At 74.5% G+C, this 86,586-nt stretch carries 78 protein-coding genes and 1 pseudogene; 35 read left to right on the forward strand and 44 right to left on the reverse strand.

The annotated features are described in order from the left end of the window. A pseudogene (locus ACLFMI_RS22830) lies at positions 1-338 on the reverse strand (threonine synthase); the annotation flags it as partial. A gap of 195 nt (positions 339-533) precedes the next feature. On the opposite strand from ACLFMI_RS22830, the gene ACLFMI_RS22835 reads away from it, so the two are divergent. Together ACLFMI_RS22835 and ACLFMI_RS22840 are read left to right on the forward strand one after the other, a co-directional pair. Beyond that, positions 534-986, forward strand: coding sequence for a DoxX family protein (locus ACLFMI_RS22835; RefSeq protein WP_410949990.1), 453 nt, complete (start codon positions 534-536; stop codon positions 984-986). Positions 987-1,131: 145 nt separating this feature from the next. Continuing rightward, complete coding sequence (locus ACLFMI_RS22840; protein ID WP_410949991.1) at positions 1,132-1,500, forward strand: hypothetical protein; 369 nt, start codon at positions 1,132-1,134, stop codon at positions 1,498-1,500. Between the two features lie 52 nt (positions 1,501-1,552). On the opposite strand, the gene ACLFMI_RS22845 is transcribed toward ACLFMI_RS22840, so the two are convergent. The 4 genes from ACLFMI_RS22845 to ACLFMI_RS22860 form a co-directional block, all read right to left on the reverse strand. Further along, entirely contained in the window at positions 1,553-1,690 is a 138-nt protein-coding gene (locus ACLFMI_RS22845) for a hypothetical protein (RefSeq protein ID WP_410949992.1), read from the reverse strand. A gap of 182 nt (positions 1,691-1,872) precedes the next feature. Continuing rightward, on the reverse strand, positions 1,873-2,253 hold the full coding sequence (locus tag ACLFMI_RS22850; RefSeq protein ID WP_410949993.1) for a hypothetical protein: 381 nt from the start codon (positions 2,251-2,253) through the stop codon (positions 1,873-1,875). A gap of 34 nt (positions 2,254-2,287) precedes the next feature. Beyond that, positions 2,288-3,334: a DNA polymerase IV gene (locus tag ACLFMI_RS22855; protein WP_410949994.1), complete on the reverse strand. Its 1,047-nt coding sequence runs from the start codon at positions 3,332-3,334 to the stop codon at positions 2,288-2,290. A 60-nt stretch (positions 3,335-3,394) separates the two neighbouring features. Continuing rightward, positions 3,395-3,964, reverse strand: coding sequence for a hypothetical protein (locus tag ACLFMI_RS22860; RefSeq protein ID WP_410949995.1), 570 nt, complete (start codon positions 3,962-3,964; stop codon positions 3,395-3,397). Positions 3,965-4,290: 326 nt separating this feature from the next. Between ACLFMI_RS22860 and ACLFMI_RS22865 the strand changes: the two genes are divergently transcribed. The 3 genes from ACLFMI_RS22865 (at position 4,291) to ACLFMI_RS22875 (ending at position 6,279) form a co-directional block, all read left to right on the forward strand. Next, complete coding sequence (locus ACLFMI_RS22865) at positions 4,291-4,719, forward strand: hypothetical protein (protein WP_410949996.1); 429 nt, start codon at positions 4,291-4,293, stop codon at positions 4,717-4,719. 184 nt (positions 4,720-4,903) lie between these two features. Beyond that, positions 4,904-5,215 carry a hypothetical protein gene (locus ACLFMI_RS22870; protein WP_410949997.1) on the forward strand — a complete coding sequence of 104 codons (312 nt, stop codon included), beginning with the start codon at positions 4,904-4,906 and terminating at the stop codon, positions 5,213-5,215. Positions 5,216-5,313: 98 nt separating this feature from the next. Next, the gene (locus tag ACLFMI_RS22875) at positions 5,314-6,279 is read left to right on the forward strand and encodes an NADPH:quinone oxidoreductase family protein (protein ID WP_410949998.1); all 966 of its coding nucleotides are present in this window, start codon (positions 5,314-5,316) and stop codon (positions 6,277-6,279) included. Positions 6,280-6,342: 63 nt separating this feature from the next. Here the strand turns inward: ACLFMI_RS22875 and ACLFMI_RS22880 are convergent, their stop codons facing one another. The 4 genes from ACLFMI_RS22880 to ACLFMI_RS22895 form a co-directional block, all read right to left on the reverse strand. Further along, the gene (locus ACLFMI_RS22880) at positions 6,343-8,088 is read right to left on the reverse strand and encodes a hypothetical protein (protein WP_410949999.1); all 1,746 of its coding nucleotides are present in this window, start codon (positions 8,086-8,088) and stop codon (positions 6,343-6,345) included. 189 nt (positions 8,089-8,277) lie between these two features. Beyond that, positions 8,278-10,101 carry a BCCT family transporter gene (locus tag ACLFMI_RS22885; protein ID WP_410950000.1) on the reverse strand — a complete coding sequence of 608 codons (1,824 nt, stop codon included), beginning with the start codon at positions 10,099-10,101 and terminating at the stop codon, positions 8,278-8,280. A 199-nt stretch (positions 10,102-10,300) separates the two neighbouring features. Then, positions 10,301-11,632, reverse strand: a complete 1,332-nt coding sequence (locus ACLFMI_RS22890) for a serine hydrolase domain-containing protein (RefSeq protein WP_410950064.1) — start codon at positions 11,630-11,632, stop codon at positions 10,301-10,303. Positions 11,633-11,706: 74 nt separating this feature from the next. After that, a complete protein-coding gene (locus ACLFMI_RS22895) occupies positions 11,707-12,222 on the reverse strand; it encodes an Lrp/AsnC family transcriptional regulator (protein WP_410950001.1) in 516 nt (171 codons plus the stop codon). Between the two features lie 150 nt (positions 12,223-12,372). On the opposite strand from ACLFMI_RS22895, the gene ACLFMI_RS22900 reads away from it, so the two are divergent. Further along, complete coding sequence (locus ACLFMI_RS22900; protein ID WP_410950002.1) at positions 12,373-14,712, forward strand: transketolase-like TK C-terminal-containing protein; 2,340 nt, start codon at positions 12,373-12,375, stop codon at positions 14,710-14,712. Positions 14,713-15,326: 614 nt separating this feature from the next. Here the strand turns inward: ACLFMI_RS22900 and ACLFMI_RS22905 are convergent. Next, positions 15,327-16,346, reverse strand: coding sequence for a proteasome assembly chaperone family protein (locus ACLFMI_RS22905; RefSeq protein WP_410950003.1), 1,020 nt, complete (start codon positions 16,344-16,346; stop codon positions 15,327-15,329). 165 nt (positions 16,347-16,511) lie between these two features. On the opposite strand from ACLFMI_RS22905, the gene ACLFMI_RS22910 reads away from it, so the two are divergent. After that, complete coding sequence (locus ACLFMI_RS22910; RefSeq protein ID WP_410950004.1) at positions 16,512-17,822, forward strand: MFS transporter; 1,311 nt, start codon at positions 16,512-16,514, stop codon at positions 17,820-17,822. 30 nt (positions 17,823-17,852) lie between these two features. Here the strand turns inward: ACLFMI_RS22910 and ACLFMI_RS22915 are convergent, their stop codons facing one another. Further along, complete coding sequence (locus ACLFMI_RS22915) at positions 17,853-18,584, reverse strand: PadR family transcriptional regulator (protein WP_410950005.1); 732 nt, start codon at positions 18,582-18,584, stop codon at positions 17,853-17,855. Between the two features lie 277 nt (positions 18,585-18,861). On the opposite strand from ACLFMI_RS22915, the gene ACLFMI_RS22920 reads away from it, so the two are divergent. Then, positions 18,862-19,230, forward strand: a complete 369-nt coding sequence (locus ACLFMI_RS22920; RefSeq protein ID WP_410950006.1) for a hypothetical protein — start codon at positions 18,862-18,864, stop codon at positions 19,228-19,230. A 70-nt stretch (positions 19,231-19,300) separates the two neighbouring features. Here ACLFMI_RS22920 and ACLFMI_RS22925 read toward each other — a convergent pair whose 3' ends face one another. Further along, entirely contained in the window at positions 19,301-19,768 is a 468-nt protein-coding gene (locus tag ACLFMI_RS22925; protein WP_410950007.1) for a MarR family winged helix-turn-helix transcriptional regulator, read from the reverse strand. Between the two features lie 115 nt (positions 19,769-19,883). Here ACLFMI_RS22925 and ACLFMI_RS22930 point away from each other — a divergent pair, with 115 nt between their 5' ends. Together ACLFMI_RS22930 and ACLFMI_RS22935 are read left to right on the forward strand one after the other, a co-directional pair. Beyond that, complete coding sequence (locus ACLFMI_RS22930) at positions 19,884-20,327, forward strand: CBS domain-containing protein (RefSeq protein WP_410950008.1); 444 nt, start codon at positions 19,884-19,886, stop codon at positions 20,325-20,327. A gap of 89 nt (positions 20,328-20,416) precedes the next feature. Then, positions 20,417-20,830, forward strand: a complete 414-nt coding sequence (locus tag ACLFMI_RS22935) for a YkvA family protein (protein WP_410950009.1) — start codon at positions 20,417-20,419, stop codon at positions 20,828-20,830. Here ACLFMI_RS22935 and ACLFMI_RS22940 read toward each other — a convergent pair. The 9 genes from ACLFMI_RS22940 to ACLFMI_RS22980 all read right to left on the reverse strand — a co-directional run bounded on the left by ACLFMI_RS22940 (position 20,796) and on the right by ACLFMI_RS22980 (position 29,209). Beyond that, complete coding sequence (locus ACLFMI_RS22940) at positions 20,796-21,260, reverse strand: hypothetical protein (RefSeq protein ID WP_410950010.1); 465 nt, start codon at positions 21,258-21,260, stop codon at positions 20,796-20,798. The genes ACLFMI_RS22935 and ACLFMI_RS22940 overlap by 35 nt on opposite strands. A 95-nt stretch (positions 21,261-21,355) precedes the next feature. Further along, on the reverse strand, positions 21,356-22,885 hold the full coding sequence (locus ACLFMI_RS22945) for a hypothetical protein (protein WP_410950011.1): 1,530 nt from the start codon (positions 22,883-22,885) through the stop codon (positions 21,356-21,358). Continuing rightward, positions 22,882-23,619: an ABC transporter ATP-binding protein gene (locus ACLFMI_RS22950; protein WP_410950012.1), complete on the reverse strand. Its 738-nt coding sequence runs from the start codon at positions 23,617-23,619 to the stop codon at positions 22,882-22,884. The genes ACLFMI_RS22945 and ACLFMI_RS22950 overlap by 4 nt, the downstream gene beginning before the upstream one ends. Before the next feature lie 83 nt (positions 23,620-23,702). Then, entirely contained in the window at positions 23,703-24,350 is a 648-nt protein-coding gene (locus tag ACLFMI_RS22955; RefSeq protein WP_410950013.1) for a response regulator, read from the reverse strand. Then, entirely contained in the window at positions 24,347-25,573 is a 1,227-nt protein-coding gene (locus tag ACLFMI_RS22960) for a sensor histidine kinase (protein ID WP_410950014.1), read from the reverse strand. The genes ACLFMI_RS22955 and ACLFMI_RS22960 overlap by 4 nt, the downstream gene beginning before the upstream one ends. Positions 25,574-25,617: 44 nt before the next feature. Continuing rightward, positions 25,618-26,466, reverse strand: coding sequence for a glycerophosphodiester phosphodiesterase (locus ACLFMI_RS22965; RefSeq protein WP_410950015.1), 849 nt, complete (start codon positions 26,464-26,466; stop codon positions 25,618-25,620). 181 nt (positions 26,467-26,647) lie between these two features. Then, positions 26,648-27,472: an SGNH/GDSL hydrolase family protein gene (locus ACLFMI_RS22970; protein WP_410950016.1), complete on the reverse strand. Its 825-nt coding sequence runs from the start codon at positions 27,470-27,472 to the stop codon at positions 26,648-26,650. 172 nt (positions 27,473-27,644) lie between these two features. Next, positions 27,645-28,424 (reverse strand): 2-keto-4-pentenoate hydratase, encoded by a 780-nt coding sequence (locus ACLFMI_RS22975; RefSeq protein WP_410950017.1) that lies wholly within the window; start codon positions 28,422-28,424, stop codon positions 27,645-27,647. Next, entirely contained in the window at positions 28,424-29,209 is a 786-nt protein-coding gene (locus tag ACLFMI_RS22980; RefSeq protein WP_410950018.1) for a 2-keto-4-pentenoate hydratase, read from the reverse strand. Before ACLFMI_RS22980 ends, ACLFMI_RS22975 begins: the two co-directional genes overlap by 1 nt. A 529-nt stretch (positions 29,210-29,738) precedes the next feature. Between ACLFMI_RS22980 and ACLFMI_RS22985 the strand changes: the two genes are divergently transcribed. Further along, positions 29,739-30,725 carry a M23 family metallopeptidase gene (locus tag ACLFMI_RS22985; protein WP_410950019.1) on the forward strand — a complete coding sequence of 329 codons (987 nt, stop codon included), beginning with the start codon at positions 29,739-29,741 and terminating at the stop codon, positions 30,723-30,725. 45 nt (positions 30,726-30,770) lie between these two features. Here the strand turns inward: ACLFMI_RS22985 and ACLFMI_RS22990 are convergent, their stop codons facing one another. Further along, on the reverse strand, positions 30,771-32,261 hold the full coding sequence (locus ACLFMI_RS22990) for an FGGY-family carbohydrate kinase (RefSeq protein WP_410950020.1): 1,491 nt from the start codon (positions 32,259-32,261) through the stop codon (positions 30,771-30,773). A 200-nt stretch (positions 32,262-32,461) separates the two neighbouring features. On the opposite strand from ACLFMI_RS22990, the gene ACLFMI_RS22995 reads away from it, so the two are divergent. Then, complete coding sequence (locus tag ACLFMI_RS22995) at positions 32,462-33,820, forward strand: DUF4192 domain-containing protein (protein WP_410950021.1); 1,359 nt, start codon at positions 32,462-32,464, stop codon at positions 33,818-33,820. Between the two features lie 5 nt (positions 33,821-33,825). On the opposite strand, the gene galE is transcribed toward ACLFMI_RS22995, so the two are convergent. Together galE and ACLFMI_RS23005 are read right to left on the reverse strand one after the other, a co-directional pair. Then, positions 33,826-34,809, reverse strand: a complete 984-nt coding sequence (gene galE / locus ACLFMI_RS23000) for a UDP-glucose 4-epimerase GalE (protein WP_410950022.1) — start codon at positions 34,807-34,809, stop codon at positions 33,826-33,828. Between the two features lie 165 nt (positions 34,810-34,974). Further along, positions 34,975-35,694: a metal-dependent transcriptional regulator gene (locus ACLFMI_RS23005; protein ID WP_410950065.1), complete on the reverse strand. Its 720-nt coding sequence runs from the start codon at positions 35,692-35,694 to the stop codon at positions 34,975-34,977. 93 nt (positions 35,695-35,787) lie between these two features. On the opposite strand from ACLFMI_RS23005, the gene ACLFMI_RS23010 reads away from it, so the two are divergent. The 3 genes from ACLFMI_RS23010 (at position 35,788) to ACLFMI_RS23020 (ending at position 40,685) form a co-directional block, all read left to right on the forward strand. Beyond that, entirely contained in the window at positions 35,788-36,684 is an 897-nt protein-coding gene (locus ACLFMI_RS23010; protein ID WP_410950066.1) for a sulfurtransferase, read from the forward strand. A gap of 61 nt (positions 36,685-36,745) precedes the next feature. Next, positions 36,746-37,918 (forward strand): acetoin utilization protein AcuC, encoded by a 1,173-nt coding sequence (locus tag ACLFMI_RS23015; protein ID WP_410950023.1) that lies wholly within the window; start codon positions 36,746-36,748, stop codon positions 37,916-37,918. Positions 37,919-37,979: 61 nt separating this feature from the next. Beyond that, positions 37,980-40,685 (forward strand): bifunctional acetate--CoA ligase family protein/GNAT family N-acetyltransferase, encoded by a 2,706-nt coding sequence (locus ACLFMI_RS23020; protein WP_410950024.1) that lies wholly within the window; start codon positions 37,980-37,982, stop codon positions 40,683-40,685. A 39-nt stretch (positions 40,686-40,724) separates the two neighbouring features. Here ACLFMI_RS23020 and ACLFMI_RS23025 read toward each other — a convergent pair whose 3' ends face one another. Continuing rightward, positions 40,725-42,374 carry a fumarate hydratase gene (locus ACLFMI_RS23025; protein ID WP_410950025.1) on the reverse strand — a complete coding sequence of 550 codons (1,650 nt, stop codon included), beginning with the start codon at positions 42,372-42,374 and terminating at the stop codon, positions 40,725-40,727. Positions 42,375-42,478: 104 nt separating this feature from the next. On the opposite strand from ACLFMI_RS23025, the gene ACLFMI_RS23030 reads away from it, so the two are divergent. The 3 genes from ACLFMI_RS23030 (at position 42,479) to ACLFMI_RS23040 (ending at position 46,640) form a co-directional block, all read left to right on the forward strand. Continuing rightward, positions 42,479-44,872, forward strand: a complete 2,394-nt coding sequence (locus ACLFMI_RS23030; protein ID WP_410950026.1) for a xanthine dehydrogenase family protein molybdopterin-binding subunit — start codon at positions 42,479-42,481, stop codon at positions 44,870-44,872. 141 nt (positions 44,873-45,013) lie between these two features. Beyond that, positions 45,014-45,856 carry a fumarylacetoacetate hydrolase family protein gene (locus tag ACLFMI_RS23035; RefSeq protein ID WP_410950027.1) on the forward strand — a complete coding sequence of 281 codons (843 nt, stop codon included), beginning with the start codon at positions 45,014-45,016 and terminating at the stop codon, positions 45,854-45,856. Positions 45,857-45,863: 7 nt separating this feature from the next. Further along, on the forward strand, positions 45,864-46,640 hold the full coding sequence (locus ACLFMI_RS23040; protein WP_410950028.1) for a maleylpyruvate isomerase family mycothiol-dependent enzyme: 777 nt from the start codon (positions 45,864-45,866) through the stop codon (positions 46,638-46,640). A 3-nt stretch (positions 46,641-46,643) separates the two neighbouring features. On the opposite strand, the gene ACLFMI_RS23045 is transcribed toward ACLFMI_RS23040, so the two are convergent. Together ACLFMI_RS23045 and ACLFMI_RS23050 are read right to left on the reverse strand one after the other, a co-directional pair. Then, positions 46,644-47,492 carry a hypothetical protein gene (locus ACLFMI_RS23045; protein ID WP_410950029.1) on the reverse strand — a complete coding sequence of 283 codons (849 nt, stop codon included), beginning with the start codon at positions 47,490-47,492 and terminating at the stop codon, positions 46,644-46,646. Between the two features lie 5 nt (positions 47,493-47,497). Then, on the reverse strand, positions 47,498-47,659 hold the full coding sequence (locus ACLFMI_RS23050; RefSeq protein ID WP_410950030.1) for a hypothetical protein: 162 nt from the start codon (positions 47,657-47,659) through the stop codon (positions 47,498-47,500). Positions 47,660-47,820: 161 nt separating this feature from the next. On the opposite strand from ACLFMI_RS23050, the gene ACLFMI_RS23055 reads away from it, so the two are divergent. Next, positions 47,821-49,017 (forward strand): glutamate-cysteine ligase family protein, encoded by a 1,197-nt coding sequence (locus tag ACLFMI_RS23055; RefSeq protein WP_410950031.1) that lies wholly within the window; start codon positions 47,821-47,823, stop codon positions 49,015-49,017. Between the two features lie 6 nt (positions 49,018-49,023). On the opposite strand, the gene panB is transcribed toward ACLFMI_RS23055, so the two are convergent. Further along, the gene (gene panB, locus ACLFMI_RS23060) at positions 49,024-49,884 is read right to left on the reverse strand and encodes a 3-methyl-2-oxobutanoate hydroxymethyltransferase (RefSeq protein ID WP_410950067.1); all 861 of its coding nucleotides are present in this window, start codon (positions 49,882-49,884) and stop codon (positions 49,024-49,026) included. 192 nt (positions 49,885-50,076) lie between these two features. Here panB and ACLFMI_RS23065 point away from each other — a divergent pair, with 192 nt between their 5' ends. The 3 genes from ACLFMI_RS23065 (at position 50,077) to ACLFMI_RS23075 (ending at position 53,648) form a co-directional block, all read left to right on the forward strand. Further along, positions 50,077-51,738, forward strand: a complete 1,662-nt coding sequence (locus ACLFMI_RS23065) for an alpha/beta hydrolase (protein WP_410950032.1) — start codon at positions 50,077-50,079, stop codon at positions 51,736-51,738. A gap of 87 nt (positions 51,739-51,825) precedes the next feature. After that, entirely contained in the window at positions 51,826-53,166 is a 1,341-nt protein-coding gene (locus ACLFMI_RS23070) for a glutamine synthetase family protein (RefSeq protein WP_410950033.1), read from the forward strand. Beyond that, complete coding sequence (locus ACLFMI_RS23075) at positions 53,163-53,648, forward strand: cupin domain-containing protein (protein WP_410950034.1); 486 nt, start codon at positions 53,163-53,165, stop codon at positions 53,646-53,648. The genes ACLFMI_RS23070 and ACLFMI_RS23075 overlap by 4 nt, the downstream gene beginning before the upstream one ends. Positions 53,649-53,664: 16 nt before the next feature. Here the strand turns inward: ACLFMI_RS23075 and ACLFMI_RS23080 are convergent, their stop codons facing one another. Next, a complete protein-coding gene (locus ACLFMI_RS23080; RefSeq protein WP_410950035.1) occupies positions 53,665-54,882 on the reverse strand; it encodes an FAD-dependent monooxygenase in 1,218 nt (405 codons plus the stop codon). A 128-nt stretch (positions 54,883-55,010) separates the two neighbouring features. Here ACLFMI_RS23080 and ACLFMI_RS23085 point away from each other — a divergent pair, with 128 nt between their 5' ends. Continuing rightward, entirely contained in the window at positions 55,011-58,043 is a 3,033-nt protein-coding gene (locus ACLFMI_RS23085) for a bifunctional [glutamine synthetase] adenylyltransferase/[glutamine synthetase]-adenylyl-L-tyrosine phosphorylase (protein ID WP_410950036.1), read from the forward strand. A 28-nt stretch (positions 58,044-58,071) separates the two neighbouring features. Here ACLFMI_RS23085 and ACLFMI_RS23090 read toward each other — a convergent pair whose 3' ends face one another. Further along, positions 58,072-59,004 carry a MerR family transcriptional regulator gene (locus ACLFMI_RS23090; RefSeq protein ID WP_410950037.1) on the reverse strand — a complete coding sequence of 311 codons (933 nt, stop codon included), beginning with the start codon at positions 59,002-59,004 and terminating at the stop codon, positions 58,072-58,074. A 37-nt stretch (positions 59,005-59,041) separates the two neighbouring features. Between ACLFMI_RS23090 and ACLFMI_RS23095 the strand changes: the two genes are divergently transcribed. From ACLFMI_RS23095 to ACLFMI_RS23115, 5 genes are all read left to right on the forward strand, one after another. Further along, entirely contained in the window at positions 59,042-59,926 is an 885-nt protein-coding gene (locus tag ACLFMI_RS23095; RefSeq protein WP_410950038.1) for a TIGR03619 family F420-dependent LLM class oxidoreductase, read from the forward strand. Positions 59,927-59,969: 43 nt separating this feature from the next. Then, entirely contained in the window at positions 59,970-60,683 is a 714-nt protein-coding gene (locus ACLFMI_RS23100) for a M50 family metallopeptidase (protein WP_410950039.1), read from the forward strand. Between the two features lie 22 nt (positions 60,684-60,705). Next, positions 60,706-61,134, forward strand: a complete 429-nt coding sequence (locus ACLFMI_RS23105) for a nitroreductase/quinone reductase family protein (protein WP_410950040.1) — start codon at positions 60,706-60,708, stop codon at positions 61,132-61,134. 49 nt (positions 61,135-61,183) lie between these two features. Then, on the forward strand, positions 61,184-61,618 hold the full coding sequence (locus ACLFMI_RS23110; protein WP_410950041.1) for a GlcG/HbpS family heme-binding protein: 435 nt from the start codon (positions 61,184-61,186) through the stop codon (positions 61,616-61,618). A gap of 584 nt (positions 61,619-62,202) precedes the next feature. Then, positions 62,203-62,469, forward strand: a complete 267-nt coding sequence (locus ACLFMI_RS23115) for a GlsB/YeaQ/YmgE family stress response membrane protein (protein ID WP_410950042.1) — start codon at positions 62,203-62,205, stop codon at positions 62,467-62,469. A gap of 513 nt (positions 62,470-62,982) precedes the next feature. On the opposite strand, the gene ACLFMI_RS23120 is transcribed toward ACLFMI_RS23115, so the two are convergent. Next, positions 62,983-63,669 (reverse strand): MmpS family transport accessory protein, encoded by a 687-nt coding sequence (locus ACLFMI_RS23120; RefSeq protein ID WP_410950043.1) that lies wholly within the window; start codon positions 63,667-63,669, stop codon positions 62,983-62,985. A 117-nt stretch (positions 63,670-63,786) separates the two neighbouring features. Between ACLFMI_RS23120 and ACLFMI_RS23125 the strand changes: the two genes are divergently transcribed. After that, positions 63,787-64,197 (forward strand): hypothetical protein, encoded by a 411-nt coding sequence (locus ACLFMI_RS23125; protein WP_410950044.1) that lies wholly within the window; start codon positions 63,787-63,789, stop codon positions 64,195-64,197. Between the two features lie 731 nt (positions 64,198-64,928). Here the strand turns inward: ACLFMI_RS23125 and glnA are convergent. After that, positions 64,929-66,350 (reverse strand): type I glutamate--ammonia ligase, encoded by a 1,422-nt coding sequence (glnA, locus tag ACLFMI_RS23130; protein ID WP_410950045.1) that lies wholly within the window; start codon positions 66,348-66,350, stop codon positions 64,929-64,931. Positions 66,351-66,533: 183 nt separating this feature from the next. On the opposite strand from glnA, the gene ACLFMI_RS23135 reads away from it, so the two are divergent. Further along, positions 66,534-67,004: an RDD family protein gene (locus tag ACLFMI_RS23135; RefSeq protein WP_410950046.1), complete on the forward strand. Its 471-nt coding sequence runs from the start codon at positions 66,534-66,536 to the stop codon at positions 67,002-67,004. 20 nt (positions 67,005-67,024) lie between these two features. Here ACLFMI_RS23135 and ACLFMI_RS23140 read toward each other — a convergent pair whose 3' ends face one another. Genes ACLFMI_RS23140 through ACLFMI_RS23150 form a run of 3 tightly spaced genes read right to left on the reverse strand, consistent with a single transcriptional unit; the run spans position 67,025 to position 69,736 of the window. Next, the gene (locus tag ACLFMI_RS23140) at positions 67,025-67,762 is read right to left on the reverse strand and encodes a DUF4191 domain-containing protein (protein ID WP_410950047.1); all 738 of its coding nucleotides are present in this window, start codon (positions 67,760-67,762) and stop codon (positions 67,025-67,027) included. 45 nt (positions 67,763-67,807) lie between these two features. Continuing rightward, positions 67,808-68,812, reverse strand: coding sequence for a lipoyl synthase (gene lipA / locus ACLFMI_RS23145; protein WP_410950048.1), 1,005 nt, complete (start codon positions 68,810-68,812; stop codon positions 67,808-67,810). A 3-nt stretch (positions 68,813-68,815) separates the two neighbouring features. After that, on the reverse strand, positions 68,816-69,736 hold the full coding sequence (locus tag ACLFMI_RS23150; RefSeq protein ID WP_410950049.1) for an SDR family NAD(P)-dependent oxidoreductase: 921 nt from the start codon (positions 69,734-69,736) through the stop codon (positions 68,816-68,818). A gap of 36 nt (positions 69,737-69,772) precedes the next feature. Here ACLFMI_RS23150 and ACLFMI_RS23155 point away from each other — a divergent pair, with 36 nt between their 5' ends. Then, positions 69,773-70,705 carry an LLM class F420-dependent oxidoreductase gene (locus tag ACLFMI_RS23155; protein ID WP_410950050.1) on the forward strand — a complete coding sequence of 311 codons (933 nt, stop codon included), beginning with the start codon at positions 69,773-69,775 and terminating at the stop codon, positions 70,703-70,705. Here the strand turns inward: ACLFMI_RS23155 and ACLFMI_RS23160 are convergent. The 6 genes from ACLFMI_RS23160 to lpdA all read right to left on the reverse strand — a co-directional run bounded on the left by ACLFMI_RS23160 (position 70,630) and on the right by lpdA (position 77,667). Continuing rightward, positions 70,630-71,244: an ArsR/SmtB family transcription factor gene (locus tag ACLFMI_RS23160; protein ID WP_410950051.1), complete on the reverse strand. Its 615-nt coding sequence runs from the start codon at positions 71,242-71,244 to the stop codon at positions 70,630-70,632. The two genes, ACLFMI_RS23155 and ACLFMI_RS23160, sit on opposite strands and share 76 nt — an antisense overlap. Before the next feature lie 35 nt (positions 71,245-71,279). Further along, positions 71,280-72,038, reverse strand: coding sequence for a lipoyl(octanoyl) transferase LipB (lipB, locus tag ACLFMI_RS23165; RefSeq protein WP_410950052.1), 759 nt, complete (start codon positions 72,036-72,038; stop codon positions 71,280-71,282). Positions 72,039-72,048: 10 nt separating this feature from the next. Further along, on the reverse strand, positions 72,049-73,317 hold the full coding sequence (locus tag ACLFMI_RS23170) for an FAD-dependent oxidoreductase (RefSeq protein ID WP_410950053.1): 1,269 nt from the start codon (positions 73,315-73,317) through the stop codon (positions 72,049-72,051). After that, positions 73,314-74,204: a TIGR01777 family oxidoreductase gene (locus ACLFMI_RS23175; protein WP_410950054.1), complete on the reverse strand. Its 891-nt coding sequence runs from the start codon at positions 74,202-74,204 to the stop codon at positions 73,314-73,316. The genes ACLFMI_RS23170 and ACLFMI_RS23175 overlap by 4 nt, the downstream gene beginning before the upstream one ends. A gap of 171 nt (positions 74,205-74,375) precedes the next feature. Beyond that, a complete protein-coding gene (gene sucB / locus ACLFMI_RS23180) occupies positions 74,376-76,220 on the reverse strand; it encodes a 2-oxoglutarate dehydrogenase, E2 component, dihydrolipoamide succinyltransferase (protein ID WP_410950055.1) in 1,845 nt (614 codons plus the stop codon). A 55-nt stretch (positions 76,221-76,275) separates the two neighbouring features. After that, the gene (gene lpdA / locus ACLFMI_RS23185) at positions 76,276-77,667 is read right to left on the reverse strand and encodes a dihydrolipoyl dehydrogenase (protein ID WP_410950056.1); all 1,392 of its coding nucleotides are present in this window, start codon (positions 77,665-77,667) and stop codon (positions 76,276-76,278) included. 212 nt (positions 77,668-77,879) lie between these two features. Here lpdA and ACLFMI_RS23190 point away from each other — a divergent pair, with 212 nt between their 5' ends. Continuing rightward, the gene (locus ACLFMI_RS23190) at positions 77,880-78,251 is read left to right on the forward strand and encodes an oxidoreductase (RefSeq protein WP_410950057.1); all 372 of its coding nucleotides are present in this window, start codon (positions 77,880-77,882) and stop codon (positions 78,249-78,251) included. Between the two features lie 35 nt (positions 78,252-78,286). Here the strand turns inward: ACLFMI_RS23190 and ACLFMI_RS23195 are convergent, their stop codons facing one another. Next, positions 78,287-79,129 (reverse strand): SDR family NAD(P)-dependent oxidoreductase, encoded by an 843-nt coding sequence (locus ACLFMI_RS23195; RefSeq protein WP_410950058.1) that lies wholly within the window; start codon positions 79,127-79,129, stop codon positions 78,287-78,289. A 219-nt stretch (positions 79,130-79,348) separates the two neighbouring features. Here ACLFMI_RS23195 and ACLFMI_RS23200 point away from each other — a divergent pair, with 219 nt between their 5' ends. After that, positions 79,349-79,921, forward strand: a complete 573-nt coding sequence (locus ACLFMI_RS23200; RefSeq protein ID WP_410950059.1) for an LURP-one-related/scramblase family protein — start codon at positions 79,349-79,351, stop codon at positions 79,919-79,921. Positions 79,922-79,947: 26 nt separating this feature from the next. Here ACLFMI_RS23200 and ACLFMI_RS23205 read toward each other — a convergent pair whose 3' ends face one another. Next, positions 79,948-82,077: a YVTN family beta-propeller repeat protein gene (locus ACLFMI_RS23205; protein WP_410950060.1), complete on the reverse strand. Its 2,130-nt coding sequence runs from the start codon at positions 82,075-82,077 to the stop codon at positions 79,948-79,950. Between the two features lie 72 nt (positions 82,078-82,149). Continuing rightward, positions 82,150-83,694, reverse strand: a complete 1,545-nt coding sequence (locus tag ACLFMI_RS23210; RefSeq protein WP_410950061.1) for a leucyl aminopeptidase — start codon at positions 83,692-83,694, stop codon at positions 82,150-82,152. Between the two features lie 231 nt (positions 83,695-83,925). On the opposite strand from ACLFMI_RS23210, the gene ACLFMI_RS23215 reads away from it, so the two are divergent. Next, complete coding sequence (locus ACLFMI_RS23215; protein WP_410950062.1) at positions 83,926-85,284, forward strand: APC family permease; 1,359 nt, start codon at positions 83,926-83,928, stop codon at positions 85,282-85,284. A gap of 18 nt (positions 85,285-85,302) precedes the next feature. After that, positions 85,303-86,430: a glycine cleavage system aminomethyltransferase GcvT gene (gcvT, locus tag ACLFMI_RS23220; protein ID WP_410950063.1), complete on the forward strand. Its 1,128-nt coding sequence runs from the start codon at positions 85,303-85,305 to the stop codon at positions 86,428-86,430. Positions 86,431-86,586 lie beyond the last annotated feature (156 nt).

Raw genomic sequence — 86,586 nt, forward strand, 5'->3', positions numbered from 1 at the left:
GGGACCAGGCCCTCGTCCTTCAGCAACAGGTTCGGCAGGCCCAGCCGCCGACCGGCCCGGGCGAGCGGCAGCAGTGGTGTCATGCCCTCGCCCATCGTCACAACGTGCGCGGGATCCCGGACCGGCAGCACCTCGTGGTAGCGCCAGAGACTCGGCGCCCGGGAGGCGATCTCCGTGCGGGTCACGGTGTGGCGGACGCGGTCCAGGTCGTAGCGGGCGAGCAACGGGGCACCGGCGGGCGAGGTGCCCTGCACGACGTCCGCGTCGTGCGGGGTGGCCTCGCGGGAGCACTCGAGGTGGGACAGCGTGGAGAACGGCGTCGGGAACGGGTCGGGCACCCGCACAGGTCATCCCGGTACCTCCGGTCGCGCAAGTCAGGACCCCCGAATCTCCGACGCCCTCGAGCCCGCGGTCGGCCGGTGACGCAGCTGTGTGATCCGGCACGCGACGGCCGGTCCGGGTGCGTCCGATTGGTCACCTTCGTTACGCTCGGCGACAGAAAGATGAACGTTCAACCGTCGAGAGGTCCGTCCATGCGTCCACTTCCCGCTCCGTACTCCGACGTCGCGCTGTTGCTCGGCCGGATCGTGCTCGGTGCCGTCCTGATCGCGCACGGCGTCCAGAAGCTGGGCAACGGGGTCGGTGGCGTCGCCCAGGGCTTCGGTGGCATGGGCGTGCCGCTACCGACCGGCTCCGCGCTGGTCGCGATCGTCGTCGAGCTCGGTAGCGGGCTCCTGCTCCTCGCTGGGGCTGCGACGACCGTCGCCGGCCTGGCCGCGGTCGCGATGATGGTCGGGGCGTGGTTCTTCGCCCACCTCACCCCGGCCGTCTTCGTCTCCGACGGGGGCTGGGAGCTCGTGGGGGTGATCGCCGCCGGTGCGCTCCTCCTGGCCGCCAGCGGTCCCGGCCGGTTCTCGGTCGATCACCTGCTCGCTAGCCGGACCGTCCGGCGCCCGCCGGAGCGGGTGGGTGCGCACGGCGCCTGAGAACCGTCACGCCGGATCACCGCGCCGGATCACCGCGCGGGGCCACCGCGCGGGGCCACCGCGCGGCGGATACCGGTGTCGTCCACGCGGCTGACCCGGTCTGTCCGATCTGTCCCGGTACGGGCGGTCCGGGTACCGTTGCTCCATGCTGTCGGGCCGACCACCGCACTCCGGTGCGGTCCGCCGACCGCTGGTGCGCTGGGACGTCGCGCTGTCCGGCTGCGCGCTGGCCCTGACCGGGATGCTGATCGCGCTCGGGATGTTCGGCGGGGTCTTCCTCGTGGCGTTCCTGGACTACTGCCCGCCGAAGACCTGCAGCTCGTCCCAGATCCTGGTCTCGGTCGCCGGGTCGCTCGCCGTCGCCGTCGCCGCCGGGATCGCCGGGCTCGCGATGACCGTGCTGCGCATCGTCGAGCGCCGGATCTCCTGGCCGTTCGCCGTCATCGCACTCGTGATCACGGTCGTGGCGATCGCGTTCGGTGCCCTCGACTACGTCTCGGCGATCGGCTACTGACCCGGATCGGCTGCTGACCCGGATCGGCTGCTGACCCGGATCGGCTACCGGCTCACTGCCGGTACCTGGAGCGGCCGTTCCAGACGTTGCGCATGTCGTGCCGGGCCCGCCGGCCCTCGGCCGACCACCGGCCGACGAAGAAACCGCCGACGCCCCCCAGTCCGAGCAGCACGATCGTCGCGATGTCCATGATCTCCACCCCCCGCCGCCCGGCTCCGTCACCGAGCGTCGATCAAGGGTAGGCAGGGGTTGGCGGGAGGTGCCCGCGAATTCGTCGATCGTGATGACGCCGGAGCCGTGCCGGCCCGCCCGGCTCGGCCGTCCGGGCCTCCTGCGCTGCGCCGACCGGGTCAACAGCCCCGGTCGTCGGGCTCAGTCCGGTCGGAGCCAGGCGTAGGCCGTCTGCCGGGAGATCCCGAGCGCCTCGGACATCGCACGGATCTCGCAGCCCGCCTCCTTGCCGGCCTGCAGCAGCTCCTTCTGGCGCTCCCGCAACTCCGCCATCCGGGCGCCGGTCTCCCGCATCTCGTCCAGGAGCTCCGATGCGGCCGTGGACGAGCGGCGGTGCCCGGCGCCGGGACGGTCGAACGACCGGACCTCGTCGGCGTCCCAGAGTCGTCGGCCGTCGTCGTCCTGGCCGGGCAGCGGGGCGGGCGCCTGGCCGCGGCTGACGTAGCCGTTCCAGGTGGTCACCTGCACGCCCCAGTGGGCCGCGCACTCGTCGCTGGTCCAGGTCGTCACCGGGGTCGTCACGGGGCGAGCCCACCACAGCGCCGACTCGCCGGGCTCAGCCGGGCCCGGCTCCCGGCTCCGCCAGCTCCGCCCGGACGCCGAGCAGCCGGACCGGGCGGTCCGGGTCCAGCTCGCCGAGCAGACCGGCGGCGACCGCGGCGATCGCGCCGGCGTCCCGGCCGGGCGGGTCCAGGGCCCGGCTGCGGGTGGTGGTGCGGAAGCCCGACGTTCGCACCCGGATGCCGACGCGGACGCAGTCCCGGTCCTCTGCGTCGACGTCGTCGGCGACCCGGACGGCGAGCGTGCGCAGCTCGGTGTGCAGCGCGCCGCGCTGGGTCAGGTCCACCGGGAACGTGGTCTCCCGGCTGCGCGAACGCGGAATCCGCGGACCGGTGTCCAGCTCGGTGCGGCCCATCCCGCGCCCGAGCGAGACGTAGTAGGGACCGCGGTTCGGTCCGAGCCGGGCGGCGACGTCACCGGGCCGGGACTCGGCCAGCGCGGTCACCGTGCGGACGCCGAGCTCGGCCAGTGCGCGAGCGGTGGCCCGGCCGATCCCGGGCAGCGCCTCCGGCGGTTCGTGGCCGAGGGTGGCGAACCAGTTCGCGGCGGTCAGCTCGTGCACCCCGCCGGGCTTGGCGTAGCCGGTGGCCGTCTTCGCGCGCAGCGTGTTGTCGCCGATCCCGACCGCGCAGCTCAGCCCGATGGTCGCGACGGTCTCCCGGATCCGGTGCGCCAGTGCCCATGGATCGTCGTCGGTACCGACGAACGCCTCGTCCCACCCGATCACCTCGACCGGCTCGCCCAGATCGCGGAGCAGCCGCATCACCTCGTCCGAGACCCGCCCGTAGTACGCCTTGTCCGAGGGCAGGAACACGGCGTCCGGGCGGTGCTTCGCCAGCTTCCGGTGCGCCAGCCGCATCGGCATCCCGGACCGGACGCCGTACTCGCGCGCCTCGTAGGAGGCCGTCGCGACGACGGTGCGGGCATCCGGATCCCCGTCCCCGCCGACCACCAGCGGCAGCCCGGTCAGCTCGGGCCGGCGCAGCAGCTCGGCCGAGGCCAGGAACTGGTCCAGGTCGGCGTGCAGGATCCGGCGGCTCACGCCGTCGAGCATGGTGGATCCGTCCAGGCCGCGGCCGTGCAGCTCGCCGCACCGGCGTGATCACACCCGCAGCGCGGCGATGACCCAGCGCAGCGTCGAACGGTCGGTCCCGGTGGCGAGCAGCTCTGCCTGCTCGACGGACTCGGGGTCGTTGCGGCGGGCGTCGAACAGGTCCTGCACCAGGCCGGGAACGTCCAGGTGCTCGCCGGGCAGCGCCGTCGCCGGCTCGCCCAGGCCCAGCCGGACGGCCAGCAGCCGCAGCGTGCGGAACCCGATCACCCGCATGCCGGGGGCGAGCAGGTCCGACGCCGGCCCGGGCACCGTGCCCACGGCCGCCGCGTGCCCGGGCACCGGGACCGGCTCGGGCGCTGCTCCGGGCAGGGTCACCGCGGACACCGCGATCACCCCGCCGTCGAGCAGGGCCCAGGCGTCGACGGCCGGGCGGTGTGTCTCGCGGCCGGACGCGAAGGGCAGGTCGTGGTCGGAGAGCCAGCACCGCAGCCGCGGCCGCAGATCCCAGCGGACGTCGTACACACCGGCTCCGAGATCCGACGGAGTGAACGCCTCGGCCCAGCGCAACCGCACCGGACCGGCTCCTCCGCTGCTGCCGGTGTCGGGCTGGATGGCCATGTGGTCCCCTCCGGACTGCGTCGCTCGTCCGGCCCGGGGTGCCCGTTCTGGATGATCTGAGTCACACCAGGACCGGACAGACAGTGTATGCGGCTGCTTTCGGGCGTACAGCACGGTGCGAACGGCCGTACCCGAGGGGGTGACACCCCGGACGCGACTGCCGTGAACGGTCGGGCGAATGCGCCCGACCACCGGGAAGGTCACCTTCCGTCACGACGGAAGGCGGCGCGACGGTGACACATGACACGATCGTGCTACCCCACGCGCGGCGGTAACGAGGCAGGATGAGCCGAGCGATCCACAGGTGGCGACGACGTGGAGGCGACATGGACGGGCAGTACGACGGGGCTCCGGCGGTGCACCCGGGAATGATTCCGGCGGCGCGGCGGTCCGTGGAGAACGCGCCGTCCGAGCCCGGAGTCGTCGACGCCGACCGGGGCCGGGTGCTGGCCCGCTACGCGCGGCTGATGCGGTCGGGCCGGCCGGAGGTCTGCCTGCCCGGACGGCGCGAGGTCGAGGACCGTCAGCGGTACGGCACCGGCGGCCAGGCCGGCAGCGACGGCAAGGTCATCTACCCGGACCGGGACTCCGCCGAGTGCGCCGCCCGCGAGCTGGAGTCCCTGGGCGGGCGCCCGCAGCGCGCCTACCTGTGCCGGCGGTCCCGGCGCGGGCACTTCCACCTGACGACCGACCAGGTCGCCGAGCGGCGCCGGACGCCAGCCGAACTGATCCCCCGGCCGCGCTCCGCCGGCTGAGTTCCGCGGCCCCGACAGATCGGGTCGCTCCGGGTAGGTGACACGCACTGCGACGACCCGTACTGCGACGTTGGTGTGATGCGCGGCACAGGCTGATCGTCTAGCGTGGGTGTGGTGACGGTCACCCCGGCCGTCGTGGTCGTCGTAGGGCGGCCGCACGCCGATCGCACCAGGAGGGGCCCGCGTGAACCCGTACCTGCTGGAGGAAAGGGTCGCCACCGTCGCCGACGGCCGCGACCTCGCTGACACCGCCCGTGCCCGGCTGGCCGCGCACAAGGCCACCGCGGACGCCTGCCGGGCCCGGACCGCCGAACGGCGCTCCGAGCTGGAACGGGTCCTCGCCGGGTACGACGGGGCGCACGACGCGCTCGACCTGATGCTCGAGCTCGACGCGCTGGAGCGCGTGCAGGATCGGATCGACCAGCGGCTCTCCGAGCTCTGCGACGCGCTGAGCGAGCCGCGGACCCCGCGCTACGGGGACGCCCAGCCGGTCTGAGGACCCGCCGGTGTAGATCACCGCGGCCGGCTCTCGGCCGCCCGGCGGCACCGTGGTTCGATGACCATGACATCGCCGTCGTCTGCGAGGGAGAGCACGTGCGCGCAGTGCAGGTCGTGGAGCTGGACGGGCCGTTCGCGGTCCGGGTCAACGAGGTGGAGGGCCCCACGCGCGGGGACGGCGAGGTCTTGATCGACGTCGCCGCCGCCGGGGTCAACTTCCCGGACGTGCTGCTCACCAAGGGCATGTACCAGTACAAGCCGGAACCGCCGTTCACGCTGGGCTCGGAGTGCGCCGGCACCGTGCGCGAGGCCGGGCCGGACAGCAGCTTCGCGCCCGGCGACCGGGTCGTCGCCTTCACGATGTCCGGGGTCTTCGGTGAGGTCGTCTCGGTACCCGAGCGCACCGTGCTGCCGCTGCCCGACGAGGTCGGCTTCGCGGCCGGCGCCTGTCTGCCGATGAACTACCTGACCGCGCACTTCACGCTCGTCACCCGCGGTGGCCTGCAGCCGGGGGAGACCGTGCTCGTGCAGGGCGCCGCCGGCGGCATCGGCACCGCCGTGATCCAGCTGGCCGTCGCGCTCGGCGCCACCGTGATCGGCGTGACCTCCACCGAGGCGAAGGCCGATGCCGCGAAGCGTGCGGGGGCCCGGCACACCGTCGGCGTCGAGGGGTTCAAGGACGCCGTCAAGGAGATCACCGGTGGTGCCGGTGCGGACATGGTCGTCGACCCGGTCGGCGGCGACCGGTTCACCGACTCGCTGCGCAGCATGGCCCCGCTGGGCCGGTTGATGGTCATCGGCTTCACCGCGGGCGACATCCCGACGGTGAAGGTGAACCGGCTGCTGCTGAACAACATCGACGTCCGCGGCGTCGGCTGGGGCGCCTACGCGCTCGGCCGGGACGACTTCATCCGGAGCGAGTGGGACGCGCTCGTCCCGCACCTCCGCTCGGCCGCGCTGGACCCGCTGATCAGCGAGCGGTTCCCGCTGGAGCGCGCCGGCGAGGCGCTGGCCCGGCTCGACGAGCGCCGGGTCACCGGCAAGGTGGTCCTGGAACCCTGACCCCCGCGCCCCCCACATCCCCGGCCCACAACGCGGAGAGGGATGGGGGTGTGGAGGGGGCTGTCAGCCGGCGGGTTCCAGGTTGCGGTGCAGGGGGGTGCGCGGGTGCGGGGCGCTCGACCACCCCGCCGCCGGGTCCCGTGGTGCGGGGGCCGGGCCGGTCCAGCCGGCCCCGGATGCGGGGCCGGTCGGTGCCTGTTCAGCCACGTGCAGCCGGTGCCGGGCGGCGACCGTCCGTCCTGACGGGCCGGTCCCGGTCAGCGCATGCAGCGCCAGGCCGCGCTGTTCCGGCACCTCGCAGCGGCGCAGGAACCGCTCCAGCTCGTACACCGCGTCGGCGGAGCTGCGGGCCCGCGCCCACGCGGTCAGCTCGGCCTCCGCGACCTCGTCGCGCACGCCCGCCATCCGGACGCAGACGTACTCGAGGTCCTCGTCGGCCAGCTCGCCCGGCGCGGGGACGTGCACCCCCTGCTCCAGCAGGTACTCGTGCACCGCCCAGAGCCCCATCGGCGTCAGCGAGACGACGGTCGGGTCCGGGTCGTCGCGGTGCGCGACGTGGGACAGCTCGTCGAGCTCGTCCGGGTCCAGGGTCTCGGTCAGCTCGATCGCGCCGAGCAGCTCGCAGGCGTCCAGCAGGGCCGTCACGTCGCGCCGCCACAGCCGCTGCTCGACGTCCCCGGCCAGGTCGTCGACCACGCATCCGGCATCGGTGTTCACGGTGTCCCGGACCTGCCGGTGGAAGTGCTCCAGCGGGACCGGGGCGCCGCCGGTCGAGTAGAGGGCGACCCAGAGCATCGGGAACGCCTGCGACATCGACATCCCGAACAGCGAGGGCGCGCCGAAGACGTCGGTACCGCCGAGGTTGTCGCCGAGTCGCCCGACGGATTCGAACACCCGCCGCCACAGCTCGATCGGCCGGCTCAGCAACGGGCCCGCGCTCTTCACCGGCAGCAGGCGGCCGCGGACCGGCCGGACCAGCCGCGCGGCCCGGGCCCAGCGCAGCAGCAGCGAGACCTCGGGCAGGTCGTCGCTGGTCCGGGCGCCCTCCCGGTAGATGTGGTCGAGCTGCAGGTGCGCGGCCAGGTCCAGGGCGTCGGCGCGGCCGAGCCGGCCGTCCGAGGTGAGCCGGCGCCCGGCCCGCACCCAGCGGGTCAGCTTGCGCAGCAGCTCGAGTGCCTCGGACGACTCGGCGGCCTCGACCAGCGAGGCGGCACCGGGCATGGGGATCGGCGGCAGCACCGGGTTCCACTCCGAGCGGGCCGGGCGCTCGGCGTCCCGGCGCATGATCTCGGCCAGGGCGTGCCGGTCGACGTCGGCCTCGCCGGAGCCGGCACGGTCCAGGAAGCGTTGCACGGCAGTCGGGTCGGCCGGGTCGACACCGTGCCGGTGCAGCTGCACGCCCCAGAACTTGCCGAGGTCGTAGTTGCGCTCGTCGGCGATGCCGTCGTGCAGCGCGGGGGTGGAGTCGAGCACCTGGCGGTGCAGCGCGTCCGGCGACGACGACTGCGGGTCGAACCAGTCGTGGTCGTCCAGGAAGTCGATCAGTGCGTGGAACGCCGGGGCGACGTCCTCCGGCTCCAGGACGGTCACCTGGCGCGGGAACCACATGCCCAGCGCGTCGGCGATGTGCCCGCGGTTCCAGCGGCCGAGACGGCGGTCCCGGGCGTACTTGTAGTCGACGGCGGCCGCGACCAGCGCGGTGTCGACCTCGACGCGGCGACGCCGCGCCCAGACGAGGAACTGGTCCAGGAGCCTGCTCCGGGCCTCGGCATACCCCTGGTCGTCGCCGGGGGTGAACACGAGACGCATTCGGCCCACTGTGTCAGCTCCCTCCTCCTGCTCGGTACCGGGGTGCGGAAGTGATCCACTCCGGTGCGTGGGTGGGCGTGCGGCGTTCCGGTCCCGGTCGCGCCCGCCGCCGGTTGCCGCCCCCTGGTGCAACGAGCGGGCGGGCGCCGGGTGACCCTCCGGCCGCCGTGTCCGGTGCGCCGGTGCCGGTCAGTCGCCGCCGACCGGGGTGTCCTTGCGGTCCTCGCCCTCGGGTGACCCGGGCCCGGTCTCCTCGGTCTCCTCTGCGTCGGACGGTTCGAGCGGGGCCTCGCCCGGCTCGGTCATCGTGTAGCCGGGTCCGGTGCCGGGGCCGTTGCCCGGGCTCGAGCCGGGATCCTGCGGGAAGCCGCCGACCTTGACGTAGAACTCGTCGCCGTGCCGCTCGGTGGCCCAGTCCACCGCCTGCTCGAGCACCTCCGCGCCCTTCTGGTCGCGCAGGATCATCGGATCGCGGCGCAGGTCCCGGTACAGGGCGAAGCAGAGCAGCACCATGATCACGACGAACGGTGCGGCGACCAGGATCGTGAGGTTCTGGATCCCGTCGAGGGCGTTCTCCCCGCCGGTGACCAGCATGAGCACGGCGACCGCACCCATGACCGAGCCCCAGAAGATGACGATCCACCTGCTGGGCTCGATGGTGCCGCGCTGGGACAGGGTGCCCATCACGATCGAGGCCGCATCGGCGCCGGAGACGAAGAAGATGCCGACCAGGATCATCACCAGCACGCCGGTGACGGCCGCCCACGGGTAGGCGCCGAGCATCTCGAAGAGCTGGACGTTCGAGTCGTCGGAGAACTGGACGCCCGCCTGGGACTGGGTGATCGCGCTGCCACCGAAGATGCAGAACCAGACCAGCGAGACCAGGCTCGGCGCCAGGATCACGCCGCCGACGAACTCACGGATGGTTCGGCCCCGGGAGATCCTGGCCAGGAACATGCCGACGAACGGGGTCCAGGAGATCCACCAGGCCCAGTAGAAGACCGTCCAGCCGGACAGCCACTCCAGCATCGGCTGGCCGCCGACGGCCTCGGTGCGCCCGACCATCTCGAAGAAGTCCGAGAAGTAGGCGCCGATCGAGGTCGGGATCAGGTCCAGGATGATCACGGTCGGGCCGACCACGAACACGAACAGTGCCAGCACGCCGGCCAGCACCATGTTGATGTTCGACAGCCACTGGATGCCGCGGGCGATGCCGGAGACGGCGGACAGGATGAACGCCGCGGTGAGCACGATGATGATCAGCGAGAGGACCGGGGCGGTGACCGGGCCGTCGGTCCAGCCGACCATCTGCATGCCGCCGCCGATCTGGAAGGCACCCAGACCCAGCGAGGCGGCCGACCCGAACAGCGTCGCGAAGATCGCCAGGATGTCGATGACCTTGCCGATCGAGCCCTCGGCGGCCTGTTTCCCGATCAGCGGGATGAACGCCTGGCTGATCAGCTGGCGGCGGCCCCTGCGGAACGTGGAGTAGGCGATGGCCAGGCCGACCACCGCGTAGATCGCCCACGGGTGCAGCGTCCAGTGGAACAGCGAGGTGGCCATGGCCACCTGCATCGCCTCGGTGGAGCCGGGCGCGGCCGCGCCCGGCGGAACCTGCGTCGTGAAGAACGACAGCGGCTCGTTCACGCCGAAGAACATCAGACCGATGCCCATGCCGGCGGAGAACATCATCGCGATCCAGGAGACCGTCCGGAACTCCGGCTCCTCGGCGTCGGTGCCGAGGCGGATCTTGCCGAACTTGCTGAACGCGAGGAACAGCGCGAACGCGACGAACGCGGTCGCGGCGAGGATGAAGCCCCAGCCGCCGCCGCGCATGACGCCGTCGAGCATGGCGCTCGCGGTGTTGCTGAGAGTCTCCGAGGACACCAGTCCCCAGACGACGAACAGCAGGGCGAGCGCAGCGCCCACCCCGAAGACTGTCCAGTCGGTGCGCGACCGACCCCCCGCGGATCCGGTCTCGCCGGAGCCGGTTTGTGGCTCTGCCTGTGTCATGACGGGACACGCCCGAACGGGGCGTTCCTCCCCTCCCTGGTCATACCTGCGGAAGTGCGATGTCGGGCGAGTGTAGGTTCATCGCCCGTCGGTGTCGTTCCAGACGCACTGTCCGGAACGTGTCTGTCGAGGTCAGCGCCCTGCGCTCCAACGTTGCGATTCGGTATCGGCGGGTTTCGGGTGGGTTCGGGCCGCGGAGTCAGCGCCATCCACCGGCGTCCACGCCGCCCGGGACCGGTGCGGCCGGGTCGTAGGGCGTCCTGGTGAAGACGAAGGTGGCCAGCCACAGGTGGTCGCCCGCGATCCGCAGCGTCTCGCCGGCGAAGTAGCCGTCCAGTCCGATCCAGGTGCCGTCCGGACCGGGCCGGAAGCGCGACGACCGGCCCGGCCGGCCGAGGCCGCCCAGGTGCAGCAGCCCGCCGGGCACCGCCCGCAGCACGTACGGTGACGGCCCCCAGAACCAGGGCCCGAGTACCGAGGGGTCCACCGGCGACGGCTCCGGTGCCCACGCGTCGACGATCCGCGGCTCGGCCGCCTTCAGGTCGGCCAGCAGCCCGGCGCCGAGCCCGGAGTCCATCCCTGCCGTCGTGTTGCCCATGGCCAGTGCGCCGGTGCCCTCGTCGCGGTCCACCCAGAGCCCGGCCAGGAAGCCGGGCATCGACCCGCCGTGCCCGACCAGCACCCGGTCGTCGACCCGGTGCACCTGCACGCCCAGCCCGTAGCCGGCCCAGATCGGCGACGACGGGTCGATGCCGGCGGGCAGCGTCATCTCCTCGACGGTCGCGGCCGACAGCACGCCGCCGGTGTCGCCGAGCAGGAACGCGCCGAGCTTCGCCAGGTCGGCGGCGGTGCACCAGAGCTGGCCGGCCGGGGCCATCACGCCGGCGTCGTGCTCGGGCTCGGGCAACGTCAGCTCGGCCCACGGGTGCACCGCGTGCCCCTCGGCGACCGGGGCCTGCGGGCGCGGCGAGGACCGGGTCATGTCGAGCGGGAGCAGCACCTCGTCCCGGGCGACGTCGAGCCAGTCCCGGCCGCGGACGCGGGCGACCAGCTCGCCCAGCAGGCCGAAGCCGAGGTTGGAGTAGTGGAAGCGGCGGGCCGCCGGCAGCACCCGGTCGGCGTCGGTCAGGCCGAGCTCGGCCAGCGAGCCGCCGGGGGCCCGCTCCCACCACTGCCCGGGGCTCTCCGAGCCGGCGCCACCGAGGTGGCTGAGCAGCTGGCCGACCGTGCGGTCGCCGAGCGGGGTGCCGGGCAGGTGCTGCTCGAGACGGTCGTCGAGATCGAGCCTGCCCTCGTCGCGCAGCCGCAGCACGGTGACCGCGCAGACGGTCTTGGTGATCGATCCGATCCGGTACTGGACGTCGTCGGGGCGGGCCGCCTCGGGCTGTGCTGTTCCGGGCAGGGCGCCGCGGCCGGCGTGCCAGGCCAGGCACCCGTCGCGGACGACGCCGGCGACGAGCGAGGGGACCCGGCCGTCGCGCTGGGCCCTGGCGACGCGGGCGAGCAGCGTGCGTTGGGTCGTGGTGAGCAGTGCGGGCACGCCTGAAGACCGTAGTTCCGGCATTCCGGACGACGGAGCCGGGTGCCGTCCCCGGTGCGGCCGTGTCACGGGTCCCCGGTGAGCCTGCGCAGCAGGGGAGCGGTGCGGAACCCGACCAGCGAGCGCATGACCAGTGCGGTCGAGGTCCGCTCGACCCCCTCGATGGCCAGCAGGTGCCCGGCGATCCGGTAGAGGTCGTCGGCGTCCCGGGCGACCAGGTGCACCAGCAGGTCCTCCTCCCCGGAGACGCCGTGCACCTCCAGCACCTCCGGCACCCGTTCCAGCGCCTCGGCGACCGCGGCCAGCAGGCGCTGCACCACCCGCACGGTGACGAACGCGGTCAGCGGGTAGCCCAGCGCGGCCGGGTCCACCCGGCGTTCGAAGGTGTCCAGCGCGCCGAGCCGGTCCAGCCGGGCCAGCCGCGCCTGCACGGTGTTGCGGGAGAGGCCGACCCGCTCGGCCAGCGCCAGGACGGTGGCGCGGGGCTGCTCGGCCAGTGCGAGCAGCAGCCGCGCGTCGTGCCCGTCCAGGTCGGTCGCGGCGGCGCCGGCCGGGTCGCGGGGCGTGTCGTCGGTGTGCACTCTGCCCGTTCGGTTCGTGTCCGTACGGGCCCGTGCCGTGCAGTCTGCGCAGCGTCACAGGCCCCGGTTGTGCAGTCATCGTCGTGGTGGTGGGCTTGCGGGGCAACCTGCGCGAGCAGGATCCGTCAGCACCGAGGCTGGAGAACGACGATGAGCACGGCGACCGACGCCCCGCAGAGCCCGGCCGACGACCGCGACGCGCTCGGCGAGATCGAGCGGCGGGTGCTCTGGCTGTCCACCGCGATCATCGACGCGGCCAACCGGCGCGGCGACCCGAGCGGGCTGAAGGTCGGCGGGCACCAGGCGTCGTCGGCGTCGATGGTGACGATCATGACGACGCTCTGGTTCGAGCACCTGCGGGCCGGGGACCGGGTGTCGGTCAAGCCGCACGCCTCGCCGGTGCTGCACGCGATCAACTACCTGCTCGGCGAGCTGGACGAGTCCTACCTGCCGACGCTGCGCGCGTTCGGCGGGCTGCAGAGCTACCCGTCGCGGTCCAAGGATCCGGACCCGGTCGACTACTCCACCGGCTCGGTCGGCATCGGCGCCACCGCCCCGATCTGGGGCGCCCTCGCCCGCCGCTACGTGGCGTCCCGGTTCGGTGACGACGCGCAGGGTCGCCAGTACTCGCTGGTCGGCGACGCGGAGCTGGACGAGGGCGCGGTCTGGGAGGCGATCCTGGACCCGATGGTCGGCGAGCTCGGCGAGGTCGTGTGGATCGTGGACCTGAACCGGCAGTCGCTGGACCGGGTGGTGCCCAAGATCGGCACCCCGCGGATCGAGGGGATGTTCCGCGCCGCCGGCTGGCAGGTGCTCACCGTCAAGTACGGCCGGCTGCTGCACGAGCTGTTCGCCCGGCCCGGTGGGGACGCGCTGCGGGCCCGGATCGACGGCATGCCCAACCCGGAGTACCAGCGGCTGCTGCGCTGCGACGCCGCCGAGGTCCGCACGCGGCTCCCGGACGTGGGCCCGGGAGGGGACGGCGCGGCCCTCGCCGGCCTGGTCGAGGGCCTCGACGACGACACGCTGCTGGCCGCGGTCCGCAACCTCGGCGGGCACGACCCGGCCGCGCTCGGCGAGGCGCTCGACGGGATCGACGACTCCCGGCCCACCGTGATCCTGGCCTACACCGTGAAGGGGCACGGCCTGGCCACCGCGGGCCACCCGCAGAACCACGGCTCGATCCTCACCGCGGACCAGATGGGCGAGCTGGCCGCGACGGTCGGCGCCGACCCGGACGGCCCGTGGCAGCGCTTCGGGAGCGACACCGCGGCCGGGGCGCTGTGCGCGGCCACCGCGCGGCGGCTGCGCCGCGAGGCCCCCGAGACCGACCCGGTGCCCGCGTTGCCGCGCGACATCGGGCGCACCCCGACCGGGCGGGCCACCACCCAGGCGGCGCTGGGGCGGGCGCTGCTCGACCTCACCCGGGAGGCCCCGGACGCCGCCGGGCGGGTGGTCACGCTATGCCCGGACGTGTCGTCGTCGACGAACCTGGGCGGCTGGGTGAACAAGGTCGGCGTGTGGTCGACCGCCGAGCGCAAGGACTGGTTCGACGACGACCCGGAGACGATCCTGCACTGGCGGGAGCGCCCGACCGGCCAGCACCTGGAGCTGGGCATCGCCGAGGGGAACCTGGTCGGGGCGCTCGGCGAGCTGGGTGCGACCTGGTCGCGGTGGGGGCGGCCGCTGCTGCCGATCGGGGTGCTCTACGACCCGTTCGTCGAGCGGGCGCTGGAGCCGTGGGCGTTCGGGATCTACGCCGGTGGCCAGTCGATCCTGGTCGGGACGCCGTCCGGGGTGTCACTGGCGCCGGAGGGCGGCGCCCACCAGTCGATCACTACGCCGTCGGTCGGGCTGGAGCAGCCGGGGTGCGTGACCTACGAGCCGGCGTTCGCGATCGACGTCGAGTGGACGCTGCTCGCCTCGCTGGCCCGGCTGGGACGCCCGGACGGGACCTCGGCGTACCTGCGGCTCTCCACCCGGCCGGTGGACCAGTCGCTGGCCGCGGTCCCGGCGGACCCGGCGGCCCGGGAACGGCGCCGCCGCCAGGTCGTCGCCGGGGCCTACCCGCTGCGTCGCGCGGACACCGAACGCCCGGACCTGACGATCGCCGCGGCGGGCCCGCTGTTGACCGAGGCGCTCGATGCGGCGGACCGGCTCGCCGTGCTCGGGCACGCCGTCGACGTCGTCGGTGTGACCAGCCCCGGGCTGCTGTTCGGCGCGGTGCAGTCCCGCACCGGCCGGCCCGCCGCCCCGCAGGTCGAGCCGTGGGTGCTGGAGTCGGCGTTCCCGGCCCGGCGGGCGTCGCCGCTGGTCACCCTGCTCGACGGGCACCCGCACACGCTGGCGTTCCTGGCCGGGATCAACCGGGTACCGGCCACCCACCTGGGCGTGACCCGGTTCGGGCAGTCCGGGGACCTGGCGTCGGTGTACGCCCACCACGGCCTGGATGCCGACGCCGTCGTGGGGGCCGCGCTGGACCTGCTGTGACGCGGTCGGTTCGCCCGTACGTCGTCAGCGGAGGATCTCGACGACCAGGAGACCCAGGTGCTGACCAGCGCTCCGGCCAGCGCCGCCACGGTCGCGATCGCGACCCCGTAGAGCCCGGCGGTCCGGCCGGTGACGAGCAGCACGCCGGTCGCGACCGTGGCCAGGACGACGACGGCGGCGGGCAGCTCGGTCGCCACCAGCCGGGCGAGGAGCGGCTGCTCCGCGGGCCGGGCGCCCGGGCGGGCGAGGACGAGCAGCGGCGGGCCGAGCAGCGCGCTCAGCACGAGCAGCTCCACGCCGAAGGCGACCGGCGACTGCGGGACGAGCAGCAGGACGGTCGACACCAGCGGCACCAACAGCAGCTGCAGCGCGAACGCCGCCCGCGACGGCAGCGCCACGCTCCCGAGGATCTGCCGCAGGTTGATCGACAGCGCCACGAAGAGCAGCCCGATCAGCGCCGCGGTCGCGCCGACGACCGCGACCCCGAAGTCGCTCCATGCCTCCAACGGTCACGCACCCCCTCCGGCCGGGTACCGGAGGGAGTCGCCGGGCTCGCGCCCGGCGTTAGGGCGCCCTCGTCCGGCGCCCTCGTCGTTCCGTCAGGCCGGGGACCGTCAGGCCGGGGAGGGCGGGTTCGTCGGGCCCGGGGGCTCGTGCGGGGGCTCGTCCCCGCCGATGTCACCACCACCGATGTCCCCGGCGCTCTTGTCACCGCCGGACTTGCCGGTGCCCTTGTCGCCGCCCTCGGCGAGGAACCGCTCGAACTCGGCGGCGAGCTCGTCGCCGCTGGGCAGCTCGCCGCCCTCCAGCCCGTCGGTCAGCGAGCCGGCCTCGCGGGCCTCGGCGACCTGGTCGTACTGCTCCTCGAGCGCCTTGACGACCTGCACGACCTCGTCCGACTCGGCCATCTGCTCGGAGATCTCGGTGTCGGCCTGCTCGGCGGCCCTGGTCAGCGTCTCGGTGGGCAGGTACAGCTCGGCGGCGAGCCCGGCGTGGTCGAGCAGGGCCCGCGCGGCCTGCGGGTAGGCCGACCGCGCCAGGTAGTGCGGCACGTGCACCGCGAAGCCCAGCGCGTCCTGGCCGGCCTGGCCGAGCCGGTACTCCAGCAGCGCCGCCGCGCTGCCCGGGACGTCGGCGGAGGCGAACCACGGGCTGTACCCCTCGACCAGCTCCGGCCGGGTGGCGTGCGCGGTCACGCCGATCGGGCGGGTGTGCGGCACCGCCATCGGGATGCCCTGCAGGCTGATCACCAGCCGGACGCCGAGCTGCTCGACGAGCAGCCCGACCGCGGCGACGAACCGCTCCCACTGGGTGTCCGGCTCGGGTCCGGAGAGCAGCAGGTACTGGGTGTCGCCGGTGTCGGTGAGCACGACGACGTCGAGCGCGGGCGGGTCGTAGTCCGCCCAGTGGTCGGTCTCGAACCGCAGCGGGGGCCGCCGCGAGCGGTAGTCGACGAGCTGGTCGACGTCGAAGCTGGCGACCTTGACGGGCTCCCGCTCGTCCCGCAGTGCCCCGACGGCCAGCGTGCCGGCGTTGCCGGCGTCGACGAACCCGTCCAGCACCACGATCAGCACCGGCTCGTCGAGCTGCGGCGCCGCCGGGTCGATCTGGTAGAGCTGCGCGGGATCGAGCACCGGTGTCCTCCGTGTTCTCGGAGGATGGTCGGTCTCCTCCGGGCCGTGCGTTCGCCGGACCCACCGTAGTCGCCCCCGCGGCGCGGCCGCCGGGCGCGTGCGGCTGTGAGACTCGTCCGCGGATGTCGTGGCACGGGGCCCGATCGCGCAGAATGGCGGTTCGTCATGGCAACGTTCCCCGCGGCGCGTCGCGCCTACCTCGTCTGGTCCGCCGGGCTCCTCGCCTACCTGGTCGCCGTCCTGCAGCGCAGCTCGTTCGGCGTCGCCGGGCTGGAGGCCGCCGAGCGGTTCGACGCGACGCCCACCCTGCTCGCCGGGTTCCTGGTGCTACAGCTGCTGGTCTACGCGGCCCTGCAGGTCCCGGTCGGGGTGCTGCTGGACCGGTTCGGCGCGAAGGCGATGGTGCTGGCCGGGGTGCTGACGATGACCGCGGGCCAGGTGCTCGTCGCGGTGTCCACGTCGCTGCCGCTGGCCGTCGTGGCCCGGGTGCTGGTCGGCACCGGTGACGCCTTCACCTTCATCTCGGTCCTCTCGGTGCTGCCCGCGTGGTTCGCCGCCCGGCGGGTGCCGCTGATGACCCAGCTGACCGCGCTGATCGGCCAGTTCGGGCAGGTGCTCTCGGCGATCCCGCTGGCGACGGTGCTGCACGGGCAGGGCTGGACGGTCGCGTTCCTGTCCGCGGCCGCGGTCGGCGCGCTGGCCGGGGTGGTGGTGCTGGCGGTGTTCCGCAACCGCCCGCCGGGTGCACCGGCGCCCGCCCCGGCCGCGAGCCCGCGCGAGGTGCTGGACGGGCTGCAGGCGGCATGGCGGCAGCCCGGGACCCGGCTGGGTCTGTGGACGCACGCCGGAACCCAGTTCTCCGGGCTGGTGTTCGCACTGCTCTGGGGCGTGCCGTACCTGGTCGCCGGGCAGGGGATGAGCCCGGAGGCGGCGTCGGTGCTGCTCACCGTGCTGGTCGCCGCGGGCGCGGTCGCCGGGCCGGTGTTCGGTGAGTTCACCGCGCGGCACCCGCTGCGCCGATCCTGGCTGGTCCTCTCGGTGATCGGCGCGACCGCCCTGGTGTGGACGGTCGTGCTGCTGGTCCCGCCGCCCGCCCCGCTGTGGCTGCTGGTGCTGCTGGTCCTCGTGCTCGCGTTGAACGGGCCCTCCTCGGCCGTCGGGTTCGACTACGCCCGCACGTTCAACCCGGTGCACCGCCGGGGCACCGCCGTCGGGATCGTCAACGTCGGCGGGTTCACCGCGTCGTTGACGACGACGCTGCTGGTCGGGCTGGTGCTCGGCGTCGCGGGCGGCTACACGCCGGAGGCGTTCCGGGTCGCGTGGCTGGTGCAGTTCCCGATCTGGGCGATCACGACGATCGGGGTGTTGAGTGCCCGGCGCAAGGCCCGCCGGGTGCTGGCCGAGGAGGGCACCGTCGTGCCGCCGCTGCTGGAGGCGCTGCGGCGGCACCGGCGGATGCGACGCCGGGCGCGCTGACCCGCCCGCCCCGTCCGGGGCAGCCGTCGGTCACTCGGCGAGCAGCCGGTACAGGGTCTTGCGGGCCTCGGTGAGCGCCTCGGTGGCCTGGGTGATCTGCTCGGCGGTGCCGGCCGCGGCGACCTGCTGGGCCGCGGCGTGAAGCCGGGCGAGCTCCTCGCCGAGCGCAGTGCCCGGGTCATCGGACGCGGCCGCCGCGCCGTCCTCGGCGAACGGGGCCCACACCGCGTCCAGCGCGGCGCGGTTCTCCTCGACGTGCCGGGTGCCCTCCTCGGTCAGGTGGACCACCCGCCGGCCCTCGGTCTGCTCGGATCGGACCAGGCCCTCGTCCTCCAGCTGGGACAGCATCGGGTAGACCGAGCCGGGGCTCGGCTTCCACTGCCCGCCGCTGCGGGCGGTGATCTCCTGGATGATCTCGTAACCGTGCCGGGGGGCGTCCGCGACGACCGCGAGCACCGCGGTCCGGACGTCACCGCGGGCGGTACGCCTGCCGCGCCGGCCGAACCCACGGCCGGGCCCGCCGGGGCCGAAGCCACCGGCGAACGGACCGCCCGGTCCGAACGGGCCGCCGGGGCCGAACCCGCCCGGCCCGAACCCGCCCGGCCCGAAACCGCCGGGCCCGAAGCCACCGGGACCGAATCCCGGTCCGCGTCCGCCGCGACGACCGCGGCCGTGCGGACCGCCCCGTCCGTGCGGGCCGCCGCGGTGCCCACCGCGCGAGCCCCGCTCGTCGTCGTCCTCCGGGTCGTTCATCTCGTTCATCGCCGCCTCCTCGGGGCCGCAGGGGTGGTGCAGGTTCCGGAATCGGGCGCGGGGTCCGAACGGCCGCTCCCAGGGAATGTTCCGCATGGTCATCACGCGTGGTCCTCTCGTCTCGAGCCTCCCCTTCGATCGGCTCGTGTGTTATCACGATATATCGTGACTAGTCGAAGGCGCAACCGCCCTGTACCCGGCCGCCTGCCGAGTGGCCGGGTACGGGTCGATGCCGTTGACTGTTTCCGCAGGCCCTTGCAGGTGCGGGGCGGAAGGAGGGGTGGTCGTGCGACGAGCGAACGAGGGGGTCGCAGCGGGCGAGCCGGAGGTGCCGGAGCCGGACCCGGCCGAGGCGCGGACGCTCGACATGTCCGAGGTGTCGGTGTATCAGCTCCGCGACCGGTTGGCCGCGCACCGGGACGGCCGTGAGGAGAAGGTGATCGCGGCGGCGGCCGAGCTGGGGGTGAGCCTCGACCGGCTCGCCGCGGGGATCGCGGCCCGGCGGGAGGCACTGGTGACCCGGGCCGGGGAGATGGCCCGCGCCGCCGCGCCACTGGCCGGCGGGATCGCCGCGGCCGGCGTCGGGGTGGCCCTGGTGGTGCGCCGGTCCCGGCGCTCGCAGTGCACCGGCGCGGGCTGCCAGCGAACCGGCTGAGCCCGCACGGTCCGGGCCGCGCCCGGCTCTGCGCCGGAGGGGCGCGTCAGCGGGGTTCTGGCCGGGCCGGCTACCGGGCCCAGCCCAGCGATGCCGCGGCCGCGTCCACGGTCTCGCCGCCGGCCTCGGCCAGCGCCCGCAGTACCCCACGCGCCCCGGTCCGCCGGTCCGCCGGGAGGTCGTCGAGCAGTCGCTCGATCTCCTCCTGCCGCCGGGCGTCGACGTCCTCGACGACGCGGCGCCCGGCGGGGGTCAGCTCGACCACCAGATGCCGCCGGTCGTCCGGGTCCGGACGCCGGTCGAGCAGCCCGGCCCGGGTCAGGCGTTCCACCACCCGCGTCGCGTTCGACGGGTGCACGCCGAGGCCCTCGGCGAGGGTCGCGATGTTCGTGCCGCCTGCGTCACCGACCAGGACCAGCACCCGCAGCTGCGGCAGGGTCACCACGTCACCGGCCGCGGCGACGGCGCGCACGCTGATCCCGGTGAACACCCGGGCGGCGGCGAGGCCGGCCGCGACGGTGTCGTCGGTCGGTTTCACCCAACCCACCCCCGAACTGCGGTTTGGTCCGTTTCGACCGGTCCGGCGGATCGATCGGTGTCATTGCGCAACTACTGCGCCAGCGCAATAATAGGGCCGTCGAAGGGAGATCACCATGAAGGTCGCAGACATCCTGCGGATCAAGGGCGACACCGTGCAGACCGCGCTCTCCTGGAACACCGTGGCCGAGGCCGCCACCCGGCTCGCCGGTCCGCCCGCGATCGGGGCGCTGGTCGTGTGTGACGACGGCAAGCGCGAGCACGTCGACGGGATCGTGTCCGAGCGCGACATGGTCCGCCGGCTCGCGACCGACGGTGCCGACCTGCTGAACCTGACCGTCGGCGACGTGATGACCCGGCACGTGATCACCTGCGCGCCCGAGGACTCGCTGACCGACGTGATGACGCAGATGAACCGCTGGCGGCACCGGCACCTGCCGGTCGTCGACCACGGGCGGCTCTGCGGGATGATCAGTATCGGGGACGTCGTCAAGCAGCGGCTCGCCGAGATGAGCACCGAGACCGGCGTGCTGCGCGACATCTACCTCGCCAGTCACTGAGAAGGCCAGTCACCGAGAACGCCAGTCACCGAGGGGTGACGCCGATCCCCGCGGGGAACGTCTGCGAGCCGGTCGGCGTTGTGCAGGACATGAGCGCTGCATCTGGTTCGTCCGCCGGTCGCCGGGTCGGTCGCACGGCTGCCTTCGCCACGCTCTTCCGGTCCCTGACCCGGCGCGGCGGTCCCGGCGAGCCCGGTCCGGTCCAGCGGATCAGGGCGCTGCCGTCGATGGTCCGCGACGCCTGGAACGGCACCTATCCGCACCTGGGCAAGGGCCGGATGGCGACGTTCCTGGTCGCCCTGGCCTACCTGGTGTCCCCGGTGGACGTCGTGCCGGAGATGTTCCTGGCCGTGCTCGGCCTGACCGACGACGCCGTCGTCGCGATGTGGCTGGGCGGGTCGCTGCTGGTCGAGGCGGACCGCTACCTGGGTTGGCGCAGGCAGACGCCGGCGATCGTCGACGGAACCGTCAGCTCGAGCAGTTCGACCGTACGTAGTCGTTGATCCGCTGCGAGGCCGCCTGGTACTCGGGGTCGGTGCGGGCCTGCGCGATCTGCGGGTCGCGTGCGACCGCGAGGATGTCGCCGTCGTTGGCCTCGAGCAGTTCCAGCCGGCGCTCGTCGAGCTGGTTCGCGCGGTCGAAGTCGGCCCGGAGCTCCTGCGGGGCCAGCGCGGTCACCTGCTGGTTGGCCGCGCGGACGTTCGCGGTGACCTCGGCGACGTCGCTCACCGAGCGACCGATGCCGATCCCGTTGACCGGCTGCGCGGCGTCCCGGCTGGCCCGTACCGCCTCGCAGAACGGCGTGTCGGCCCGCGCCGGTGTGGTCGTCGCGGGGCGAGAGGAACCGGGCTGGGTGGCCAGCGATCCGCCACACCCGGCGAGCAGCACGAGTACCGCCGGGAGAAGCAGCACGAACAGCCGAACAGCCGTCATCGGGTACCTCCACTCGCCGTCCGGAGGTGGTGTCCGGTCGTGTCGGAAGTGTAGGACCGGGGCGGCGCGGTCGCTGTCGGCGGAGCCGGGGCCCCCTACCGCGACACGCCGCTCGTGGGAATCCCGGGTCGGGCGCGGGCGGTGGTGCGGACGAAGCCCGCTGCGGCGACCCCCGCGACCAGCAGTGACCCGGCCACGGCGACGCCGAGCCGGTCCGGGGTGGTCGCGGAGTAGGCCCAGGCGGCCGGGCCTGCGATCCACAACGGTGTCGTGGCCAGGGTGCTGCCCCCGAACAGGATCCCGCCCGTGGTCCCGAGGAACGCCACGACCAGCGCGACGGCGATGTGCAGGCGCGCGTGCAGCCAGAGCGTGAGCGCGACGACGGCCCAGCCGAGCGGGACGGCGACTGCGACGTGGGCCGCCGCGTCCGTTACCGGACGGCCGTCGGCGGCGAGCAGCACGCCGACCAGGACGGCGACCGCGGCGACGACGGTGCCCAGCACGGCGAGCAGCCGCACCGGCAGCCGTTGCGGCCGCCCCGCCCGGGTGAGCACGACCCGCCACGCCGGCTCCTGCGCCTGCCAGGCCAGGACGGCGAGCACCGCGGCACCGCCGGGCAGCACGGCCAGGCCGAACGAGGCGTGCAGGTAGGACGGCGGGTACACGAGGGTCACCGCGCCGAGCAGCACCGCGGTGACGACGGTCAGCGGGACGATCGCGGTACGGCGTAGCGACGACACGAGCGCCAGGGCGGGCCGCGCCCGCCTGCGCCCGCCGACTGCGGGAGTCGCGCGGGCTGCGTGGACCCGGTCGTGCGCCGCGGGTGCAGCCCGCGCGCCCGGGACCGGCTCACGACCCGAGGCGGGTTCCGCCGGAGACCGTCGCGGCCGGCGCCGCCGGCCCCGCCCATCTCCGAGTACCGCGGCCGGTAGCGCCACCAGTGCCAGCAGCAGTGCCGCGACCAGCGGGGGAGCGGCCGGGTACCCCCACACCGGCGAGCCCGGTTCGAGTGGCACGCCATTGACGTGGGTCCCGAGCAACGGCAGGACCGGGCGCACCGCCCAGGTCGGCGGCAGCACCCACCACAGCGCGGACTCGGCGAGCACCGTGCCCGTCAGCTGCCACGCGATCCCGGCCCCGAGCACCGGCCACGGGCCCAGCACCCGGGCCAGCGCCACCGCCACGACCAGCCAGCCCAGGCCACCGGCCCACACGAGTAACGCGGCCTGCAGGAGCCGGCCCAGCGGGGGATCGGCCAGTCCGAGCAGCAATCCGGCGGGCGCGAACGGCAGGAACACCAGGAGGTTCGTGACCAGTGACAACCCGGCCAGAGCCAGTAGCCGGGCGGTCCGCTGGGCGGCGGGCGGTACGGCCCGCCACGCGGTGCCGCCGGTGCGGGCCCGCCGTTCGCGACGCTCCACGAGGGCGACCAGCAGCGCGGTCAGCACCGCGGCGGAGCCGGTCACGTACGGCACGTGCCACATCATCAGCGACGTCCAGCTCCGCTGGGCCGACACCAGCAGCTGCCCGGCCAGCGACAGCACGCACGTCACCAGCCCGACGAGCGTCAGCCACGCGGCGGCGCTGCGCCGGGTGCGCTGCAGCTCCGCACCGAGCGCGCTCACGCCGGTACCCGCGGTCCGGTCAGCGCGAAGTAGGCGCGCTCCAGCTCGCCGTCCGGGGCCAGCCCCGCGAGCGGGCCCTCGTGCACCAGCCGGCCGCCGGACAGGACACCGACGTCGTCGGCGGTCCGGGCGACCTCCCCGAGCTGGTGCGACGACAGCAACACCGTCCGGCCGGCCGCGGTCAGCTCGCGGAGCAGCCCCCGCAGCTCGACGACGCCCTCCGGGTCGAGACCGTTCTGCGGCTCGTCGAGCAGCAGCACGTCCGGGTCGGTGAGCAGTGCGATGCCCAGGGTGAGGCGGCCCCGCTGGCCGGTGGACAGCCGGGACGCGCGCCGCCGCCCGGTGCCGGGCAGCCCGACGAGATCGAGCACCTCGGTCACCCGCGCCCGGGACGTGCCGGTCAGCCGGACGTGCACCCGCAGGTTCTCGGCGGCGGAGAGATGGTCGTAGAGCGCGGGCCCGTCGAGCGTCGCGCCGACCCGGGAGAGCGCGCCGCTCCGCCACGGCTCGCCGAACAGGGCGACGGAACCGCCGTCCGGGCGGCGCAGGCCGAGGAGCACCCGGAACGTGGTGCTCTTCCCGGCACCGTTGCGGCCGAGCAGGGCGTAGACGGTGCCCGGGCGGACCCGCAGGGTGAGGCCGTCCAGTACCCGGCGACGGCCGAGGGTGACCGTCACGCCGTCGCACCGCACGGCCGGTGTGCGCTGATCGTCCATGCGGCACTGATCGTTCATGCGGTGCAGTGTCGTCGGGGTCGTCCGGCCGGGGCCTCCTCCGGCGGAAGGGTCCGGGGCGGACCGGTCCTACCGCAGAAGGATCACCGCGCGACGGCGTGTGCCAGGACGACCAGTGCCACCCGGTCCCGGCAGTCGAGCTTGGTCAGCAGGTTCCCGACGTGCGTCTTCACGGTCGTCTCCGCGATGTGCAACCGGGTGGCGATCTCGGCGTTCGTCGCGCCCGAGGCGATCTCGGCGAGCACTTCGGCCTCCCGATCGGACAGGTGCTCCAGCGCCCCGCCGCCCGGCGCGGGCGCGGTCGCCCGCCCCGACTCGAGGTGGGCCCGCAGCAGCTCCGAGGGGCCGGTCCCGCCGAGGACGGCCCGGCCGTCGTGCACCGCGCGGACGGCGCTGAGCAGCTCGGCAGGCTCGGCGTCCTTGAGCAGGTAGCCGCGGGCGCCGGCGCGGGCCGCGGCGACGACGAACTCGTCCACCTCGAAGGTGGTCAGTACCAGCACCCGGGGCCGTTCGCCGCGCGCGCTGAGCGCCCGGGTGGCCTCGATGCCGTCGAGCACCGGCATCCGCAGATCCATCAGGACGACGTCGACCTCGGTCCGCCTGCACAGCTCGAGCGCCTGCGCCCCGTCCCCGGCCATGCCGGCGACGGTCATGTCCGGCTGCCGTTCCAGGAAGGCCGCGAACGACGACGCCAGCAGCGGCTGGTCGTCGACGACGGCCACCCTGATCATTCGTGCCCCTTACCCGGAACGGCGGCGTCCTCGCTCCCGGCCCGGGCCGGGAGGTCCGCGGTCAGCAGGTGGTCGCCGCCGTCGCGGCCCGCGGAGAACCGCCCGCCCACGCTGCCGACCCGCTCGACCAGCCCGGAGACCCCGAACCCACCGGCGCCCGCGGGCTCCCGGTCGGCGACCCGGTTGCGGACCGAGATCTGCAGCCCGTCATCCGTGGTGGCCAGGGCGACGTGCACCGGTGTGCGGTGGTCGGCGTACTTGACCGCGTTCGTCAGGGCCTCCTGCAGCACCCGGACGGCGGCCAGCCGGACCATCGGGTCCAGCCGGCCGTCCAGCGCGGACAGTGCCGCGGCGTCCGGGACATCGGTGACGAGCTCCGGGCCGGCGTCGCGGACCCGGTCGAGGAGCGCCGGGACCCCGGCCAGCGTCGCAGCCGGAATCAGCTTCTCGGCGCGGGAGTCGCGCAGCACCCCGACCAGGCCGCGCAGCTCGGTCATCGCCTCGCCGGCGGTCTCCTTGATCGTGGCCAGGGACCGCTGCGCGTGCCCGGGTTCGGTCTCGGCGATCTCCAGGCCGGTGGCGGCCTCGACCCGGATCAGCGCGACCGAGTGCGCGACGACGTCGTGCACCTCCCGGGCGATCCGGTTCCGTTCACGGGCGGTCGCGAGCTCGACCCGGGCGGCCTCACGGTCCCGGACCTCGGTGAGCTCGGCGGCGTGCCGGTCGGCGATCTCGCGCTGGCGCAGTGCCCACAGGTAGGCGACGGCCACGACCAGCACGTGGGCGGCCAGCATCCAGCCCAGCTCGGCCCAGCCCGCGAACGGTTCGATCGGCTCTGCACCGCGGTTGAGCCGCAGCGCCGGGCTGACCGGGACCCCGGCCACCGCGACCGCGGCCCCGGCCAGGCCCCACCAGCGGGTGTCGCCGTACCGGGTCAGGGCGATCACCGTGAGCGGGGCGCAGAGCAGCAGCGGGCTGGTGCCCATCCCGACCGGCGAGGTCAACACGATCAGCGCCATCGCCGCGAGCAGCGCGAACGTCGCGACCGCGGACCCGAGCACGAACACCCGGCGCAGCAGCAGCGCTGCCGCCAACCCGAGCGCGACGAGGGTCTGCAGCAGGTACGGCCACGCGCCCCAGGTGAGCCAGAGCTCCGCCGCGAGTGCCGTCGCGAGCAACCCGAACACGGCCAGCACCGCGTCGAGCACCGGGATCCTGCGCACCACCGCCCCTTCCGTCCCGACCGGGGGAGACGGTAGCCCGCGGATCAGCCGGCGAGCACGCCGCGCAGCACGCCCGGGTGGTTGGTGATGATCCGGTCGACGCCGGCGTCGAGCATCCGTCGCATGTCCGCCTCCTCGTCGACGGTGTACACGCCGGTCTGCATGCCACGCGCGCGGACGGTGTCGACCAGGTCGGCGTCGGTGGCCCGGAAGCTCGGGTTGATCTGCTCGACGCCGGTCGCGACTGCGTCGTCGAGTTGGGCGTCGGTCGGACGGGCCTCGAACAGCCACCCGGCGGGCACATCCGGGGCGGCTTCGGCGAAGCGGCGCATCGCGTCGTGGTCGAACGACTGCACGACGGCACCGGGCCGCGGCGCGCCGAGCTCGGCGGCGACCTCCTTCTCGATGCCCGGGTACGTCGCGGGCTCCTTCAGCTCGACCAGCAGACCGGCCCGGTCGCCGGTGTGCTCGACGAGCTCGGCGAAGGTCGGGATGCGCTCACCGGCGAACCCGGGATCGAACCAGGACCCGGCGTCGAGCCGCTTCAGCTCGGCGAGGGTGAAGCCGGCGACCGGGTCGAGAGCACGGCCCGGGAAGACCTGCTCGACGTCGGTGGTGCGGGCGAGGGTGGCGTCGTGCAGCAGGACGAGATGGCCGTCCGCGGTGCGCTGGACGTCGATCTCGATCGAGTCGGCCTGCTGTGCGACGGCCTCGTCGACGGCCGCGAGGGTGTTCTCCGGGGCATCACCGGATGCGCCGCGGTGCGCGACGACCTCGGTGCCGGTGCGGGTCTGCGCCGGTTCGGCGAGAGCGGCGGGGGAGAGGGCCAGCAGCGCGGCCGGGACGAGGGTCAGGGGGAGCAGCGTGCCGAGCAGGCGGCGCGTCGGGCGCACGGGGGTACCTCCGAACGGGGCAACACGATCGTGGCCGACTCTCCGGGACCGGTGCAACCGGCGATGGGCGCCCGGGTGGCCGCGCAGCGACAGGGATCGGAACGCCTCACGGCGACGGTCCGTGTGGTCGATTCCGTGCTTGCCCGGGGACGCGGGGCTCCTCCGGGGACGCGCGACTTCTCTAGGGACGCGCGGCCGCGGCGGTGAACGCCGGCAGGTAGCCGTCGGTGTAACCCCGCTCGTTCGGGTGGTAGACGGCCGGGGTCGTCGGCTGCGCGGGCGGGTTGATCCAGGGATCGGCGCTGCAGACCCCGTGCCCGGCGAAGGTGTCGCGCACGTCGACGAACTGCCCGCGGAAGCGCTGCGCCGCGTCGGCGAGCGAGGCGTTGAGCGTGTCGGCGGCCCGGTTCAGTGCCTCCCGGCGGGCGGCGTTCGGAGCGCCGGGGACGTCGCAGGCGGTGCCGGGTTCGAACAGCCGCGGGTAGCCGAGGACGAGGATCTCCGCGTCCGGGGCCTGCAACCGGACGCCGACGATCGTCGAGATCAGGCCGCCGGGCGCGACGAAGCGCGCGGCCCGCTCACCGCCCCGGATCGCGCGGAAGCAGGCCTCGTCGTCCGGGGCGGTGGAGCAGGTGGCGAGCACGGGACCGAAGCCGGTGTCGTTCCCGCCGGCGGTGATCGTGACGAGCGTGGTGTCCCTCGCGACCGCGCGCACCTGCTTCGCCACGACCTCGCCGCTGGTCGCGCCGCTGCAGGCCACGGAGGTGAACGACGCCGGTGCGTGCCGCGCCGCCCACAGCGCCGGGTAGGAGCGGTCGCTGCGACGGCAGTCCCCGGTGGACGGGTCCGGGGTGGCACCGACCCCGGCGGCGTAGGAGTCCCCGAGTGCGACGTACCGGGTGTCGGTGCGGGCCGCGAACGGACCGGCGACCGCGGCCGGCGCGAGGGCGACGAGCAGCAGCACCGCCAGGACACAGACCGGGAGCGGAACCAGGTGTCGGGCCACGGGGCCAGCCAACCCGCCCCCGGAGGCCCCGGCAATCGCGGTACCGGGTGAGCCGGTGCACCGACGGTGCTGCGCCCTGTGGGCCGAACGGGTGGCCGCCGTGCCGACCCGAGGTGGAACTACCGGCGTCCGCGGGCGGGGCTCACCCGGATCAACGGCACGTCGACCTCCGTCAGCGGCAGGCCAGCTCGAGCGACCCGAGCCGGTCGATGGAGGCCACCACGACGTCTCCCGCGGTGACCGGGACGGCGGCGGTCAGCCCGCCGGACAGCACGATCTCCCCGGCCCGTAGGCCGCCTCCCTCGGCGGCGAGCGCCCGGACCAGCCAGGCGACCGCAGCGGCCGGGTGCCCGAGCGAGGCCGCACCGGACGCGGTCGCGACGACCTCGCCGTTGTGCTCCAGCACCACCCCGACCAGCCGCAGGTCCATGCCGGTGACCGGAACCGGCGTCCCGACGGCGTACCGCGAGGCCGAGGTGTTGTCGGCGACGACGTCGGCCGTGGTGAACCGGTAGTCGCGATAGCGGGAGTCGAGCACCTCGATCCCGACGGCGACGCCGGCGGTCGCGGCGAGCACCTCGGTGGCGGTGCAGTGCGCCCCGTACAGGTCCCGCCCGACCACGAAGACGATCTCCGGCTCGCACCGCGGCTGGATCTGCCGGGCGGTGTCCAGCGCCTCGCCGACGTCCAGCGCCCCGGCGGCCCGCAGGAACCCGAAGATCGGGTCGGACACCCCGACCTGGGCCTGCTTGGCCCGCGAGGTCACCCCGAGCTTCCACCCGGCGAGCGGGCCGGCGGCGTCGCGGAGCTCGCGCTGCACCCGATAGGCCGTGGGCAGGTCGAGATCCGGCACGTCGTCGGTGAGCTGCTCGATCGCGGTCCGGTCGGCGACCGCGGTGGACAGCCGGGCGGCGAGCTCGGCGGTGCTGGCGGGGGCCGGGTTCCCGGCCATCAGGCACCCACCCGGATCGTGACCGGCCCCAGCCGGTCGAACTCGGCCCGGAACACGTCGCCCTGGCTCATCGGTACGGCGGCGTGCAGCGCGCCGGTCATGATCAGGTGGCCCGGCTCGAGGGCCACCCCCGACTCGCCGAGGGTGTTCGCGAGCCACGCGACGGCGGCCACCGGATCGCCCAGCGCGGCCGCCCCGGCACCGGTGTCGATCAGCTCGCCGTTGCGGGTCAGGGTCATCCCGACCAGCCGGGGATCCCACCCGTTCAGCGGTGTGAGCTGCGACGACGTCGCCACCGCCCCGTTCGACGCGAGGTCGGCGACGGTGTCCGCGAGCCTGATCCGCCAGTCCGTGATCCGCGAGTCGACGATCTCCATCCCGGCCACCGCGCCGGCGATGGCGGTCCGGGCCGCCAGCACGGTCACGCCGGGCCCGGCGAGCCGCTCACCCAGCACGAAGACGATCTCCGCCTCGACCTTGGGCTGGATGAAGCGCTGCAACCCGACGGTGTCGCCGTCCCGGTAGATCGTGGAGGTGAGCACCGGGCCGTGGTCGGGGGAGTCGATGCCGATGAGCCGCTGCATCGCCGCCGAGGTGGCGCCGACCTTGTGCCCGACGACCGTGTCCCCGTCGGCGAGGATCAGTTTCACCAACTCCTGCTGCACGGCGTAGCCGTCGGCCATCCCGAGGGAGGGGTGGGCGTCGGTCAGGGGTGGGATCGGGGTGCGGGTGCGGCGGGCGTCGTAGAGCGCCCGGGCCTTTCCGGCGGCGTCGGTGACGGGCATCGGGCTCCTCGTGCTGTGGGTCCGCCGGTGCCCCGCGGGCCCGGCCCGGGACGCGGCCGACCTGCTCTCCCGCGTCGCAGGTGTCCCGTCGTGCGGACCGGCTGACCTGTCCGGGGAACGCTAGGCAGCCCGCGGCCGGACCGTCAACGGCCCCGGGCCGCCGCCTGACGTGGGAATCCCCCGTGCACCCGGATCGTCGTCCGGACCGGAGGCCGCCGGACACGGCCGCCGCTCACCCCGGCCGGCGCCGGCATCGTCGTCGCAGGTCGGAGGCGTGCCGGCGGCCCGGCCCGGGACCCGGGCCGCGCGGTGAACGGCAGGTGACGAGGCGAGTGTCGGTCGCGGTCCGTTCACCGCCGCCCGGTTTCCGGTGGTCTCGCGATCACCCCATCGTGTTTGCCGCTCCGGCGTGTCGGGCTAGCGTGGCCCACGGATCACGGAACGGTCACGAACCGGACACGGCCCGAACCCCGACGGGTCGCCCGCTCCCCACGGGTTGTCCGCCGTTCCGCGGTCTGGAAGGAAGATCGTGGCACGGCATCGCTCCCCCCAGGGCCGGCGCGCGAGCCTCGGGTTCCTGGCACCGCAGTTCGCGGTGCCGGGAGCCGGAGGGTTCGGCTCGGCGTTCCCCGCCGGTCCGCACGTCCGGCACCACCGCACCGACGACAGCGGTTCCGGCGTCTCGGTGACCGCCCGCGTCACGGCCGCCGTGGTCGCCGTCGGCGGTCTCGCAGGTGCGGCCTACGCCGGCTCCGGGTCGGCCGACCTGCCGATGACGGCGTGGCTGGACACCACCGCCACCGCCGACGCGGCCGACGCCCCCACGATCCCCGCGCCGCGGTCGTCCCCGGAGAACGGGCAGGCGGCGACCCCGATCGCCGACGCGTCCACGATCGCCGCGCTGGCCACCCCGGCCGCCGGCGGCAGCTCGGTCGCGGCCCGGGCAGTGAGCACCGCCGGGACCGGCGTGGCCGGCAGCGCCGCCGAGGCTGCCGGCACGGCGTCGGACTCGGTCCAGGAGGTGCAGCAGGCCGCGGCCGCCGCGAAGGCTCGCGCCGCCGCGTCCGCCGCGTCCGCCGCCACCGGCGGGGGCGGGACGCCGTCCGCGGCCCCGCAGGCCGCGTCCGCGGGTGCGGTGTCGATCGTGTCCGGGCAGGTCACCTCCGGGTTCGGCTCCCGCTGGGGCACCTCGCACAAGGGCCTCGACATCGCCGCCCCGATCGGCACCCCGATCCACGTGCCGCTGGGCGGCACCGTGATCAGCTCCGGTTCGGCCAGCGGCTTCGGCATGTGGGTCCGGGTCCGGCACGACGACGGCACGGTCACGGTCTACGGCCACATCAACCGCTCGCTGGTGTCCGAAGGCGAGCAGGTCTCGGCCGGACAGCAGATCGCCGAGGTCGGCAACCGCGGCCAGTCGACCGGCCCGCACCTGCACATCGAGGTGGTCACGCCGGGCGGCACGAAGGTGAACCCGAAGCCGTGGCTGGACGAGCACGGCTTCCGCTACACCTGATCCGGCCACACCGCCCGTCGTCGTGACGTGCACGCCGAGCAGCGGTCACGCCCGGTAGGCGCGGCGGCGTTCGGCGGCCAGGAAGTGCGCGGTCTCGCGGGTGGCGGTGTAGAGCGACCGGTAGTGCGGATGGAAGCGGTCGTAGACCTCGCCGGCGGCCGGATCCGGCTCGATCGTACGGGCCACCGGGTTCCAGCTCCGCAGGCCCGGATCCGCCCCGGTCGCGAGGGCGGCCAGCCAGGCGTCCCCGAGCGCGGCCCCGACGGTCTGCTCCGGCACGTCCTGGGCCACCCCGGTCACGTCGGTGACGATCCGGGTCCACAGTCCGCCCTGGGTGCCGCCACCCACCGCGACCAGGCGTTTCGTCCCGCCCCCGGCTTCCCGCATGACCTCCAGGTTGTGCCGGACGCCGTGTGCGATGCCCTCCAGCGCGGCCCGGTAGACCTCCCCGCGGGTGTGCCCGGTGGTGACCCCGGCGAGGATCCCGCGGGCGTCCGGGTCGAACAGCGGCGTGCGTTCGCCTGCGAAGTAGGGGAGCAGCAGCAGCCCGCCGCTGCCCGGCGGGATCCCGGACGCCTCGCCGACCAGGCCGGGGAAGTCCTCCCCGGTGAGGTCGCGCAGCCAGCTGGTGATTGAGCCGGACGTGGCCATCCCGGCGGCGAGCGTGTAGGTCCCCGGGACCACGCCGCGGGTCGTCCACATCGCCGGATGCGGCCGGGGCCGGTCGAGCACCTCGATCAGGAACATCGTGGTGCCGTACATGACCATGACCTCGCCGGGCGCGGTGACGCCCGCGCTGGTGGCCTCTGCCCAGGCGTCGACGGTTCCGGCGGTCACCGGGAGTCCCTCCGGAAGCCCGGTCTGCGCCGCCGCGGCCGCGGTGACCTGCCCGGCGATCTCGGTCGGCCACAGCAGCCGGGGCAGCTCGAGGCCGGGCGCGGTCACCGCCGCCCAGTCACGCGCCCAGTCCGCCGCGGCCAGGTCGTACATCGGGTCGCACTGGCTGGCCGAGTGGTGGTCGAGCACGTACTCGCCGGTGAGCCGGTGCACCAGGTAGGACGAGCACATCAGGAACAGCGCGGTGCGCTCGTAGACCTCCGGCTCGTGCGTGGCGAGCCAGCGCCACTTCGGCCCCACGGCCTGCGACGACAGCGCCGTCCCGGCCCGGGACAGGATCGCGTCGGCACCCAGCTCGCCGGTCAGCTCGTCGATCTCGGCCCCGGCCCGGGTGTCGACGCCGTAGAGGATCGCCGGGCGGAGCGGACGGCCGTCGGCGTCGGCGGGGAGCAGGGTCGGGCCGATTCCGGAGACGCCGAGCCCGGCCGGCTCGGCGTCCGGCACGGCGGCGAGCAGCTCCCGGACGATCGCGGTGAAGTCGCCCCACCAGATCGACTCGGCGTCGTGCTCGACCCAGCCGGGCCGGGGCTGCGCGGTGTCGTGCGCCCGGTCGGTGCGGGCCAGCACCCGGCCGTCGGTGTCGACGGCGACGCCCTTCGACCCCGAGGTTCCGATGTCGACGCCCAGATACACACGCATGGCGTAATTCCTACCGCCCCGCCGGACTCCTGCGCACCCGTTCCCCGCTAGCACAGGGGGCCGACACCGGCGCGCGGCGTTGCGCCGGATGCGCGGCCCCGTCCACATCCGGGGTCGTACCGGCGTGCTCCCGGTGCCGGTCCACAGCCGCTCGGACCAATCCCGTCCGAGGACCCCGCCCCGGCCCCAGCCTGGGACCCATGACCGCACTCCCACCGCCCTTCGCCGACCCGCCCCCCGCCCACGACCCGGACCGATCCCCACCGGTGACGCTCGAGACCACCGGTCCGGACGGGCTTCCCGGAGCCGCCTGGACCGTCCCGCCCGCCCCGGGCACGGGCCTGCGGGGTGCCCCGCCGGGCAGCGCGGCTCCGTGGTCGCCCGGCGGCGGGCCCGCCGGTCCCGCCGAGCCCGCCCGCCCGGGACCGTGGCCGGGGCCGCCCGAGCAGGAGGGGGCCCGGGTGCGGATCACCGGCAGCGCGGACCTGCTCGCGGCGATCCCGGTGCTGATCGGCTTCCATCCGGAGGACTCGCTGGTCGTGGTCGGGATGGCCGGTCCGGAGCAGCGGGGGCGGGTCGGACTGACCGTCCGGGTGGACCTGCCGCCGGCCGCGGACGTGCGCCGGGTCTGCGCCGACACCGTGTCGGTGCTCGTCGGGGAGGACCCCGCGCGGGCGGTCGCCGTCGTGGTCCGGGCCGGCCCCGCGACCGCCCGGCCCGCCCGGCGCGATGTCGCGGTCGGCATCCGCCGCGAGCTGCTGCGGGCCGGGATCGAGCCGCTCGCCGTCCTGTGGGCCTCCGGTACCCGGCACGGCGACCCCTGGAGCTGCTACGACCTGCCCGGCCAGCGCTGCCGGTGCGCCGGGACGGTGCCCGACCCGGCGGCCACCCCGGTCGCGGCCGCCGCGGCGCTGCGCGGCCGGCGGGTGCTGCCGGACCGGGCGGCGGTGGCCGCCCAGCTCGACGGCGACGAGAGCGACCTGGCTCGCCGCGCCCGGCTGCGCAGCGCGGACCTGGAGCGAGCCGGCCGGACCGGCCCGGAACCGGCCGGAGACGCGGGGACCGAGCTGCTGGACACCTGCCTGCGGGCGGCGTCCGAGGGCCGGCTCGTCGTCGACGACGCGCTCGTCCTCGACTTCTGCTCGGCATTCGACCGGCCCGGCTTCACCGACGCCGCCCTGCGCAGTTGTCTCGGGCCCGCGGCACCGCACGCCGAGCAGCTGTGGGCGGTGCTGTGCCGGTCGCTGCCGGCCCCCGAGCGGGCGGATGCCGCGGCGTTGCTCGCGGCGAGCGCGCTGCTGCGTGGCGACGGTGCGCTCGCGACCCTGGCCGTCGAGCGAGCGCTGGCCGATCGTCCCGACCACGAGCTCGCGTCGGTGGTGGACGCCTCGCTGCGCAGCGCGCTCGGAGCGGAGGTCGCGGACTGGCCGTACGCCGGACCGGACGGGCTGCGGCGGCTGCTGCGGACCGTCTGCGCGGCGCCGCCGGACGCGCGGCCCCGGAGCACGGACGTCCCGGAGCGCGGTGGACCCGCGGCGGGGGAGGGTGACGCGCCGTGACCCGGTCAGCGGGGCCGGGCGAACTCCCAGGCGTCGGAGACGATCCGCTCCAGCTCGGTGCGGGACGGCTTCCAGCCCAGCCCCTCGGCCGCCCGGTCGCTCGACGCGACGAGCACCGCGGGATCGCCGGCGCGGCGCGGCGCCACCGCCGCCGGGATCGGGTGCCCGGTCACGGCGCGGCACGCCTCGACGACCTCGCGCACCGAGAAGCCCTGCCCGCTGCCCAGGTTGTAGACGTCGTGCCGGCCCGCGGTGGCGTGCTGCAGCGCCAGCAGGTGGGCGTCGGCGAGGTCGTCGACGTGGATGTAGTCCCGCACGCAGGTGCCGTCCGGGGTGGGCCAGTCGTCGCCGTAGATCGAGATGGACTCCCGGGTGCCGGCGGCGACCTGGAGCACCAGCGGGATCAGGTGGGTCTCCACCGCGTGCCGCTCGCCGAGCCGGCCCCCGCCGGTGACGTGCGCCCCGGCCACGTTGAAGTACCGCAGGCTGGTCGCGGCGAGCCCGTGCGCCGCGGCGTACGAGGTGATCATGTGATCGATCGCGAGCTTCGTCGCGCCGTACGGGTTCGTCGGGCGGGTCGGCGCGGTCTCGGTGATCGGGACCTCGGCGGGCTCGCCGTAGGTGGCGGCGGTGGAGGAGAACACCAGCCGGGGCACCGCGTGCTCGCGGACCGCCTCCAGCAACCGGAAGGAGGCGACGACGTTGCCGTCCCAGTACCGCTCCGGGTGCTCCACCGACTCGCCGACGAGCGAACGGGCCGCGAAGTGCAGGACCCCGTCGAACGCTGCCCCGTCCCGGGCCGCCCCGCCGAGGACCTCGCCGGCGACGGTGCCCAGCTCGGCCTGCACGAAACCGGCACCGGCCGGTACCGCGTCCCGGTGCCCGGTGGACAGATCGTCCAGGACGACGACCTCGTGCCCGGCTTCCAGCAGGTGTGCCGCGCACACGCTGCCGACGTAGCCCGCGCCCCCGGTGACGAGCAGCTTCACTCCGGCCCTCCCGCCGTCTCGGTCGATCCCGCCGGCACGGCGGGCCGCTCGGGCGGCACCCCGGTTCCTGCCGGACGGGCGGAGCCTCTCACGGTCCGGCGGTCCGGCCCGCGCGACCCCGGACGCCACTCCGGGCGCCGCAGCGGGCTGCGGCCGGTCGGTCGATCAGATCGCCCGGACCAGCACCGCGTGCGCCACGAGCGGCGCGACGGTGGACGTCTCGCCCTCGGAGGTGGCCGGCACCGGGTCGCCGAACCGGGGGATCGCGCCGACCTCGACGTCGGTGCCCGGCACGATCCCGGCCAGCTTCAGCTCGCCCATCAGGTCGGCGTCGTTCTGCACGTGCTCGGCTATCCGCCGGATCTCCACGCGTCCGCCGCCGCGGCGGGCCAGCTCGTCGAGCCGCTGCAGCCCGACCTCCAGGGTGGGCGGCACGGAGGCCACGGTCGAGGGTCCCTCGGTGCTGCGCTCCAGCTCGTCGAGGCCGGGGATCGGGTTGCCGTAGGGCGAGACGGTGGGCTTGTGGAGCAGCCGGACGAGCTTGCGCTCGACGTCCTCGCTCATGACGTGCTCCCAGCGGCACGCCTCGGCGTGCACCAGCTCCCACTCGAGGCCGATCACGTCGATCAGCAGGCGCTCGGCGAGCCGGTGCTTGCGCATCACCGCGACGGCGCGGCTGCGGCCGTCGTCGGTCAGCTCCAGGTGGCGGTCCCCGGCCACGACGACCAGCCCGTCCCGCTCCATCCGAGCGACGGTCTGGCTGACGGTCGGTCCGCTCTGCCCGAGGCGTTCGGCGATCCGCGCGCGCAGCGGGACGACACCCTCCTCCTCGAGCTCGTAGATGGTCCGAAGGTACATCTCGGTCGTATCGATGAGGTCGTTCACAAGGGGCCCCTTCATTCGATGACCAGTCTACCCAGGTCGACGGTCGGGCATCCCGCGCCCATCCGGGGCAGGATGGGCCGCGTGCCCGGAATCATGGTGGCCCCCGACTTCCTCGCCGGCCTGCTGCCCCCGTCCGCCGGGACCCGCCCGGTGATCCTGGACGTCCGCTGGCGCCTGACCGGCCCGCCCGGGCGCAACGACCACGCCGTGCGCCGCATTCCCGGGGCGGTCTTCGTCGACGTCGACACCGAGCTCGCTGCCGGGCCGTCGGTGCCCGGCCCCGGCGGCCGGCACCCGCTCCCGGAACCGGCCCTCCTGCAGGAGGTGCTGCGCGCGGCCGGGGTCCGGCGCGACGACCCGGGTCAGCTGGTCGTGGCCTACGACGACGCCGACGGCTCGGTCGCCGCCCGCGCCTGGTGGTTGCTGCGCTGGGCTGGCCTGGCCCCGGACCGGATCCGGGTGCTCGACGGCGGCTTCGCCGGCTGGGTGGCGGCCGGGCTCCCGGTGGCCGGCTCCGGCGGCGACGCGACCGAGCCGGAACCGGCACCGGCCGGGGACGTGGTCGTGCGTCCGGGCGGCATGCCGGTGGTGGACGCCGACGGGGCGGCCACGCTCGCCCGGGACGGTGTGCTGCTCGATGCCCGGGCCGGGGCCCGCTACCGCGGGGAGACCGAGCCGGTCGACCCGCGCCCCGGGCACGTGCCCGGGGCGCGGAACGTCCCGGCGGCCGGCAACGTCGGTCCGGACGGGCGCTGGCTGCCGGCCGCGGAGCTCGCCGGCCGCTTCACGGCGGCCGGGGCCGGCCCCGGGACGGCCCGGGTCGGGGCGTACTGCGGCTCCGGGATCAACGCCTGCGCACTGGTGCTCGCGCTGGAGGAGTCCGGGGTGACCGCGCGCGCCGCGCCGGCCGCGCTGTACCCGGGGTCCTGGTCCGAGTGGAGCACGGATCCGGACCGCCCGGCGGCGACCGGTGAGCGGGAGTCCCGATGACGGGCCGGGCCGTGGCCGCGCGGGTGACCGCAGCCGGGTCCCTCGCTTACGGTCCACGGTCATGAACGCGCGCACGTCGGTGATGTGGACGCCGGAGTTCCTCACGTACCAGCTCTCGGACGACCATCCGCTGAACCCGGTGCGGCTGGAACTGATGATGGAGCTGTCCCGCGAGCTCGGCGTGCTCGACGGCGTCGACCTCGTCGCGCCCGAGCCGGCCACCGAGGCCGACCTGACCCGGGCGCACACCCCCGGCTACCAGACGGCGGTGCGGTCGGCGCCGGAGGCGCCGTTCGGCGTCGGGCACGGGCTGGGCACCGCCGACAACCCGATCTTCTTCGGGATGCACGAGGCGGCCGCGCTGATCGCCGGCGGCTCGGTGCGGGCGGCCCGCGAGATCGCCGAGGGCCGGGCCGACCGGGCCGTGAACCTGGCCGGCGGTCTGCACCACGCGATGCGCGACCGCGCCGCCGGGTTCTGCGTCTACAACGACTGCTCGGTGGCGATCGCCTGGCTGCTGGAGCAGGGCTACGAGCGGATCGCCTACGTCGACGTCGACGTGCACCACGGCGACGGGGTCCAGGACGCGTTCTACGACGACCCCCGGGTCATGACGATCTCGATGCACCAGCACCCGCTCACGTTGTGGCCGGGCACCGGGTGGGCCGGCGAGTTCGGCCGGGGCGACGCTGAGGGCTATGCGGTGAACGTCTCGCTGCCGCCCGGCACCGGGGACGCCGGGTGGCTGCGCGCCTTCCACGGCGTCGTGCCCTCGCTGCTGGAGAAGTTCCAGCCGCAGGTGCTCGTCACCGAGTGCGGTGCGGACACCCACGCGGAGGACCCGCTGGCCAACCTGGAGCTGTCGGTGGACGGCCACCGGGCCATCTACCTGGCGCTGCGCGAGCTGGCCGGGAGCACGGCGGGCGGCAAGTGGCTGGTGCTCGGCGGCGGCGGGTACGCGCTGTACCGGGTGGTGCCGCGTTCCTGGACGCACCTGCTCGCCGTCGCGCTGGACCGGGACGTCGATCAGGACCGCACGATCCCCGCGGACTGGACCGCGCTCGCCGCGACCCGGACCCGGGCCCCGCTGCCGGTGTCGATGTCCGACGGTGCCGACCCCGCGTTCGAGCGCTGGGGCGGGTCGTTCGGGGAGCGGGTCGACTCGGCCATCCTGGAGACCCGACGTGCGGTGTTCCCGCTGCACGGACTCGACCCCGACGATCCGCGGGACTGAGCTGAGCGAAGCTTGCCAAGCGACCCCCGGTACCGACCCGGCCGACAGGACGACGACACGCATGCCCGACGAGCAGCCGCACGACCACCCCTACCCCCGGCACTGGGAGGCCGACGTCGTCGCCTCCGACGGCGGGATCGTCCACCTGCGACCGATCCTGCCCGCGGACTCCGACGACCTGCTGGCCTTCCACTCCAAGCTGTCCGACCGCACCCGCTACCTGCGCTACTTCGGTCCCTACCCGCGGATCTCGGCCCGTGACCTGGAGCGCTTCACCGTTGTCGACCACCGGACCCGGGTGGCGTTCCTGGCGCTGCTCGGCGACGAGATCGTCGCCGTCGGCCGGTACGAGGGGCTCACCCCGGGCGGCGGTGCCGCCGCGCAGGAGGGGGCCGGTACCGACCAGCCGGTGAGCTCGGCCGAGGTCGCGTTCGTGGTGCGCGACGACCACCAGGCGCGTGGCCTGGGCTCGATCCTGCTCGAGCACCTCGCGGCCGCGGCCCGGGAGAACGGGCTGTCCCGGTTCGAGGCCGAGGTGCTGGTGGAGAACCACGGAATGGTCCGGGTGTTCCGGGAGGCCGGGTACCAGGTCAAGCGGGCGTTCGCGGAGGGTGTGCTGCACCTGGAGTTCGACATCGACCCGACCGAGCGGTCGATCGCGGTGCGTGACTCGCGCGAGCAGGCGGCCGAGGCGCGCAGCGTGGCGAACCTGCTGCACCCCACGTCGGTCGCGGTGATCGGGGCGTCCGCCGACGAGACCAAGATCGGCCACACGGTGCTGCTGAACCTGCTGAGCGCCGGGTTCACCGGGCCGGTCTACCCGGTCAACCCGGACGCCCGGTCGGTGCGCGGCGTCCGCGCGTACCCGTCGGTGACCGACATCCCGGACGAGGTGGACCTGGCGGTCGTCGCGGTTCCGGCCGCGAACATCGACGAGGTCATGGACTCCTGCCTGGTCAAGGGCGTCAAGGTGCTGGTGGTGATCAGCTCGGGGTTCGCCGACGCGGGCGGCGGCGGCACCGTCGCGGAGCGCCGGCTGGTCGCCGAGGCGCGCGCGCACGGCATGCGGGTGGTCGGCCCGAACGCGCTCGGTGTCGCCAACCCGGAACCGGCCGTCCGGCTCAACGCCACGCTGGCCCCGCACGTGCCCGGGCACGGCCGCACCGGGTTCTTCTGCCAGTCCGGCGCCCTGGGGACCGCGATCCTGGCCAACGCCCGCTCGCGGGGGCTGGGGCTGTCGTCCTTCGTCTCGGCAGGCAACCGGGCCGACGTCTCGGGCAACGACCTCATGCAGTACTGGCAGACGGATCCGGCCACCGACCAGGTCCTGCTCTACCTCGAGACGTTCGGCAACCCGCGCAAGTTCGCCCGGGTGGCGCGCCGGCTGGCCCGCACCAAGCCGATCGTCGCGGTGAAGTCCGGGCGGCACACCGGGCCGCTGCCGTCGCTGGCGTCCGTCTCGACGCCGATCGACGAGGCCAGCGTGCAGGCGTTGTTCGAGCAGTCCGGCGTGATCCGGGTGCAGACCCTGCCGCAGCTGTTCGACACCGCGTTGCTGCTGGCCTACCAGCCGATGCCGGCCGGCCGCCGGGTCGCCGTGGTCGGCAACTCCACGGCGGTGAACCTGCTGGTCGCCGACGGCCTGCTGGACGAGGGGCTGGAGCCGGCCGGGGACCCGGTGGACGTGGGCACCCAGGGATCGCCGGCGGCGTTCGCCGACGCGGTGCGCACCTCGCTGGCCGGCCCGGACGAGCCGGACGCGCTGATCGCGGTGTTCGTGCCGCCGGTCGCGGTGGAGGGCACCGCGCACGCGCACGCGCTGCGCGACGCCGCCGACGGCGCCGGGGTGCCGGTGCTGGCGGTCTTCCTGGCCGTCGAGGGTGTCCCGGCCGAGCTCTCGGTCCTGGACGAGGACGGCAACCCCCGCCGCGGCTCGGTGCCGAGCTACGCCAGCCCGGAACGTGCTACGGCGACGCTCGGCCGGGTCACCCGCTACGCCGAGTGGCGCAACACCCCGGTCGGCGAGTTCGTCGTGCCGGAGGACATCGACACCGAGGCGGCCCGCTCGATGGTCGCCTCGTTCGAGCCGGACACCGAGAACGTGCTCTCCGACGCGGTGGCCGCCCGGCTGCTGGCCTGCTACGGCCTGGACGTCATCACCTTCCGCCGGGTGCAGGGTGTCCAGGCGGCGGTCGCCGCGGCCGAGGAGCTCGGCTACCCGGTGGTGATCAAGGCGACCGCCGACCAGTGGCGGCACCGCGGCGACTTCGTCGGGGTCCGGTTGGACCTGATCTCCGCCGACGCCGTCCGGTCGGCGCACGCCGAGCTGTGCCGGCTCACCGGCTCGGAGGACGTCTACGTGCAGCGGATGGCGCCGAAGGGCACCTCCTGCAAGCTCGAGGTGGTCGACGACCCGTCGTTCGGTTCGCTGCTCGCGTTCGGCCTGTCCGGGATGGCCACCGAGCTTCTCGACGACCGCGCCTACCGGGTGCTGCCGGTCTCCACCGAGGACGCGAAGCGCCTGGTCCGGGCGCCGCGGGCGGCCCCGCTGCTGACCGGTTACCGGGGCACCGCCCCGGTCGACCTGGACGCGCTGGAGGACGTGGTGCTGCGGGTCGGCCGGCTCACCGAGGACATCCCGCAGGTCCGCTCGCTGGCCCTGGACCCGGTGCTCGCCTCGCCCGAGGGCGTGTTCGTCACCGGCGCCCGGGTCACGATCGGCCCCCCGCCGAGCCGCCGCGACGCGGGCCCCCGCCGCCTGGCGTGACCAGCGACCTCTCGCGCCCCGCCCACGACGCCGGGTGGGTCAGGTGCGGAAGGAGACCTGGAGGGTGGGGGTGGAGGTGTCGGCGAAGAAGTCGTTGCCCTTGTCGTCCATCACGACGAACGCCGGGAAGTCCTCGACCTCGATCTTCCAGACCGCCTCCATGCCGAGCTCCGGGTACTCCAGCACGTCGACCTTGCGGATGCAGTCCTGCGCCAGCCGCGCGGCCGGGCCGCCGATCGAGCCCAGGTAGAAGCCGCCGTTCGCGGCGCACGACTCCACGACCTGCTTGGACCGGTTGCCCTTCGCCAGCATCACCAGCGAGCCGCCGGCCTCCTGGAACTGCTGCACGTAGGAGTCCATCCGGCCGGCCGTCGTCGGGCCGAACGAGCCGGACGCGTAGCCCTCCGGGGTCTTGGCCGGGCCGGCGTAGTAGACCGCGTGGTCGCGGAGGTACTGCGGCATCGGCTCCCCGGCGTCGAGCCGCTCGGCGATCTTCGCGTGCGCGATGTCGCGGGCGACCACCAGCGGCCCGGTCAGCGAGAGCCGGGTCTTCACCGGCAGCTGCGAGAGCTGGGCTCGGATCTCGTCCATCGGGCGGTTCAGGTCGACCTGCACGACGTCGCCGGAGAGGTCCTCGGCGAGCGCGTCCGGCAGGTACTGGGCCGGGTCGCGCTCCAGCTGCTCCAGGTACACGCCGGACGGCGTGATCCTGGCCTTGGCCTGGCGGTCCGCCGAGCAGGACACGGCGACGCCGACCGGCAGCGAGGCGCCGTGCCGGGGCAGCCTGATCACCCGGACGTCGTGGCAGAAGTACTTGCCGCCGAACTGGGCGCCGATCCCGAAGTCGCGGGTCAGCTCCAGCACCTGCTGCTCCAGGTCGGTGTCCCGGATCGCGTGCCCCAGCGGGGAGCCCTCGGTCGGGAGGCCGTCCAGGTAGTGCGCCGAGGCGAGCTTGGCGACCTTGAGGTTGTACTCGGCCGACATGCCGCCGACGACGATCGCGAGGTGGTACGGCGGGCAGGCCGCGGTGCCCAGCGAGCGCAGCTTCTCGTCCAGGAACGCCGCGAGCCGCTTCGGGTTCAGCAGCGCCTTGGTCTCCTGGTAGAGGAAGGTCTTGTTGGCCGAGCCACCGCCCTTGGCCATCACCAGGAACTCGTAGAACGGGTCCCGGCCGGGCTTGGCCTGCAGCTCGACCTGGGCCGGCAGGTTGGTGCCGGTGTTCTTCTCGTCCCAGAAGGAGACCGGCGCCATCTGCGAGTACCGCAGGTTCAGCTCCTGGTAGGCCTCGAACACACCGCGGGACACCGCGGCCTCGTCGTCGCCGCCGGTCAGCACGGTCTCGGTCTTCTTGCCGACGACGATCGCGGTGCCGGTGTCCTGGCACATCGGCAGCACGCCGCCGGCCGAGACGCAGGCGTTGCGGAGCAGGTCGGTGGCCACGAACCGGTCGTTGCCGGAGGCCTCCGGATCGTCGATGATCGCGCGCAGCTGCCGCAGGTGGGACGGCCGGAGCAGGTGCTGGATGTCGGTGACGGCGGCGCGGACCAGTCCGGTGATCGTCTCGGGCGGGACCTCGAGGAAGGTCCGGCCGGCAGCCTCGACCGTGGTGCCGGCGGGGAGATCGAGCTCGCGGTACTCGGTGTCGTCCGGGCCGAGCGGGAGCACGTCGGTGTGGTGGAACTCGGGCATGGGCCCAGACGTTACCCGCGCACTCCCGGCCCGGACCTTGGTGGAGACGCAGGTGACGCGGGCTTAACCGGACGGCCCTCCGGTTTTCCGGTAACGTGCGCCACATGCCTGGCTCGATTCTGGGAACCTCGGTCCGCCGCGTCGAGGACGCCGACCTCATCACCGGATACAGCACCTACGTCGGGAACCTGCCGTTCGGTGACTTCGCCCCGCCCACCGTCGGGCACGTCGCCTTCGTCCGGTCACCGCTCGCGCACGCCCGTGTCACCGGTATCGACACCACCGAGGCCGCGGCCGCGCCCGGGGTGATCGCCGTCTACACCGCGGCCGACCTGGACCTGCCCGCGCACCACGGCCTGATGGTGCTCAACCCGGAGCTGCCGCGCCCGCCGCTGGCCACCGACCGGGTCCGGTTCGTCGGCGAGGTGGTGGCGATGGTCGTCGCCGAGACGAAGGCCGATGCGGTCGACGCCACCGAGCTCGTCGAGGTCGACTACGACGAGCTGCCCGCCGTCACCGATCCGGAGGCCGCGCTGGCCGAGGGCGCCGAGCTGCAGTTCCCGGAGCAGGGCAGCAACCTCGCGGCCGGCCTGCGCGCGCCCGACGGGGACCCGCTGGCCGACGCCGAGGTCGTGGTCCGGGCCCGGATGGTGAACCAGCGGGTCGCGGCGGTCCCGCTGGAGGGGAACGCGATCGTCGTCGAGCCCGGGGCCCCGGGAGACGGCGACGGGTACGACCTCACCGTGCACGTCTCCACCCAGATGCCGCACGGCTTCCGCAACCAGCTGTGCGGCGTGTTCGGGCTGGAGCAGGACCGGGTCCGGGTGATCGCCCCGCACGTCGGCGGCGGGTTCGGCGCCAAGGCCGGGGTGCTCGCCGAGCACACCGCGACGATCGGCGCGGCCCGCGCGCTGGGCCGGCCGCTGTCCTGGGTGGAGACCCGCTCGGAGAACCTGGTCTCGATGCCGCACGGGCGCGGCCAGATCGGCTACTACGAGCTCGGCCTGACCCGGGACGGGACGATGACCGGCCTGCGGGCCCGGGTGATCGGCGACGCCGGGGCCTACGCCGGGTTCGGCGGAGCGCTGCCGCTGCACATGACCTACCTGATGGCGCCCGGCGTCTACGACATCGCCCGGGTCCGCTACGACGCGGCATCGGCGCTGACCAACACCACGCCGATGGGTGCGTTCCGCGGAGCCGGTCGCCCGGAGGCGGCCGCGCACCTGGAGCGCCTGGTGGACATCGCGGCCGCCGAGCTGGGGATGGACCCGGTCGAGCTGCGCCGCCGGAACTTCCTGGACCCCGCGGCGTTCCCGCACACCACGCCGGTCGGTGCCGCCTACGATGTCGGCGACTACGACCTGCCGCTGCGCGAGGCGCTGCGCCTGGTCGGCTACCAGGAGCTGCGCGCCGAGCAGGCCCGCCGCCGGGCGGCCGACGAGCCGGTACGGCTGGGCATCGGGATCTCCACCTACGTCGAGGTCACCGCCGGTGGCGGGGGCGGCGAGTACGGCTCGGTGACCGTGCACGACGACGGCACCGCGACCGTCTCGGCCGGGACCTCCGCGCACGGGCAGGGGCACGCGACGTCGTTCTCGATGCTCGTGTCGGACCGCACCGGCATCCCGATGGACAAGATCACCTATGTCCAGTCGGACACCGCGCTGGTGCCGCGCGGCGACGGGACCGGCGGGTCCCGGTCGCTGCAGCTGGGCGGGACCGCGGTGTCCGAGGCCGCGCACGAGCTCTACGACCGGGCCCGCAAGCAGGCCGCCACCCTGCTCGAGGCCGCGACCGAGGACGTCGAGCTCACCGATGCCGGCGAGTTCGGCGTCGCCGGCGTCCCGTCCGGCCCGACGGTGACCTGGGCGCAGCTCGCGACCCGGGCCGCGGAGTCCGGCGAGGAGCTCGCGGTCGGCCTCGACTCCGAGCAGGCCGGGGCGACGTTCCCGTTCGGCGCACACGTGAGCGTCGTCGAGGTGGACACCGACACCGGCCGGGTCACGCCGCGCCGGCACGTCGCGGTCGACGACTGCGGCCGGATCCTGAACCCGCTGCTCGTCGAGGGCCAGCAGCACGGCGGCGCCGCCCAGGGCATCGCGCAGGCGCTCTACGAGCACGTCGTGTTCGACGCCGAGGGCCAGCCGCTGACCTCCAGCCTCGCCGCCTACACGATCCCGACGGCCGCCGACCTGTTCGCGTTCGAGGCATCGACCACCGAGACCCCGACGCACCTCAACTCGCTCGGCGCCAAGGGAATCGGCGAGTCCGCGACGATCGGGTCCACCCCGGCGGTGCAGAACGCCGTGGTCGACGCGATCTCCGACCTCGGGGTACGGCACGTCGACCTGCCCTGCACCCCGGAGCGGGTGTGGCGGGCGATCTCGGCAGCCCGCGCCGGGACCCCCGAGGACGCCTGGCGCGAGCCGCCGGCGGTGTTCGCGGACCTCCCGGTCCGCGGCGGCGGCGGCGCCGACGAGGCCGGCGCGATCTGACGCTCCTGGGGGACGGGAGCGCCGGCGGCTCCCGTCCCCCTGCGAGCGGCGCGGCCCTACCCCCGGCTGTCGGCGCCTGCCGCGGTACCGCAGACTCTGCGCCGTGATGTACCCGCAGACAGCCGAGAGGGGAACCCCGCGATGAGGCTCGCGACGATCCGGACCGCGACCGGGCTGCGGGCCGTGCGGGTGGACGGGGACTCGGCGGTGGAGACCGGCGAGTCCGACGTCCGCGCGCTGCTCGAGCGCCCCGACTGGGCGGACCACGCCGCGCGCGCCGACGGGCCCGTGCACGACGCCGCCGGTCTCGACCACGCGCCGCTCGTCCCGGCTCCCGAGAAGATCATCTGTATCGGGCTGAACTACCGCGACCACGTGCAGGAGATGGGCAACGAGCTGCCCGCCCACCCCACGATCTTCGGCAAGTTCGCGCCGTCGCTGATCGGTGCCCGGGACGAGATCGAGCTGCCGGCGGAGTCGGAGAAGGTCGACTGGGAGGTCGAGCTGACCCTGGTGATCGGGCGCTCGGTCCGGCACGCCGACGAGCAGACCGCGCGCGCGGCGATCGCCGGCTACACGGTGCTCAACGACGTCAGCATGCGCGACTACCAGAACCGCACCAAGCAGTTCCTGCAGGGCAAGACCTGGGAGCACTCCACCCCGCTCGGCCCGGAGCTGGTCACCCCGGACGAGCTGCCCGCCGACCCGGCCGACGCCACGACCGCGCTGCGGATCCACTCCGCGCTCGGCGGCGAGGTCATGCAGGACTCGACGACCGACCAGCTGGTGTTCTCGCCGGTGGACCTGGTCGTCTACCTGTCGACGATCGTGACCCTGAACCCGGGCGACGTGATCGCCACCGGGACCCCGGCCGGCGTCGGGCACGCGCGCACGCCCCCGCGCTACCTGACCGACGGGGCCGAGATCGTCACCGCGGTGCAGGGCGTCGGGGAGTGCCGCAACATCTGCCGGGCCGTCCGGTGACCTCCCGGTGACGGGCTCCGACCCCGGCACCCCGGCGGTCCCGCCGACCCGCGCCGACTCGCTGGCCTGGGCCGCGGACGGGCAGGCGCACCTGCGCGGGTTGATGAGCAGGATGGGTGACGAGGCGTTCGGCGCCCCGTCGCTGCTGGCCGGCTGGACCCGGGCGCACGTGCTCACGCACATCGCCCGCAACGCCGACGCCATGAGCAACCTGCTGCACTGGGCCCGGACCGGTGTCCAGACCCGGGCCTACCGGGACCGGGAGAGCCGGGACGCCGACATCGAGGCCGGCGCCGGCCGCGCGCCCGACGAGATCCGGGCCGACGTCGTCGAGACCTCGGACCGGCTGGCCGACGCCGTCCGGCGGATGCCCGAGAACGCCTGGCGGGCGCGGGTCCGCAACGCCCAGGACGTCGAGATCCCGGCGACCGCGGTGCCGTGGGCGCGGGCCCGCGAGGTGTGGATCCACGCCGTCGACCTCGACGTGGGCGCCTCGTTCAAGGACCTCCCGATCCCGATGCGGCGGGTGCTGGTCGCCGATGTCACCGCGACCCTGGCCACGGTCCCCGGGTGCCCGCGGGTGCGGCTGGAGGAGACCCGTACCCAGCAGGTGCTGGAGTTCGGGCCGGGCCCCACCGTTGCCGGGGATCCGGCGCCGGCCGACCTCGGCACGGTCCGGGGCCGGGCCCCGGACCTGATCGCCTGGCTGCTCGGCCGCCCGTTCGGCAAGGGCCTGCGGACCGCGGGCGGCGACCGCCCCGGGCCGCTGCCGGTCTGGCTCTGATCCTCACCGGCCCTCGAGCTCGTCCAGGCGGGCGGTGGCCCGGCCGAGCTGACGGGCCATCTCGTCCAGCCGGGCCTGCAGCAGCGCCATCTCGGCGGTGAGCACCGCGACCGCTCCCGCCGCGGCCAGCCCGTCCCCGTCGTCCGGGATCCGGCCGAACGCCGAGTCGTCCAGCGGGCGGTCATCCAGCGGGCGGGCGTCCCCGGCTCCGTCGGGCACGGTGCTCGCCACCCCGTCGGGCACGGTGCCCGCCACCCCGGCGGGCTCGGGGCTCGCGGCCCGGGCCCCGATCGGGGCCAGCGGTCCGGGCGCGACCTCGTCGGGCAGCAGGGTCACCCCGGCGAGCCGGGCGAACCGGTCCGGCGTCAGCACCGGGCGGGCGCCCGCGCAGCGCGCGCACACCGGCTCCAACCGCCGCCAGCCGCGCTGCCCGGAGCCGGTGTCGGCCAGGGCCGCCACCGTCGTCCCGCACCGGCACGGGCGCAGCCGGATCGCGCGCACCCGCTGCCGGGCGTAGCGCAGCCCCATCTCGTAACGGCGGAACCGGCCGGACGCCGCGACCTCGAGCAGGACCGCGCCCTGGTGCTCGGGTGCGCAGGCCAGTTCGCGGGCGTCGTCGGGGGAGTGGAAGCAGTAGAAGCCGCAGTCGCACCAGCGGGACGGGCAGGAGTGCCGGCACCCGTGGGCACACATCGCGTCGTCGACCGTGCGGTAGACGTGCGCACGACCGAGCGTGACCCCGCTGAACCCGGCCGTCGTGCCGTCCGCCGAGAGCATCGGGAACGCCAGCTTGTGCCCGTCGAGCGGCCCGGCGGGGAACTCCTGCGGGGTGCGGCGGAAGAGCCCGCGCACGCCGATCAGTCCTCGCGGGCCCCCGAGCGGGCCGGTACCTCGCGGTCGGCAGGCGCCCGCTCGGCGAGATCCGGTTCGGCCTGCGCGGCAGGCGGTGCGGGGGTGGCGCGCCGGTCGGCCTCGTGGTCGACCGCGAATCCCTCGGAGATCTTGCGACCCAGTCTCATGACGCCTCCTGCGATCCGGATCCCGGGCGGCCCCGGGTGTGTCCGCCGTCACCAGGCTGACCGGTCCGGCCCCTGTTGTCCAGCGCGGAACGGGTGAGGCGGGACCCGCGGCGACCGGATCACATCCGGCGCCGCGCGGGGCGGCGGTAACGTCACCGCCGGTGCACGACGGGTTGCCGGGGGTGGATCGGATGCGGGGCGCCGCGCGATACGGGATCGAGCACGAGCTGGCGTTGCTCCGGGCGGACGGATCGCTCGCCGACTTCACCTCGCTGACCCACGCCGAGGTCGCGGCCGTGATCGAGGAGCTGCCGGGGGACCCGGCCGACCACGCCGACCTGCGGGTGGGGGACGCCGGCATCCGGCAGAAGCGCTGGTACGCCGAGGGCTACGAGCGGCTCGACGAGCACGGTGGCCTGGTCCGGTTCGACCCGAAGGGCATCGAGATCCGGACCCGGGTGCACGACGACGTCGACGCCGTCGCCGCGGCGCTGGCCCGGGACGCGCGCGAGCTCGGCACCGTCGCCGCCCGGCACGGGCTGCACCCGGTCGCGATCGGCTTCCACCCGTACCGGTCGGCGTACCGGCTCGACCCACCGCCGAACGCGTACGAGCGGGCGCTGATGGCGGGCTCGCCGGAGGAGCGCACCGCGCACCTGCACATGCTCACCTGGGGCCCGGACATGAACCTGTCGTTCCCGGAGTGCGGCGCCGACCCCGGCCTGCTGGTCGACGCCGCCGCCAAGCTGACCGCCTACAGCCCCTTCCTGGTGCCGTGGTCGTTCTCCGCGCCGTTCCGGGACGGCCGGGTCTGGGGCGGGCCGTCCGCGCGGACGTCCTGGCGGACCGGCCCGCGCCCGGCCGCCCTGGCCTACCTGGAACCGGGCACGCCGCTGGTGCCCAGCGACCCCGGGCTGACTCGGCACGCCGGGATCCCGGTGGAGGTCGGCCGGATCGAGTTCAAGGCGTTCGACGCCGTCCCGGCGCTGGCCGAGGAGGACCCGGGCGATCCGGAGGGGGCCGATCCGGGCCTGCTCCCTGCGTTGCTGAGCCTGCTCACCGGCGTCCTGCTCGACGACACCCTGCCCGAGCGGCGGCACGTCCCGGACGCCGCCGCGCACCGCCGCTCGGCGGCGCACGGCTGGTCCGATCCGGCGGTGCGGGCCGGGTCGCTCGCCGTCCTGGACGCGGCCGCGGCCGCGCTGCGCGGTGACCCGGCCCACACCGCCCGCCTCGACCTGCTGCGCGAGCGCCTGGGCCGGGACCACACCCCGGCGGCCCGGATGCTGGCCCGGTACCGCGCCGGCGGCGGGATCCCCGGCATCCCCGACCCCGCCCGCCCGGCCGCTCAGCTGTAGGAGTGCTCAGCTGTAGGAGTGCTCCGGCGCCGGGTACTCGCCACCGCGGACGTCCGCGGCGAACGCCGCGGCGGCCTCGTGCAGCACCCCGCCGACGTCGGCGTAGCGGCGCACGAACCGCGGCACCTTCCCGCGGTTCATCCCGGCCATGTCCGACCAGACGAGCACCTGGGCGTCGCAGTCCGGGCCGGCGCCGATCCCGACCGTCGGGATCCGCAGCTCGGCGGTGACCCGCTTGGCAACGTCGGCCGGGACCAGCTCCAGGACCACCGCGAACGCGCCCGCCTCCTGCAGCGCCAGCGCGTCCTCGACGAGCCGGTCCGCGGCGTCACCGCGGCCCTGGATCCGGAAACCGCCGAGCGCGTGCTCGCTCTGCGGGGTGAAGCCCAGGTGCGCCATCACCGGCACCCCGGACGCGGTCAGCGCCTCCACCTGGGGCGCGAACCGGGCGCCGCCCTCCAGCTTCACCGCGTGCGCGCCGGCCTCCTTCATGAACCGGAACGCCGTCTCCTGCGCCTGGCCGGGCGAGACCTGGTAGCTGCCGAACGGGAGGTCGGCGACGACCAGCGCGCTGCGGGCGCCGCGGACCACCGCCCGGGTCAGGGGCAGCAGTTCGTCGGTGGTGACCGGGATGGTGTTGTCGTGGCCGAACACGTTGTTGCCGGCCGAGTCGCCGACCAGCAGGACCGGGATGCCGGCGTCGTCGAAGATCCCGGCCGAGTAGACGTCGTAGGCCGTCAGCATCGGCCAGTGCCGCCCCTCCTGCTTCCACTGCAGCAGGTGGTGGACGCGGGTGCGCTTCGGCGGGGCCGTGGGGGCCCGGTAGGGCGACTCGACCTCGCCCGCGCTTCGCTCTGTGCTCACCAGTGAGCTCCTTCCGTGCCTCGAGGCCCGTGCTCGTCACGGGTCCCCGGGTTCGCCGTCGGTGGCGGACGCCAGGGTGGCAGTACTGCGACGCAGCGGGACCGCGGTGTGGGGACGCTCACTGGCGCCGGCCCCGGCCGCGGCGAGGTACCCGCCGGATCCCGACCGTCGGTACCGGCTGGCATGCTCGCGGTCATGCTCCCCCGACTGCTCCGCCCGCGTGGCTCCGGAGCCGCCAACGCCCCCGGATCATTCACACCGGTACGCCCGTGGGCGCACCCGGCGCGGCGGCGCGGGCGGCTCGTGGGGATGGTGGCGCTCGGCGCGGCGGCGCTGGTGCTGGTCGCATCGTGTGCCGGTCCGGGCCCGGCCGGGGGCGAGGCGCAGCCCGCGCAGGAGCCGCCGGAGCTGGCGAAGTTCTACGACCAGCAGCTCGCCTGGGGGCCGTGCGCCGACTACGCGCCGACCTCGACGGTGGCCGACGCCTTCACCGACCCGCAGCTGGACTGCACCCGGGTCACCGTGCCGCAGGACTACGCGCAGCCCGACGGCGAGACGATGGAGATCGCGCTGCTGCGGAAGAAGGCCACCGGCAACAAGGTCGGGTCGCTGTTCGTCGACCCGGGCGGCCCCGGCGGGTCCGGTACCGCGTTCGCCGCGCAGCAGATCCCGACCTGGTCGACCACCCCGCTGGGGGACCGGTTCGACGTGATCGGCTTCGACCCGCGCGGCACCGGCGCGAGCCGCCCGGCGATCCAGTGCCTGACCGACCAGGAGGCCGACCAGGAGCGGGAGAAGGACTTCACCGACCCGTCCCCGGCCGGGGTCGCGGCTGCCGAGGCCAACGCCGAGCAGTACGCCGACCGCTGCACCGAGCGCACCGGCGCGGACGTGCTGGCGAACGTCGGCACCCGGGACGTCGCCAAGGACATGGACGTCATGCGGGCCGCCGTCGGCGACCAGAAGATGACCTACGCCGGGTTCTCCTACGGCACCGAGCTGGGTACCGCCTACGCCGAGGCGTTCCCGCAGAACGTGCGGGCGCTGCTGCTGGACGGGGCGATCGACCCCACCCAGACGACCATCGAGTCCTCGGTGTCCCAGAACGCCGGCTTCCAGCTGGCCTTCGACAACTTCGCGAAGGACTGCACCAGCCGGCCGAACTGCCCGCTGGGCACCGACCCGGGGCAGGCCACCCGGGCGTTCCAGACGATCATGCAGCAGCTGATCGACAAGCCGGTGCCGGTCGGGGACGGGCGCACGCTGAACTTCACCGACGCCCAGACCGGCGTCAGCACGGCGCTGTACGTGTCCGAGTACTGGCCGATCCTGCAGCAGGGGATCTCCGAGGTCGCGAACGGCCAGGGCCGGATCCTCAAGATCCTCGCCGACACCTACCACGAGCGCGACGAGCAGGGCCGCTACTCGAACATGCTGCAGGCGTTCCAGGCGATCAGCTGCGTGAACCAGCCGCCGGTCACCGACCCGGCGGAGGTCCGGGAGCTGGCCGAGCGCTCGGACCAGGCCGCGCCGTTCCGCTCCACCGGCCGCGCTCCGGTGGCGGCGAAGGACCCGTGCGCGTTCTGGCCGGTCCCGCCGACCAGCGAGCCGCACGTGCCGAACGTGCAGGGACTCCCGCCGGCCCTGGTGGTGTCGGTCACCGGTGACCCGGCGACGCCGTACCAGGCCGGTGTCGACCTCGCCGAGCAGCTCGGCGGGAGCCTGCTCAAGGTCAACGGCGAGCAGCACACCGCCGCCCTGCAGGGAGACCCCTGCATCGACAAGCTGGCGATCGACTACCTGGTCGACCTGAAGCTGCCCCCGGAGGATGCCGAGTGCACCCTCCCGTCGACCTGAGCCGGCCGGGCCGGTGCACGGGCCCCCGTCGGGGGCCCGTGCACCCCGGAAACCTCCGCGTAACACCGGGTTCCTAGGCTCCGCCGCATGGACCGCCAGCAGGAGTTCGTCCTCCGCACGCTCGAAGAGCGCGACATCCGTTTCGTCCGGTTGTGGTTCACCGACGTGCTCGGGTACCTCAAGTCGGTGGCGATCGCGCCGGCCGAGCTGGAGGGCGCCTTCGCGGAGGGCATCGGCTTCGACGGCTCGGCCATCGAGGGCTTCGCCCGGGTCTACGAGTCCGACATGGTCGCCAAGCCGGACCCGTCGACGTTCCAGGTGCTGCCCTGGGAGTCCGCCGGCGAGCACTACTCGGCCCGGATGTTCTGCGACATCGCGATGCCGGACGGCTCGCCGTCCTGGGCGGACCCGCGGCACGTGCTGACCCGCGCGCTGAACAAGGCGGGGGAGGCCGGGTTCACCTGCTACGTGCACCCGGAGATCGAGTTCTACCTGCTGCGCGACCTGCCTGACGACGGCTCCCGGCCGGTCCCGGCCGACTCCGGCGGGTATTTCGACCAGGCCAGCCACGACGTGGCCCCGCACTTCCGGCGCAACACCATCGAGACGCTGGAGTCGATGGGCATCTCGGTGGAGTTCAGCCACCACGAGGGCGGCCCCGGGCAGCAGGAGATCGACCTGCGCTACGCCGACGCGCTGACCATGGCCGACAACCTCATGACGTTCCGCTACGTCGTGAAGGAGGTCGCGCTGACCCAGGGCGTGCGGGCGTCGTTCATGCCGAAACCGTTCTCCGAGCACCCCGGCTCGGCGATGCACACGCACTTCTCGCTGTTCGAGGGCGACTCCAACGCCTTCCACGACCCGGACGACCCCTACGAGCTGTCCGAGACCGGCAAGGCGTTCGTCGCCGGCGTGCTCCGGCACGCCCGGGAGATCACCGCCGTCACCAACCAGTGGGTCAACTCGTACAAGCGGCTGATCGTCGGCGGGGAGGCACCGACCGCGGTCTCCTGGGGGCACGCGAACCGGTCCGCGCTGGTCCGGGTGCCGATGTACTCGCCGGGCAAGTCGTCGTCGCGCCGGATCGAGGTCCGCACGCTGGACTCGGCGTGCAACCCCTACCTCGCCTACGCGGTGATCCTCGGTGCCGGGCTGACCGGCGTGCAGAAGGGCTACGAGCTCCCGCCGCCGACCGAGGACGACGTCTGGGCGCTGACCGACACCGAGCGCAAGGCGCTGGGCTACGAGCAGCTGCCGCAGAACCTGACCGAGGCGCTCGACATCATGGAGCGCAGCGAGCTGGTCGCCGAGTACCTGGGCGAGCACGTCTTCGAGTTCTTCCTGCGGAACAAGCGCGCCGAGTGGGACGCCTACCGGCGGAACGTGACCCCGCACGAGCTGGCCACGTATCTTCCGGTGCTGTGACGACTTTCGACGACGAGATCGTTCTCGGTCCGCTCCCCAAGGGGATCACGCGGGCCGGTGAGGGCCAGTACAAGCGGGTGTGGAACGTGCTGGGCCACACCTACTGGGCCAAGGCGGTGAGCGAGACCAGCTTCGCCTTCGAGACGCTCGATCCGCCCGGCACCGGGGTGCCGCCGCACGTGCACACCACCCAGGACGAGCACATCCACGTCCTCGACGGCGTGTTCACCCTCTACCTGGACGGGCAGTGGGAGAAGGCCGGGCCGGGCGACACCGTGCTGATGCCCAAGGGCCTGCCGCACGCCTACTACAACAAGGAGTCCGGTGACGCCCGGGCGCTGTTCTGGGTGAGCCCGGCCGGTCGGCTGGCGGCCTTGTTCGACCAGCTGCACGACCTCACCGACCCGGCCGAGGTGGTCCGGGTCTCGGCGCTGCACGACGTGGACTTCCTGCCGCCGGGATCGGTGCCCGGCGCGGACTGACCGGACCGGGGCCGGGTCACCGCACGTTCCCGGACGCCCGGTGGTAGCCGGAGAAGATCGCGTCCAGCTCGTCGTCGGTGATCACGTCGGCGAGCCGGTCGAAGCCGTCCGGGGCGCGCCGCTCCACCTCGTCGATCACCATCTCGGGTCCGCCGGTGCGGTTGCGCAGCACCACGTCGGCGGTGACCGGCAGCCGTTCGTCCTGGTAGGCGAGCAGCGCCGTCGACGGGTCCGGGGCCGCGGCGAGGTGCCGGGCCAGCGCCTCGGCGTCCAGGACCGCCTGGCCCGCGCCGTTGGAGCCCATCGGGAACATCGGGTGCGCGGCGTCGCCGAGCAGCGTGATCCGCCCGTGCGTCCAGTGCGGGAGCGGATCGCGGTCGCACATCGGGAACTCGAAGATCTCCGGTGTGGCGGCGATCAGCGCCTGGTGGTCGACGTCGTCGAGGTGGAACCGGCGGGCGTGGGAGAGCGCGACCGCGTGCTCGGCCGGGCGGGACCAGTCCTGGCGCTGCGGGGGCGGGTCGCCGTCGGCGCCGGTGGCGATGCAGACCGCCCAGTTCATCAGCGACGTCCCCGGCCCGTCCCCGGCGCCGACCGGGTAGACGACCAGCTTCGCGGCGGTACCGCCGGCGACGATCATCGACCGGCCGCCGCGGAAGTCCGGCCACGGCGTCGCGCCGCGCCACATGGTCACCCCGTTCCAGCGGGGCGGGCCCTCGTCCGGGAACAGCCCGGCCCGGACGGCCGAGTGGATCCCGTCAGCGGCGACCAGCACGGCACCGCTCGCCGCCGGCAGCGCTGGGTCGGCGAACCGCACGTGCACCCGGTCGCCGTCCTGGTCGGTGGCGACGACCCGGTGCCCGGTGCGGATCGCGTCCGGCCCGAGGCGCTCCCGGACGGCGTCGGCGAGCATCCGGTGCAGCCGGCTGCGATGCCCGGCGACCTGGGGCAGCGCGAACCCGGCCGCGACACCGCAGGGCCTGCGCAGGACCGGCAGGCCCAACCGGTGCGCGTAGGTCAGCTCGGCGGTGGACACCCCGATGCCGGTGAGCGCGTCGAGCAGGCCGAGGTCGTCGAGCACCCGGACGGCGTGCGGCAGCAGGTTCAGGCCGACCCCGAGCTCCCGGTCGCCGCGGCCCTGCTCGTACACCGTCGCGCCGATCCCGCGCCGGTGCAGCTCCAGCGCGGTCACCAGCCCCCCGATGCCGCCCCCGACGACGATCACGTCCGACATCCGGTTTCCCTCCATCGACCGGCCCGACTCACCGGTGACCCTGCCCCCTATGCCCCGTCCCGACAACACTCGCCGGTGCGGGCTGCGCGGCAGGACCGGCCCGGGATGGGGCAGGATCGACTCCCGTGATGGATCGGCGGACGGGGACGTCGCTGGCCCGGCTGGGCTTCACCGGTCCGGGGGCGGGGGACACCCTGCGCACGCTCGGCTGGTGGAACGGCGACGGCCCGGCCGCCGGCTGCGAGGAGATCATGTGGGCGCTCGCCCGCAGCCCCGACCAGGAGCTGGGGCTGCGCGCCGTCGAGCGGCTGTCCCAGACCGAACCGTGGCCGGAGATCGACGAGGCGCTCCGCTCCGACCGCGGGCTGCGCGGGCGGCTGTTCGCGACGCTCGGGTCGTCCACCGCGCTCGGCGATCACCTGATCGCGCACCCGGACCGGTGGCCGCTGCTGGCCGACACCACGGAGCGGCGGAGCCCGCCGCCGGACCTGGCCCGCCGCACGGCGACCCTGCTGCAGGCGGTCGGGGCGGACCCGTTCGCGCCGCCGCCCGGCACCGCCGGTGGGGCATGTGCCACGGTGACCGGCGCCGACGCCGCCGTCGCGCTGCGGACCGCCTACCGCGACGAGCTGCTCGGCCTGGCCTCGGCCGACCTGGCCGCCGTCGGGGACCCGGGCCTGCCGATGATGGAGGTCGACGACGTCGCGGCCCAGCTGGCCGACCTGGCCGAGGCCGCGCTGGCCGCGTCCCTGGCGGTGGCGGCCGCAGAGCTGGACCCGCCGGACGAGCTGCGGCTGGCGATCATCGGGATGGGCAAGTGCGGCGGCCGGGAGCTGAACTACGTCTCGGACGTCGACGTGATCTTCGTCGCCGAGCCGGGCGGCGAGCTGACCCAGCAGGCGACCCGGCTGGCGTCGCGGGTGATGCGGCTCGCCGGTGACGCCTGCTTCGAGGTGGACGCGAACCTGCGCCCGGAGGGCCGGCACGGTGCGCTGGTCCGGACCCTGGACGGGCACGTCACCTACTACAAGCGCTGGGCGAGGACCTGGGAGTTCCAGGCGCTGCTCAAGGCGCGCCCGATCGCCGGGGACCCGGTGCTGGGCCGGTCCTACATCGACGCGCTCGCCCCGCTGGTCTGGCAGGCCTCGGCCCGCGACGACTTCGTCGCCGAGGTGCAGGCGATGCGCACCCGGGTGGTCGACAACCTCCCCTCCGACCAGCGCGAGCGCGAGCTGAAGCTGGGCCGCGGCGGGCTGCGTGACGTCGAGTTCGCCGTCCAGCTCCTGCAGCTGGTGCACGGGCGCACCGACGACACCCTGCACTCGGGCAGCACCCTGGAGGCGCTGGCCGCGCTGGCGGCCGGTGGCTACGTCGGCCGTGACGACGGCGCCAACCTGGCGGCCTCCTACCGGTTCCTGCGGCTGCTCGAGCACCGGCTGCAGCTGCAGAAGCTGCGCCGCACCCACCTGCTGCCGCGTCGCGACGACACCGACGGGCTGCGCTGGCTGGCCCGCTCGGCGCGGATCCGGCCGGACGGCCGGCGCGACGTCGTCGGGGTGCTGGTCGCGGAGTGGCAGCGCAACGCGCGCCGGGTCAGCCGGCTGCACGAGAAGCTGTTCTACCGGCCGCTGCTCTCGGCGGTGTCCCGGCTGGCCGGCGAGGACGCCGACGCGGTGCTCTCCCCGGCGGCGGCCCAGGCCCGGCTCAAGGCTCTCGGCTGGGCGTCCCCGGAGGGCGCGCTGGGGCACCTGCGGGCACTCACCGGCGGGGTCTCGCGGGCCGCGGCGATCCAGCGGACGCTGCTGCCGGTGCTGCTCGACGAGCTGGCCGTCAGCCCGGACCCGGACCGCGGGCTGCTCGCCTACCGCCGGGTGTCCGAGGCGCTCGCCGACACCCCGTGGTACCTGCGGCTGCTGCGCGACGAGGGTGCCGTCGCCCAGCGCCTGATGATCCTGCTCGGCACCTCGGCGCTGGTCCCGGACCTGCTGGCGCGCGCGCCCGAGGTGCTGCGGATGCTGGCGACGTCCTCGTCCGGGCAGAGCCCGGAGCTCACCCGGGACCCGGTGGAGGTGTCGGTCGCGCTGCGCACGACGGTGGCCCGCCAGTCCACGCCGGAGGCGGCGGTGGCCTCGGCACGCTCCTACCGGCGGCACGAGATGCTCCGGATCGCCTGTGCCGACCTGCTCGGCCTGCTCGAGGTCGACGCCGTGTGCACCGCGCTGACCTCGGTGAACGAGGCGGTGCTCGCGTCGACGCTGGACGCGGTGCTGCGTGCGCAGAGCGAGCGGAAGGCCACCATCTCGGTGATCGGCATGGGCCGGCTCGGCGGCGGCGAGTGCAGCTACGGCAGCGACGCCGACGTCATGTTCGTCTGCGCGCCGGTCGAGGGCGTCGGTGACCACGAGGCGGTCCGCTGGGCCACCCAGGTCGTCGAAGGGGTCCGACGGCTGCTGGGCTCGCCCAGCCCGGACCCGGAGCTGCCGGTGGACGCCGACCTGCGCCCGGAGGGGCGCTCCGGGCCGATGGTGCGGACCCTGGCGTCCTACCGGGAGTACTACGCGCGCTGGGGCGAGACGTGGGAGGCGCAGGCGCTGCTGCGGGCCCGCCCGATCGCCGGGGACAGGGCGCTGGCCCGCGAGTTCACCAACCTGATCGACCCGATCCGCTACCCGGCCGAGGGCATCGCCGACACCGCGGTCGCCGAGATCCGCCGGATCAAGGCCCGGGTGGACGACGAGCGGCTGCCCCGGGGCGCGGACCGCGGCACGCACACCAAGCTCGGCCACGGCGGGCTCGCCGACGTCGAGTGGACCGTGCAGCTGCAGCAGCTGCAGCACGCCGGGGACGTGTCCGGGCTGCGCACCACCGCGACCCTGGAGGGGCTGCGGGAGGCGACCGAGGCCGGCCTGATCGACCCGGAGGACGCGGCCGAGCTGGAACAGGGCTGGCGGACCGCGACCAGCGCCCGCAACGCGATCATGCTGGTCAAGGGCAAGCCCGGCGACCAGCTCCCGCGCTCGGGGCGGGAGCTGGCCGCGGTGGCCGTCGCGCTGGGCTACCGGCCCGGCGGCGACCCGGGGGTGTTCCTCGACGACTACCGGCGCACCACCCGGCGGGCCCGGGGCGTCGTCGAGCGGGTGTTCTACGGCTTCGCCCCGTGAGTGGTTATCGAGGTCCTGGCCGCGTTATTCACTCACGGGCGCGCAGCGCCGCGGCGACCCACTCGAACGCCGGGATCGCCGGCTCGCGCCGCGGCCAGCTGTTGAGCACCCCGAGCAGGGTCCAGTACCGCTCCACCCGGCGGTCGGCGAACAGCTCGATCGTCTCCGCGGCCCGGACCCGGGCGGCGGCGTCGAGATCGGCGACGCCCGAGATCCGTGCCAGCACCGCGGCCGCCTCGGCCGAGGCCGGGTCGACGCCGGCCGCCTCGGCGGGCCCCGCGTGCTCGGCCACCTCGGCGGGGTCGAGCTGCCGCTCGTGGTGCACCGGCTCGGTCGAGCCGGCGACGGCCATCTCCCGGCAGCGGGCCCGGAAGCCCGGGTCGCGGACCAGCTCGGCCAGCTCCACCCAGGCTCCGACCTGCTCCGGGCTGGGGTCGTCGGGCAGCTCGGTGGGCAGGCTGCGCATCGCCTCGGCGATGCCGGCGCCGGGCGCGTCCGGGTCGGTCCCGGCGAACGCCTCGGTCACGAACTCGTCGATCAGGGCCTGCCGCTCGCCGGCGGACAGGCGGGCCAGGTCGTTCATCAGGGTCACGCTCCTCTCATCGGGATGATCGCCGGTCCGGGCGAGCAGCGCGCACACCGCACGCTGCGCCTTCAGCTCCCGGATCCGGCCGTCCAGGGCCCGGACGTGCGCGGACGCCACCTCGCCGACCCCCCGCCGGCGGGACAGCACCGCGCGCACCTCGGTCAGGCCCAGCCCCAGCTCGCGCAGGGTCCGGACCAGGTCGAGGCGGGCCACGGCGGCCGCGTCGTACACCCGATGACCCGACGCGCTGCGGTCCGAGGGCACCAGGTCCTCGTCCGACCAGAAGCGGATCGTGCGCACCGGTACTCCGGTACGCCGGGCCAGCTCGCCGATCGTCAGCAGCACGGGGTGATCATGGGTGGGCGTCGCGGTCACGGGAAGAGCGTCGCTGGTTCCAGCCACTGGAGGTCAAGTGCGAATCGGATTCGGTGTCCCGCAGTTCGGAGCGGCGGCCGCCCGCGCCGACCGGACCGCGGAGTTCGCGGCGGGCGCGGAGGAGCGCGGTGCGGCGAGCCTGTGGGCCGGGGACCGGCTGCTCGCCGCGGTCGACCCGCGGGTCGGCTACGCGGGCGGCGACACGGTGCCGGCCGAGTTCCGGGCGGCGCACGACCCGCTGGCGCTGCTCACCGCGGCCGCGACCGCGACGTCGCGGGTGCTGCTCGGCACCAGCACGCTGAACGCCCCCTGGTACCCGGCGGCGCTGCTGGCCCGCCAGGTCGCCACGGTCGACAACCTCTCCGGCGGCCGGCTGCTGCTGGGGCTGGGCACCGGCTGGTCGCCGGAGGAGTACGAGGCGGTCGGCGTCCCGATGGCCGAGCGCGGCGCCCGGCTCGACGAGGCGCTCGACGTCTTCGGCACCTGGTGGCACGACGAGCCCGTCGCCCACGAGGGCCGGTTCGCGACGATCCCGCCCTCGCACGTGCAGGCCAAGCCGCGCGGCGTGCCGGTCTACCTGGCCGGGTTCGCGCCGCGGGCCCGGCGCCGGATCGCCGAGCGCGCGGACGGGTTCCTGCCGGTGGTGACGCCGTCGGTGCGGGACCTGGACGCCGCCGTCTCGACGCCGTGGGCGCAGCTGCGCGCCGCCGCCGCCGAGGCCGGGCGCGATCCCGGCGCGATCGGCGCGGTGCTGCGGGTGAACCTGCCGGCCGGCTCGACGGCCGCCGACGCGGTCACCACCCTGCACAGGGTCCGCGACGAGACCGACGTCGAGCACGCGTTCGTCGACCTGATGTACGTGACCGCCGACCACGACGAGGCGCTGGCGCTGGTCGAGGAGATCGTCACCGCGGTGGCCTGACCGGGCCGCGGGTGCCGGGCGCCCCGCTGGTTCACTGGACGCCGTGGGTCCTTCCGAGTTGATCACCCGCGGCTACGAGCTGGTCGCGGCCCGACCGGCGTCGCTGCTGGCGGCGTTGCTGGCGCTCGTGGTGGTGGCCTGGCGGCCGAGCTGGCGGCTCACCCGCACCGCGGTGACGATCGCGCACGAGGGCGGGCACGCGCTGGTCGCGGTGCTGGTGGGGCGGGGCCTGAGCGGGATCCGGCTGCACGCCGACTCGTCCGGCGTCACCCACTCGACCGGGGCCGGTCGCGGGCCGGGCGTGGTCGCGATGTTCCTCGCCGGGTACGTCTTCCCGCCGCTGCTCGGTCTGGGCGGCGCGGTGCTGGTCGCCACCGACCTCGCCGGCCCGACGCTCTGGACCGGCGTGGCGCTGCTCGCGGCGACGCTGCTGCAGATCCGCAACCTCTACGGCGGCCTCGTCGTCCTGGTGAGCGGGGGGCTGCTGGTGCTGGTCGCGGTGCGCGCCGGCGAGGACCTGCGGACCGGGTTCGCCGCCGCGCTGTGCTGGTTCCTGCTGTTCGGCGGGGTGCGGGCCGCTTCCGAGCTGCGTCGCGGACGCCGGTACGGCCGCCTGCGGCACTCCGACGCCGACCGGCTGGCCGAGCTGACCCCGCTCTCCGGCGGGGTGTGGGCGGCGTTCTTCGTGCTCGCCGCGGTGCTCGCGGCGGCGGCCGCCGGTTGGGTCGTCTTCGCTCCGGGCGGTGCGCCCGCCTGACCGGGCTGTCAGGATCGGCTGCATGGCAGAGGACTTCAACGCCCGCGTCGTCCGCGAGTTCCGGGAGAACGCCGGGAAGGTCGGTCCGCCCTTCACCGGGCTCCCGATGGTCCTGCTGCACCACGTGGGCGCGCGCAGCGGGACCGAGCGGATCACCCCGGTGCGCTGGTTCGCCGACGGCGATCGCCGGTTCGTGGTGGCCTCCGCAGCGGGTGCCCCCACGCATCCGGCCTGGTATCACAACCTGATGGCGACCCCGGACGTCGTCGTCGAGATCGCCGACGGGGACGGGAACGTCGAGACGACGCCGGTGCACGCCGAGGACCTGACCGGTGACGAGCGGGACCGGCTCTGGAACCGGATCCTCGAGAACGAGGGCGGGTTCGCCGCCTACCAGCGCAAGGTCGAGGGGATCCGGACGATCCCGCTGGTGGCGCTCGTCCCGCGCTGACCTCCCGACCGCTGCGGCGTCGCGGCGTCCGGAATGGCAGGGTCCGGGTATGACGATCACTCTCGAGCAGGCTCAGACCATCACCGCCGCGGCGCTGGCGCACGGCACCGACCAGGGGTTCAACCCGCTGACGGTGGCCGTGCTCGATCCGGGCGGCGCGATCGTCGCGCTGGCCCGCCAGGACTACTCCGGCTACCTGCGCCCGGATCTGGCCGTCGGCAAGGCCAACGGCGTGCTCGCGCTGGGGATGACCAACCGGGCCATCGCCGCGCGCGCCGCGGACTCGCCGGAGTTCTTCACCTCGGTGGCGAACCTGGCCGGCGGGAAGATCTTCTCGGTGCCGGGCGGGGTGTTCGTGCGCGACGCCGCCGGGACGCTGCTGGGCGCGGTCGGCGTGACCGGTGACGCCTCGCTGAACGACGAGGCCGCCGCCGTCGCGGGGATCCAGGCGGCCGGGCTGGTCGCCGTCACCGGCGCAGAGTGACGCCGACACTCCGGTTGCTGCGGTCCGGTAGCTGCGGTCCGGTGGTTGCCGGGAGCCCCGCCGGTCCGGATTCGAGCCGCACCCCCGGGCGACAGAGTCAGCCCGGGGGCGCGGAGGGAACACGACCCTGCCGCCGAGGAAGGGCCGTGCACGTTCGTGGTCGCGCGGCTGTGGCGCGAGGGTGGTGCGTGGTGACCGGTTCGGGTGCCGGGGCGGGCGGGTCACGGTCACGGAGGGCGGCGACGCCGGTCAGGGTGTCACCCCTTGTGACCTGGAACACGGTACTTCGGAGTCAACCAGCCACAGGCCACCCGTGTCAACGGATCCGCGTCCGCGGGCGGGAAGCGGATCACTGGACCGATCCTGCGTCGCGGACCGCGGCGCATCGGGGGGAACCCGGAATCCGGCTCAGGGACCCCGGATCGGGTGTGCCGGGGCGTTTCACGCATGCCCGGCCGCCCGTACGGGTCTACTCTCGGCAGACGTTTCGTCCGGCAGCCGGCCGGTCACTCGGTGTCAGGCCGGCCGAACCGGTCGCCAAGGAGGGTCCGTCGGGGGACGGTCCGGAACAAGGAGGAGACATCATGCTGTGGACCATTCTCGGCTGGCTCGTGCTGGGCCTCGTCGCGGGCTTCGTCGCCCGCGCCGTCGTCCCGGGCAAGGACGACATCGGCATCGTGCGCACGATCCTGCTCGGTCTCGCGGGCTCGGTCGTCGGTGGCCTCGTCGTCAGCCTCTTCACCGGCTTCCAGAGCTTCTCGCCCTCGAGCTGGATCGGCTCGATCATCGGCGCGATCGTCGTGCTGATCGTCTACAACAAGGTCACCGGGCGCAAGCAGGTCAGGGGCTAGTCCGGGTCCTGCTCGCGGCGCCGTCCGGTCCGTCCGGGCGGCGCCGACGTGTGTCCGGGGTGGTTCCCGGACGACGGTCGCCGGCCCCGCGCCGGGGCCGCAGCCGGCGTGGCGTGCTGCTGCGAGTCCGCCCCGGACGTTGCGCTCAGCCGGCCGGCGGTGCGGGATCCCGTTCGGCGGCGGCGCGCTCGGCCCGCCCGGGTACGGCGTGATCGGCGCGTCCCCGTTGTCGGTGACCTGGACGGGCGTCAGGTCCTCGGTGCCCGCCCCGGCGATCCGGCTCACCTTCACCCCGGAGATCCGACCTTGACGCTCTGCGGCGTGACGCCGGGCTGGGCCCCGCCCTCCTCCCCGGATAACCCCCGCACAGAGCGGTGACCCCGGCCTGACCGAAGCCAGACCGGGGTCACGAGGGGAAGTAAGGGCGCCCGACCGGGACCGGTGTACGTGACTACTCCAAGAACCCCGGCCGGGCGCCGGAACGAGAGAGTAGCCGCTGGTCGTGTGACCCGGTTAGCTGGCGTTACAGCTGACCACCGCGAACTGCCCGGTCGAGGTGTTCTCCGCCAGCACCTCACCGTTCTCGGTGATCCGGCACGTGATCGACGTGACCCCATCACCGGCCTGGGCGGTCAGAGTCGCCATACGGAACATGTTGTCGCCGAGGTCGACGGTCTCCGTCCACGGCAGCTCGGTGTCGGTGTTCTGCGACAGCTGCATGTTCTCGCCGCTCGTGTAGGTCACGCTCGTACCCGGCCCGTACCCGGTGCCCGACCCCTGCTTACCGGTCACCTCGTAGGTGATCCCGGTCGAGGCAGGCTCGGCGGGCTCCTCCACCGGCGCCGGTGCCACCGGGGCGGGTGCCGGCGCAGCCGGAACCACGGGGGCAGGCGGCGCCACCGGTGCGGGTGCCACAGCCTCCTCCGCGACCGGCGTGGCCGCCGTCGCGTCCTCCGGGGACTCGCCGCCACCGTTCACCATGCCGATCACGACCAGCACGGCGAGCACGCCGACGACCCACTTCCACTTCCCGCCCTTCTTGCGGGGCGGCTCCGGCGGCGCCGGGATCCACGCGGGCTGCCCGTGTGGCGGCTGCCCAGCGGCGGTGTGCCGCCCGGACACCCACGGCGCCGGCTGCTGCGACTGGGGGTTGTAGGGGTACTGCGGCTGCGGGCCCTGCGGGCCGTATGGAGTAGTCACGCCAGCTGAATCCCAGGTCAGACCCTGTTCGTTACCCCGGCGGAAGTGAATACCCAGAACTGACGACCTGACCCCGCTACGGCGTAACGGCCCACCCGACACCATCGATCGCAGGGTGTGACTACTCCCTTCGGCCCCAGCGCCCGCACCGCCCGCGAGAACTACATCGCCAAGCGTGTCGAGATCGAACTGCCCTACGCCGGCACCCCGCTCACGCAGCGCCCGTTCACCGCACTGTCTCCCGCGCAGGCGTGGCGCAGCCGCCCATGGTTCCGCCGCCTGATGATCGTCTCGGCCCTGGCCTTCCTGGTGCTCATCGTGGCCGCGCCCCCCATCCTGCTCCTGCTCGCGCTTTTGATCACCGTCGCTGTGGCCAGCTACCGGCGCGACCCCGAAGTAGCCGAGCGGGTGCAGACCATCATCGAGCGCCGCGAACGGGAGGCCAGCGAAAACGCGCTGCGGGAAGCGGCCCGCTACCTCACCGCGGCCGACCGGGCGTGGTTCGCCGCGAACAACGCACAGATCTAGCCGCCACCCCTGGTCAGGCCCGGTTCGCTACCCGGGCCGTGGCGATACCCAGAACTGATGATCCGACCCCGGTGCCGCGTAACGGCCCATCCGCAACCGTCGACCCTCTGTCGGAACCCATCCACCAGGCGCCGCCGCGCTACCCGGCGCCCGAAGCGATCCCCGCCCAGCGGCAGAACCCGCCGACCTCGCCCGTGCCGCCGCTGCCGCCACGCCGCACCCATCGCCGCTTGCTCTACACCGGGCTCGGGATCGCCACCGGGCTGGCGCTGCTCATGCTCGTCGTCGGGCTCGTGGGCGCCACACTCGCCGCGCCGAGCCCGGTGACCGGCACCCTGACCCGGATGCAGGCCGCGGTGTCGCCGCCCGCAATCCTGCAGGTCACTAGGTACCACTCGCACGGTAGATGCAATCGGCCGCGGCCTGATCGCCGCCGCAGGTTCCGCGGAACGCGAACCCGGCCCCGCGCACAGGGCCTCCGCACACCAGCCCGGCCGAGGAGCCCGACACGCGGGACCGACGCAGCGGGGGCCGGAGTACGGAGGGCGGAGTACGGGGTGCGCGGGGCGCGACAACCCGCATCTGCGCCTCGACCGGTCCTACCGACTGTGGCCGCAACTCGACGATGCGACGAGGACCACCGTGGGGAAGTCCCCGTCGCTCGTGCGGATCATCAGCGGATTGCCGACGAGCTCAACTGACGTGACCGCAGGTCAGGCAGCCCGACCTGGTCACACGTCGTAGTAGAGCGCGAACTCGTACGGGTGCGGACGCAGCCGCAGCGGGTCGATCTCGTTCTCCCGCTTGTACTGGATCCAGGTCTCGATCAGGTCCGGGGTGAACACGCCACCCTCGAGCAGGTACTCGTGGTCCTCCTCGAGCCGGTCGATGACCGCCGCGAGGCTGGACGGGACCTGCGCGACGTCCCGGGCCTCCTCGGGCGGGAGCTCGTAGAGGTCCTTGTCGATCGGCGCCGCCGGCTCGATCTTGTTCTTGATGCCGTCCAGGCCGGCCATCAGCATCGCCGAGAAGGCCAGGTACGGGTTTCCCGACGAGTCCGGGCAGCGGAACTCGACGCGCTTGGCCTTCGGGCTGTCGCCGGAGAGCGGGATCCGGATGCAGGCCGAGCGGTTGCGGGCGGAGTAGACCAGGTTGACCGGCGCCTCGTAGCCCGGGACCAGCCGGTGGTAGGAGTTCACCGTCGGGTTGGTGAAGGCCAGCAGCGACGGCGCGTGGTGCAGCAGCCCGCCGATGTAGTAGCGCGCCATGTCGGACAGCCCGCCGTAGCCGGACTCGTCGTGGAACAGCGGCTGGCCGTCCTTCCACAGCGACGAGTGCACGTGCATGCCCGAGCCGTTGTCGCCGAACAGCGGCTTCGGCATGAAGGTGGCGGTCTTGCCGTTCTGCCACGCGACGTTCTTCACCAGGTACTTGAAGAGCATCATCTCGTCGGCGGCGTGGAGCAGGGTGTTGAACTTGTAGTTGATCTCGGCCTGCCCGGCGGTGCCGACCTCGTGGTGCTCGCGCTCCACCTCGAAGCCCGACTCCTGCATGGTGCTGACGATGTCGGCACGCAGGTCGGCGTAGTGGTCGACCGGCGGGACGGGGAAGTAGCCGCCCTTGTAGTTGACCTTGTACCCGAGGTTGCCACCGGCCTCCTCGCGCCCGGTGTTCCACCAGCCCTCTGCGGAGTCGATGTGGTGGTAGGCCTGGTGCGGGTCGGTCCCGAAGCGGATGGAGTCGAAGACGTAGAACTCGGCCTCGGGGGCCATGAACGCGGTGTCCGCGATGCCCGACGCGGCCAGGTACTCCTCGGCCTTGCGGGCGACGTTGCGCGGGTCGCGGGAGTAGGGCTCGCCGGTGACCGGGTCGTGCACGAAGAAGTTGACGTTCAGCGTGCGGTGCTTGCGGAACGGGTCGACGCGGGCCGTGGCCGGGTCCGGGAACAGTGCCATGTCGGACTCGTTGATGGCCTGGAAGCCGCGGACGGAGGACCCGTCGAACGCGGCGCCGTTCTCCAGGAGGTCACCGGCGGTCTTCGCGGGGACGGTGAGGTGCTGCATGACGCCGGGCAGGTCGCAGAACCTGATGTCGACGTACTCGACCTTCTCGTCCGAGATGTACTTGAGTACCTCTTCGGCGTTGCTGAACACTCTCTCGCGCTCCTTCGATCGCTGGTGGAGATCGTGGGCGACGGTAGGAGCGCCGTGTTGCCCAGCCATCACTCACCTGTTTCACCGACGTTAACTGCACCGACCCGGACGTACGTCACAGTGTCGGGGCGGTCGCTGCCGGTGGGCGGCATCGGTGCCGGTGACACGCCTAGGCTAGAAGCCATGGCCCGTTGGATCGAGTCCTGGCTTCCCGGTTCACCCACCGGGCGCGATCACGCCTCCGGACACGCGGGCCGGCGGTTCGGCCTGCCCGCCACGGGGCACTACTCGGTGGCGGCTGTGGGCCGCCGGATCGGCGGCGTGTGCCTGGACTGGCTGCTCGCCTACCTGCTGGTGCTGCTGGTGGCGGGGACCGAGGCGATCGGGACCGCCGACTTCAGCTGGTGGATCCTGGGCACCTGGTTCGTGATCACCACGCTGACCGTCGCGGTCCTCGGGTCCTCGCCCGGGCACGTCGCGCTCGGGATGCGTGTCGCGCGGACGGACATGGCCCGTCATGTCGGCGTCCCGCGGGCGCTGCTGCGGACCGCGATGATCGCCGTCGTCATCCCGGTGTTCTTCGTCGACGCCGACGGGCGGGGCTGGCACGACCGCGCGACCACGACGATCGTCGTGCGCGTGCTGCGCGGCTGAGCTCCGAGCCCCGGGGAGGGTCAGCGGCGGCGCACGGTGCGCTGCACCGAGCGCATCTTCGCGCCCTGCGGCATGGGGCCCTTCGGCATCGCCGCGGAGCGGTTGCCGAGGGCGTTGAGCTTGCCCTCCAGCGAGTCCATCTCCGCGGCGGAGATGTTGCGGGGCAGCTTCATCAGGTGGCGCTGGAGGCTCTTCAGCGGCACCTGACCCTCCTCGTTCCCGACGACGACGTCATAGATCGGGGTGGTGCCGGCGACCCGTGCGGTGCGCTTCTTCTCCTGCGCGAGCAGGTTCTTCACCCGGTGCGGCGCGCCCTCGGCGACGAAGATGATCCCGGGCCGCCCGATGACCCGGTGCACGGCGTCGAGGTGCGTGTTGCCCGCGACGCCCTGGGTGACCCGCCACTGCCCGCGCATGTTGTCCAACGCCCAGCCGCCGGCGCCCGGCTGCCCCTCGGCCTTCACGTAGACCGACTTCTGCACCCGGCGGCCGAAGATGCTGAACGCCGCGAGCGCGCCGATGGCCACGCCGAACGGGACGAAGAACCAGGTGAGCCCGAAGAACCAGCCGACGAGCGTCAGCACCGCGATCGAACCGACGAGGACGCCGATCATGATCGGGAGGAGCTTCCTGTCCTCCTTGCGCTGCATCTGGAACGCCTGCCAGATCTGCTGGCGGCGCTGCTTCGACGCGGCCTTCTTCTCGGCCTTGCGCGCCTTCTTCTCGTCGGGCGTGGGCTTGCGGGGCTTGCCGGGCATGTGACCAGCCTACTTCTGCGCTGTGACCGATGGTGCGACCAGGTGTCAGCTCCGGGCGAGCAGCGAGCTGGCCTCCTGCGCGGCCGGGCCGGAGTCGGCCAGGTGTGCCAGGTTCGGGTGCAGCTCCTCGCCGCGATGCGCGACGGTCTGGGCGTAGAGCCGCCCCGCCCGGTACGACGAGCGCACCAGCGGCCCGGCCATGACTCCGGCGAAGCCGATCTCCTCGGCGGCGCGCGAGTGCTCCACGAACTCCTCGGGCTTGACCCAGCGCTCCACCGGGTGGTGCCGCTTGGTCGGGCGCAGGTACTGGGTGATCGTGATGATCTCGCAGCCGGCCTCGTGCAGGTCGCGCAGCGCCTCGGTCACCTCGCCCGGGGTCTCGCCCATGCCGAGGATCAGGTTCGACTTGGTCACCAGGCCGTCGGCGCGGGCCTTGGTGAGGACCTCCAGCGAGCGCTCGTAGCGGAACGCGGGACGGATCCGCTTGAAGATCCGCGGGACGGTCTCCACGTTGTGCGCGAGCACCTCGGGCCGGGTGTCGAAGACCGGGCCGAGCTGGTCGTCGCGGGAGTTGAAGTCCGGGATCAGCAGCTCGACGCCGGTGCCCGGATTCATCTCGTGGATCTTGCGGACGGTCTCGGCGTAGAGCCAGGACCCGCCGTCGTCGAGGTCGTCGCGGGCGACGCCGGTGACGGTGGAGTAGCGCAGCCCCATCTGGCGCACGGACTCGGCGACCCGGCGCGGCTCGTCGGTGTCGAGGTCGGCGGGACGGCCGGTGTCGATCTGGCAGAAGTCGCAGCGCCGGGTGCACTGCTCACCACCGATCAGGAACGTGGCCTCCCGGTCCTCCCAGCACTCGTAGATGTTGGGGCAGCCGGCCTCCTCGCACACCGTGTTCAGCCCGCCGGACCGGACGATCCCCTTGAGCTCGGTGTACTGCGGGCCGGTCCGCGCGCGGGTCCGGATCCAAGAGGGCTTGCGCTCGATCGGGGTCTCCGAGTTGCGGACCTCGAGACGGAGCAACTTGCGGCCTTCTGGTGCGACGGTCACGCGTCACACCGTACGCCCGGGGTCCGGTGTGACGCCGGTCGCGGAGGCGGTGACGTGCCACAACCTGCCCGCGAGCCCCGGGTCCCCGGCCGCGCCCGAACGACGCGCCGGCCCCGGCGGTCCGTGCAGTTCGAACGGCCCGGACGGGCCCAGGAAGTCGCCGCCGTGCACCGGGCCTGCGGCCGCGGCCAGCTGCGGCCCGACACCCTCGGAGACCGGCGAGGTGAGCCAGCGGTCCCACGGCACGAACCACCAGGACAGCGCTCCGGCGCCACGCCGGAACGAGTTGGACAGCAGCGACGACTCGGTCATCCCGGGGTGCGCGGCCACCGACACGACCGGGTCGGCGGCCAGGCGCAGCCGCCGGTCCAGCTCCGCGGCGAACAACAGGTTCGCAAGCTTCGACGCCCCGTAGGCGGCGTTCGGCCCGTACCGGCGCCGCGTCCAGTGCAGGTCGGTGAGGTCGAGGCCGCCGGAGCGGTGCCCGAGACTCGTCGTCGTCACCACCCGGGACGGCCGGTCGGGGTCGCCGGCGGTCCGCAGTGCCGGCATCAGCAGCCAGGTCAGCGCGGCCGGGCCGAGGTGGTTGGTGCCGATCTGCAGCTCGAACCCGTCCGCGGTCGCCCTGCGCGGGCCCATCGCGACACCGGCGTTGTTCAGCAGCACGTCCAGCCGGTCACCGGTGCGCTCGCGCACCTGCGCCGCCGCGGCCCGGACCGAGGCCAGGTCGGCCAGGTCGAGCAGCACGAGCTCGGCAGCGTGACCCACCTGCGCGACGGCGGCCGCCCCGCGCTCGCGGTCCCGGGCGGTCATCAGCACCCGTGCGCCGGCCCGGGCCAGCGCGGTGGATGCGGCCAGGCCGAGTCCGGACGTCGTCCCGGTGACGAGCACGGTGCGGCCGGTGAGATCTCCGAGCGGGTACACGGCGGCGACCGTAGCGGGCGGCTACCGTGCGCTCTCGTGGACTTCCGGATCTTCACCGAGCCCCAGCAGGGGGCCACCTACTCCGACCTGCTGCGCGTGGCCCGCACCGCGCAGGACGCCGGGTACGACGCGTTCTTCCGCTCCGACCACTACCTGGCCATGGGCCAGGCCGACGGCCTGCCCGGCCCGACCGACGCCTGGACGACCCTGGCCGCGCTCGGCCGCGAGACCGAGCGGATCCGGCTCGGCACCCTGGTCACCTCGGCGACGTTCCGGCTGCCCGGACCGCTGGCGGTCGCCGTCGCGCAGGCCGACGAGATGTCCGGCGGCCGGATCGAGCTGGGGCTGGGTACCGGCTGGTTCGAGGGCGAGCACACCGCCTACGGCATCCCGTTCCCGCCGCTGGGCACGAGGTTCGGGATGCTCACCGAGCAGCTGGAGATCCTCACCGGGATGTGGGGCACCGCGCCGGGGGAGAGGTTCTCCCACCATGGCACGCACTACACGGTCGCCGACTCGCCGTGCCTGCCGCGGCCGGTCCAGCAGCCCGGCCCGCCGGTGATCGTCGGCGGGATGGGGAAGCGGAGGACCCCGGCGCTGGCCGCCCGGTTCGCCGCCGAGTTCAACGTCCCGTTCTCCCCGCCGGACGCCGTCGCCGCGCAGTTCGAGCGGGTCCGCGGGGCCTGCCGGGAGACCGGCCGTGACCCGGCGGAGCTGACGTACTCGATCGCACAGATGCTCTGCCTCGGCCGGGACGACGCCGAGGTGGCCCGCCGGGCGAACGCGGTCGGCCGGGACGTCGAGGACGTCCGGGCGAGCTGCCTGGCCGGCACCCCCGGCGAGGTCGTCGACCAGCTCGGCCGCTGGCGGGAGGAGACCGGTGCCGGCCGGATCTACCTGCAGATCCTGGACCTGGCCGACCTCGCGCACCTCGAGGACTTCGCCGAGCAGGTGCTGCCGCAGTTGTGAGTGGTTGTCGCGGGCGGGGCCGCGACAACCACACACGGGCGGGGTTGGGCCCCCACGTCGGAGGCGGCCGTGAGCAGCACCAGCGCCGGCACGACGACGGCCGGCGCGATCCGGTAGCTGCCCCGGCCGTCCTGGTCGACCAGGCCGCAGTGGGTGAGCGCCTTTAGGTGGTGGTAGAGCTGCCCGGTCGAGGCCAGCTCGGCGACCTCGGTCAGCTCGCCGGTGCCGCGCGGGCCGTGCAGCAGGCCGCGCACGATCCGGACCCGGACCGGGTGCCCGAGCGCGGCGAGCACGGCGGTGCGGGGCTCGTCGTCCAGGGCCAGCGCGGCGCCGGCGTCGTAGGTGATCGACCAGCGGACCTCGCCGTGCAGCGCGACCTCGCCGGAGTACTGCACGATGCCCGATCCGGTGCCGGTGGCCGCGGTACCCCCCGTTCCGCGGCCACCGTCCGGGACCTCGGTGCCGCCGAGCCGTCGCTCCAGCTCGGCGACCCGGTGCTCCAGGTCGGCCAGGCGGTGGTCGGCGTCGTCCTCGGTCACGGTGACGATACTACGGAACTACGGAAGATTGTGCGTCAGCCGAGGCCGGACATGAGGTCCGCCGTCCGCGCGACCGGGTGCTCGGTGACGGGCAGCCGCCCCTCCAGCGCGTCGAGCACCGCCACGGTGACGGCGTCGGTGACGTCGTCGATCGTCACGGTGCGGCCCAGCTCGGTGCTCAGCGTCGTGACGCCGGCGTCGGCGATCCCGCACGGCACGATCCGGCCGAAGTCGCCCATATCGGCGTCACAGTTGAGGGCGAACCCGTGCTGGGTGATCCCGGACGCGATCCGGACGCCGATCGCGGCGACCTTGCGCTCCGGGGTGAAGCCCACCGAGCGAAGCTCGCCGGAGCGAGAATCGGCGCCGGCGGGCAGCCAGACCCCGCTGCGGCCCTCGATCCGGCCTGCCCGCTCCAGCCCGATGTCGTGGCAGACCCGGATCAGGGCCTCCTCCAGGCGGCGGACGTAGTCGACGACGTCCATCGGCTCGTCGAGGGCGACGATCGGGTAGCCGACCAGCTGCCCCGGGCCGTGCCAGGTGATCCGGCCGCCGCGGTCGACGTCGACGACCGGGGTGCCGTCCTGCGGCCGGTCCTCGGGCCGGGTGCGCCGGCCCGCGGTGTAGACGGGCGGATGCTCCAGCAGCATCAGCACGTCCGGGCCGGTGCCCTCCTTGCGGGCGGCGGCGTGCCCGCGCTGCACGTCCCACGCCTGCTGGTACTCGATCCGGCCCAGGCGGTCCACCCGGACGTCGTCGGTTCCGGCACGGCAGGACTGGTGCGCAGCGGGCATGGCGGCGACGCTACTCCGCGCCCAGCCGGCGGAGCACGGCCCGGGCCGCGCGCCGGCCGCTGACCAGGGCACCCTGGGTGGACGGGGTGTCGCGGTGGTCACCGGCGACGAACAGGTTCTCGCCGAGGTCGACGTCGCGCCGGATCGGGCGCCCGGGCGCGAACAGCGGCAACGCCTCGTCGACCTGCGCGGTGTGCAGGTGTGCCCAGTCCTCGGTCGGCACCCCCCAGATCCGGGCCAGCTCGCGGCGCACGTCCGGCTCGCCGGTCCCGGTGGTACCCGGCGTCCCGACGATCGAGGAGGCGACCAGCGGGCGGCCGTCCGCGGAGTAGCCGGGTGCGGCCGCGGTCAGTACGACGGTGCTCGCGACCGGGCCGCCGGTGGCGTCCAGGTGCAGCAGCGGCGACGCCGTCGGGGCCTGCGGCGGGACGTGGAAGAACGTGGTCAGCGCGTTCATCCGGGGTTCGGCCACGCCCGGCAGCAGCGTCGCGGCGGTGCGCGGGTCGGCGGCCACCAGCACGGCATGGGCGGCGAGCGTGCCGTCGTCGGTGGCCACCCTCGGGCGCACGCCGCCGGTGACCGCGTGCACCCGGATCCCGAGCGAGACGGTGCCGGGCGGGAGCGCGGCGGCGAGCCGGCGGGGGAGGGCCTCCATGCCGTCGTCCGGGACGACGATCGTGCCGAGCGCGAAGCTGCGCCAGACCAGCCGGACGAAGGCAGCCGAGGTCTCCAGCGCGTTCTCCCCCAGAACCCCGGACAGGAACGGGCGCAGGAACCGGTCGGTGACCGCACCGCCGATCCCGGCGGCGGCCAGGTCGTCGGCGCCGGAGGAGTCGATCAGCGTCGCGGTGCGGTCCGGCGGCGAGGCGAGGATCTTCGCGGTCCAGGCGACCAGCTTCGCCTTGTCGATCGGGCCGAACAGGTCGTCGAGCGCGGTCCCGGGGGCCGACGCCGGGCGGCGCAGCGGGTTGACGAACCGGTGCAGCTCCCCGTCCCCGGCCCGGATCGCCGCGCCCGGCTCGAAGGCCCGCGCGCCCAGCGAGTCCAGCCCGTGCGGGGCCAGGGCCGCGCGCAGCGCAGGGTAGGAGGTGTTGAGCACCTGGAAGCCGCGGTCGCAGCGGAAGCCGTCGATCACGTCGGTGGCCACCCGGCCGCCGACCCGGTCGGCGGATTCCAGCACCCGCACCGACAGGCCGTGGCGGTGCAGCACGGACGCCGCCCGCAGCCCGGCGAGCCCGGCCCCGACGACGAGTACGTCCGGGTCGCCGGTGGTCGTCATGTGCCGACCGCCGCCGACAGCGCGTCGCCGATGGTGTGGTGGCGGAACCCGAACCCGGCGTCGAGCAGCGCCGTCGGGACCGCCCGCTGTCCGGACAGCAGCAGCTCCCGGCCGAGCTCGCCGAGCACGGTGGACACGACCGGGGCAGGTATCGGGAACGGGGCGGGACGGCCGACGGCCCGGGCCAGCTCGCGGGTGAACTCGGCGTTGGTGATCGGGACCGGGCCGGTGACGTTCGCCGGGCCGGACAGCCCTTCGCTCTCGACGGCGAATCGCACCGCGGAGACGTGGTCGTCCAGGGACACCCACGGCAGGTACTGCGTGCCCTTGCCGATCCGCCCGCCGAGGAAGCCCTTGAACACCGGGCGGAGGACGCCGAGCAGCCCGCCGGAGGGGGAGAGGACCTGGCCGGTCCGAATCAGCACGACCCGGGCGCCGGCGTCGCGGGCGGGGGCGGTGGCCGCCTCCCAGTCCCGGCAGACGTCGGCCAGGAACCCGCTGCCCGAGGGCGCGGACTCGTCGACGACGTGCTCGCCGGTGTCCCCGTAGTAGCCCGCCGCCGAGCCGTTGACCAGTACCGGGACCCGGTTCCGTGCGACCGCGGTGGCGAGCACGTCGGTGGGGACGTTGCGGGAGTCGCGCAGCAGCTGCTTGCGGGCCCCGCTCCACGGCCGGTCGGCGATGCCGGCCCCGCACAGGTTCACCACCGAATCCGCACCGTCGAGGGCACCGTCCTCGATCGTGCCGGACGGCGGGTCCCAGCCGCGCTCGTCGGGAGCGGCGGGAGCGCGCCGGACCAGGCGCAGCACCTCGTGCCCCGCGCCCCGCAGGTGGGCGACCAGGGCTGTTCCGGTGAGTCCGGACGAACCGGCCACGACGACTCGCACGGCGGCGATCCTTCCGCGTTCACCGCTCACGCGCGACCCGGACACCCCGCGACGGTGGTCACCCGACCGGCTGTGGGAGGTGGCGGGCCCGCACAGCGGCGTGGCCCGCCCCGGAGAACCGGGACGGGCCACGACGGTGTTGTGCCCCAGAGGAATCGCCCGGGGAACCGCTCAGAGGCCGAGCTCGGCCTCGAAGGCGCCCTCCTCCAGGCGGGCCCGGATGGCCGACAGGAACCGGCCGGCGTCCGCGCCGTCGACCAGGCGGTGGTCGTAGGTCAGCGGCAGGAAGCACACCGAGCGGATGGCGATGACGTCCTCGCCCTCCGGGCCGGTGATGACCTTGGGCTCCTTCGCGATCGCGCCGGTGCCCAGGATCCCGACCTGGGGCTGGTTGATGATCGGCGTGTCGAACAGCGCGCCCGCGGACCCGATGTTCGTGATCGTGAAGGTGCCTCCGGAGAGCTCGTCCGGCCCGATCTTCGCGTCCCGGGTGCGGGCCGCCACGTCGGCGATCTTCTTGGCGATGCCGGCCAGCGAGAGGTCGTCGGCCTCCTTGATCACCGGGACGAGCAGGCCGCGCGGGGTGTCCACCGCGATGCCCATGTGCACCGACCCGTGGTAGGTGACCTGCTTGCTGTCCTCGGACATCGAGGCGTTGACCATCGGGAAGGCCTTCAGCGCCTCGATGGTCGCCTTCGCGATGAAGGCCAGGAAGGTGAGGTTGGCGCCCTCCCGGCGCTTGAAGTCGTCCTTGACCCGGTTCCGCAGCTTGACGATGCGAGTGAGGTCGACCTCCTGCACGGTGGTCAGCTGGGCCGAGACCGACAGCGACTCGCTCATCCGCTGGGCGATCACCTGGCGCAGCCGCGGGAGCTTCACCGTGGTGCCCGGCTCGGGGGCGTCCCCGGCACGGGTCGGCACGGCCTGCGGCTCCTTCGGCGCGGCACCGGAGGACGGCGCCGCAGCCGCCGCCGGCTGCTCGGGGGCCGGGGCCGGAGCGGCCTTCTGCTCGGCCGCGGCCAGCACGTCCTGCTTGCGGATCCGGCCGCCCACCCCGGATCCGGTCACCGAGTCCAGGTCGACGCCGTGCTCCTGGGCCAGCTTGCGGACCAGCGGGGTCACGTAGGGCTTCTCGCCCGAGCCGCCGCCGGACGGCGCGGCCGAGGCCGTGCCCTGGGTGTCGGTCGAGCCGGCCGGCTCGGCCTGCTGCTCCTTCGGCGCCTCGGCCTTGGGCTGCTTCGGCTCCGGCTCGGGCCTGCTCTCCTGCTTCGGCTCCTCCTTCGCGGGAGCCGGCGCGGAGTCCTGTGCCGGAGCCGAGTCCTGTGCCGGAGCGGACTCTTTCGCCGGAGCGGAGTCCTGTGCTGGTGCGGAGTCCTGGGCCGGGGCGGCCGAGGAGTCCCCGACGACGGCGAGCTGCGCGCCCACCTCGACGGTCTCGTCCTCGCCGACGGTGTGCTCCAGCACGGTGCCGGCCACCGGGGACGGGATCTCGGTGTCGACCTTGTCGGTGGAGACCTCGAGCAGCGGCTCGTCCACCTCGACCGAGTCGCCGACCTGCTTGAGCCAGCGGGTCACGGTGCCCTCGGTGACCGACTCGCCCAGCTCGGGCATGGTCACCGGGCTGCCGGAGCCGGCCCCGGAGCCCCCGGAGCCACCGCCGGACTCCTGCTCGGGCTCGGGCTCGGCGGGCGCCTCCTCCCGGGCCGGTGCCTGCTGCTCCTCGGCCGGCTCCTCGGCCTGCTGCTGGTCACCGCCGGAGCCGCCGGCCGGGGCCTCGCCGTCGTCTCCGATCACGGCCAGCTCCCCGCCGACCTCCACGGTCTCGTCCTCGCCGGCGATGATGCGCTGCAGCACGCCGGCGGTCGGCGACGGGATCTCGGTGTCGACCTTGTCGGTGGAGACCTCGAGCAACGGCTCGTCGACCTCGACGGTGTCGCCCTCGGCCTTGAGCCAGCGGGTGACGGTGCCCTCGGTGACGCTCTCGCCCAGTGCGGGCATCTCAACGGTGACGGCCATCTCGGGTGGAGCTCCTCTTTCCGCGTGGGTGTTCGGGTTCGTGTGCCGGCCGGGATCAGCCGTGGGTGTGCAGCGGTTTCCCGGCCAGTGCGAGGTGGGCCTCACCGAGGGCCTCGCTCTGGGTGGGGTGGGCGTGGACCAATGCGGCGACGTCGGCGGGCAGCGCCTCCCAGTTGTAGATCAGTTGGGCTTCCCCGACGAGCTCGCCCACCCGGGAGCCGACCATGTGTACGCCGACCACGGCCCCGCCGCCACCCGGCGGCCCGGCCGCCACCAGCTTGACCGCCCCGGACGTCCGGAGGATCTGCGACTTGCCGTTGCCGGCCAGGTCGTAGGTCAGGGTGTGCACCTCGCCGTGCCGTTCCCGGGCGGCCGCCTCGGTCAGCCCGACCGAGGCGATCTCCGGGTCGCAGTAGGTGATCCGGGGGACGCCGTCGTCGGCGACCGGGAGCGGGTCGAGCCCGGCGACGTCCTCGGCCACGAAGATCCCGTGCGCGAAGCCGCGGTGCGCGAGCTGCAGGCCGGGGGTGACGTCGCCGACCGCGTACACGCCGTCGAGCCCGGTGCGCAGCCGCTCGTCGACCGTGACGAAGCCGCCGTCGGTCGGCACGCCGGCCTCGGCGAAGCCGTGCCCGGTGGTGTTCGGGCCGCGGCCGACGGCGACCAGCAGCAGGTCCGCCTCGATCTCCTCACCGGACTCGAGTGACACGGTCACCGTGTCTCCGGTCCGGGTGGCCTTCTCCAGCCGCACCCCGGTCCGGGTGGCGATCCGCCGCCGCCGGAAGGCCCGTTCGAGCTGGGTGGAGCAGAACTCGTCCTCGGCCGGGACCAGCCGGGGCAGCGCCTCGACCACGGTCACCTCGGCGCCGAAGGAGCGCCACACGCTGGCGAACTCGACGCCGATCACGCCGCCGCCGAGCACCACCACCCGGTCGGGGACCTCGTCGAGGGAGATGGCGCCGTCCGAGGAGACGATCCGTTCGCCGAGCTCGAGGCCGGGCAGGCTGCGGGCGTAGGAGCCGGTCGCCAGCACCACGTTCCGGCCGGTGTAGCGCCGGTCGCCCACCCGGACGACGCCCGGCCCCTCCAGCGTCCCGGCGCCGTCGACCACGCTGATCCCGCGGGAGGCGACCAGGTTCTGCAGGCCCTTGTGGAGGCGGCCGACGACGCCGTCCTTGTAGGAGTTCACCCCGGCCATGTCGACGCCGTCGAGACTGGACCGGATGCCGATCTTCGCGCCGTCCCTGGCGTGGTCGGCGACCTCGGCGGCGTGCAGCAGCGCCTTGGTCGGGATGCAGCCGCGGTGCAGGCAGGTGCCGCCGAGCTTGTCCTTCTCGATCAACACCACCGAGAGTCCGAGCTCGGCCGCCCGCAGGGCGCAGGCGTAGCCGCCGGAGCCACCCCCCAGGATCACCAGGTCGGCGGCCTGCGCGTCCGAGTCGGACACCGATCAGCTCCCCTCCCCGGCCACTCTTGGTGGCGATCATCGGCCATCCTCGGGCCGTCGTCGGCGCCCATCTTGTCACTCCGGCCCGGTCGCGGCAGTGGGGTGTCGGGAGCACAACGCGGTCCTCGTGCGTTGGTCATGGTGACGACGTGTGTCCGAGGCGCCGCGCATCCGGTGGCGGGCACCCCACGAGCCGACGAGAGGTGACGCGTATGGGCCTGCTGGACAGGTTCCGGTCCCGCCGGTCGTCCGGGCGTCCGAAGGCCCCGGGTACCGAGGACTACCTGCGGGAATGGGCGGCCGGGCGGGTCGGTGTGGAGGCGTTCGTGGAGCCGCGCACCACGGTCACCGAGACGACCGTGGTGTTCGTCGCGCACGACGGCGAGTGGACCCGGCGCCGGGTCGGCAACCCGAACCGGGCCAGGAAGCTGGCGCGGTCGATGAAGATGCCGATCTACGACGTGCAGCTTGTCGGGTACCCGCAGCGGATGCGCGACCACGACGCCCGGGGGCGGGCGTTGCGCAAGAAGGCGAGGCAGGAGGAGATGCTGCGCCAGCTGCGGGCCAAGGACCGGGAGCAGTAGGGAGTCAGCGCAGCGTCGATGTGCGCCTCGCGAGCTCAGCGCAGCGAGCGTGCCTTGCGCGCACCGACCGCGCGCATCGCCGGCTCCATCCGCAGCACCGGGCCCGGTGCGAGCCCGGTGAGCCGCAGGATCGCGCCGCGCCAGGCCGGCAGCGTCCGGTAGACCCGCGCGGTGCCGAACATGTCGACCAGCCCGGACGCGGCCTGCTCGGCGGTGACCAGCGTCCCGGAGCGGACCAGCGCCTGGCCCTGCCCGCCGGGCTTCATCCCGCGCAGCAGGTCGGTGTTCACCCCGTCCGGGTTGATCGCGTGCACCCGGATGCCCTCCCGGCGCACCTCGGACGCCAGCCCGGAGACCATCGACAGCGCGCCCGCCTTGGAGGCCGCGTACATCGAGAGCCCCGGCACCGGGCCGAGCGCGGACAGCGAGGCCGTCACACCGATCTCCCCGCCCCGGACGACGCCGGTCGCGGCCTGCTCCCGGAACGCCGCGACCGCGGCCCGCGCGCCCCAGAGCGGGCCGAGCAGGTTGATCTCGACCAGGGCCATGGCGTGCTCCTCGGAGACCTCGGTGACCGCGCCGTCGAACCCGACGCCGGCGTTGGCCACCCAGGCGCCGAGCGGGGCGATCTCGCGGGCCCGGGCGGCGATCGCGTGCGCGGCGGCGGGATCGGTGACGTCGTACGCCGCGCCGGCGGCGGCGCCGATCCGGTCCGCGGTGGCCTGCGCGGCGGCCTCGTCCAGGTCGGTGACCAGCACCCGGTAGCCGCGCCCGATCAGTTCGGTCGCGATCGCCGCGCCGATGCCGCGGGCGGCGCCGGTGACCACCGCGGAGCGCGGGGTGCCGGCGGGGATCTCGTGACGGCGTCGTCGGAGCACGGCCGGGAGTATGCCCTACCGGTCGGTAACCACGACAGCCTCCGGCGCGGACGTCTGGTGGGCCGCGACCCCGCCCCGGGGCCCCGGAACGACGGCCGCCCGAACTGGCCGTCGAGGTCCGCTCGCCGGGGACCTCCAGCGCGGTGCTGCCGGGCTTCACCCTGCCGGTCGAGGCGCTGTTCGACGATCTCGGCTGATCCGGCTGCCAGACTCGGCCGGGTGACCGCCCCGATGCACCTGCCCCGGTTCCTCGTCCGTCAGCGGGTCACGCTCGGCGTGAACCGCTACGAGATCCATGCCGCGACCCCGGACGGTCGGGAGGGCGAGCTGCTGGCCTTCGCCCAGCAGAAGCGGTTCGCGTTCAAGGAGCAGGTGTCGTTCTACGCCGACGAGTCCCGCACCCGGCGAGTGTTCTCCTTCACCGCCCGCCAGCGCCTCGACGTCGGCGCCCGGCACGACGTGGTCGACGAGGGCGGGCAGCCGCTCGGCAGCTTCGGCAAGAAGTTCGGCGCCAGCCTGCTCCGCTCGACCTGGACGCTCGAGGCACCCGGCCTGGCAGCCACCGGGCGGGAACGCAACGCCGCCGTCGCGATCCTGCGCCGCGTGTTCGACGACGTCCCGTTCCCGTTCCACTTCGACTTCACCGACGACGCCGACGGCGCGACCGTGCTGACCAGCGACCGGCGGCGCTCGATCCGGGACCGCTACGACGTCTCGGTCCCGGACCCGCGGATCGACTTCCGGCTCGCCGCGTCGATGGCCGTCGCGCTGGACGCGCTGCAGTCCCGCTGAGCCGCGGAGCGCCCGGCGGAACGCCGTCAGCCCAGGGAGACGGTGGTCAAGACGCCGTCGGCACCCACCAGATGCAGGGCTCGACCGCCGGCCGCGATCGACATCGTGGTCGTGCCGAGCCCCGGTGCCGGGTCGGCGACCCGGGTGCCGGCGGTCGTGTCCAGGGCGGCGACGGCGCCGTCCGCGGCGGCCGGGACGTAGGCCCGCTCCCCGCGGCCGAGCAGCACCGACGTGGGGGTCCCGCCGACCGCGATCGCCCGCGTCCGGGCCCCGGCCACCAGATCCACCACCGAGACACTGCCGTCGTCGCTGTCGGCGACCCAGGCCCGCCGCCCGTCCGGGCTGATCGCCACGCCTCCCGGGCTCCGGCCGACGGTCACCGCCCCGGTGACCTCCTCGCGGCCCAGGTCGACGATCTGCACCGTGTCCGCCCCGATGCCGCTGTCCAGCGTCACCACCGCACGGGTGCCGTCGCGGGAGACCGCGATGCCCTCCAGCGTCTTCCACGGCAGGAACCCGACCGGGATCGTGCCGACGACCGACCGGGCGGCGGTGTCGATCACCGTGATGCTCGCGGACTGCTCGTTCGCGACGTACGCCCGCGCGCCGTCGGCGCGGACGGTGACCGCGACCGGCGTCTCTCCGACGGTGATGGTCGCGGCGAGTGTGCGGCCCGGGATGTCGATCACCGACACCGTGTCGGAGCCGGAGTTGGTGACGTAGGCGTACCGGCCGGACCGTTCGACGGCGATCCCGCGCGGCCGGTCGCCGACCGGTACCCGGGCGACCACCGTCCGGCCGGCCAGGTCGACGATGCCGACGCTGCCGGTCGCGTCCGAGACCAGCACGGTGCCCGGGTCGGGGCTGGACGCGACCGCCACCGGCTCGCCGCCCAGCTCGACGGTCGGCCCGGCGGCCCCGGGCGCCCGAGCGGTGAGGCCGAGCGCGATGCCCGTGCCGGCCGCCACCACCACGCCGACGCCGAGGGCGGCGAACAGCCACCGGCGCGCACCCGGCCGGGACGCGATCCGCCGCCACCGCCCGGCCCGGTGCGCGTCGGGGCCCGGTCCGGTGCGGGCGCCCGGTACCCGGAGCCGGCCCCGCCCCGGGACCCCGTCCGACGGGGCCCGCCCCGGGCCGGAGTCGTCGGCGCGCCACCGTGAGCCGTCGCCGGCCGCGCTTCCGGCGCGGTCCGTCCGGGGACCCGGGGAGGGTGTCGCGGGGCCCTCGTCGCCCGTGCGCCCCGACGGGCCGCCGGTCTCGCGCCCGCCCGTCGCGCCGTGCTCCGGACCGCCGTCTGCCGGGGCGCCGGCCGGCCCGCCGTCGCCGGACCGGGCCGACAGCGGTGATACGCCCGGGCCGGCGACCTCGCGCCGCCACTCGCGCAGCGCGGACCTCGCTTCGTCGGCGAACTCGCCTGCGGTGCCCGGCCGCCGTCCGGTGTCCGCGGCCAGCGCCCGGCCCAGCAGCCGGTCCCACGGGGCCCGCCCGGGCCCGCCCACCGACCGTACGGAGCGTCCGCCGGGCGCCGGCCCACCGTCGTCGAACGGGCGGTTCCCGGCCAGCAGCAGGTACAGCAGGAACGCCAGCGAGTAGACGTCCCCGCGCCGTGCCGCGGGAGCGCCTGCGAACCGTTCGGGAGCCAGGTGCGCGCCGGCGGCGCCCGGTTGCGGGCCGAGTCCGGCCAGGCGGGCCCACTCGAAACCGACCAGCACGACCCGCCAGCCGCCCCCGTCCGCGACGACGAGCACGTGCTCGGCCCGCAGGTCGCCGTGCACCAGCCCGGACCCGCTCCAGGCGGTGTCCAGTGCCAGCGCCACCTGGTCGACGATCTTCACCGCCACGTCCGCGTGCAGCGCGTCGAGCGGCAGGTCGGCGAGGACCGTCCCGTCGATCCACTCCCGGCAGGTGTAGAGCCGGTCGCCGTCGACGCCGTGGTCCCGGATCGGGACCAGGTGCGCCCCGCCGAGCGTGCTGCCCTGCCACGCGGCGGTCGACACCCAGCCCGCACGGTCGGCGTCGGCAGCCGACCCGGGCTCGAGGATCGTCAGCGCGACGTGCTCGTCCTGCTCGTCGACGGCGTGCCACAGCTCGGCCGGCCCGGCCGCGTCGACGAGACGGACCGCGTCGAAGTGTTCGAGACCGCCGCTGCCCATCCGCCCCCGCCTCCCGATGTGCGAGGCGGGATCGTCGCACGATCGGGTGACGCCGAGGGTGTGCGCCCGCGCTCAGCCGTGGGCGGCGACGTCCTCCAGGAACGCGATCAGCGTCCGGACCGGGACCCCGGAGCCGCCCTTCGTGGTGTACCCGCGCGGCCCCCCGGTGTTGTACGCCGGCCCGGCGACGTCGATGTGCGCCCAGGGCAACCCGTTCGGCACGAACTCGCCCAGGAAGATCCCGGCCGCGAGCATCCCGCCGAACCGCTGCCCGGTCACGTTCGCGATGTCGGCGACCCGCGAGTCCAGGTCCGAACGCAGGTACTCGGGCAGCGGCATCGCCCAGCCGTCCTCGCCGGTGGCGACGGCGTGCCCGGCCACCCGGTCCCGCAGCTCGTCGGTGCCCATGATCCCGGCCGTGCGCATGCCCAGCGCCACCTCCTGGGCGCCGGTCAGCGTGGAGGTCTCGACGAGGTAGTCGGGGGAGTCCTCGCCGGCCCGCACGATCGCGTCGGCCAGCACCAGCCGGCCCTCGGCGTCGGTGTTGAGCACCTCGACGGTCTTCCCGCCGTACATGGTCAGCACGTCGCCCGGCCGGTAGGCCGTCGAGGACGGCATGTTCTCCGCCATCGGCACGGTCGCCGTCACCGCGACCGGCAGCTCCAGCTTCGCCGCCAGCACCACGGTCGCGATCACCGCTGCCGCGCCGCCCATGTCCGAGGTCATGTCGGCCATGCCCGCGTTCGGCTTCAGCGAGATGCCGCCGGTGTCGAACGTGATGCCCTTGCCGACCAGCGCGACCTTCGTCGGTGCCGCCGCCCCGCCCGCTCCGGCGCCGCCGTTCCAGGTCAGCCGGACCAGCCGGGGCTTGCGGGAGGAACCCTGTCCGACCCCGGTGATGCCGCCGTAGCCGTTCTCCCGCAGGTGGGTGTCGTCGAACACCTCGGTGACCAGGCCCGCCTGCTCGCCGAGCGTGACGGCCCGGGCGGCCAGGGTCTCCGGGAAGAGCACGTTCGGGGCGGTGTTCACCAGGTCCCGCGCGGTGCCGACGGCCTCGGCGACCAGCGTGGCGTGCCGGACCTGCGTGTCGGTGACGGCGGTGAACTCCCAGGAGGCCACCGGCGCGGACGCGTCGTCGGTGCTCGAGCGGTGGGCGTCGAAGCGGTAGCCGCCGAGCAGTGCCCCCGCGACGGCCGCCTCGGCGTCCACCGCCCCCAGCGTGCTCACGACGCGGGCGGTGCCGGCCAGCGCCCGCGCGGCCGCCCCGGCGGCCCGGCGCACCGACTCCGCGGCCGCGGAGCCCCCGCCCGGAGCGCCCAGCCCGACGGCCACCAGGCGCGGGGCCGGGACGGCGCCGCGGGTCGGCAGCGACACGACCTGCTCGATCTTCCCGGTGGCGCCGACGGTGTGCAGCAGTGCGGCCAGCTCGCCGTCGAACGCCGCGTCCACGTCCTCGGCACCGGCGGCGAGGACCGGTACGGCCGGGGCCGCCGCGTCGTCGGTGGCCGGGTGCACGCCGATCACCAGCGCGTCGACGCCCGGCTCGTCGGAGCCGGCGGCCGCGGGGGAGGTGCCCAGCGCGGCGGTGCGGGGGGTGGTCGGTTCGGCGGTCGGCACGGGAGGCTCCTCGGTCGCGGTTCTGGGGCGCGGTTCTCGGTCACACTGGGGCGAGCGGAGATCATCGGGTATCGGACGGGTGGTTCGCGGGCGCCGGCTCTCACGCACGGTGACCAGCGCACGCCGTCCGTGCGCCGGGCGGGCGGGGAGCGGCCCGGCGAGACCGGACCGAGATGCTAATGACACCCCCGCGGCGCCGCGCGGCAGAGGGCCGAATGGGATGGTGACCTGGTGCCTCATCCCCCCGACCGGATCCGGACCGCGACCGCGGTCGTCGTCGCGCTCGCCGCGACCTTCGGTACCGGTCTCTACGCGGCACTCGCCCCGGCCGCCGCCGCGGCCGGCAGCTGGATCCCGCTGGCGATCGTGCTCGCCGGGCTCGTCGCGCTCGGCGTCGTCGCCTCGATCGCGCACCTGGCCACCGCCCGCCCGGCCGGGCCCGAGCTCGTCGGCGGGGACCTCCCGGCGCCCGCCCTGCGGCTGGCCGGGGTGGCCCGGCTGGTCTCCCGGCTCGCCGCGGCGGTCGCCGCGGCCGGTGTGTTCGGTGCCTACGTCCTGCCCTCGCAGCCGCTGCCGCTCGCGGTGCTCGCGGTGCTCGCGGTGATCGGGGTGAACGCGGTCGGCGTGCGCGTCTCCCCGGGCGCGTCCCGCGGCCTGGTTGTGGGCACCCTGGTGGTGCTCGCCGCGGTCGTCGTCGTCGGCCTGACCTCCGGTGGCCCGGACGGATCCGGTGCGGGCGACCCCGCGGCCGCGGCTGCGGCCAGCGCCGCGGTCGACGGCGGCGCGGGCACACCGGACGACCCGGTCGTCGGCACCCTGCAGGCGGTCGTCGATCCGGGCCCGCTGGGGCTGCTCACCGCCGCCGCGTTCGTCTTCTTCGCTTACACCGGATTGTCCCGGGTCGCCGAGCTCGGGGGCAGCCTGCGCGACCCGATGCGCGCGATCCGGCGGGCGCCCGCCATCGCGGTGCTGATCATGACGCTGCTGCTGCTGGTGCTCACGGCCGCCCTGGTGCACGGCCTCGGGGTGACCCGGCTGGCCGGCTCGACGACCGCGCTGGCCTCGCTGATGGATACCGGCGACAGCCCCGCTATCGGCGTGCTGGTCCGGATCGGTGCCGCCGCCGCCACCGCGGCGGCGCTGCTCGGCGCGCTGTCCCGGGCGTCCGGGACCGCCTCCCGGATGGCCCGCGTCGGAGAGCTGCCCGCACCGCTCGGCCGGGGCGGCTCCCGCGGGACGCAGTGGCGGGCCGACCTGCTGCTGGGTGGGCTGACCGTCGTCGTCACGCTGCTGGTCGGACCGCTCACCGCGATCGCCGTATCGGTCGGGGCGGCGCTGGTGCACCATGCCCTGCTGCACCTCGCCGTGCTGCGGCTGCCCGGTCGGCCGGCGCGGTCGGCCGTCGTGGCGGTCGCGGGCGGGGTCGCTTGCCTGGTGCTGGCCGCGGCGCTGCCGACCGGACCGCTGCTGGCCACCGCCGGGCTGCTGGTCGCGGGCTGGGCGCTCTGCGCGGTCTGCGCCCGCGGGACCCACCGGGCCACCGGACCGGACCGGATCACGCCGCCGGACCACGGGGAGCAGGCGGCCTGAGGGGGTTAGGGTCGCCGCGTGACCGACGACCTCCAACCCAGCCCGCTGCACGACCGGCACGTCGCCCTCGACGCCACACTCGGCGAGTTCGGTGGCTGGTCGATGCCGATCTCCTACCCGGCCGGCACGGTCGCCGAGCACACCACGGTCCGGGAGACCGCCGGCCTGTTCGACGTCAGCCACCTCGGCACCGTCCCGATCGCCGGGCCGGGTGCCGCCGCGCACCTGAACACCTGCCTGACGAACGACATCGGCCGGATCGGTCCGGGACGCGCGCAGTACACGCTGGCCTGCGCCGAGGACGGTGGCGTGCTCGACGACATGATCGTCTACATGGCGTCCGACGACGACCTGTTGCTGGTGCCGAACGCGGCGAACTCGACGCGGATCGTGTCGATGCTGTCCGAGCGCGCCCCGGCCGGCGTCACGATCACCGACCGGCACCGGGAACTCGCCGTGCTCGCGCTGCAGGGGCCGCGCTCCGCCGAGGCGCTGGCCGCCGCGCTCGGTGAGGCCGCCGACGCCGTCGCGGACCTGGACTACATGGCCTTCGTCGATCTCGAGGGCGGACTGAGCGCCGGTGGCATCCGGGTCTGCCGCAGCGGCTACACCGGGGAGCACGGCTACGAGGTCGTCCTGGAGGCCGCCGCCGCGCCCGCGATGTGGGACGCCCTGCTCGCGGCGACCCGCGAGGTCGGCGGCGGGCCCTGCGGCCTGGCCGCCCGGGACACCCTGCGCACCGAGATGAGCCTCCCGCTGCACGGGAACGAGCTGTCCGGGCAGATCACCCCGGTGCAGGCGGGAAGCGCCTGGGCGGTCGGCTGGGACAAGCCCGCGTTCTGGGGCCGGGAGGCGCTGACCGCCGAGCGCGAGGCCGGTCCCCGGCGGCGGCTGCGGTCGCTGAAGGCCACCGGCCGCGGTGTCCCGCGGCCCGGCATGACGGTGCTCGACGGCGAGGGCGGCAACCCCGTCGGCACCGTCACCTCGGGCACGTTCTCGCCCACCCTGAAGACCGGGATCGCGCTGGCGCTCATCGACACCGACCCGAAGGTGTCCCCGGGCGACGCGCTGGTGGTCGACGTCCGCGGCCGGTCGCTGCCGGTCGAGGTCGTGAAACCGCCGATGGTGCCGTCGCGGGTGAGGTGAGGAACCCGTGAGTGGTTGTCGCGGTCCCGGCCGCGTGTCTGTGCTCAGGACATCCGAGACAGTTGATGTCTCACCACATCGCGGACACTGATCAAGCCCAGCGGGGTGGGCGGGCCGGTCGGATCCGGTCAGCCTGCCCCGTGTGGGCAGAACAGG

The organism is Pseudonocardia nantongensis (assembly GCF_046546495.1).
Classification (GTDB): Bacteria; Actinomycetota; Actinomycetes; order Mycobacteriales; family Pseudonocardiaceae; genus Pseudonocardia; species Pseudonocardia nantongensis.

Coding starts and splice junctions, on each gene's coding strand:
- ACLFMI_RS22835 (WP_410949990.1), top strand. CDS start 534: ATGCGTCCACTTCCCGCTCCGTACTCCGACGTCGCGCTGTTGCTCGGC.
- ACLFMI_RS22840 (WP_410949991.1), top strand. CDS start 1,132: ATGCTGTCGGGCCGACCACCGCACTCCGGTGCGGTCCGCCGACCGCTG.
- ACLFMI_RS22845 (WP_410949992.1), bottom strand. CDS start 1,690: ATGGACATCGCGACGATCGTGCTGCTCGGACTGGGGGGCGTCGGCGGT.
- ACLFMI_RS22860 (WP_410949995.1), bottom strand. CDS start 3,964: ATGGCCATCCAGCCCGACACCGGCAGCAGCGGAGGAGCCGGTCCGGTG.
- ACLFMI_RS22865 (WP_410949996.1), top strand. CDS start 4,291: ATGGACGGGCAGTACGACGGGGCTCCGGCGGTGCACCCGGGAATGATT.
- ACLFMI_RS22880 (WP_410949999.1), bottom strand. CDS start 8,088: ATGCGTCTCGTGTTCACCCCCGGCGACGACCAGGGGTATGCCGAGGCC.
- ACLFMI_RS22885 (WP_410950000.1), bottom strand. CDS start 10,101: ATGACACAGGCAGAGCCACAAACCGGCTCCGGCGAGACCGGATCCGCG.
- ACLFMI_RS22900 (WP_410950002.1), top strand. CDS start 12,373: ATGAGCACGGCGACCGACGCCCCGCAGAGCCCGGCCGACGACCGCGAC.
- ACLFMI_RS22910 (WP_410950004.1), top strand. CDS start 16,512: ATGGCAACGTTCCCCGCGGCGCGTCGCGCCTACCTCGTCTGGTCCGCC.
- ACLFMI_RS22915 (WP_410950005.1), bottom strand. CDS start 18,584: ATGAACGAGATGAACGACCCGGAGGACGACGACGAGCGGGGCTCGCGC.
- ACLFMI_RS22930 (WP_410950008.1), top strand. CDS start 19,884: ATGAAGGTCGCAGACATCCTGCGGATCAAGGGCGACACCGTGCAGACC.
- ACLFMI_RS22935 (WP_410950009.1), top strand. CDS start 20,417: ATGAGCGCTGCATCTGGTTCGTCCGCCGGTCGCCGGGTCGGTCGCACG.
- ACLFMI_RS22940 (WP_410950010.1), bottom strand. CDS start 21,260: ATGACGGCTGTTCGGCTGTTCGTGCTGCTTCTCCCGGCGGTACTCGTG.
- ACLFMI_RS22950 (WP_410950012.1), bottom strand. CDS start 23,619: ATGAACGATCAGTGCCGCATGGACGATCAGCGCACACCGGCCGTGCGG.
- ACLFMI_RS22955 (WP_410950013.1), bottom strand. CDS start 24,350: ATGATCAGGGTGGCCGTCGTCGACGACCAGCCGCTGCTGGCGTCGTCG.
- ACLFMI_RS22975 (WP_410950017.1), bottom strand. CDS start 28,424: ATGGCCGGGAACCCGGCCCCCGCCAGCACCGCCGAGCTCGCCGCCCGG.
- ACLFMI_RS22980 (WP_410950018.1), bottom strand. CDS start 29,209: ATGCCCGTCACCGACGCCGCCGGAAAGGCCCGGGCGCTCTACGACGCC.
- ACLFMI_RS22990 (WP_410950020.1), bottom strand. CDS start 32,261: ATGCGTGTGTATCTGGGCGTCGACATCGGAACCTCGGGGTCGAAGGGC.
- ACLFMI_RS22995 (WP_410950021.1), top strand. CDS start 32,462: ATGACCGCACTCCCACCGCCCTTCGCCGACCCGCCCCCCGCCCACGAC.
- ACLFMI_RS23010 (WP_410950066.1), top strand. CDS start 35,788: ATGGTGGCCCCCGACTTCCTCGCCGGCCTGCTGCCCCCGTCCGCCGGG.
- ACLFMI_RS23015 (WP_410950023.1), top strand. CDS start 36,746: ATGAACGCGCGCACGTCGGTGATGTGGACGCCGGAGTTCCTCACGTAC.
- ACLFMI_RS23020 (WP_410950024.1), top strand. CDS start 37,980: ATGCCCGACGAGCAGCCGCACGACCACCCCTACCCCCGGCACTGGGAG.
- ACLFMI_RS23025 (WP_410950025.1), bottom strand. CDS start 42,374: ATGCCCGAGTTCCACCACACCGACGTGCTCCCGCTCGGCCCGGACGAC.
- ACLFMI_RS23030 (WP_410950026.1), top strand. CDS start 42,479: ATGCCTGGCTCGATTCTGGGAACCTCGGTCCGCCGCGTCGAGGACGCC.
- ACLFMI_RS23035 (WP_410950027.1), top strand. CDS start 45,014: ATGAGGCTCGCGACGATCCGGACCGCGACCGGGCTGCGGGCCGTGCGG.
- ACLFMI_RS23050 (WP_410950030.1), bottom strand. CDS start 47,659: ATGAGACTGGGTCGCAAGATCTCCGAGGGATTCGCGGTCGACCACGAG.
- ACLFMI_RS23065 (WP_410950032.1), top strand. CDS start 50,077: ATGCTCCCCCGACTGCTCCGCCCGCGTGGCTCCGGAGCCGCCAACGCC.
- ACLFMI_RS23070 (WP_410950033.1), top strand. CDS start 51,826: ATGGACCGCCAGCAGGAGTTCGTCCTCCGCACGCTCGAAGAGCGCGAC.
- ACLFMI_RS23080 (WP_410950035.1), bottom strand. CDS start 54,882: ATGTCGGACGTGATCGTCGTCGGGGGCGGCATCGGGGGGCTGGTGACC.
- ACLFMI_RS23085 (WP_410950036.1), top strand. CDS start 55,011: ATGGATCGGCGGACGGGGACGTCGCTGGCCCGGCTGGGCTTCACCGGT.
- ACLFMI_RS23105 (WP_410950040.1), top strand. CDS start 60,706: ATGGCAGAGGACTTCAACGCCCGCGTCGTCCGCGAGTTCCGGGAGAAC.
- ACLFMI_RS23110 (WP_410950041.1), top strand. CDS start 61,184: ATGACGATCACTCTCGAGCAGGCTCAGACCATCACCGCCGCGGCGCTG.
- ACLFMI_RS23115 (WP_410950042.1), top strand. CDS start 62,203: ATGCTGTGGACCATTCTCGGCTGGCTCGTGCTGGGCCTCGTCGCGGGC.
- ACLFMI_RS23135 (WP_410950046.1), top strand. CDS start 66,534: ATGGCCCGTTGGATCGAGTCCTGGCTTCCCGGTTCACCCACCGGGCGC.
- ACLFMI_RS23140 (WP_410950047.1), bottom strand. CDS start 67,762: ATGCCCGGCAAGCCCCGCAAGCCCACGCCCGACGAGAAGAAGGCGCGC.
- lipB (WP_410950052.1), bottom strand. CDS start 72,038: ATGCCCGCTGCGCACCAGTCCTGCCGTGCCGGAACCGACGACGTCCGG.
- ACLFMI_RS23170 (WP_410950053.1), bottom strand. CDS start 73,317: ATGACGACCACCGGCGACCCGGACGTACTCGTCGTCGGGGCCGGGCTC.
- sucB (WP_410950055.1), bottom strand. CDS start 76,220: ATGGCCGTCACCGTTGAGATGCCCGCACTGGGCGAGAGCGTCACCGAG.
- ACLFMI_RS23190 (WP_410950057.1), top strand. CDS start 77,880: ATGGGCCTGCTGGACAGGTTCCGGTCCCGCCGGTCGTCCGGGCGTCCG.
- ACLFMI_RS23205 (WP_410950060.1), bottom strand. CDS start 82,077: ATGGGCAGCGGCGGTCTCGAACACTTCGACGCGGTCCGTCTCGTCGAC.